We start from the raw sequence: 93740 nt of genomic DNA, 5'->3' as shown, positions 1-93740 counted from the left end.
TAAAAGATGAAACATTCTTAATTCAAAAATTTAAATCTTACTACAATGAAATAATCGGAAATAAAACATTTTACGAAGGATGGATAAAAAAAATTATAAGAACAAATTGTTAAATTTTTAATGTCGTGGACTATAACTTATCTTTATTCTCAACGTAATGATTTAATTCCATATCGATTTTTATTGTTTCTCCCATTAGTTTCGATAAAAAGGTAACTGAATCAACGGTTTTGTTATTTACTAGAGGATAAGTAGGGTTTATAAAAAATAGTATGGGGGTTACGGTTCCGGCACCAAATCCTTTACTATACTCACTTGAAACAAATTTTTCAAGTATTTCTTCTTGAATTTCAGGATCATCAGTTTCTATGAAATCATGAATAGTTTCAAAATAGTTATTTGCAATTTCAGGAAATTTTTCTGGTTTGATTTCATATGTTTTCTCAAAAAAAGCTTTAATATTTGAAATAAAGCCCACAATACTCTTTCCTTTATGGGGCACTAGACCATAAAGTATGTCGTCAGTTGCATCAAGATCATCGTTTATTTTCGCTGCAACATCTTCATATGTTTCTTTGACCTTTTCAGATTCATTTTCATAAGCTTTTAAATGATCCTGACCCACAGCAGTGTCTAAATATCCATCTTTGAACTCTTCATATATCCTATCAAGTAACTCGATTTTAAATTCAGGATTCATTCGAGAATAAGTACTGATAATGTCATTCCATCTTCTGCCATCAAGTTCTGTAACAGTTTTACGGTCAAAACTCATAGTAACTTCAATGTTATCTATGATTTTCCAATCTACTTTTCTCAAATGAGGGTACTCATCTAAATTAAGGTTTTCTGGATCATCAGGACCTATGTAATCACTATTTATAACACCAATTCCAATTACTTCATTTTTGCCACGATTAGCTATAACATAATCCCCAACTTTAATCTCATTAGTAAAATCCCAAATCATCTTAGCACTTTGGGACTTAGATTCTCCGTATACCTCATCTAATACATTTTTTAACTCATCTTGAGAATTAAATTCACGGAAATCTCTTTCTAATTCCATCCAACCAATACCAATGAATCCTTTTTCAGTATAAATAGGCCAATAACTATCTAATTTTTCAGGTTCCCCTGGTGTTATCTTCCAGATTCTTGGAGCAATTTTTTTCTTTTCTTCCGGCATTTCAATCAAATCCAATTCCCTCTCAGCTTCTTCATCCCAGTAAATATAATTTCCTGAATATCTAGGTTCGCTTCCAGTTAAATGCATTGGAGTAACTCGACTACACATCCAGAACACAAAACTATTCTGATTTCCATCAGTTGCGATCATTGTTTCAAATGGAAGAGATGATTCGTTTATATGAGCAGCGAAATCTCTATCACAATCATTACAGGCGGAATATGCAGTTTCTTTACAATAATATTTACCATTTCTCAATTCTTTGCGCCATGCAACTTTATTTGCACGTTCACAAGTCGGTGAATAAAATTTTAGTCTACTATTTTCCTTTAAAATTTCCATGGCCTTTTTAATAGAGGTATCTTTTAACGCAAGTTCGTAAAAGAATTGTTTAGTTCCCAAACCATACTTATAATCATATAATTCATTTTCAGTAACAACACCAACTAATCTTTCACCCGATTCTGTCAATTTAAGTCTGTTTCGATGGACTAAACCAAGAGTTCTCGCAGAGTTAAGGTTATAACCTGGACTATTGTTTCTATGGGAGCGTTGATAGTAAGCTCTCCAATATAAATCATTATCACCTACATTTTTCCTTAGAAGATCGAACAACTCATTTTCAGTGATATTATGATTGTGAGATATCAAATAACAGATATCTCTAACAATATGAGCTCTTCCGGCATTCAAATCATAAAAACCAATGGGCCCATGTCCTTCATATTCTTCAATTTCATCTTCCTGTTCTAAAATTTCAATATCTTCTTTTAAATTCGGATTTTTTCTCAAAATAATATTTTTTAATTCATCCCATTGTTCATCAGAAATTTTAAAATGAGATCCCCTAAATCTCATTTTTACGGCAGACCATTCTTTTAAGATATGATTGGAACTCATTTCTGCAAAAGAAATAGTATCTGATTCAGGCAATTCAATTCTCTTAGAAATCTTAACTGCAGGCGTATTCCATCTTCTTCTAATATCATTATCTTCAAATGGGTTAGAAATGGCTTTAAAGATAAATCCAATGCTGTTGTAAGGTTTACCTGTGTACATGAGAATAATATCTCCATTTCTAACCTCTTTAGCACTATTCCATGTATCTTCATTTTTCTCTTTAAGATTGTAATAATAATCTCTGTTCAAAGCAAATGTCCAAATCATTCTATTCCCCCATAAATCAATAAAAAATTGAATTCAAAGACTGATTAATCAAATTCAAATCGGTAAAAGCACGCCTTTCAGCAATTTTTGATGTGATATCATTGTGTTCAGTGGGGTTACAATGTACAAGTTTATTCCGGTATTCTTTTAATTCCATCAATTCATCATATTCGTCATCTGTATTTTCCAAAACACCTTTTTTTGTTGCCCAATCTATTAGGGCATGTAAGGATATTTTTCCAGGGTTGCAATTTTCTAAATTTTTATAAGTACATTTTAAGCCTGCTTCAAGAGCAAAAACTGAGAAAAGAATTGAAGCTCTAAACGTTTTATTATTTAAACATATCAATGATTCTTTATAATAATCTATGACAGGAAATGGAGTATTCATATCTACAAAAAAGAGGTTATCATCTAAAGACTCTTTAGAAAATGAGTAAACTTTTTTTTGAATTTTAAAGTGTTTTACACGTAGTTCAAATATTTTTAATACATCATTTAATTTTTCTATGAACTCTAATTGATAAAATTCTAAATTTTTTTTGAGATATTTTTCAGATACAAATTTTTCAACAAATGAAATAAAAATCACATCATTTCTATTTAGATATTCACTTAATTCACTAATTGCATCGGAAGTTAATGATGAATGAAAAGTAATTGATTCTTGAATTTCTGGAAAGTCATTAAGATCATCATCACCAGTTATTTCAGTTAACTTGTTTATAATAAGTTCTAAAGGAAAATAATGGTTTAAAATTTTACAAATACTTATAGTATTTGTATAGTTGAATTTCATTATTCAACCTCTTCGAGAAATATCTTGTCGCCATTTTTGTCTTTAAGATCTAAGATTTTTTGTTGAACCTCAATTGAATAAAATGGAATAATAACGTTTTTTAGGTGTGATGTGATAATGTGAGGAATTACTCCAGTAATCTTTATTGCATTTAATTGTATCTTTCCATACTCTGAATTTAAAAAAGAAGCTACGTATTCTGGTAAAATAGTATCCTTAAGTTTTATGCCTATTAAATTACTATCAATAGCATATTCTGGAAACTTTGATGGTAAAGTCAAAATTTTATTTTTCTTTCCTATTCTTGAAATTAATAACGTTCCAGGAGGCCATAAATGGATTCTAGGATTATTTTTTTTAATAAAAAGTAGGTTGTCTTCACTAATTTTACCATCAATAATATTTTTAGTCTTAATTAAAGGAATGCTACTTTCGGAGGAATTATCTTTATTCTTGATCTTAGTTCCAACAGCAATTTTTTCAGCAACATCATCTAATTTAACTTTTCTTTTAAGCTTGTTTAATTGATTCTTTATTTCTAAATACTCTGGAGCATAATATAATGGACTTATTACATCATTATCTAAAATTAAATTACCATCAACAGCGAATGAATATTCACTGATTTTATTCCCTTCGAAAGTCCCCTCATTAAAAATTAAATAGTCATTCAAAATTGAATTATAATTATATTCCCCATTTAAAAAAGATTTAGAGTTTAAATTTGCAATGAAAACAGGACCTTGTTGATGAGAATCATGTTTTTTTTCAAGTAATAAAACTATTGTTTTAATTGAAGTATTCAAAAAACTGTTTTGGGGTAACGAAACTATCGATAAAAAGTTCATTTTTCCTTTTAAGTAATTACGTAAGTTTTTGGAAGAACGACTAGTCAAAAAGTTATCTGGTAAGATTATAATCATTTTACCCGATTTTTTTAGTAATTTAGTTGACAGAAATAAAAAAAATTCTTCAAAAGATCTTAATCTAAAATCGCATTCGTCAAAGAAATGTGGTGGATTTAAACGACCAAAATGAGGGAAACAGTAAATTTTATCGTACTTATCTTTTGGTTTAAAGTTTTCAATATCTAAAATGGAAATTCCATTAATATCATAACCATGAATAAGTAAGTTCATACACGTTAACCAGTATAAATTTGGATTGATTTCCATTCCGTTAATGTTTTTGGATATTTTTTCTTCAATCATATCCTGCGTTCTTGGACTGACAAAATACTCACATTTTTTGTTAATGATTTCCATTAGTAGGGCACCATTATTACAGGCAGGATCCAAAATTGAATCATTGATATTAGGTTTAAGAAAATTTACAATGAATTGAGATAATTCAGTAGGTATATAATAATTTCCTCTTGATCTTCTTTTGGTTTCAAAATCAAAAGGGAAATAAAAAGAAGAAACAATATTATTATTTGAATCAATGAATTTATAGCGACCTAAAATACTAATTAACTCAAAAATTGTTTTATCATTTAAATTTATTCTAAAAAAGCTTTCTGGTAATTTAGGGTTTCGTAAATTAGGATATTTTTGAATTCTTTTTTGATAAAAATCTCTAATTTTATATGATTGTTTAACATTATCGTTAATTTGAAAATATTCATCATTTTGGTCTTTTTCACATTCAATTTTAACAAATATGATCTTTATTAACTCATTAAAAATTTTATCAGGTTTTAATTTTTCATTATTATGTAAAACATCTTTCATCTGGTTCAAAATATCTAAAAAATGTTTAGAATTTTTGATAGTGCGTATAGTTTCTATATCGGTTCCTTTAAAGTCTATTTCGTTAACCTCAATTTCTAATGATTCTCCAATTTTTCCAGTTTTAAACCAAGACCATTTATTACCATTTGTAACTGCAAAATAAGGAGTATTCAGTCTTTTAGCATAACTTTCAGCCTGGACCCAAGCATATTTTCCTATTTTTTCACTAGCTTTAACTTCAACTAGAATATAGGGAATTTCTTGATTGTTTTCAGTTTTGTAAACTACAATATCTGCTCTGCATGTCATTTGCCCCATATTGAATGGGACTTCATAATCTATTATTTTGAAGCCTAACTCTTCTCTTAAAAAAGTTATAGTTGACTGAATTAAGTTAAATTCTGATTGTTTTTCCATATTTTAACCATTCACATCTATTTAATAGCTTCTACTATTTTGGTGAATTCTTTATCACTTAGAACGGGTTCAATCCCTTCTAAAGAGATTGGTTTTTTAAGGTTCACATACATCTGGCCGCCACCATGTTCGGCCATTACCGGTTCTTTCAGTCTATAAACACGAAGGATCCATATTTCTGCTTTATTCGAACCAAGATAAGATTTAACGTGCTCATTAGTCCAGATGTGATATTTTAAAAATCTCCCTATGCGATTAGTCGGTTTTTCAATAACTTTAACTACTTTAGCGAAGTATTTAATCTCTGTTTTTTCCCCATCCTTTTTTGGAAGAGCATTATCTTCAACAAACTTCCTATATTGTTTTTGGAAACTTTGAAGATAATCATCTTTCAGGGCGTAACTTACTGTTGGATGAAAAAGAAAATCTTTCTGCATAGTTCTATACTTACGGATTAGAATAGTTTGTTTACCTTGCCCTAACGCCTCAATTGTAGCATTCCACTCATTAATACATTTAGTAGTTTCCATATTCTATCCTCCTAACTTCGATTTCCTTTACTCCGATTGCATGTTGGACAGACTAACTGACCATTGTTAACTGTTGTAGTTCCCCCTTCACTCCAGGGGATGACATGGTCGATTTCTGCTTCATCAAAGGAAACTTCTTTCCCACAAATTTTACACAACCCATTATCTTTATAATAAATAGCCATTTTTTGACCATAATCAAAAGATCGATTAGTGTCTTTTAATCGGATATCTGAATAGTTTTCTAAAAATTTCCCAAGAATAATTTTGAATCTCTCTCTGAAAGATCTGGAAGATAAAGCACCTGCACTTCTCCATGATTTAAAATCACGATACGGAATATTTTCAGGAGCAATCAATTTATCTTGAACTTTAATTGATTCAACCTTCGCTAAAAACTCAATAGTAAAATTAACAAAATCTTCATTGATTCCACTTGTTACATATTTTTTCCCAAGATATGAGCTTAGAAGGTATATGGGTATAAAATCTCCTCTTCGACTAATTACTTTGGCTTTATCTCCAAAAGATTTATTTAAAAAATTAAAATTCCTTTTAATATTGTTTAAAACATATCGAGGGGGTTCTTTAAATGTATATTTTTCATAAATGTCTTGCAAATTAGCAAATTTAATATCTGGAAAATTCATCAAATCAAAATCAGAATTTAACTCTAAAGAGAAAATTTGAGCGGCTAATAAACGATGAGCAAACCTATGATCTTTAATACTTGTATTTTTAATGAATTGATGCTTCGATAAATCTAAAATCGTTTTATGCATCTCCCCTCGCATTGCATTCAGTTTTTCAGCAGTATTAAGGGGCATACCTTCCTGAAGCCGTAGAAAAATATCAGAGGTAGTTTCATCATCTGCATTTTCAACAAAAGCTACATTAATCTTAAAGGCAATAAACTTAGCATAAACTCCTGAAACATCTTTGAGTTCTTCAAAAGTCTTTTTTCCAACTTCTGGTGTCCATTCTCCAGAGGTTGGATATTCGTTTTCCAGAAACTTGAATATTGATTTGAGTCTTTGTTGACCATCTAAAACTTCAAAATAATTTTCTTCGTTTCTTCTTAAAAAGATCATACCGAGATTATATTCTTTAATGATAGAGTCTATTAATTTTTGTTTCTTTTTTAAATTCCAAACTTCAGATCGTTGATATTCCGTGTTGAAAACTAAGTCTTTCTCTTTGTAATAATCCTCATAAAGTTCATTGATTGTTAATGTCTCTGTATAGACATGAGGTTTGCTTATGAAAACACCCCCTCAAAAATGCCTCACTTAACCTTTATTTTTCTTAATCATTTCAAATTCATCTTCATAGATGTATTTCCCAGCAACAGTGACAAACCTTTTAGGTTTGACAGGTTTTTTGAACTTCTCAAAGTTTTCAAACTCAATTACATTCATTTCAGATTTACCTTTTGCATATTCCAGAAATTCTTCTTTAGTTACCATTAATTTATTACCATATTTTTGGGTAATTAAACTAGTTTTTTCTTTTCCGATAGACTTAATATCAGCCCAGGCAGTATAAGCTTTAGCTCCATGAGATTCATAGATTATAAATTTATCTCCAGGAAAAACTTTGCCCAAGTATGATTTACTAACAAAAACAGTTTTTTCATCATTATATATTCTTTTGGCGAATTTTGTTGGTATTGGATGCGAAACTCCAATTATTTTCATAATCTTTCCTCCCAATTTACATGAAATTAATGCCTTTTCAAGTTATTTTCAATAATTTCGATTTCTTCGTTTGTCATGCCATAAAGATCATAAACCCTTTGATTAATTTTGTCCTCTATCTTATCAATAACTAAACGATTATTAGGATCATCTAAATTTTGTACATCAAATTTAAGAATTTCATCAACAAGCTCTTCCAAAATTTTTTGTTCTTTTTTGGGAGCTTCTTTTATTGGTAATTGTTCAACAAAAATTTTTGTCCATTGATTCGTTCCCATTCCAGTGGAAGATGTTATTTTATCTAAATACCATTCACTCACTTTAGAATTTAGAATTGCCAATAAATATCTGTTGAAATTGCTTACCATTATGTAAGCAGGAGCTATAACAAATGAACCATTATCAAGTGCAAATTTAGGTTGATCAGTGATAGCTAACCATACAAGTTTTTCTTTATAAAATTCTTTATAATAAGCAATTGTATCTTGAATTTCGTACCATTCATAATCCCCAGGTTTTCTACCAATTTTCTGACCGTGGTTTTTGGGGTTTAATCTTTCTTTAAATTGTTCTAAATATTTTTTGATAGCAGGATATTCATTAATATCAATACCTCTTCGAGTGAAAATTAAATATATTTCTTTGAAATCTTTAAACCACCTACCAATATTTCTACCCCTTAATAGTGGTTTTATTATTTCAGAACTTTTACTGTCCTCATTCACTAGTTCATCTTTAGTTTTTTTATCAATTATGAACGCATCATTATACCCCGTTAAAATGCCACGATAAAAATTTAAATTGGGGATATCCTTTAATTTTGGACTATTATTTTCTAATTTGATTTTTATTTTTAAATGTTCTTTTGGAAGTATGATCCAAGGATCAGAATCTAATTGTTCCAAAATAACTTTTTTAACATCTAAATATCTTGAAATAGAGTTATATTCTTTAAAGTCGTCTCCAAAAACTGCTGCCTTTAAGGAATTTTGATTCATTGTCTTTTGAACTATTATTATACTAGTTTCAACTATTGCTGAAGAAAAAATTTGAGCATCCTCAAAATTTATTAATATTAAAGGATTTAGATCTTTCGAAAAAAAACTTCTTACCTTTTTTCCATATTTAGTTCTCATCCAGGTATTTGATGAAATAAAAGTCAATATTCCACCACTTCTTAGAACATTGACACCATTTTCAAAAAAGTATACATATAAATCACTTACCCCGGTATAGGTTTTATACTTATTTTTAAGTAATGGTTTCAATTCTCTAATTTTTTCTTGCCTTATATAAGGAGGGTTAGCAATAACAACATCAAAACCAGGTTTTTCCCGTTGAAATACTTCAGCAAAATACAATTTCCATAGGAAAAAAGGCTTTGATCTATTCTTTTTATACTCATCTAACTTAACAATGGCTTCGTCATTACCTGCTTCTTTTAAAGTTTCATTAATTAGTTCCCATTCTATTACGTCAATATCTTCTCGATAATTTTTCTTTAAATCAGGGTCCTGTTCTTTGAAGTATAATCTTTGGAGTTTTTTTAACTCCTTTAATTTAATTTGAGATTTTTTAATCCGTTTGTTAAATTTTTGATCAAGTGTGAACTGGTTTGTTTGATCATCACCAGTTTTTTGTAATTTTTTAATAATCTTCTTCAATTTCTTTGTTTCACGTTTTATTTCATCTTTTCGATTATCAACATTATTTTTGCCAGTTAAAATTTCACCAAGCTCCCTGTGAAGCTCATCAATCTGTTTCTGAATTTCTTCAATCTCTCTAGAGCTATCTTCTGGAATTTTAACTAATAAATTATCATCAAAGAGTTTTTTCCCCTTAAATTCTTCAATAAGGCTGTTACCACACATTATTTTATGGTCTAAGTTAGGCAGAGGGTCAATTGTTGTAACATCTTCTTCATCGACAATTAATGAAAGCCAAAATCTTAGTTTGGCTATATCAACAGCAGAGGATTCTATATCAATACCGTAAAGACAGTTTTCGATAGTTTCTAATTTCAATTCATAATTAGTAACATTTTTACCGGAATATAAAGATAGAATAGTCCTTGCTCTAATGATTTCATTCATCATACCTACAGGAAATGCTCCTGAACCTACTGCAGGATCAACTATCTTTATCTCGCAAAGAAGTTTATCAAGTTCTGCATGATTATCCCTAATTGAAGAAGGTAGGACTGGTTTGATGTAAGATTTTTTGTATTTTTTGATCTGTTCTTGTTCCTTAATGATTGAACCTAGAGCAACATCACCTAAACGAATCAGATTTTCAATATCTTCCCTACTTATATCTGAATTTGTATTTAAGTAACTAACAAGACTTTCCTGACACATATAATGTACAATTTCCCTAGGAGTATAGAAAGCACCCTTTGATTTACGGTCTTCAATTTCTAATAGATTTTCAAAAACCTTACCTAACATTTCAGGGTCAACAGCAACTTCCTTTTCTAAAGGTTCATCTTCTTTAACTGTAAAATTATATAGATCAAATGTGTCCAAGATTTCTTCAAAAATATCGTTTTTTAGTTGAATATCCGTTGTTCTCCAATCATAATCATTAATCGGTTCAAAAAGACCACCGTTAAGGAAAGGAATTTTACATTCAAACTTATTATAGTAATCTTCATCATGTTTAGAAGATAATGCGTCATAAAAAAGGTGTTCTAAAACATCATTGAAAAAATTATCGTACTCAATAATCTCTCCATTAAATAGTTTTCTTAGGAATTTTTTAGGACCTGTGCCCCATTCTTTTCCTTTTTCAACCCCAAGCCACCCCTTCTTTTGTAAGAAATAAATAAAAACAATTTGACCCATAAGTTTCTTTGCGAAATCAGAAGTTTTAATAACTTTATTTTCAAAATCTTGCAAAATAACTTCATCATTTTCAATTGATTTTTCTAAAGATTCCTTAAGTTTCAAATAAAGCTCTTTATATTCATTAAAGAACTCTTTAGTAACATTTTCAATGCTGAAAGTTTCTTCTATTTGAGATATGAGAGGATCAGCATCTTCTTCTTTAATTAACCCTAAAAATTGTATTTTGCAGGTGTGGTTCGGTTCGTTCTTACCAACGAGGAAAGAGTAACGTCTTGCTGGTGTTAATTCTTCAGTAACTTTAAGGTTACCTTTTTCATCTTTAGTAAGTTCATATTCCATTTTAACAAAAGAAAATCTCCAATCTTCAGGATCATCTCCATAAAAAGCCACTAGAGCAGCATCTAAATTAAATTTAGTCAAATATCGGGCAATCAAGTTTCTCTGCATGGTCCGCGCCCTATCTCGCGAACTAGCTCTTTTTAGTTTTATAGCAAAAACTTCAATAGAATTCTTATCACTATCACGATATACACCAAGAGAATTTACACTATCAACATAATCATAATATTCTTTCCAGAAAGGAACATCATGAATAGAAACCTTAAAATGATTAAAAAGTTCTTTTATAAAGATTGCAAAACGATCTATATCAAATTCTTGTTCAAAAGTTTCTTCTAGTAGTGCTACCGCATTTTTATGATCCATTTACCCACCTTTAATCAAATATTCAGATAAAATCACTTCTCTTGGATGAGAATAATCAACACTATCAACATCTTCATTTAAATCTTGGAAATATTCTTCAGGAATATCAGCTTTAATTTTCGCTAAAATAGCAAGAGGTTCAGGGTTGATATTATTCAAATCTTTAATAACTTTTTTAGTTACAACCGGCGGTAAAATACCGTCATCAAGCATTTGAAGAACGTCCTCCAAATATTCTTCATCTAATTCCGTAAACTCTCTTTGAACATGTAAAGTAGCTTTAATAATCTTTATTAGTTTACGAGCCGAAGGTGTACCACCAGTTCGCACAGGTTCCTCTTCCACTTCAAAAACAGAATCAAACGCTTCTTTGTTTAAATCTAAATGATCATAAAACTCTGGATCGATTCGTTTTGATCTTGTTTCAGCTTCTGTTTCTAGAATAAGGGCTGCTTCCAGGAAGTCTAACTCCTCTGATTTTTTATTGATTGTTTGATAGATCTTCCTCAGATTACCACTTTTAAAGAATGTAACCAAAGAATTCTCACTTATTGAAGGATAATGTCTACTGGTTCTTGCTTTTCTGGGTAATCTTTTTATCTTTTCAAATAAATCAGGATCTTCATCCCTAATTTTCCTGAGGAAAGTTAAATATTTAAGTTCATGATCCTCTTCCTCTTCTTCTCCAGTGATAGTTTCTTTAGATGTTAATCTGTTGAAAAGGTCATGAGATTTTATTTCTTCATCAGTTAAAAGTCTGGAATCGTTACCTAACATTTCAATAAAAGCAGCAATCTTTGATTCAGCAGCTTCTTCCAGGCTGATACTTTTATTTATCTGTCCTGCAGGGAAGAAGTTGTAGATAAATATCTCATCGAACTTGGTGTCTACCCTCTGGACCCTTCCTACTCTTTGCATCATTCTAGTAGGGTTCCAGGGTATATCATAGTTGATAACTACGTTAGATCGATGTAAGTTAACACCTTGTGAGAGTACATCTGTAGATATTAAAATACGGTAATCATCATTGGGGTTACGGTGATTAGCATCAAAGTTTTGAATAATAGTTTGCCGGTCAGATTCTGGAGAGTCACCAGAAAAGGCCATAACTTTATTTGTAAATAATGGATTGAGTTCATTCTCTAAATAAAATGCTGTTTCTTTGGATTCTGTGAAAATTAGTATTTTGCTGGTTTTTAGGTTTTTATCATTTCTTAAGACTTCTACAAATTCATCCAATTTGGGGTCCTGATCCACGCCAGACCACATTTTATCTATTTCTTTTAAGACTTTCAGGTCGTGTTCCATGTCTTCTAAAAATTGTGGTTCGAATTCTGAAGCTTGGTATTTGGTAGCTCGATCATCATTGAGCATTTTCAAAACTGAATCTGTATCATCGTTTTCTAAGAATTCAAATACTTTATTAATATATTTTTTGCTAACGTAAACATTCCCTTTTCGGTAATGGCGAATAAAATTCTCATAAGAATAAATAAAACGTTTAACAGACTGTTTGAAAGCAAAAAAACTACTTTCTAATCGTTTTAGAAGTAGTATTTTCATGAATTTGCCCATGTTGCGCTGTGAAACTGCTTCTAGTTGAGTGAGTTTTCGTTTTAGATATAATAGTGGGGTGTATCTTGAGTAAAGGAATTCTTGAGTTATTAAATGTAGTGTTCGATCAAAAATTAAGTCTAAATCTTTATCAAAATGATAGTAAATTGGTATAGGATCCTCAACTTCAGGGAATTTTAGACCTTGCCTTTCAAGATCCTCACCATAATATTTAACAATACTTGAACGAGTCCTTCTTACCATCAAGTATTGTAAGATATTTTCGCGTATATCATTTGCATTTTCTTGGACTATTTGTAGGTATGCATCCCTATCTTTTCGCCTGTCTAAAGATTTAAGGCGGCTCTGTAGTTTACGGAAGTATTTATCCAGATCACGTACTTCTGGATGAGGTAAAGTTGACTTATGACCTTTCTGGAATAATTTAATCTGACTTAAAATATCCATAGGAGTATTGTTCATTGGAGTAGCTGAGACTAAAATTACCTTTTTACCCTTACAGATACGAGATAATTTTTCATATCCCAGTGTTGCTTCGTTTCTAAAATCATGTGATTCATCTATAATCACATTAAGATACTTGTCAACTCCTCTTTCAAGAATTTTATCTAGTTTTCCCCTAGATTCAAATTCAGGACCTCTAACTCCAAAATCTCCGAATACATTGGTCCATGAACCAGGATTATCTTTATCTATCAAAATTGGAGGGGCAATTACTAAGGTTCTCCCTTCTAATTGCTGTGCTAACATTGCACCAATATATGTTTTACCCAAACCCACAACATCTGAAAGGAATACTCCACCATACTCTTCAAGTTTAAGTTTTGCATCTTTAACAGCATCACGCTGATATTGTAAATCTTTAAATCCCTCAGGTAGTAAACCTCGTTGAATTTCCTCCTTATCAATGTTGATTTTCTCTTTCAAGTATTCATAGAGGAATTTGAGGTATAAATGGTAAGGTGTGATTGAATCATTAAGCCAAGTTTTTTGATTTACAGTCTGTACATATTCTTCAGAAACATCAACTGACTGTTCCCATAATTCTTTGAATTTATTTTTGGAAAATTCATAATCAGCTCTGTTTTTAAGTTCTACATTGAATTCAATGTTATCCTTCAATCCCGCCGCAGTGAAGTTACTTGATCCTGTAATTACTCTTCCTCTATCACGGTCACCCTCTTTAAAACTCATAATGTAAAGTTTGGCATGTATCCTTTCTGTAGGAAAGACTCTTATCTCTAATTTACCACTTTGCAGCCATTCTATGAACTTTCGTATGCCTTCTTCTACTTCATAGGAATCTTTAGAATTCTGCATTTCAGTTACTATTTTGTCAGAAAATTCTTCTTTTGTTTCTTTATGAGATAAATTAAGCTTTTCTTGAGATTCCCTGGATTTTTGGATTAAATCAAAGGTTCCTTTATCAGTACTAATTCCTATTAAAATCCTAATTCTTTCAGTGTTTTCAAGAGATTTATAAAGATAATTAAAGCCACTAGAATAAAAATAGCCAACTAAGCAATCAAAGAACTGCGTATCATCAATTAAGGTTTTAAATCTTTCTAACAGCTTATTACTGTCTTCATTTGTAATGAATGTAAGATCTTCTACCATGTTAACCGTCTCAACAATTTGCAGTTACATAATAATTGTAGTATTAGATAATATATTTTTAAATGTACCACCTATAAATTTATTGATTGATTTTTAATTATAATAATGTTATCGTCTAAGATTATATGTTATACCAACTATGAGGTATTTATAGAAGTTAACTTTTATCAAAACCTATTTAAATTCAGTTTTATTCAACGATTTGTGACATTTTCAGATGATTTATTCTTACCCCATGATTTATATTTGATTAGTGTTAACGATTACTGGATTATTGCATCGTTTTGAGCATATCATCCTATCAGCATTTTTTTCATATTTTAAAAAGAGTTTACAGTTAGGGCATGATACTAACATGTGGAGCTTATTTACAGACTCAAAAAATCTTTTAACATCATTTATTGATGCATTGGCCGACAATTCATTGTGATGAGATAGTAAATTTCCCATAATTGATTTATCAATCTCTTTAAATGTGTCACGTATTTCAAGTCTGAGTGTTTCATCAGCTATTAACCGCTTTAATCGACCCCTTGCAGGACCAAGTAGTTCTCCAACTGTATAACCCCTCTCATTTATAGGTAAAGGGGCATCAGTTGATATGCATATATTATAGAGTACCCATTCTAGATATTGTCTTGTTTCGTTCCCTGCACAAGCTCTATCTCCTGCTTCTATTCTTCCTGGTATTCTCTCCCATTTTGGTTTATAACCTTTTATTGAAGGACCATCATTTTCGTCCCATCGATATATAGAACATTCCATGAATCTATCAGCCAGCCCATAAGCGTCAATAAGAGAACTAACTTGTTTAAACCATAATCCATCATGTGTTGTTATTATAAATTGTTTATTTTTAAATTTCTCAAATAATAGTCTACAAATTGATTCTCGATGAGCAGAATCTACTGTGGTAACGATATCATCCAAAATAATTAAACTACACTTTCGATTAAATTTTTTAACAAAAGCCAAAAATATGCATAATCCTAAAGTATCTAAATGACCTTCACTAGTAAATGCACGCGGATCCTCACCTGGAAGTCCAAATGATTCAATTTCCAATACTGCACTTGTTCCTTTACCTGCGATTTTAAGGTCAATATTCTTATGTGGGTCATCTGGATGAAGAAAAGTATAATAATTTTGCATATCAGTTTTGATGGAATCAAAAATTTCCTGAATCTTGGCACTTTTTAATGAAGAAAATTTCTCATATATTTTTACAGCAATTTTGAACTTAGCTAAAGAAATATTTAAAACATCGTTAGCTTTTTTTAAGTCTTCAACTTTACTTGTAGCTTTTGTAATTGTTTCGACAAACTCTAAAAATTTATTTTCATCTTCATTTAGTTCAATTTCCGATTCTAAATTACTGCTCTTTTCAACAATTTCCTTTAGTATTTTGTTTATTTCATTAAATTGTTTAATAATCTCAACTGAGGGAATACCTAAATTTTCATTAATTGACTTGGAAAAATTGTTATTAATTTGTTCTAATAAATCAATTTCCTTCAATAAGTTATTTCTTTGAATTTCTAATTCAGATATTAACTCCATCTTCTTAATAGGATTCTTAACATCAGCAATTAAACTTTTTATTTCATCAACGATTTTTAAAGATTCTTTTTTAATTTTTCCTAATTTTTTGCGTATTTCTTCTAAAGTTTCATACCTCAATTCAACTTGATCTAACAAATAATTCCTATCTATAGATTGTCCACATAATGGGCAGGATTTAATCTCTTTTTCATCTTTTAAAATTGTTTTTCCTATTTTAAGTAATTCTAAAATGGAAAGTGAACTTTTCAGATTAGTCTGCATAAATTGTGAAAATTCATGGTTAAGATTCTTTACTCTCTCACACATATCATTACTAATCATATTGTCTTTGGATTTTTCAATTATTTCCTTTAACGAATTGAACATATCAACTTTATCTGAACTTTTAGTAAATCTAAAGAGTTTTTCTTTATGTTTGGAAATGTCTTCATATGATTCAATAATTGGTAAGTCATTTTTTCCAAGTAAATCATTTAATACAGGCAAAACATCATCGGCAGTTTTAATCTCTTGCCCAATAATCTTAGATATATCCTGGATAATATTTTCAATATATCCCTTTTTTTGTTCAACTTCTTTGTTAAATAAGTTTCTTGCTGCTTTCATCTCTTTTTCAGTTTTTTTTAAAGAATTGATTCCAATTAAATCTGTTATGGCATCAAAACGTTCTGCAGGACGCGCATCAATTACTTTAAGAAGTTGTTTCCTTCTTAGAATAAATTCACCATTTTGAACAACTTTAAAATAGTCTTTTAGATTTTGAGATGGTGATGGAACGTTATTAAAAGTTCGAACAAGTTTTTCATCTCCCAATGTTAATTCAATCTTTACATCATCAACATCAAAATTTTTATGTGGAACATGACGCTGCAAAGAGATACCTTTCATACCCTTTAATGAGGATACCTCACCTTTAAAGAAAAACTCCATTGCATCAACAATAGAACTTTTCCCGGTACCGTTTTCACCAACTAGCAAGAGTGAATTACCTTTAAGAGGTAATTCCTTACAAGGGATCCCTCTAAAAGCTTTAATATTTATATTATTAATCTTTATAGCCACCTAAACCCCTCTTTTGATTATGTCAACTATATCACTAGACTTAATCTGTCCATTTCTTAGTTGTTCCTCCAAATCTGCTAAAATTCCATTTGGAATCTCACTATCACCTGATAATTCCTTAAAAAAATCAGTTAAAAGATCTTCATATATTGACATCATGCCCCTCCCTTATTTTTTTAGTTTATTTAATATTTTTATACATACGTCTGCAAATCCATTAAAGACGTATTGCATTTTCTTTATTTTCCCCATAAAAAATCCCCTACTGGTAGCTGAAATGTAATTTTTATTAATAAGTTGCTCCTTATTATAAATATTCATTTAAGATATGATTATTGATCCAACATTAACTATCAATGAGTTGGACAAAAAGTGAGTTATAAACCAATGAGGGGATCACATGGGGATGAAATTATTGAATTTAGAGGATGAAGGAATAAGAACTTTAATGTTAGATGAAATTAACTCTGATATTGCCCAAAATAAATTATATATGGGTAAAGACTTAAAACCAGAATATGAAAATGTTTATACTGATTTATTAAAGGAAGCTGTTTCCAATGGAGATTCTGATTCTTTAGCTGATGAAATAGTCGATAATAGTTGTCTTTTGGAATATAAAATGACAAAATCGGGACCGCGAAAAGTCCCTAAAGATGCACATACGAAGTTAGCTGAAGGTGAATTTAACCGATTTTATATAAGAGCTCTCTGCATGAAAGCTATTGAAGATAATTTCGGATTAGAGGTGTATAGAGCAAAAGATGTTCAGAACGTTAGATCAACCTCTCAAGAATTGATAGGTCAAACTGTAGATCCTGAACAAACTCTTGAGGATCTGCGGGAAAATATTGGGAAATATACTTCATCAGGAATTCCTGGAGGGCCAAATTCAGGGTTAAGCCTACGAAAAAGGGATTAATTTCGTATTTTTTAATTTAATTTCTTTTATAAAATCAAGTCCTTATTAGAGTTTAATGATTTTTTTTGGTTATTACTTCTCATACGCTAGGAAAAACATCTTATAAATAATAAGATCAATGGTTAAATAGAACTTGGTTTAAATCTAAGTAACTTGATTTATCTTGCAGATATTTTATCGAGATTTTAATAATATCAATGTAATACAATAAAAACGGGATTATTGTCATAAATGGCAATTCCAATTAATTATTTTTCCTTGGAATTGCCTTAATGATAAATAATTTTTGGAGGCATGATAATTGTTTAAATAAAGCATTAGAAAAAGGCAAACCTTTCGTGGTTTATTCAGTATTACCAAATATCTTAGTTTTTTAATGATTTATCTCCGTATTAGCGAAGGCTATCTCTTTTAAAGAGAATTAATATCAAAAACATTCATTTTAAAAAAAATGAAGGCGTAGGTGGCTAAAGAGAGAATACCAAATTCTAACTGGTCATTACTACAAAATCCAACAAAAAAATACTAACGCACGTCGAAAAGGCCAAATACAGAGTAGATGGCATAAAGGTCGATGATTTTCTAAATAGATACCAGAGAACGATTTTAATAAATCTTTGAATTTGAATAATCGAAAAAGGAGGGGATATGATAACATATAAGTGCGGGCAAAAACCAGGAATTGGTCGTTACGTTTGTATTAGTTGTGGTGAAGATCTTCGCTTAAACGATACAACTGATGCGTTACCACCCTGTGCCAACTGTCATAAGTGTGAATTTAGAAGAGGTTAATTTTTAACCTCTTTTTTTTGGCATTTTGATTTTTTAAATGGATGCACATAATAAAATATCAAAATTGAGGTGGATACTATGCATGATACGGAAGATTTTATATTAGAATTTGTTGAAGATGATGATCCTCTTTTTAAAATGAATAGAGGAAGTAAATCATTTATTAGAAGATTTTTTAAGAACAAAACAATCTGTCTGAGTTGTCATAAACCTCATTTATTTAAAGATTCCCATTGCCCAGATTGTGATGTAATTACAACTCGAAATCATCCTGATTTGGTTGAAAAATTAACATCAGGAACAATAAAAAGTTTAAGGGTTGGAATACCAGGTCCTAAGTTTAAAACACGTGATGATAGTTTAAAAGGTGATTTAAAGGAATTTATGGATAATGAAAAAGTGGGAATGTATGCAGGTTATGAAAATCCAAAAATTAAATCATCTGTTTATCCTATTGGTGTCTGGGATTTAGAAAAATTACATCTTATTAGTGTAAAATTGTGGAACATATTATACACTGTGGAAGGACATTTAGGGAATTTTATAGAGATGGAAAATGGAACTGATAAACCTTTTATTCCAATTGAAATATTGAAAGAATATATGGACGGTGTTTTTTTCCTTTTCAGGGGTCATCACATACCGAGCAATAAAAATATTCTGATAGTGTCTCCTAAAAAAGATTTCAGACATCCTTGTTTCAATAATATAAAAAACACTAAAAAAACCATTAAAGAGACTGATAAAGTTATACATCTTGATAAAAACTCTTTGTTAGATGAATTTAAAGTTTGTGAATGGTTTTTATATTTTAGTGATAACGAAAATTTTTTCATTGTCCCTCAAATGAAGTCTATGTTAGATATAAGGGATAAAAATGACTTGAAACGGCTTCTGAATTTGGATAATGCTTTGAACGATTTTACAGTAAAGTATGCTTTGAGGGAATGGGATATAGACGAAATTTGATTTCTAATACATTTTTAAAATTTTTATTAACTTCTATTTTTTTATTCATCCATAGCTACCCTCTTATCTCCAAGTTCTATCAACTCTGGCATCAACTGTAATGGCCCAAGTTTCCTCTCATTTATAGGGAACCCCTCTTTTTCATCAGACCATAATGTATCTTGAATGGCTCCAGTAATCTGAGTTTTATCATTCTCTCCAACACCCACTTTGACAGGTACTATATCATCATCTGCTGTTTTCGTTGGAAATCAACACCATTTTCTTTGTTTCGTCAGTTATTTTTGGAATTTATCAAATATTATTCCGAATATTACTTCTCACATACTCTTACATCAGATGTAATGCTTTTATCGTGAAGACATCTAATAAAAGAAAAAGTGTAGACTTAGTATAAATGATCTTGCTGAGGGACATGCATCTTAATTAGTAACCCTAAAGCAACATCAAATGAACAACTGAAACCAAAAACATAAATAATGGTTTAATTAACAATATTATTAATCTTAAAGAACGGAGAGGTTAAAATGGAATTTTCTGATGGGGACAGTAAGCAAAAAATGCTTGAATACATAATTTTAATCATATTAAAAGTATCTCCTACCCAGAAAGTATCCTCATTACACATCCAAAAGGAGATTTTTCTTCTAATCAAATTCCATCCCGACATTAAAAATTTTTATAACTTTATCAAACATTACAAGGGACCTTTTTCAAGGGATGTTGAAGAAAGCATTCGAAACCCTTTCTATTTAGAAAACTGTTGGACTTATTTACCTCCCAAAAAAACAGATAAACTAAGCGGGGGCTTCGTTAGCATTACCCCCACAGGCCTTGAAATATATGAATCATTTATTGATAATGTTAATGCAATAGATGATAAGGAACTTAAAGACAGTTTAGTCCATTTATTATCTGGAATTGACATTGTGGCAACAATATATGGTGATTTAAGTAACGAAGAACTACTATTACTTATTTACAAGGCTTTTCCAAAATATGTTGAGAAATCTAATCTGTATTATCAATTAGATAACAAAAAAAGCATTTTAGCACATCAATTATTCGAAAAAGGACGTATAAGTGAAGAAAAGTGTGAATCACTTTCAAGAGGGCAGTAAATGAATGCTATTGCTGCTGACACTAGTTTTTATAGTTGTATTATTTGTTATCTCCAAAATGAAGATTGTCTCTATCATTTTTTAGATTGCTACAATTTTTATGTAGGAAATCGCCTTCTAGAAGAAATCCCTTATCACAAAATAAATGAATCAATATTTAAATCAAAAATTCAACATACCACAAAATATGAATACATTCAATTGATGTTACCAGTATTAGATAGAAACGAAAAACACGTATTTGATGGAGAATATGAAGCTATAGGGATTGCACATTTTTTACAAAAAGAAGAAAAATTGAAATATTTGATCATTGATGAAAAAATCGCTAGAAACTTTGTAAAACGAGTATTTAGTCACTTAACTCCATATTTACATGGAACAATTGGATTTATAGAACATTGTTGTTGTACCGATGAATATATTTCTACGCAAAGTGCAATTAGATTATTGGAACATATTAAAGAACTAACAAAAACTGCAGATAAAAATTCACGACCCTGCAGTATGGATAAAAAAAATTATTTGAAAATAATAGAACCAACAATAAAGAGAATTAGGGAGTTTGAAGATGGTCGACTATGATCCACACATTCATATAGATCCTTTAACACCTGCTCGTGATGGATACTTTTTTGTTAAGGATATTGAAATTGAACATTCCCCAATAGGAAAAGTTGAGACTCCTTTTAAAATCATTGATGCTAGGGGAATAAATGAGGATATGGCTAATCAAGTGAAAAAACTGACAGATAAGCCTCCAATCTTTGAAAATTGGAAGTTCGTCAATAGATTATCTTCTTTTGAGGGTTTGTATAAAATTTTAAAACATCCTAGTAGAGACCAAATATCTGAACTAGACAGATTTTTTGATTTGAAGAAAAAAGTTTGGAATTCATCCCATACGGTTTTATCAATGGTTTTTCAACGTAACCCATTTGAGAGAAACCAATTTAAAAGTGGATATTCAACCCCTCTCACTTGGAATGATTTTACATTTCTATTAGATTACATTCATACTGCTTCTAATGCTTTTGTATTGGTTCCTGACATCAAAATAGATGAATCTATGAATTTAGATAGTTACATTGATTATGTGGATAATGCAGTCGGTATTCTCTCTACTTTTAATAATAAACCCATATTTGTTCCAGTTCCTATTAAATTAAATCTAGATGAATTCGAGAAATTGATTAAAACCTATAAATATAGAGGTTATACAAATTTATGGATTGATTTCCATGCAAGTCAGATTTCTAGCACTCAATTTACAAGAGTAAGGTATTTATTGAGAAATATCGAAAAATATCTTAATCTAAATCGTACTGTTTTGTATTTTTCCCATGTAAGAAAAGAGATCAATAGACATATTCTTGATACAAAAACTACAGCATCCAATGCTTTAGCTCCATTTATTGGTTGTGATTTCTTAGGTATTTACAGAGAACCTCAAAGAGGAGGTTCTGGAACAAATAAAGAAGATGAGATGAATTATATACTTAAGAACAAATTTAAAGACAAACAGGAGCTAGAAATAGCAAGGGTTTTAAATAGAACCCGCCTTTTTGACCCTGAAACATATTATTACTACAATATAAATGAATATCCTCAAAGTATCCAAAATGTTGAACTTTTAAAAAAAGATGCATTCAATAGGATGTTTAATAGTATTTCTCTTTATAATGAAATTAACAAAGCCAGGAAGTTCGTTGACGAACACCAAAATGTTGGAGATTATATTGATACAAAATTAGCACTTAAAAAAGAACCTGAATTGGCAAAAGAACTTTCTAAAGGTTCTAAAGACCAATCTAAACTTTTTGATTTCTTTAATAATATCTAATATATTAAATATATACAATTGTTCATAATAAGTAAGATTGATTGTTAAAAAAATAGTAAAACTACCTATTTCCGTTGGTGGTAATGTGATAGATAACGTTATGCACTTAATGAAAACGGACCCGATGTTTCCTAATAAAGTTGAACTTCTTGGAATTTTGAAAGAGAAAGAGGCTAACGGCGAAATAAGAGAGTTACCTGAAGATTTGGCCAATTATTTGGAAGATGATTCCAATCATCCAATTGAGACTTTTAATCCTACCAAGTTTGGATATAATCTCATTTATTCGCTACAAATCCCACCAATACCTGAAAAAATAGATTACAATGAAGATAATTTAACACATTGTTATCAACATTTTAAGCACTTCTCAGACAATATCAAGGAAAACTTATCCTTTTATGAAGGCAAATATGAAAGTTTCATTGATCACGGACCAGATCTATTACAACTATTAACAACACTTTTGATTAACGATGATTTGTCAGTTGATATGAAATTGAAACTTTCAACAGCTCTTGCTTATTTTGTTGCTCCCAACGATGTTATTCCAGAGGATAAATACGGGCCATATGGTTACATTGATGATATATTTCTTTGTTCATATGTTCTAAAAGATATATCCACACAAATTGGTCATGGAATATTAGAAGAATGCTGGTGTGGTCAGGAGAATTTAGAAAAGGTAATCAACACTTGTTACGCAGAATCAATGTTTATTTTAGGCAAAAAATGTAATACAATACTAGAATTTGTTTCTTTTGCTGAAAAACTTAGTTTTAGAGATTTAAATCTTGATGACTGCCTCATTAAAGGTGAAAATGAAGAAATCGAGTTTAAATCAACCCTACTTTGGGATGTCAACCAAAAAAATGTAAATAAAATATTGCAGGATGTAGTCATAAAAAGCATAGCTGGTTTCCTTAACTTTAATGGAGGAATCCTCCTGATCGGTGTTGAAGATGATGGAACGATTTATGGTATTGAACATGACATACCCTATCTAAAAAAGAAAAATAAAGATGGATTTGAACAGAGGTTAATTCAAGTTATAGAAAATAATTTAGGGTTAAATGTTATGGAACATATTAAGATAACTTTTGAAGAAAAATATGATAAAAATGTCTGTTTAGTTAAAATAAAACCCAGTCCCGAACCAATCTTTGTTGAAACCAACAATGGACCTGTATTCTATTTGAGAGCGGGTTGTACCACAAAACCGCTAGATAGTAAACAACAGTACAAATACATTAATCTACACTGGAATAGAACGGCTAACAATGTCAAATAGTCAAAGAGATTGTATTTTGTTACTGAACAAACGAGTTTAATAACTCAAGCATCACTCCTTTTAGGATTTAAAACAACATGTGAAAATACCTTTGAAGTAATGGGACGATTAATTTACCAAACTCTAATTAATACAATTTGTAATTGAAGTGAGGTTACAAAATGGAAGTAAAATATATGAACCAGGTGGAGAAGAAACAGATGAAATTTCAAATCGAATACAAGAAATTTTATCCAATGAACTTCCTTGGCAATTTAATGGTGAAAAAGGTGTTATAATCAGTTAAATTGCCTAATTTTTATATTAAATCTAACAATCTATATAAATAATATTGAGGTGGAAATATGGGTTCTGTAAACAAAATTCAATGTGATAATTGCTCTTTTTGTGTTACTACTTCAGATAACTTTGTAAAGAGTGTTTGTTACAACAATTCAGATTATTCCAATGAGTTGTATTGTTTAAATTGTCAAAAGATTGTTAAAGTATGGCAACGTAAAAATGGTAAAGATATGGAAAATAAGTGTCCTGAATGTGGATCGCGTGATGTATTTTTATTATTTCCTGATAATATTACTGTCAAATGCCCAAATTGTAAAAAAGGAAATCTAAAAAGTGAATTATGTATACTGCAAGATTAATTTATTACAATAACATTGGTGGAAAAAGGGATTGTAAACCAAAACTAAGATTTCCTGAGTTTAGTGAGAAATTGTATACTATAATAATTAAGATGTGTGCTGTTTATGTTTAGGAAATAATGTATTCTTCTATTAGTTCTACATTATCCAACTGCCGGCAATTGCCGGCAATTACCGGTAAGTCTGGTTAAGAATATAGTGTATAACGATGTGAACTTACCTGGAAAAAGAGGTAACATTGATCATGTTGTAATTGGACCCACTGGCATATACGTCATAGAAACCAAAAACTACAGTGGAAGTTACCGCATAAAAGGCAACGAATGGCTGTACCACAAACACGGAAAATATAAGAAACTCAAAAACAATCCTGGAACCCAGGTCCGGAGAAACACAGTACATCTTATTAATTTCCTGAATGAGAAAGGTATTTCCACAAAAAACACTTGGATAACATCACTGGTCGCCTTCATCTGCCCTGATTTTAAAGTCCTGCAGACACCCCAAACCTATAAAGTTTTACTACCTCAAACAGTCACTGACTATATACTTAAGGGAAAAAAAGAAGCAAATATGAATTTACTGGGAAGAGCTGCCCTGGAATTAGAACCCAATTGTGTTGAACTTACCTTTGTAAAATAACATATTCATCCTTCTTTTCGAATATTTAAATAATGTTTTCTAGAGAGGTAGAATTCACTGATTTATTCATTTCTCATTATTCTAAAGCCTTCAATCCTTATTATTAGGCAAATATAAAACTTGTTTATTGGATTACATGCAATTATGATCTAATCCCCTTCATGCCGGAAATTGTCGGAAGCATTTCTACTAAAACTTATTACTAGAGCAGATTACTCTTTCAATCTTCTCGCCTAAAAAATATATGTTTAAATTTACAAAAATAATCTATAAGACAGAACATAGTATTTTAGAGGAAGGAACATGGACACCCTTAAAGAAGTGGGTAAAATTGTTAACATCTCACAGGAAGAACTAATAGCCAGGGGTATGCTGGCTTTCCTTGAAAAGGAGATCAGACTATCTGAAATGGAAATCGCAGACATGCGTGAGAAGTACGATGTAGCCAGCAAGGAAGACCTTTACAAGCTAATAGAATCTAAAGCAATTGCCAGTCATCCTGCCTGGGAGGATTATATCACCTGGAAAAATAAGGAAAAATACCGGGAAGAACTTGAAGATAAATTAAATGAAATCCGGTGATTAATTGCTCCAGATCTACCTTTCTCTTGTAGAAATTGCTGAAAATGAATTTGGAGATATTGTTGTTTTTAATCGACTTTTAGGAGGTAAAACTTCTAATCCAAACAAATTAAGATTATACATCAAAGATGGGACATTTCTAGATATTTGGCTTTCTAAGGAAGGGGACTATTCTTACCATTGGGAGCAACGTAGCAAAAGAGGTTTAATTAACCGTTGGGATAATGCACCTGACCATAAACATCTTGAAACGTTTCCTCATCACTTCCATGCAGGAAATGATGAAACTGTTACCGAAAGTAGAATAGAAAAAGAACCAAAAAACGCTATTAAAACAGTTCTAACTTTTATTAGAGAAAGATTAATTGCAATTAATGATTAAAAAATCTAGGCGGTTCTATCAGCACAATTATGAGTTATTCATATTTAATTAAGGTAATGAATTCTTAATATTCATCCATTTTTTTTAAAAATCTTAAAAAACCATTAATTGATCTTGACTTGGATCAAAATTAAATTTGATCCTTACTTAGATCATGCCTATATCCCTAAATATATTCTAAACCAAAAAAAGATGAAAAATGTTGATTTAATAAAAGAAATAGCCCTGGAATTAGAACCATGCTGTGTTGAACTTAGATTTACACGTTGATAAACCAGTGAAATGGCTGCAAACTCCATATGTGAATTTTTTAAGTATCTTACTTAACTGAATATATATAGTTATTAGACAATTCCCTGGGCTAGCATTGCCTTTGCAACTCTAATAAATCCAGCAATATTAGCTCCAACTACATAGTTGCCTTCAAATCCATATTCTTTAGCCATTTTATCAATATTTCTATATATGTTAACCATGTTTCTTTTTAATCGGGAATCAACTTCATCAAATGACCAGTGCATATTTGAGCTTCTTTGTGCCATTTCCAGTACACTGGTTGTAACTCCTCCAGCATTAGCTGCTTTTCCTGGTAAGAACATTAATCCAGATTTTAAGAATAGTTTAGTAGCTTCGGGGGTTGATGGTTTATTTGCTCCTTCTGCAACATATTTAACTCCATTATCTATAATTTTTCTTGCTGAATCTTCATCTAACTCATTTTGAGTAGCACAGGGAAGAGCTATATCACATTTTATATTCCAAAGACCATAACTACCTTCTTTATAAATGGTATCAGGAAAATGATTTAAGTATTCATAGATACATTTTCTTTCTTCTTCTTTGATATGTTTTACAAATGGAATGGAAATTCCATTTTCGTCATAAATGTAACCTTTTGAGTCAGACATACCAATTACTGTTGCTCCTTCTTGTATGGCCTTTTCAGCTGCATATATGGCCACATTTCCCGAACCAGAAACTATTATCTTTTTACCTTCCAAAACTTCTCCCTTTGCTCTTAAAGCTTCTTCCAATATATAAATAAGACCATAACCTGTGGCTTCTTTTCTTACAAGAGATCCACCATATTCTATTCCACTTCCGGTTAATACACAATTATGCCTGTTTGCAATTCTATTATACTGCCCAAACATATACCCTACTTCTCTTAAACCAACACCAATATCCCCAGCAGGGACATCAACGTCAGGTCCTATATAATTTCTAAGTTCATTCATGAAACTCTGGCAGAATCTCATAACCTCAGCATCGGATCTGCCTTTTGGATTGAAATCACTTCCACCCTTGGCACCGCCAATTGACATGCCTGTAAGACTATTTTTTAAAATCTGTTCCAATCCTAAGAATTTAAGAATAGATAAATTAACTGTCTCATGAAAACGAAGCCCTCCCTTATAGGGGCCAAGTGCACTGTTGAACTGAACACGAAAACCTCGATTCACCTGTACTTCCCCATTATCATCAACCCATGGTACTCTAAACATCACCACTCTTTCAGGTTCTAAAAATCTTTCTAATATCTTTGCTTCCTGAAATTCAGGATGCCTTTCAAACACGACATTAAGACATCTTAAAATCTCAGTTGCAGTCTGTATGAACTCTGGTTCGTAAGGATTTTTTCTTTCAAGCTCTTTTAATACATCGTCTACGTATGTCATATTCTCATCTCCTAATTTTCAGATGTAATCATCAACAGATGGTAATCATCAATATTTCACTAGTAATTAAATTAATCAACATCAAATTTAATGATTATCAAGAACAGATAGTTAAACCAGGATATTACCTAAAATCACGTATTGTTATCAATCCCGAATTCGCCCCTATCTTTGATAAACTTAAATTAAAGATTAAACTCTGATCTAATTTTATCCAGAAAATCTTTTATATCTTAAATTCCTTCTCCACCCATTTAATCACCTTCTCTGCTATTAAAACCTTTTCCTGGACGATTTTCTTATCATGAAATTCATAGGCAACTCCATAGGCAAACATCAGGATACCGGGTTAATATGAAATCTGGATTAAGCTTTCTAGGATTAAGCTTTCTAAAATCCATGATGATAATCTGAGGGAATATCCACATCTTTACCCAGGCGAAGTAATGAATGGGGGTTTCCGATGAAATCCTTTAATTTACATATAAAAAGAGCTTTCAATGCTTTTTCAGCAGCTTGTTGAGATAAAAAAGCAGCAATACTTTCAAAATCTTTCCGTGCCTGTTTTCACCAGTTAGAAACTTTTTTTCTCATTTTATTCTCCTATTCTATTATAGTGCTAAGAAAAATATTACAATGGAGCTTATTAAATAGTGGTCAAGAACTTGTTTCTCATTTAACAATAAATATATTAAACTTTAGAAGATATTCCATAAATAACACATTACTCTACTTAAGGAGGCGTAACAACTCCCAATCTAGAGTAAAATATTGTTCTATATTTATCTATGATATCAATCATTTCTTTAATTAGAGGAGACGTAAAATGAGAAAATATTATCTTGATAATCTACGCTGGCTTATAATTTTAATATTATTCCCCTATCATGTGTTACTCATCTACAGTAGCGTTGGATCATATTACTTCCATGCTGCCAACTCAGTAATAGCCAATACATTCATTCTAACTTTTGCACCCTGGTTCATGCAACTGCTCTTTGCAATTGCTGGAATAGCCACCTTTTATTCCCTGAAACGGAGGGATGCAAAGCAATACCTGGAAGAAAGAATATCCAAACTACTCCTCCCCACAGTGGCTGGAGTTATCCTGGTTATACCAGTAAGTGTCTATTTTGGCTACCTATTCAATGGGTACACTGGAAGCTTCCTGACTTTCTGGCTGAGTTTTTTTGGTAACTGGCCATATTACCTGGAAGTAGGACTACTTTTAGGACCATTATGGTTCCTGTTATACTTATTTATCATCTCGCTGCTGGCACTGCCCATCATAATGAAATACAAAAACGGAACATGGAAGATCCCCATAGAAAAGGTGACCTTGCCTAAATTGTTGTTACTCATCATCCCCCTGGCACTGGGAAGTTTCTTCCTCAACCTGTATCCTGAAAAAAGCATCATACAATTCTTATTACTCTTCCTCTTCGGATACTTCCTGTTATCTGATGACAGGATCCAGAAAAAACTGGAGGATAGAAGATGGCCACTATTCACCAGCTTCCTGGTTATAACCATCATCTATCTGTTGATGGTTGTGCCGGGCATAGGCTCTACAACAACCACTGCCACAACCTCCACCCTGACAATCAGCTCACTCATAGTCATGTTTTTATTAAAACTATTTGAAAACGCCATCATGTGGCTGGGAGTTTTAGGGGTGATGGGAATGGGTAAACATTACATGGAATTCAAAAACCCCAAAACACTGTATCTATCTGCAGTATCCTTCCCTATATACATCTTCCACATAGTCTGGATCAACCTGTTTGCCTACTACATCATAAACTGGATACCCAACCTCATGGCTATACAGGTAGTCCTAATCATGGGCCTGAGTTTCGTGTTCACCATCGCCACCATTGAAGTGGTTAGAAGGATCAAAGGAGTTAGATTCCTCTTCGGAATTAAAGGATGAAGCCTTTCACCCTGCCAAAAGCTCCAAAAAAAGCCAATTTTCCATTAATTCTTTTTTATTCAGAAAAAAAAGAATGATTTAATTTTACAGATAACTATTAATACTATTATCTGACTTAATATTATTAACAATTATATTCTTTGACCCACATAAAAACTAATGGAGATAGAAAATGGCACATTCATATCCTGCTTTAAAATCACCAAAAGAAAATAACAAAATCCAGGAAAAAGAAATTTCACCTGAATTTAAAGAAGAACTTGAAAAAGTTCGCAATGAAGTTAAATCAGGAAAATATGTTGTTTATAAATCTTTAAAAGACATGCATAAAGATATTTCAGAATAAACATGTCTTATGATATTTATCTTTCTCTAGATATTAAGCGTCTTCTTAAAAAACTGGAGAAAAAGGATAGACAACACTATTTGAATGTTGAAAAAAAGATAGGTCAAATCATAGAAAATCCTTACCATTATAAACCATTAAGGGGAGATCTGTCTGGAAGTCGTCGGGCCCATATTGGTTCATATGTTTTGATTTATGAAATCAACGAATCAGGACATTACATTCTCTTTTTGAAATATCAACATCATGATAATGTATATTTAAAGTGAATTATTCATAAATCTTTCAAATTTTTCGTAGAAATTTTATTTTACACTTGATAAAGGATGTTTCAGGAGTGAAAATGAACTCATGTCTACACCACAATAATATATATTATAATAAATATCAGTAAAAACAGATTAAACATTATAAATGACACTGACAGGCTTGTTCTATGACTCCCAAGAAAACAAATTCAAGAGAATTTCTGGACAAACGCGTATTCACCCGGCTTAGAATATTAACCATCATATCCATTGTACTATTTGCTGCTACCGTTTACGAAGTGGTTATTAACGGTTTTAACATAATATACGCAGTTACCAGTATCATCCTAGGTGTAGGTGTGGGGATCATAGTAAGCCGTATGTACCACTTAAGTTGGGATGAGGAAACCAACCAGGTGGTAAGTAACATGGACTGGATTGGTGCCATCATATTCATTTTGTACATTATCTTCATTATCACCAGAACCATTGTAGTAGGTTACTGGACAGATGGAACCACTTACATGGGTATTATCGTCAGCATCACCGCAGGAGTTATGTTCGGCCGCATGTCCGGAACTAAACATACTTTAACCCGGATTAAAAATGATCTGGAAAGTGTTAAAAAATCACTGGTTAATTAGTTAATAAACACGGTAATTGATAAAAAAGGCGGCACTGATCCATAGTTTTTTTTAAAAGAAGAAATAGGGAAAGTTTTATCCCTTAAATATTACTCAACAATCCACCCAGGTCAGTGCGGTCCTCTGCAGATCTCTGACCAGAGTACTTGAAGAGGGTCTTAGAAAGGGAGTACACATTCATGGACTGGATCCATACTTTTCCATTTCCAGTCAGTTTGGCGAAGAATATTCCTTCTCCACCAAAGACAATGTTTTTCAATCCTTTCTTATCCAGACCACCAATGAATTCTATGTCATAATCAACGCTATCTTCAAAGGCCACCAGACAGCCAGTGTCCACGTGTAGGGTTCCCCCATAGTCTGCTGGGTTAAGTTCCATGAAATTCCCACAGGATCCAATAAACAGTGTCCCCTTATCTGAAAATCTTTCCAGGATAAAACCCTGACCACCAAAAGCACCAGCCCCCAAACGCTTAGTTAATGCTATGTTAAAGTCTATGGTGCTCTCGGCAGCCAGTAACCCATCAGACTGAACAAACAATTCCCTGGATCCGTCCAGTTCCAGGGCGGTTATCTCCCCTGGGATCATCTGAGCAAAGGCCACCTTCCCATCTCCACCCATGGGTGAAAAATGTACAAATGCCACACCTTCTCCGGCCAGGCTTCTTTTACCCACATCAATAGCTGTACCAATAGCTTTATCCAGGAAACTCTTCCCCTCGTGTTTCTGGGTTCCAAATCGTGTGTCCATATCCACGTTGGAAGTTTTCCATAAGAATTTACCAGATTCCCCGTACACTTCATCATTAGGGGATAGTTCAGTTATAAGCATCTGCATAGCGTTACCAACAATACTGTGTTTTATCATTTTTAAATCACCTTTAACTGAAATAAAATAGCGGGACATATTAATATTTTCCCCAATACTTACAGAACGAAAATTTTAAAACACAGATCCTGAATAAACACAGATCCTGAATTATTCACAAAGTAAACATCTCCCCATGCCGCTTGAAGTGCTGGCAGAATATGTTATTAAAAGCCAAAAATCTGTTGAACAGACTCAACAGTTGCTGCTTGAGATATCATAAAGCTTTGCTGCTGGTTATTTACCATATTAGCAAAAAGTATTCCCTGTTGCTGTGCAAAAGACAGGTACAAGTTCGCATTAGATACAGCTGGCTGAACATAAGGTGTGATAGTGTTGTAAGTTTGTTGAACAATTGGTTGATTGGATACTTGGTTAATAACTTTTTTATTAACATCAGAAACATTACCAACCACCGGGTTTTCAGATAGTTCCTGAATCATGATCCCGGTAGTAGCTGCATCGTCACCTATTTCGTCTGTATTGTTGTTAACAGTATTATCTGCTCCAAAAACTCCACTAAAAAACGGCAATATCAAAATTAAAAATAATGTAGAAACAACCAAATTTTTCCCAGTCAAAATGTTCACCTTCCTTAGATCTAGGAATGTCTTCACCATCATTTAAAATCGATTGTGAATTTTATCACCAAAAAAAAAGGTATATTATTTAAAAAGGTGTATTATTTGTTAGAATCCAATAGAATTGTTAAAATCTAATTAGTTATCCTGATGGGAATTATACAGTTCTTACCCATTTAGATTAACAGTTCTTACCCATGTAGATTAACAGTTCTTACCCATGTAGATAAACTGTTCTTACCTATTTAGAGTGATAACTTCCCATCACCATAACTGCACTGCTTATGGTACCAATCACCCTTTTTTCCACCTTGATGGTTTTTTCCACCGCCACCTTTTCATACTTAACCATGGTTTTTCTCTTGTTTTTAAGTCCAACCAGGGATAGGAATGCCATGCTCACACTTAAAATTGCACCTAATAACACCACCAGATGCAGGCCACTGGTAAGATCCACAGCTGCCTGACCAGCCAGGTGTGCAGAGTGCATCATATCCGGGGCTATGGCCAGGTGTATCAGAAGACCAGCATAGCACACTGCAAACACCATACCCAGATTCCTGGTGGTGGCAATAATTCCTGAAGCTTCACCAGCCTTTTCTAAGGGTAGTTGACTCATCAGAGTACGGTTGGTGGGTGACTGGAACAGGGCTGCTCCCAATCCCAGCATAGCCAGGGAGAAAAAAACATCCCAGGCACTGGAGTTGACTGTTAACTGGGTCATGGAAAGCAGTGCCAGTGCTGATACCATTGAACCCAGGAAAGCAGGGGTTCTGGAACCGAAACGATCAGCCACCATCCCACTCAGGGGTGATACTGCCATCATTATAATGGGTGAAGCTGTTAAAACTAATCCAGTGGTTCCAGAATCTAGATAGAGAACCTTCTGGAGATAGAAGGGCACTGCAAAGAACATCATGTACATACATATGTAGTTAAAGTGCAGGCTAAGGGTAAAGGCTGTGAATGTATGGTTTTGGAATAAATCCAGTTTAAGCACTGGATTCTGGCAGCGTAACTCCTGATACACAAAACCTAAAAGTGTGGTGATGGCCAGAACCCCAGTAATAACTGCCTGGGTGAAATCACCATTTTCCACAAGATTCAGAGTATAAACTACCAGAAAAAGGCAAACAAACTGCAGTACAGTTCCAGGAAGGTCCCATTTAACTATCTGGCGTTGGCTTCGTTTTAAAACCTGGAAACAGAATACAAAGTCCAGAATTCCCACTGGGAGGTTAACCAGGAATATGCCTCTCCAACCCATGAAGCTGGAAACAAGCCCCCCTATGGCTGGCCCCAGTGCCAGACCGGCAGCAATGGCCACTGCATATATACCCAGTGCACTTCCCAGTTCTGGGGCTGGGAAGGATCTGCGTACCAGGGCCATGGATACACTGATCATCATGGCAGCGGCCAGTCCCTGCAAACCCCTGAAAACAATCAAAGCCTCAATGGATGGTGACAGACTACACAGTAGGGAAGTTACCACAAAACCAACCAATCCAGCCAGATAAACTCTTTCTTGCCCACAGAAATCTCCCAGTCTGGAGAAGAAAAGTACAAATCCTAAAAGTGTAATGAGATAACTTATCAGCACCCATTGGGCTGTGGCCAGGCTCACTCCAAAAAACATGGAGATGGTGGGCAGGGATACATTGGTAATACTGGCATTGATGGGAACCATCATGGTTCCCAGAGATAGTGCTAGCAGGGTTAACCATTTATTTTTAAAACCAGTAATAATATCATGACCTGGCAAAATGATATGTGCAAAGGTCGAATGCCTTATTTCCATTAACCACTGATATAACAGTTAAAAAAAACCTGTATATAATATTTAAAGTATTGTTTTGCGTTTTTATAATATTAAAATTAAATTTTTCCAATATTTTCAACTACGAATACACCCTCATAAAAAAATTTATAATAAAAAATTGGTATTACTTCCCTTATAAAAGTTTTCATCACTAAAAAAAAAAATCACACTGATATTTTCCTGGCAAAATACCGGCATTAAATTAATTGTGTAACACGAATTTCAGTGAAAAATAAACGAGGTTTTTAGTGGAACATAAAAACTCAGTGGAAACTATTAAGTGTTCTAAACAACATAACTAGAAGGTGAGTACAGTCAGGATCGCTGATTTAAGACAGCGTTATATCCTGGATTATAAAAATTCTGGGAGGATTAACATGAGTGAGAAAAAAGGAACTGCAGAACAGCTATTTAGTGACATGCTTCAAACTCTTAAGGAAAGACAGGGAGATCTTGATAAAGCCATTGCCAAATATCAGGGGGGACCAGCTAAACCTGCCATGGATGTTATAGAAAACGATGATAACATCGTGGTTAAAACCGATCTACCCGGTGTTAACCGTGAGGATATAAAGATCGATCTTACCGAGGATTCCCTGGAGATCAGGGCAGAACATTCCGAAGAAACTGACCAAGAAGGAGTAACTTACCATAAGAAGGAAAGACGTTATGCTTCTGCTGCCCGTACTTTAATATTACCAGCCAAGGTGAAACTGAATGATGTCACTGCCAAATTCGATAACGGCGTTTTAACCATCATCATGCCCAAGCTGGAGAAGAAAGAAACTTTTGAGGTTAAAGTGGAATAAAAAGTACCTTTTTTTAAAAAAATTACTTATTCTTTATTTTTTTTCCATAACAGCTAATAACATAGCCACTAGTCATTATGAATCCAAATGCAACACCTGAAAAGTTGACCCTGCTGGGTAAGGATCAAATAATCCCACAACTCCAGAACAGTATCCTGCAGGCAACCAACAGCATTATGATAGTTGGCCCCTGGCTTGATGCTTATTTTACACGGATAGTTATAGATTCACTACCACAACCAGATTTAGCTGTCTTATTCCTGGTGCGTATAGATGATGATGGCCTGGTTGATGGTAAGACCATGTCTGCACTGAACCTGGCCCAGGAAAATCTGGAAAACTTTCAGGCCAGAACACTCCCCCAACTCCACTCCAAGGTCATAATTATAGATGATATAACCTTCTATCTGGGCAGTGCCAACTGGTACTGGTACAGTCTTCATAAATCACTGGAAACCACAGTAACCGGGAAAACATCCATCCTACCCGAACTGGTCCCTGAAATCTATGGTTACTGGGAGAAGGCCACACCTCTTACTAAAGAGGATTTAAAGGATCACCGGGATCTGGAACCCATCATGAGTGATGATCACTTCTAAGAGGATGTTACCACGAATGTACATTTCTAAAATGGAATTTTCAAGGCTATTCATCTTTTAAAATGATGGTCCCAAAGAGATGAATCTTCTAAAATGGAATTTTCAAGAGTATTAATCTTCTAAAATGATGGCCCCAATGTTATTAGTCTTTTAGAATGAAATTCCCACAGTTTGGTTTTCAAAATACCAGGTGTTGAAACCATGACTTTTTGAGGCAAATGCCTGATATTCATGTATGGGTGCATTGTAAAATTGTCTGGATTGGTTATGTGAAGGGTTGTACACCCGGTTATTCCAGACCACAAATTCGTGTGAATAATCCCCGGTCCTGGTTTTGACCATGGTACCATTTTCAATTCTGCACATCCAACATAATTGAACTCCAGTTGCACCTTTACTTTCAAGGTAAGCCTTAAATACCCTGGCACGGTCATCGCAATCGCCTCCCTTCTGCCAGAATGTTTCAGGGTGAGGGCCATGTGTACTGACAAATGGCATTCCACATATCATATCAAAATAACCATGAGTCGCCGGGTTTTCAGGAAAAACCATGACTGTGGATATGTAGAAACCACAACAAATGCAGATAGCTACGGCAATTATTATAATTATCCAGACTGGTTTTCCCATTTGGTCACACCATGACTCTATTTTTATCCAGTTGTTCTTATTATAAAACAAATAATTAATGATTTTAGAAAAGTTAAACCGGGTAATAGTAGAATGGGATACATTGGTTTTTTGAGGTAGACACGAAGTACAACCAATGCATCCTGCATAAGTATTGGGTTATATCCATTAAAATAAATGTTGGTTTAGATGGTACTGGAATTTTAATGTGATGAAATTGGAGTTATCCCTGTAAAAATGAGTACATGGTTTATTTTCTAATGAGATGATAATTTATTCTAAATTCACAGCAATCAAAATGGGAAGTTTGAAAAATAAATAGATTTCCTTCATTAAATAAAGGATGAGATGGGGATCATATCATAATTGAACCCATCTAACCTTTTTTTAGTCTATTTTAATTGAGTCTGCGATTTTTTGTATCGTTTCCTGGGTCTCTGCAGTATCACCTAGGGGAGTTCCGAAGATAATGTAGTAGGCAGTTTGGTTATCTTTGGAGAAAACATAAGTAGTCGCAAATACTGTCAGGTTGGATGAAGCTCCTGTGGCATTATATGAGTAGATAATGGCATCGTACCCATTTTTAAGTGTTGTCCGGTTCACCAGTGGGGCCTGATCTGCTTCATTTACTATGTAATTGTTGTTTAAGTTATCAGCTGCTGCAGTGAGATTGATATCGGTGATGTTTCCGGCACCGATTTCCATGATATAGGTGTAGTTGCCAATTGATTGTCCATCTACAAAGACTCCTATTATGTTAAAGCCGGATTGGGTTGCCAGATCCTGGTCTGTGGCTGGAACATCAATCCCTGTCCAGTTTCCGGGATACTGCAGGTATAAACCTGAATTGTTAAATGTTTGGTAGGTACTGGCACATCCAGACACCATGACTATACTTGCTGCTATTATTAGCATTATTATGTACGTTTTATAATCAACTTTCATTTCCCCTCACCTTAAACATTTTATTAATGTTATTATGGCTTTTTTTATATATAATAATTTCTTATTGCCATTAAACACTATCCACTGTATCGGTGTTTACTTCGTGTCCTCATGATAAGTATAAAACCATTTATGGTTAAAAATAATAAATGAACATTCAACATGAGGATAGTGGCTATTAAATAAGATTATCTGTAGAAGGAGAGACCCTGCTATGAGCAAATGGAAAGAAGTTAAAAGAGATGAAGATGTAGTTGAAAAACCGAGTTTCTGGGAGCCTGAAGCCATTGGAGAAACATTACAGGGCACCTACATTGAATTGGAGGAAGATGTGGGTCAGTACAAGAGCAAACTTTACACCATGAAAACCAGTGCCGGTGAGGTGAAGATCTGGGGTTCCAAGGTCCTGGATGATCTGATGAAAAAGGTGGATCTGGGACTGGAGGTACGCATAACCTACAATGGTAAACAGCCATCCAAAACTGGTAAAAATCCCTGGAAAGATTTTAAAGTGGAATATCGGGAAAAATAAGAGATATCTATAAATTTATTTCTTAAACAATAATTACCATTCTTTCACGATTTTGTAAAGCTCTCTGAACTTATCCTGAAGGGCTTTATCTGGAATGTCATCAACTATTTTACTAAAATCATCTTTATGGATAATAATCACCGGATCCCTATTTTTAAGGCCATGTTGATGGTTTTTATGTGTATTGATCAAATTAATCTGGGTATGTTCCATAATACCCATTGTGTACCGGATAGTTTTCGGTTCAACCTTGTCTTTTGTATCAACCATGATTGGATCCTCCCTTATTTTATTGATACCCTTACACGTGTTTAAATATAACTAATACCAAAGAACCATTTGAATTCTTAAATTTCTAATAAAAAAATAGTACGTTAAATTGAAGCATGAACCAAAAAAAACTTGAATGATCACATGAACACTGAAATTTTCACCATTGGCCACAGCAACCATCTTTTATCCTCATTTCTGGGACTCATCCAGAAACAGGATATCAGTATGGTGGTGGATGTCAGGTCCAGTCCCTACAGCAAATACTCCCCTCATTTCAACAAGAAACCATTGGAAAAAGCACTTGATGACCACCACATAAAATACATTTATCTGGGAAACAAGATTGGTGGCAAACCTCGTGATAAGAGGTTTTACCATGAGGATAGACTGGTATATCACCGCCTGGAAGCTGATGGTAAATATCAGGAGGGACTTAATGAACTCATGGATCAAGCAGAGGATAATAGGATTGTTTTAATGTGCAGTGAGGAGGATCCTAATCGTTGCCATCGCCACCATCTTATCAGCCAATCACTGCTGAAAAATGGTTTTAAAATCACCCATATACTGGGAGATGGAACTCTAGAGAAGATTGGTAATGATTATCAGACCAGGCTGTTCTGAATTTTAGTTAAAGGTTCGTGGAACCGATTACAGTCTATGATCACATTTATTTATAACCTTCACCTTAGTTTTTCAAAGGAGATTTTTACTTATGAACAATATCAAAATCCTTGTAGTAGAAGATGAAACCATCACTGCAATGGATGTCAAAGGTATATTAGAATCTTTTGGTTATCAAGTCCCCTACATTGCTTCAAGTGGTGAAGAAGCTGTAACTAAAGCTTTAGAAATAAAACCAGATCTTATTTTGATGGATATTATTTTAAGAGGAGAAATAGATGGAATTGATGCTGTTAATGAAATTAATCAATTAAAAATTCCTGTGGTTTATTTAACAGCTCATTCTAATGAAGTAACTCTTGAAAAAGCTAAAAAAACAGAACCATATGGTTATATATTAAAACCATTTCAGCCTGCAGAACTTTACTATGTTATTGAATTAGCTCTTTACAAAAGCAAAATGGAAAATAAATTAAAAGAAAAAGAGGCTAATTATCGTCTCATCGTCCAATCTCAGAGAGATTTAGTTATAAAATTAGACTTAGAAGGGCGATTTCTTTTTGTAAGTCCAAGTTATTGTGAAACATTTGGTTTAATCAAAGAAAAAATATTAGGTCAACATTATAAAGATTTTCTAAATGGTGGTAATATTGAATCCGTAGAAAAAGCTTTTAGGAAAGTTTTGAAATCAGGTAAGGATGGATACTTTGTGAATAGTTTAACTACGAAACAGGGATTGCGTTGGTTTTCATGGGCAGGTGAACCAGTCCTGGATGAAAACAAAAATATCGTAGCCATAGTTGCAGTTGCCAGAGACATTACAGAGCATAAAATTTATGAGGAAAAGTTAAAAATTGCTAATCATGTTTTGAAAAAACGTGATGAAGGATTCGAACAATTCATAAATCACGCACCAATAAGTATTGCCATGTTTGACACTCAAATGAGATTCCTTGCCGTCAGCAAACTCTGGATTGAAGATCATGGTTTAAAAAATGGAAAGATTCGTGGCAAAAGTTTATATGAACTCCTCCCTAATTTTCCTGATGAATGGAAAGAAGTTCATAAAAAAGCATTAAATGGTTCAACAGTCTGCCTGGATGAAGTTGAATTTGTAGATCCAGATGGGAATGTTAAATATTTAAATTGTGAAATAAAACCCTGGAATCTGTCATCTGGCGATATTGGTGGCGTTTTTGTCTTTTGTGAAGATGTCACAGAGTATTTGAATGTAAAAAACGAACTTGAAACTTTAAAAAACCTTAATTAAAAAAAATTAAATATTTTAATAGGTTAAATGATACTTTATTGCTTTTCTATATATTTATTCATCTCCAAAATCATTAATCTTAGATTTCATGTGTTCAAAGGTAAAGGAATTAGTTGTTAATTGACCTGATTCATCTGTGAACAGATCACCAGTTTATTTATACCTCTCCCTGCATATATTGTGATAAGAAGATTATCATGCTTGAAAATGTCCTGAACACCCTGGAAGGTAACCGCACATTCAAAAGGAAGGTGGAACACATTGAAACCCTCAATGAGAGGAAGGCACAGTATGGTGAAGTGAAAGATCTTCCTCCATCCATAGGAAACTACCTCCAGGAAAGTCATATTAAGCTTTATCAGCATCAGGTGGAAGCCACCCAGCTCATTCGTGATGGGGAAAATGTCATTATAACCACCCCCACTGCTTCTGGTAAAACCCTAGCCTTTAACCTCCCTATTATTGAAACGTTAAGTCAGGATCCTCAGGCCACAGCCCTTTACATTTACCCGGCCAAGGCCCTGGCCAATGACCAGCTTAACGTGTTAAAACACATGGAATCATCCTGCAATCTGAATTTTGAACCTAACATCTACGATGGTGACACTCCCAAGAACATTCGCCCCTGGATTAAAGAGAACTCCCGTCTAATTTTAACCAATCCTTACATGTTACACCTTATCCTGGGATGGCATCATCAGTGGAGTCGTTTTTATAAAAACCTTAGATACGTGGTTATTGATGAAGCTCACCATTACCGGGGTGTTTTCGGCTCTAATGTAGCCTTCCTCATACGAAGGTTGAGACGCATATGCAGTCATTATGGTAGTTACCCCCAGTTTATTCTCTCCTCTGCCACCTTGGCCAATCCGGAAGAGTTCAGCCGTAACCTGGTGGGTAAAACCTTCCAGGAGGTTAACCATGATACCAGTCCCAGTGGACGGAAACATTTCTTGTTGTACAACCCTTTTGCCAAGTGGGGTGATCTTTCCACTCACCAGGAGACCAAGAACCTGTTCCAGCTCATGGTTTTAAATGATCTACAGACTCTGTGTTTCACAATCAGCCGTAAAATGGCTGAAATCATAGCCATGTGGACCAAAAGAGAATTAAACCAAACAAAACCCGACCTTGTCCACAGAATAACTGCCTACCGATCTGGTTACCTGGCAGAAGAGCGCAGAAAAATCGAAAAGGGCCTGAAAACTGGTAACCTGGTTGGTGTCACCTGCACCAATGCCCTGGAGCTGGGTGTGGATATTGGTAGTCTGGACTGTGTGATAATCAGTGGCTACCCCGGTACCATGATCAGCACCTGGCAACAGGCAGGACGTGCCGGTAGAGCAGAAAACGAATCTCTGGTGGTTATGGTGGCCTTTGAAAATGCACTGGATCAGTATCTCATGAAACATCCAGAATTCCTCTTTCACAAGTCACATGAAAATGCAGTTATAGACCTGCAGAATAAAAAAATAACCAGAGGACACCTTTTATGTGCTATTAAAGAATTACCATTAACTGTTGATGATTTTGAGAAATATTTCCAAGGTGATTTTGACACCCTGGAGGCCATACGCAGGGAAAAAATGGTTAAAGAAGCACTTACCGGATTGACCTTTATCGGACTTAAGGATCCTGCCCTTCAAATCAATCTGGACCAGATCTCCAGTGACAACTTCAAGGTTTTCCATAATAAACGGGTGATGGAGACTATGGACAGGCAACATGCCTACAGTGAAGCACATGAAGGTGCGGTGCTCATAAATCAGGGTGAAACCTACATTGTTGACAAATTCGACCTGGATAAACGCAGGATAAATGTTAAAAAGATGGATGTGGATTATCATACTCAGGCACTCCGGAATGTAGATGTTTCCATTGAAAAAGAAATCAACACCCGAAGGATAGGTAATTTCAGTGTGTCCTTTGGTGAGGTGAAGGTTACCCAGGATTTCTATAAGTACAAGGAGATGCTCTATGGAAAAACTTTATCCACACATGAACTGGACTTACCTTCTCTAAAGTATCATACCCGTGGTTTATGGTTTACCCTTCCAGGAGTGGTGGCTGATAGTCTGGAGAACATTTTCCCTAAAAAGGATGCCTACGCTGGCAGTCTCCACGGTGCAGAACACGCACTTATCTCCATGTTCCCATTACTGGTCTTATGTGACCGGTTCGACATAGGCGGATTATCCACCAATTATCATCCACAAACTGGTAAGGCCACTATATTCATATATGATGCCTATGAGGGTGGTATTGGCCTGGCAGAGAAGGCAGTGGAGGTTATGGAGAAACTGGTGGAGGTAACCCAGGACATGGTGAAAAGCTGTCAGTGCCAGAAAGGATGCCCCACCTGTATTTATTCTCCTAAATGTGGTAATGATAACAAACCGTTGCATAAGAAGGGCACTGTTTTCATACTGGAGGCGATGATGAAGATGATGAAGGGTGAAAGTATGGATCTGCCTGGAGATATCATCATAAACCATGTTAAATCTGCCACAGGACCCTTAAAACCAGGCACATTGGGGGCAGAAGGGTATCAGGAGTTTGAAAATCCAGAGAGTCTCACCAGGAAGGGTGAATCATTCTACATAAACGGCAACCTAGAAGAAGCTTTAGATTGTTTCCAAAAAGCACTCCAGATGGATGAAAACAACCTTTCTGCACTGAAGTATCAGGGTATCATCCTCGAAACTAAGGATGAACACCAGGAAGCATTGAAATCCTTCAAGAAAGCCCTCCAAATCAGGGATGATGATCCGGAAACTCTTTATTATCTGGCAGTTTCCCTCTATAAGATTGATAGTTACCCGGAAAGTAGGGATACTGCAGATACACTCCTCAAGATACGGGATGACTGGGATGATGCCTGGACTATACTGGCCATGTCCCTGCATGCACTGGGCAACGATGAGGGAGCTATTGAAGCTTATGGTAATGCATTGAATATTAATCCCTTGAATGAAGATGCAGCGGCTAATTTGAAAGAACTTTTAGAGTAGTTATTTTTAACTTTTAGAGTAGTTAATTTTAACAAGTTTTACAAAATATTTTCCAGATACACAAAAAAAGTGTTCTCTTTTTACTTTACTGTTATCCCAAACAAATGACTAAATTCAACTTGTTACACTTCAAACTAGGATTAATAGAAAAATTCTAGTATAAACAGTTTATAATCAGTTAACATGAATAAACTTACCTTAAATGATTTAGACCTATATTACCAGGACAGGGGAACAGGTTATCCTATGGTTCTCGTGCATGGCCTGGGAAGTGATCATACGGTATGGGGCGGGTTAACCCCCCTACTGGAAGAAAATTTCCGGGTTCTAGCAGTGGATCTGAGGGGTCATGGCAGATCCAGTAAAACTCCTGAACAATACAGCATAGAATTATTCTCAAATGACATTAATCAGCTTTTAGAATCACTGAATATAAAACAGGCACACTTTATAGGCCATTCTATGGGCGGTGCCATATTACAACAACTGGCACTTAAACGTCCAGATAAAATCAGATCTTTAATCCTTATTTCCTCGTTTAGCTGTGTTGATTTTCATCTGGACTCCATTTTCCGGGAACTTTTAAAAACATTAAATGATGAGGGTTATAATGCCTTTTTTGACCATTGCCTCAAACTGGCTAACACTCCAGAATTCATTGCAAAAAACAGGGAATTCTTCCGAGAAGTTAGAGATCTTATGGGAAAAACCAGTTCTATTCCTGCTTTAAAGGAGTCAATAAAGGCCTGTCAGCAAGTTAACTTTATTGGTTCCTTGAAAAATGTCAATTCCCCTACCCTGATTATTGCAGGACGAGAAGATGTTTTCACTCCCTTATATCATGCTAATAAAATTAAAAATGCCATCCCCAATTCAAAAATGGAAGTAATGGAGGGTGTGGGTCATAATCTCCTGGTGGAAAACCCCCAGGACACTTATGATTTGATTTATAAGTTTTTAAAAAATTTTTAGCATTTTCAACCAGCTTTTTACCGGAACTTCCTAGGATATCTCGAGAGAAAACCTTTTTAACCGGAAATTAAAATTGTTTTTATGGTATATCAAGGTCAAACTAGGATACTGATTTTACTCCTGGTGGGTGTGTTCATGGGCTCCCTGGATATCGGGATCGTGGGCCCTGCACTACCTGCTATTGGAACCTACTTCGGGGTTAATGAACGGTTGTTATCATGGGTTTTCACCATATATATTCTTTTTTTCATGATAGGAACACCATTAATGGCTAAACTATCAGATATCCATGGGCGAAAAACAGTTTACCTGGTAAACATCCTGTTATTTGCTGCAGGTTCAATGATAACCATCACAGCCATATCATTTGAAATGGTACTCCTGGGAAGGGCTATTCAGGGTGTGGGTGCCGGGGGAATATTTCCAGTTGCCAATGCATTTATTGGAGACATCTTCCCACCTGAAAAGCGCGGAGGAGCCTTGGGGGTTTTGAGTTCGGTTTGGGGTATATCAGGAGTTTTAGGACCTATACTCGGGGGTTTACTCCTAGGTTATGGTTGGCAGTGGCTGTTCATCATTAACATCCCAATTTCAGTTATTGTTCTAGCAGGAAGCCTTTACATTCTCCCCAGGGGTGAAAAAAACAGGCAGCTCAGTTTGGATTGGCCAGGCATACTTACTCTGGGGTTCCTGGTTTCTTTTTTAGCCTACGCAATTAACCAGATAGATACTAACAACTTTTTAACCAGTTTTTTCTCTTTGTCTGTGTGGCCTTTCCTGGTTTTAAGTATATTGCTGTTACCAGTTCTTTTGAAGTTGGAGTTGAAATCCACAGATCCCCTGATCCAGGTTGATCTATTAGGTAGCAAGGAGGTTAGACTGGTTTCAGGTATAATGATTGGTACTGGTCTTATTCAGGCTTCAACTGTTTTCATACCTTCCTTTGTAATTGTGGCTTTAGCTTTCAGTTCATCAAATGCAAGTTTAATGTTACTACCTATAGTCATGACCATGGCTATTGGTGCACCAATCATCGGACAACTCCTTGATAGGTTTGGTTCCCGGAATATCATGTTTACCGGGGCATCTATAATGATAATTGGTCTTTTTTTACTCAGCACTTTCTCTGAATCTTTCTACCTATTCATTTTTGCCGGTGTGCTGGTTGGTGTGGGTATGAGTACAACTATTGGCTCTCCTCCACGTTATATTATGCTGGTGGAAAGCCCTCCCAAGGAAAGAGCATCGGGACAGGCATTGATCAACATAATCACCAGTGCCGGGCAACTCATTGGAGGAGCTCTTATTGGAGCGGTTATTGGATCGTACGCAGGGAATCTGGAAGGATATACATATGCATTCCTGTTCATGGCTGTAGTTGCCCTAATTATGACTATTCTAACTGTAGGACTTAAAAGTAAAAAAGAACAGGTTAAAAGCAGTTATTAAATTTTTTGTTATAAGAAACGTTCTTAGAAATTATCAATCATGCATATTGTCTATTAGTGATAACTATAATTACAATAAAAAATATAATTATAGTTAGGGTTTATTGGTAAGTTGTATTGCTTGCTAATAATTCCTAAGAAGAGTAAATGTCAATTTAATGCATTGAGTCGTGCCAAAACTAATACAAACAAGTAAAAAGCTCAGGGGAGGGGCTTTCAATAATTTCTTATATAAATAGTACAGGTATCACCTCTTCCAGGAAAAATCAAACATCATTTTGAAATCTGGCATTTTACAGACAAATTGAAAACTGTAAAAGGAGGTGATAACTGTGGGAAAACACATAATACTGATTTTTGGTGTATTTTTAATTGCTATTATCCTTGCTGGCACTGGTTTTGCACAACCAATAAGTGATAATGTGTATGTATCTCCTACTGGAAGTGATGATACAGGTACCGGTACTGAAGAAAATCCATTTCAAACAGTAATGTTTGGTATTATACATGTGACTGATGCTGGTACTGTTCACCTGGATGAAGGAACCTACGATAAGAATATAGATGAAAATTCTAAGGATAACAATATCACAATAGAAAAAAATGTCACTATTCAGGGTGCAAAAAAAGATACCACCATTATTGATGGAAAAAATCTGTACTCGCTATTCTACATCCCTGGTGATTATACAGTAAACATCAAAGATTTAACTATCCAGAACTGTAAGCCTGATAATGAGTGTGGTGCCATTGTAGTAAAACACGGTACTTTGAACGTCATTAACTGTAACTTCGTCAACAATGAAGCTGACGATGTTGGTGGGGCTATTGCAAACTCTGGAACTGTTACAGTAACCAACAGCCTATTCAACAACAACAAGGCCACGAATAGGGGTGGTGCGATTTTCAACTATGGTGGTACGTTAACTGTCACTGGCAGTACATTTACTGGAAACAGTGCTAACATGGGTGGTGCGATTTTCATCTATCCAGGGATGGTTAAACTCAGTGGTAACAACTTCCTTAACAATGACGGTAATGGGATCTATATAGGTTACTTCCTCAGAAATAGTGGTACAAACGGCATATCAACAATTGAAATCAATGTCAACAGGATCGTTGGAAATACTCCCTATGGACTATACGTCAACTTAGTACCAGTCGGTGCATTGGCTGCTGGAAGTGATATGATTGGTTTCCAGGTTGATGCTACCAATAACTGGTGGGGATCCAACAACGACCCACGTACTCTCTCAAATGCCATCTATGACCCTTTGAACTATGCAGACACATCTAAATGGTTGGTTCTTAAAGTATCAGCAGTTCCGGTCAGTGTGGTGTATGGAAGCACGTCCCTGGTGACAGCCAGTGTCGTCTTCAACAACCTGGGCGAAGACACATCCCTTATCGGCCACATACCAGACGGAACACCAATAACCATCACTACGGACATTGGAAATGTGGGCAGTAAATCAGTGACTCGTTACACAGCTGCTGGTATTGTATCCACCATTTTCAGAGCAGATGATGGATTGGGAACCGCCCATATATATGCATTACTCGACGGATTTATGACCCCACTACCTGCAGAAGTAGTAGTTACTGCTGCAAGCTCGGTGAGTGCCAAAACTGTCCCAATGCAAGCCACGGGTACACCATTGTTACCATTATTAGTGGCTGCAATTCTGATGGTTGGTGGAGTAATCCTACCTGGAAGGAAAAAATAATCACTTTTCCCCCCTTTTTTTATTTTTCTGGTTATTTCTTATGAAAATCTCAGTTTATAAAAAAACTGTCATACTCATATAACAGTGATTTCTGGTTTGTCCTGTTAAGTATCTTTTTTAACACTAGAGATAATATTATTACAGACAACCAACTATGCTTTAGGAAGTTTTTATACATGGAATCAGAACCCACATACCCAGAAGAAACAGCAGGCTACAATATGATAGCCCAAATTCCTGTTTACAATGTAGAAGATACACTGGATGAAGTGGAAGACCTTTTAACCCAGAACTCCTGCGAATACTGCAGTATAGACTACTTTTACATCACCACCCCTAAGAATATCTTGAAAGGAGTTATCTCCATCAAAGACCTGCTAAAGAGTTTAGATAAATCTCTAAAAACCGAAGATGTTATGGTTAAGGATCTGGTAACTGTTGATCCTTACACTGACCAGGAACGGGTCGTATATCTGGCTCTATCCAATGGATTGAAAGCCATTCCAGTGGTGGATAGTGAGGGTAAGCTTCTGGGGGCAGTGCCCTATGATACCATACTTCACATCTTCAACCAGGAAGTGCAGAGTGATATATTTAACTTTGGAGGTATCTTTCACCGGGTTGGAGATGAATACACCACCATCAATTCTTCTGCTGCCCATATGATCCGTTCACGGTTGCCCTGGCTTATTGTAGGAGTTGTTGGCGGAACAATGGCAGCTTCTCTTATTGGCCACTTTGAAGATCTTTTAAGCAGTTTCATTGCTCTGGCCAGTTTCATTCCAGTGATGGTATACATGAGTGATGCTGCAGGAGCCCAGACCGAAGCATTGATCATACGTAGCATGGCCCTGGACACAAAACTCAATGTTGGAAAGTACCTCACCCGAGAACTGGTGGTGGCCACGGCACTGGCAGCTGTTTCAGGATTATTTGCCAGTTTCATGGCTTACTTAACCCGACAAAATCTTACTCTGGGAATAATCATATTTTTAGCACTTTTCATGAGCATCCTTGCCTCGGTAAGCATAAACACCTTGGCACCCCTGATTTTAAAACGATTCAACTATGATCCTGCATTAGCCACTGGTCCTCTGGCCACAATTTTCAGTGATATTGCCACGTTAGCCATTTATCTGGGTGTTGCCCTGGCTTTACTTCCCACTCCCTAAAATCAGTCAGATGAAACTTTGAACATGGAACATCCCCAAAAATGGATAAATATATTGTACATGTAAAACAATATTTTAGTTTGACCTAAACATTTGATGCCCTATAAATTTTTTGATAATGACAATAAAAATAGTGGGACATTTAATGAGTTTAATGCTAAAAATGATACAGATCAACTGTTAAAATTGAGGACAATTAATGGACAATAAAGAAACCATAATATTAGTGGTAGTGTTTGCAATAGCTTTGATAACCGGAATAGTACTGTGCAGTTTTTAGATCCATTGTTATACTCTGGATTCTGGTAGACCCGTAATTATTTAGCTGGAAAAATAATTGAAGATTTTTTTAAAATTAATGAACAGAATCAAAAAACCTTAATCTATGCACTAAACAGTGTAACACATATACCCCACTTGATCAAAAAACACTAATATCTGAGATTTTTTTTGGAAACCTGATTTTGAAATATAAAATTTATATGACTGACCTAATATTTATCCACTGAAAAATTCATAATTATACTATGAAATCCACTATTTACCTTAAATGTCCCCAGTGTAGGAACAAAGGCCTGCTTATAGAAAGACAGGGTAAATATTTCTGTGCCAATTGCATGTACGATTACACTCAGCTGAAGGATGATCCTGGTAGATTGGATGAAATTTTAATAGAAAACCTTCAGGAGGAGGGTTTTGGCCCATTATTCGCCACAGCTCTCTATGAAAGGGTGACTTTAACCTCCCCTAAGGAAGCCAACGAATATATCACCAGATTAGCGGAGGAGAACAATATCCAGATAATGCCCAGTAAAATGGATGTTGTCAAAGATTTTACCCCTTTTTTCATCATCATTGCAATTGTTGTGGTGATAATTATTATTACATTTATTTTTATCTCAACTAACGGTTAAAAACCCGGAAAAATAGTTGAACAGTTTTGACATTTACATACATATTTATTGGATTTTTCCATTTCATATAAAGAAGTGATGATGAAAATCCAGGAAATGGTGATTGGAATATGAAAATAAAATACACAACCATAATAGTTGAAGATATGGATGAGTCCATAAAATTTTACACAGAAGTTATGGGATTTGAAATAGATAGCAGGTACGATCTTGGCCGTGCCGGGAAAATCACATTACTTAAGGGTGAAGGAGAGACTATGGTGGAAATTATTCAAAATCCACAGGATGAACCTGGACTGTTTTCAATAGGAATGGAAGTTGAAGACTTAAAAACCACGATTAAGGAGCTTAAAGCCAAAGGGGCTAAAATCACCATGGACCCCACCCCTATAACCGTAGGATTACTTGCATTTATAGAAGATCCTAACGGAGCCAGAATAGCGTTAATTCAACATAATTAATCTCCCTTATTTTTTCACCTATAGGGGAATAACTGCCTGAAATTAGAAATGTAGCATATATCCAAATTTTCCAACTTAAGTTATTTATGGTACATCAAACATAGTAGATACTGGTGATGGAGTTCACCTTTAACCGCTTATTTTTTTAAGCTGATGACTCCTGTTAATTCAAGGAGGAAGCTACATTGGCTGATAAAATTATTAAAGAAAATTTGTTATTCATACCTTGTTCTGAATATGCCAACAAAGTTTTAAAATTTGTGCATGACCGGGAACATGAAGATGGTGGATTTACTCTATACAGAGGTCTTCCTGACACTAAAAACACCTATTATGGATTGAAAATTCTTCAAATGTTCAATGAGGAACCTTATAATAAGGAAAATACAATTAACTGGATTCAAAAACTGCAAAAAGACCGTATGTATGGTATTTCCGGAGTGTTTTATCGACTGAACATTTTGGATATTTTCAATGAAGAAATAACAGTTCCGGAATCTTACATCACACAACTAAACTCTAAAACTGAGTTTGCAAATTTTGAAGTTGTATATTTTCACACCATCATATCATATCTTTTACAGCTAGATAATTTTTGTAAGGTTGTAGACTGGATATTACCCCATCAAAATGATGATGGGGGATTTGGAATGGGTCGATCTGATATCGTGTCTACCTATCTTGCTCTGGAATCATTGAATTTAATCGATCCATCATTGATTAGGATGAAAAATTCAATTAGAGAATTTGTAGGTAAATGTCTAACTAAAGAAGGTGGTTTTACATTTATACCGGATGTATATCCACCTTATATAGAACCAACGTATGCCGGCATGAAGATCTGTGAAATATTAAATAATCAACCTATCAAACCAGGTGTAACTGGAAATTTTATTTGGAGTCTTCAAAATATCAATGGAGGTTTCAGGAGATCTAAATATATGGGAATATCCGAGTTGGAATACACATTCAAAGCTTTACATATTCTAAAAATTATCAAACAGCTATCAAATTTTTCTATAAATGTTGCAGTGTAAAAAATCAATATAGAGGGGTGTTTTATGTGAGTAGTGCTATTGAAAACATTGAAATAAGAAAAATTTTAGACAGTAGGGGAAACGCAACTGTGGAAATAGATATAACAACTGAATCTGGATTTGGAAGAGTTGCAGCGCCCAGTGGAGCCAGTACCGGTGCATTGGAAGTAGTGGCATTTCCAGAAGCAGGAATTGATAAATTAATTAACGCATTTCCAGAACGGGTTAAACCAGAATTAGTGGGAATAAATGCTGAGGAAATCGTTCTGGTTGATGATATTTTAAAAAAGATCGATGGTACTGACAACTTATCTTCTTTAGGTGGTAATGTCACTGTGGCGATTTCTCTTGCTGTGGCAAAAGCAGCAGCTTCATCCCATGATATTCCATTATACCTGTTTTTGGGAGGTAAGTTGAAAAATGAAATTCCCTATCCCCTGGGGAATATGATTAATGGAGGGGCACACGCAGGTAAAAACGCACCTGACATACAGGAGTTTCTGGTTGTGCCAGTGGGTGCTCAAAACATCAGCGAAGCAGTTTTTGCCAATTCCAGTGTTCATAAAAGAATAGGGGAGTTAATTAAGGTGAAAGATACCAGATTTACTGGTGGGAAAGGTGATGAGGGAGGATGGGCACCTAACCTTTCCAATTACGATGCACTGAATATTCAATCCAGAGCCTGTGAAGAAATATCAGATGAAACTGGGATCAATGTTAGACCCTCACTGGATTTAGCACCCAGTGCATTATGGGATGGGTCAAAATATGTTTATTCGCGTGAAGGTGTCAGTCGAGATACCGGTGAACAAATAGAATTCATAGAAGAGATCATTGACACTTATAAAATGTTTTTTGTTGAAGATCCACTTCGAGAGGATGATTTTGAAGGTTTTAGTGAATTAACCAGGAAAGTTGGCGATAAGTGTATTATCTGTGGTGATGATATTTTCGTTACCAATTCAAACATACTTTCTGAGGGAATAGCAAGAGGAGCTGCCAATGCCATTATAATCAAACCCAACCAGATAGGTACATTAAGTGACACCTACCAAACAGTGCAACTTGCTAAAAATAACAATTACATTCCAGTAGTATCACACCGTTCTGGTGAAACCACCGATGAAACCATAGCCCATCTGGCTGTTGCTTTTGGAGCCCCACTCATCAAAACCGGAGCCATTGGTGGGGAAAGAATTGCAAAATTGAATGAACTCATCAGAATTGAAGAACAAATGACTGATCCTAAAATGGCAACATTTTAACCCTGTAAACTTATCTGAAAAAAAAAGATTAAGAGAGGATTTGTATGAATTTATGGAAAGATATACCAGTTGGACCAGATGTTCCCCAAATAGTTAATGCAGTAGTAGAGATTCCTAAAGGAACTCGAAATAAATATGAATATGATAAAGAAAATGAAGCATTTGCAGTGGATAGGGTTTTGTACTCTCCCATGCACTATCCTGCAGAGTACGGAATTATTCCTAAAACTTTATGGGATGATGGAGATCCTATGGATATCATGGTGGTTATGAGAGAAGCTACATTCCCCGGATGTATCATAGAAACCCGTGTAATTGGTTTAATGAAGATGATTGACGGAGATGAAAGTGATGATAAGGTTTTGGGCGTGCCTGTAAATGATCCTACATTTAAAGATGTTCACAATATTTATGATGTGCCGGAAGCATTTTTAGATGAAGTTGCCCACTTTTTCACAGAATACAAACGATTGCAGGAAAAACCAACCAAAGTACTGGGATGGGAGAATGCTGAAAAAGCATTTGAAGCTATCAAACATTCAATTGACTTGTACAATAGTATAAAATGAATTATTTACATATGCACCCAATCTTTTGGGGGCATTTTTCTTTAATTTTTGATGTGCTGACAATGAAATTCTCTACTTCGTTATATCAGGGTTTAGCGAAGTAAATTTATTAAAGTTCATATAGTTTTTTATTAATATTTTCTTTGTATATCACTAAAACAAAACCATTAAAAATGGCCATAAGTCAACGAATTAGGGTATATGGATTGATTCTTTTGTAGTAATTTCGAAACTATTTACATAATCTCTTTAGATCAAAACCAAATTTACCTAATTTTCTTAGCAGTAAAATCAAAATTCTGTTTAAATTAAAATTTTAATACACTAATTTCATTGCCATAAACAAGGAGTAGTAATGCTCTATACACCCCACATAAATACATATTAATAACAACTAAAAATGAGTAAACAATATACTAATATGATTAACATGAGACTGTTGGAAAAATTCAATATTAAACCCAATAACATTCACCTATACCAAGTGGCCTTTCTTCATGAATCTTATGCTCATGAACATGGACTCACTGAATGTTACGAAAGACTGGAATTTTTAGGAGATGCAGTTCTGGATCTGGTAGTATCTGAATATCTGTATAAAAAGGATTCCAATTTCAATGAAGGTGAATTAACTCGCCTGCGGTCTAATTATGTGTGCAAACAGGCACTTTACACTTATTCCATAGAATTAGGTTTGCATCATCATATAAAGTTGGGTAATGGTTTAGAATTTACCAGAAGAGAAATTAATTCAGTTACCAGTGATGTGTTTGAATCTTTCATTGGAGCTTTATACCTTGACCAGGGTCTGGAAACTGTTAAAGAATTTCTCTCAAAAACCGTCATCCCCCACATTGATAACGGAGATATCTTTTTTTATGATTACAAATCCAGATTAAAACAATTATGTGACAAAGACAGCCTCAATATAACTTATAGGCTGATTAATGAAGAAGGAGACCCACACGATAAAACCTTCGAAATGGCGTGCGTAATTGATGGTAAAATGAGGGGAACCGGCACTGGTGGCAGTAAGAAAGAGGCAGAACAAAATGCCTCTAAAATTGCCCTGGATACAGTTTCAAATCATTGATAACATTGATTTTTATAGGAATAAAAATTTTATCAAAATACTAGTAACACGATACAGATTAATTATATGAAATAATAATATGATATAGGTTCACTAGAGTTATATAAACCATTTAAAAAGAATACATGTCAGGTGAAAAAATGGAAGAGAAAATCCAATTATCAACAGATATCAATGGGAATAAGGTTTGTAAATTCGAAGATGAAAAAATCACAGTTACCATTATTCTTAAAAAGGATTACTCCGATATTGAAGAAAAACTCCGAGATATTGACATCCTCAAAGATATAGAAGGGGCTTTAGAAACTGTAACAACCACTGATAAATTTAAAGAACTGGTTGACAGTTACGGATATCTTGACCTGGACCGTATTGAAGGTTAAAACTAAAACAAATTTTATATTTTATTTATAAATATTTTAAGAAATGCTGTTATTTTTTTTATCACCCCCATCGTTACCTGGTTTAAAATAGAGTTAATATCTTATCTTCATAAGAATCAACTTTAAACTAACATAGATAATGGTGTTTTTGAGCTTTAATCTGATTATTATTATTGGAAACTAAAAATTTTCCAGTTAACCAAGGTTATATTTATAGGATGAATAGTATTCAATATTGAGGCAATATTCATTAACAAATTTTAAGGAGGTGAAAAGAATCATGAAAAAATGTTTAATGTTGTTGGTTTTTATGGGGATGATGATTCTTTCATTGAACTGTGTTTCAGCTCAAGATACTGGTGATAATCTCAGTGTTGAAATCAGTAATTCAACTATTCCTTTTGTGGAAAATGAAGGACAGACCAACAGTGAAGTGGAATATTATGTAGATACTTTCTATGGAACCGTCTACGTTACTCATGATAGTATCATACACAGTGTAAAGGGAGAAAACAACACCACCATGGTAATTAAAGAGCAATTCATTCATGAAAATGGGAGTGTGATCACATTCCATGCCACAGGCCATGAAACAGGAACTGCTAAGGTTGATTATTACATGGGTAATGATTCCAGTCAGTGGAAAACCGCACTTACAACCTGGAATAGTATCAGTTTAGGTGAAATATACCCAGGGATAACTGTTATTCTAAGAGCCAATGGCGATAATGTTGAAAAAATATTTCTGATACAAGCTCGAGCCAATCCTGAAGACATAAAAATACTGATACTGGGGACAAGTGATTTACAGGTAACCAGTGAAGGTGATTTGAAGATGCAAACACCTATTGGTGATGTACTACTCAGTAAACCCCTCGCCTACCAGGAAGATGATGTTATATCCGTAAACTATAACTTGGATGGGAATATTTACAGTTTCCAGGTTGGAGAATATGACAAAAGCAAAGAACTAACCATCGACCCTATATTACAGTACGGTAGTTACTTGGGAGGAACAAGAGATGATGCTGGGCAGAGCATAACTCTCGATGATGATGGAAATATCTACATCACAGGATACACAGATTCAGCTAATTTCCCCACCACAACTGGTGCCTATCAAACCAGTAATGCTGGAACTTATGATACTTTCATAACCAAATTAGCCCCCAACAGTCATGGTACATATAACTTACAATACAGTACCTACCTAGGAGGAACCAACTACGACTATGGCACAAGTATTGCAGTAGATAACGAAGGAAACATTTATATCACAGGATACACATGGTCAGAGGATTTTCCGACAACTACTGGAGCCTTCCAAACCAGTAATGCAGGAGCAGCTGACTCTTTCATTGTTAAATTGACCCCTAACAACCAAGGAACTAACGACCTGAAATATAGTACTTATATTGGAGGATCCGATCCCTACATGTATGCTGATGATTATGGTTATAGTATAGCTGTGGATACTGCTGGGAACATTTATGTAACTGGATGTACATTCTCGGATGATTTTCCAACAACTACTGGAGCTTACCAAACATCCAATGGAGGAGATTCAGATGTATTTGTGGTTAAATTAACACCGAACAATCAAGGAACTAACGACCTAAAGTACAGCACCTACCTCGGAGGGAGTAGATATGACTATGGATACGGTATAACCGTAGATAACGAGCAAAACATCTATGTTACAGGATGCACATGGTCAGGATCATATGGGACTCTTTTTCCAACAACAGCAGGAGCTTACCAAACCAGTTATTCAGGAATCTATGGAGATGCTTTCATAAGTAAACTATCACCTGACAACCAGGGAACAGATGACTTGAAATACAGCACATTCCTTGGGGGAAGTGATGATGATGGTGGGCAAGGTATTGCCATAGATAACAATGGAACTATCTACATCACCGGATACACAGCCTCAAATGATTTCCCAACCACATCTGATGCCTACCAAACCAGTAATGCTGGAAGTTACGATGTTTTCATAAGTAAACTGACACCTGACAGCCAGGGAACAGACGACTTGAAATACAGCACCTACCTCGGAGGTAACAGTAACGACTACGGATGGAGCATAGATCTAGATAAAGAAAAAACCATCTACATCACGGGTTACACAGGATCTGATGACTTCCCAACCACCTCTGGAGCCTACCAGACCAGTTTACATGGATGGGGTGATGCATTTATAAGTAAAATGTCATCATACAGTCAGGGATCCAGTGACCTACAGTACAGCACCTACCTGGGAGGAGATAGTGATGAATTCGGCTACAGTGTGACCCTGGATGATGCAGGTAACATTTATGCCACAGGATACACTTATTCTGAAAATTTCCCAACTACCAGTGGTGCTTACCAGGCTAATTACCAGGGTGCTGGTGATGCCTTTATTGTGAAGCTGGCTAGTGTGGCTGATGTGAACATTACCAAGACTGTGGATAATACCACACCCTACGTTGGAGATACCGTAATTTACACCATCATTGTACGTAACAACGGACCCGACACTTCATATGGTGTGACAGTAACTGACATCATACCTAAAGGCCTGAAATACCTGTCATCTAATACCAGTTATGGATCATATGACCCAGTTACTGGTACTTGGACTATGGATTATCTGTCCAATGGTGAAACCGCCACCTTAACCATAACTTCAATGGTACTGCAATCTGGAAAAATAACCAACACCGCTCGAGTCACAGCATTAACCTACGACCCGGTACGCAATAACACTACCGCATCTACTACTATAACCGCCACCCCCCAATCTAAACCTGAACCCACACCAGTGTATGGAAAAACCATTAATATGCAAAACACAGGAATGCCTGTTGCTGGATTATTAATGGCGGTGTTGATGGTTTTAGGTGGAATAATCAGTTCAAAAAAATAACCCTTTTTTTCTTTTTCTTACTTTTTTTAAAATATTAAGATTGATAAAAATGAAATAAAAGAATTTTCCATAAATCAGTTATCCCCATCATTTTTCATGTGCACCGTACGGACCGGGAATGGTATAACAATGCCCTCAGTATTGTATCTTTCATGTAAACGTTTTATGAATACATGTTTCAACCTGTACTGTTCTACGAATTCTTTAACACTTAGAAATACCGTGAAGTTAATGCTAAAATCATCAAATTCACTGTATCTTATGTAGGGATCGATAGAATCATCCCCCCCGGAAAGTTCTTCGATAACTTCCCTGGCCACTTCCACGGTAACTTTTTCCACCTTCTCCAGGTCACTCCCATAGGATACTCCTATGTTGACTTTGACGAGCATTTCTTTCTGGTCCTGATGGTAGTTGGTGATGATGGTAGATGCGATTTTGGAGTTGGGTATGATGATGGTGTTTTTGGTTAAAGATTGTATGGTGGTGTTTCTCCAGGTTATATCCTGAACATATCCCTCTTCACCACTGTCAAGCATTATATAATCCCCCATTAACATTTCCTTAGAAGTTATAACATTTAAACCAGCAAACATGTTGGATAGAGTGTCTTCCAGGGCCAAGGCCAGTGCAATACCTCCAATACCAAAGGCAGTTAACAGAGGAGTGATTGAGAGTCCCAGGAAACTGATAATTACCATGATTCCCACGGCAAATATGAGTATTTTAGTTATATTACCAAAGAAGGATGTGGATGGTAAAACTCCCTCTGCCTGTTGAGTGTATAGATTCACAAAACCAGACGTTAAACGGGCCACAAACCAGGTAATAAGTAAAACAAGAAGGATGGTCAAAATTTTGTTGATGCTACTCAGGATAGCAGCATCAATCACCATGTAGTTTAAGGCAATGTAAACAGCAGCAATGGTAAAACAAAAGGCAGATAATCCTTTTAAGGATCTGATAACCACCTTAAAACCATCCCAATCCGTTTCGAAACATTTTTCCCGGATTTTTCGGATTATTAAGAATTCAAATAAGAATCCAGTGATGATTCCAATTAATATTATTAACATTGGTAAAATAAGTTCATTTAAATTCATGAAGTAGATAACCCCTTTTAGTTTTATATTCTCGTTAATTGAAATTATAATATAATTTTTTTCCAAATAGCATAAATAAGTTTTATCAATTAAATTTTATATTTAATAAAAACTGCCAAACAGTTTAACCCCAATACTTAAACTATTTATTTATAGAATAATGAAGGGAGATATGGAACTATTCAAAAACCTGAATACAATGAATATTTTAGCCAGGAGAGTAAACAACCATGATGGAAACAATATACCAGGCTTCCCTTGATGGTGAAATAACCAAGGAAGATGCATTAAAACTCGTTAACTCTAATCATTTCCAGTTATTTGATGTTGCGGATAGATTGAGGCAGGAAATAGTGGGAGATGAAGTCACGTTCGTGGCCAACTGTAACACTTTCATCACTGACCATTGCATGATTGGATGTGCATTCTGTTCTTTTCGGGATCATATAGGCTATGAAATGACCACCGAAGAAATTCTCCAAAACATAAACGAAGCAGTTAACGTAGGGGCAAGTGAAATCTGCTTGTTTGGTGGAGTAATGCCTTATATGGATGTAGAATTTTATTGTGACCTTTTCAGCACCATAAAAGAACATTACACAATTGATCTTCACACTTTATCCCCAGTTGAAATTTACCATGCTGCTGAAGCTTCAAACATGACTGTAAAAGAAACATTATCCGCACTTAACCGTGCTGGACTGGATACATTAACCGGTGCTTCTGCTGAAATCCTAGTAGATAGTGTAAGGGAAAAGATATGCCCCAACAAGGTATCAACCCAGGAGTGGGTGGACATTATTAAACAAGCCCACCAGCTTGGGATTCCCACTACTTCCACAATTATGTACGGAAGTATAGAAACCTGGGAAGACCGTATTGATCATCTGTTGATACTGCGAGATATTCAGCGTGAAACCGGTGGATTCACAGAACTGGTACCCATGACCTTCCTGGGAGAAAACAATCCCATGGGGGAACAATCCATTGGTGCCAGTGGACTGGATGATCTTAAACTACACGCCATAGCCCGCGTAATTCTTGGAAGGGACATACCCAATATCCAGGCATCATGGATAAAGATTGGTACCAGACTGGCCCAGGTGGCCCTCTGTTGCGGTGCTAATGATCTGGGAGGTACCATGATGGAGGATAAAATCTCCATTGCAGCTGGTTCATCACATGGTGAATATCTCACCCGTAACCAGATGCATGGCCTTATCAAAGGAATTGGCAGGGTTCCTGTGGAACGTAACACGATTTATGAACCTGTTTCGTCCGAATAAATAATTTTCTGTTGATAACTATCTTATAATGTTTGAAAATATGTTAAGAGATAATAAAAATGAGAAGGAAAGGCATTTACCAACGATACATCCCTTCAGTTTCACCAGATGAGAATAACAGTGCCCCGTCATATTGGTTTGTTTTCACTGAAAACAAAATGATGGTATGTGAGGACCATGAGAAAACCTACTTGCCCCAGGCAGATAAATTGGAAGACTTGCATATTTCTCCAGTTAGAACTCAGTATCTAGGTACACTTGATGGTTATCCCTGCTATTCTGCAGAGATTAATCCTGGAACAGTTGCTCCTGAAGGGATGGTTTTCAGGGATTTGCGTTCATTGTACATGAAGCTTGATGAGGATATATTTCTTTTAGCAGGTAAAGCCATTCAGGTTGTTAACTGGGATTCTAATCACCAATTCTGTGGTAGATGTGGCACGCCCACCCGTACCTTAGATGATGAGATGGCCAAGATCTGTCCTGAGTGTGGATTCATCAGTCACACTCGCCTTTCTCCTGCAGTCATCACTGCTATTGTTAAGGATGGTAAACTCTTAATGGCCAAACATTCCCGTGCCTCTGGAGATATGTATGGCCTTATCGCTGGATTTGTGGAGGCGGGTGAAACCTTAGAAGAAGCTGTGAAAAGAGAAACCTGGGAAGAGGTGGGTTTGAAAGTTAAAAATATCCGGTATTTCGGAAGTCAACCCTGGCCTTTCCCTAATTCACTGATGCTGGGATTTACCGCCGACTATGAATCTGGCAATATACAGGCTGATGGTAATGAAATAATTGATGCTCACTGGTTCCGTGCTGATGAACTTCCCAGGCAACCCTCCAAAATGAGCATAGCCAGGGAGCTTATTGACTGGTATCTTAGAAATTACCAATCTATTTAAGATAATGATTTATTTTATAAAGTAGATGGGCAGTTTCTTAGAAAATTAATGGTTAGTTCCAAAAAAATAAAAAAATGGTTAAATTGAATCTTTATATTCTTATTAAGCTGCGTATCATGCTTTGAAGATTGGATATTCCATCTGGAAACTCAATGATCTCTTCTTTCTGGGCAGTTTGGTTTTGATAGCGTTGCAAATATAACTGCTCAAGGATCTCCAATACATGAAGTCGTAAATCCTGGATATCTCCATATCCCTCTGCTTCAGCTGTTTTAAGAATCACAACATGGTCTTGACTCTCACTCGAAGTATTTATACCATTTCTAGTGTGTTCAGTCTGATTGGTTGCATTAGTGGTGGCATTGGATGTTTGATTGGTACAATCCATGGCATATATGGGCATGGTCCATATGAATAATGCAATTATACACACTAATAGAATTCTCTTTGAGCCTGTTTCACCTCCTGAATATTGGTATAATAGGATTATCCTTAATTTTAAAAATAGTTTTTCCAAATTCAGACCCAATTCTCACCAATTGAGATGGAAAAGCTCCCCAGATTAGATGAATTTATAATAAAAAATCATTCATTATATTGAAACCATTACCGATCAAGGTTAGGATTAAATTCATTGCAAAAAAACCTAACTAGTTTAAGTTGCAAAATTTACCTATCCTGGTGCACCTAATTCTTAGTAAAATCTACAAAGTACTTATAGAGTGATAACCTAAACATAAACATCTAAATGATGTACATTGTTCACAGAATGATAACAGCGGGTTTATAGTGATAGAATGGCGGGAGAGACAATTTTAGTGGTTGAAGATGAAGGAATCAGTGCCATTGAAATTCAGGAGAGTCTGCAATCCCTGGGATATTATGTGCCCAGCACTGCTCAAACCGGGAATGAAGCAATCCAGGAAGCCTTCACCATTAAACCTGATTTGATTCTTATGGACATCACTTTAAAAGGGGATATGGATGGTATTGACGCTGCCACTATTATTAAGAGTTTCATGGATGTTCCTCTAATCTATTTGACTGCACTGGATGATGTAGAGACATTCCAACGGATGATTGATACTCAAGCAACTGCATATCTCATCAAACCGATAGAAGAGGCAGAATTGCGTAATAACATAGAATTGGCATTGAAGAATTTCCAGTTGAAAAAGAAGGAACTTGAAGAAGAGAAAAAAGCAGGACTTAAAGATGTTCAGGTCTTCATGAGAAGTGCTCTTCCAGAACTTGTCTCCAAAATGCCCATTAATGAGAGAAGTGTTTTCTTATCTCGTTTCATGCGACTTTTTGAGCAGAATATGAAGCCACTTTTTATTAACTATGCCAAACACCAGAGCCAGGACACATATGATGATCTTGATGATAATGAAAAAATGGCAATATATCTGGAATGGATTTCCAATTTGTATGATAATTTAGGTTTCAGAGTCCAGACACGTTTAAGGAGCAACAGAGGTGCGATGACTGTGAAAAAATGTTCATGGTCCCCTAACCGACCGCAGGATGTGTTTTTATGCCTGATCTGCCAGAGCATAATGCGACTCACCTATTCCTGGACAAAAATACCTGGATCTGTTAAAGAAGAACCCACAACAGGGATCCTACAATCGGTGTGTAAATTTGATTATGATATGGATAGTTAAACCCTGTTTAATTATAATATGAAAAGTTAAATCCTGTTTGATTGTAATATGAAGAGTTAAATCCTGTTTGATTATGTTATAGATATTTAAATCATTTAAAACCTTTTTTTAAAAAAATATTTATTTATTTACATCTTCCACCTCCACTTTACTTTAATTATTCTATTTACAGCAGTTAACTCCAACCATATTTACAGATATTAAGTCCATAACCACTACTGTGATATGCATCACTAAAACATGCAGTAATATTTATTCAGTTGTGAAGATTATTACAATATTAACTAATACTATTTGCAAAATTTGGTGGCGGTATCCCAATAGTACGTCATACGTCTAAAGGGGATATAAATGGCAAAAAATAAAACTGTTTTGGATGATAATCTAAATAGGATCGAAGAATTAGAGGAAAAAAATCGAAAAATTACAGGCGAAATTGCCTTAAAAAATCAGATTTTCTCAATTTCCCCTGATTATCTCTTTTTGTTAGGATTAGATGGTAAAATAATAGATGTTTCCAGACAGGTTAAAAAACTTTTAAAACCTGACATTGAAGCTGTTAACTGTAAACTATCCCAACTAAATATTATACACATTAAAGATCTTCATAAATTCATAAAATCCACTAATTCTATTCTTAATGGCGGAGAAATTAAACCATTCCCATCTATTTTTTTAGCTCCTGACTCAGAATCCATACCGGTTAATGTCCAAATATCTCCAGTTAAATCTGATGATGAAATAGTAGCCATCTTAGTCTATGCAACTGATATCACCAGTGATGTTTTGCTGGAAAAATTAGTCCAGGAATCTAATTTGCTTCATAAAGCGGTGGTTGATAAAGAAATGCTGGTTCGCGAGATTCATCATCGAACCAAGAACAATTTAATGATCATGGCCAGTCTTTTCTCTCTCACATCTGCTGATGTTGAGGATGAGGATGCCAGGTCCATATTTACCCAGGCTCATAGCCGTGTGAAATCCATGGCACTCATTCATGAAAAACTGTACAGATCCAGTGATCTTAAATACATAAATTTCGGAGATTACATTCGTAACCTGGCAGGTGATCTGTTTAACTCATTTTTAACAGAATCCGAGAATTTAGAACTAATAATGGAAGTAGAAGATCTTAAAATGGATATCAACACTGCCATTCCAGTAGGTCTCATACTCAATGAACTTTTAACCAACTGCATCAAATATGCATTCCCCCACAAAGAACCAGGAAAGATTCACCTCACTTTTTACAAAAACACCAACCATTACGTCATGACCGTGGCAGATGACGGTATTGGATTACCCTGTGATCTAGATATAGACCATTGTGACAGTCTTGGGTTGCAACTTGTTAAAAACCTTATCGACCAGATTCAGGGTGAAATGATTGTTAATCTAGATTCAGGTACGGAAATAACAATTTTTTTCCATGAATATGATAATTCAACTTCCTAATCATGAATTTGATTTATTTTGCAGATTCCTGATATCTTATCATGCTTTGAATTTTATAGGATTAATAATATAATGATTATTAGAAATTGTTGTATGCTTAGTTAGTTTTATATCACAGTAAAATTAGTTTATATAATAATATATCACAGTAAAACAATTAAATTGATATTCCCACAAATTAGGAGAGGGATGATTTTGTCAAATGATGATAAAAATAACTTAGATGTTTTAATTGAGAGTCTTAAAGATGATGATGCTGAAAAAAGAAAGGAAGCGGCTGAAAAACTGGGTGAAACAGGTAGTGTAGATGCAGTAGAACCATTACTTGATGCATTAACTGATGATAATCCACAGGTTAGATTTGCATCAGCTAAAGCTTTAGGGAAAATTGGTGAACCTGCCATCGACCCCCTGGTGTTGATACTGAAAAACGAGGAAGGGAACATTCGCAGATACGCCACTCTGGCTCTTAAGGATATTAGGAGTGATAAGGTGGTTGGTTTGCTAGTTGAGGCATTAAATGATGATGATTGGAGTGTGCGTAAATTCGCATCTAAAGCCCTGGGTGAAATAGGAGACAATGCTGCAGTAGATCCCCTTATCGACACATTAACTGATGAAGATTGGGGTGTCAGGGTGGCAGCTGTTAAAGCTCTGGGTGATATTAAAGATGAAAAGGGTATTGACCCTATTAAAAAAGCCCGACGTGCCGCAACTGGAGATAAAGAATTTAAAAAGGCGTGCAACAAAGCCTTAAAGAAGATTCAGAAGTAAATTCTGAATCGAATATTTATTTTTACCACGAAAACCTTCACATTGTTATTTTAGCTATCGTTTTTCCACTGCATTGTATATTCCATAACTCCTGAATTTTCATTGGGTTGCTTGGATATAATTGAAAACCCACAATGCCTATAAAAGTTTACTGCATTAACGTTTTCTACATAGGCACATACTTCTAAAGGTGAATCTAAAGATTTACAATGATTTACGAGTTTTTTTCCTATGCCTTTCTGCTGATATTCTTCTAAAATGAATAAGGCACCTATAAATGAATATTTTTTATTTTTTTTAATGCTAATAAATCCTTTAATCACATTATCTTCTTTATAAACAAAGGTTGTAGAACTTGGGAGATATTCCTCCAGAACAACTTCACATTGGCCAATCCAATAGTCTTCTGGTATGAAATTGTGGGCTGTAATATTGGTCTTCAACCATACATCCATAACTTCTTCTATCTCATTATCTTCTAAATGCTTGATCATTGTTCCCCATTTTTATGTGCTATAAACTGTTTAAGATGTATATTGAAATAAGTAAAAAACTCTAGGGTCATTTTATTTTTTTATAAGTTGGTACAGGTCACTTCGCCGGTTTTCGAGGAGTGGGAGCTCGCTAGTGATCTTTTTAATCATTGAAAGATCAACATCACTATATACAATTGTTTCACCTTTGCCTGCCTCTTTTAAAACGGTTCCCCAGGGATCTGCAACTATGGAATGACCATAAGCAACATAAGAGGCATTTTCATCCCTGGCAGGTGAAACAGCAGCCATGAATACTTGATTATCAAGTGCACGGACCTGGATAAGTGGTTTCCAGTGGTCAGGTCCGGTGGTCATGTTAAATGCTCCTGGGACCACGATTAACTGTGCACCTTCCAGTGCCATGAGGCGCAGGAGTTCTGGGAACCGCATATCATAACAGATGCATATGCCAATTTTACCCAGATCTGTATCTACCACTGTGATTTTGTTACCTGCAGTAATTGTTTGGGACTCTTTGAAACTGATTTTGCCAGCAACGTCAATATCAAAAAGGTGAACCTTTCGATGAACTCCTATTATCTCACCCTGGGGGTTGAAAAGGAAACTGGAATTGTAGATGTTCCCCTGCTGTTTTTCTGGGATGGAACCAGCCACAATATACACTTCTTCTTCGATTGCTGCCCTGGAAATGGCTTCAAGGCTGGGGCTGTTATCCCTTTCTTCGGCATATTCTGGGAATAAACTGACATCATATGGACAATTCCACATCTCAGGAAGTATCACCATATCTGAATTAGATGCAGCTTCACTGATCATGGCCGTGGCATGTTTTATATTCTCATTTTTATCTCTAACAACCTGCATCTGACACAGTGCTACTGTAAATTTATTCTCCATGGGAACCATACCCTCTAAAATCATACCATAAAAGATACCATATAATATTAATTAGATTCTATAATCATTTATCTATTTAATACGTGGTTATGAATGTGGTTGTAAATATTCCATGGGTGATTGGGAGGTAGACAATATGAGTTGTTATTTAAGATACTTGAAAGATTTTCTAGAGGAAGTTGATCTCCATCCTGAAGATCGTAAGGAAAGAAAAGGTGTGGATCTGGCCATTAGAATGGTGGTGGGAATGAAGCTTGAAGATAAATGCAATGTGGTGTGGAAAGAAGTTAAAGTTTGGCTTCACGATGAAAATAAGAAAAAGGAATTGATCAACAGATTGAAATAATGATTGAATTATCAATCGGCCAAAAAAAAATATTTCTGCAGGTGGTGTTTTAATGTTTGAAGATGATCTTAGGGAATATCAATTATTTATCAGTCACAATGGGGAAGGTGATGAGGAGTACCTGACCTTTATACGTAAACTTATTGAAGCTCATGATTTCCAATGGCAGGACCATGGTGTACCTGGAAAAACCAGTAAGGATGAACTTAAACAACAGATTGAACCAGTAGATTTGGTTATCATCCTCAGTGGCCTTTACTCAAAGCATCATGACTTGATTGGTGCTCAGGTGGATATTGCCCGTGAGTTGAATAAACCCATCGTTCTTATACGTCCTTATGGATTGGAAGAAGTCCCATCAGAGTTAGAGGATATAGCTGTGGATGTGGTGGGTTGGAACCGGGTTTGTATTGTAGAAACTATCCAGGAGTCTTTAAATATGGATTGAACGTTTTATGTTTTTTATAAACTTTATTTTTTTGAAATTTTTCCCAAATCCTCCTATAATATAATTATTTTGCCTGGAATTCACCAAACCCCCTGGAATGATATTCTAGGAATTTTAGTGGGACACTGAATTTTTGTTATTGCTTATAAATTTTTTCTTTTAAACAGGAATGTGTGGCTTTATTATGTCGTTACTCTAAAAATATTACATGTTTTTAATTATTTAACAAAGGAGGTAAAAATTTGGGAAAAATTGATAAACGAGTCATTAAGGCTTTATTATTGATTACAATTCTTTTTTTAGGTATTAGTAATGTATCTGCAGCCCAATGGGATGTGGGAACCGGGAAGATTTATACTACTATTCAATCAGCAATTGATAACCCCAACACTCTTAATGATGATATTATCAATGTGTACAGTGGAACCTACACTGAAGACGTTATTGTAAATAAAAAACTAACCATAAAGGCCAATTCTGGTGATGAAGTTGAAATACAAGCCTCAAACACTGGAATCACTGTAGTGAATGATGCTACCGGTGATGGTAGTGGAAGTACCATAGATGGTTTTAAAATAACTAATTCTGTGACAGGAACTGGGGTTAATATCAGTGCGGATAACTGTACTGTGAAAAATAATGAAATCAGTGGAGGTACAACAGGGATTGCAGTTTCCGGTGCTAACACTACCCTAGTTGGCAATGTTATAACTGGCCAGTCCGAAACCGGTATCCTGGGAAATCTCACTGGAGGTTTCTTCACAGTTTCAGATAATATCATAGCAAATATTTTGGGTCAAGGATCAGTAAAAGCCATCACAGTTAATACCAATGGCACTGTAACCGATTTCAATCTCATGGGAAACACTATATCTAACATCCAAGCACTGGGGGTTAATGGTAGTGTCTTTGCAATTCAATTGGGAAAGAGTAAAGGTGCCGATGGAAATCCAGAAGTGGCTAATGTTACCAATTTAATTGTTAGTGAAAATATAATTAATGGAATCCGTGCCACCAGTGCTATCATGGGGATGGAATTAGTCACCAGCAGTGTTAATGCTTTGATTTTGGCTAATGAGTTATCCCTACTTGAAGGAGGGACCGGAAGCACTGTTTATGCTATTGAAGCTGCCATAATAGGTAACGGGACTGTTATGGTTTCAGAAAATCAGATATCCCAAATATCTGCCGATGAACAGGCTGTAGGGATTGTAGCAGTTGCTTTAGGTGCTTTGAAATTAGAAAATAATCTAGTGTCAGATATCAGTAATGCCAAGGCAGCTGTGGGAATGTTAGGTCTGGGACTATTTGAAAATGCAACATTAGAAAACAATAGTATTTCTAATATTACCTCACCCAACATAGCAGCTGGAATTGTGGGCACAGCATTACACCACCTTAACATGTTATTTAACAATGTGAGGGGAGTAAATGGAGCTAATGATGTTTCCATGGTTGCTGCAGGTTTTAACCATACAACGATTATGGGAAACAACATGGAGGGCGATGGTTCAGGAATTGGTATTGTGACATGTTCATTCAATGGTACCATAAACTACAACCGGATTGCAAACTTCGATTCTTACATTCAGAACTTCTTATTCTCTTCATTTGGACCCAGTATCGATGAAATGCTCAAGCCCATTGATGATGCCATTAAAAATCATCCTGAACTGGAACCTATTTTAAAACCCATCCGGGATGATCTGGATAAACTTTTCCACAAACTGGAAAACAGCAACACCGCTGCCACCTATAACTGGTATGGAACCAACAGCCCTGATTCTGCTAAGTTTTTTGAAGGAAACGGAACTTTAAACTATTACCCCTGGCTGGTTTTAAATATTAACGCCAACCCCTCTACTATAAAAGCAGGGCAGAGTTCTGTCATCACTGCTGATGTTTATCATGATGTAGCAGGTGGTAATCATAGGGCAGATGCAGCTATGTTTTTCAGCGGACCCAGGGTGACCTTCACCACCAACCTGGGTAATGTGGGAAGTAAAACAGTTGTAGAACAATGGGTCAATGGCCTGGCTACGGCTATTTTAAGAGCTGATGAAGGTCCAGGTATTGCTACAGTTACTGCTGCTGATTATCAAACTGTTAACACTTTGGTAACCATTTTGGGATCTTCCGGCACCTCAACATCCGTGGTTAACGCCCAGACAATAGCAATGCAGAAAACCGGAGTACCACTACCCGGAGTAATCCTGGCTATCCTGATGGTCCTTGGCGGATTGGTCTGTATATATAAAAAGGGATCATAATCCCTTTTCCCCATTTTTTTTATTATACAATCTAAATAAAGGATTCATTTTAAGTATTTGTTGTAAAAAAGATCCAGGAGTGTTAATTAAAAAAGATCAAAGGGTGTCAAGTATTATTTTTAACATTATTACACCACCGGATTCATGGAGCATGTCAATTATCCAAGTTGTATACAGTTGAATTGACAACTTCAACCCTGAGTGTCCTTCCGTAAAGTTTTCCCTGGAGTGATTGTTGAAGTTCTTCAATAGGAGGTAAATTACCATCACCTACAAGTGCAACCACCACAGTATTGTTTAAAATACGTGTGTCAACTGAGGCAACAATGTATCCAGTGCCATTCAACCAAGTAGTTGATTCATCATAAACATTTGCTTTTACAGTATTGTCAATTAAAGATTCATAGCTGGTGTAAGCCAGCGGTACGGTGATTAACAGAATCAAAATCAAAGCAATGCTAATACCTTTACGCCTAGCCTTGAATGATTGATTGCTAAAAGCTACCTTTGGAAAACCCATAACTCCATAAAGAGCAGCTCCTGTCAGTAATATGGCAAAATAGTTGGTTAAAAAAAGTAGGAAACTCCCCATTGCCAGGGAAAAATTGGAGGTTGCCAGTAAAATACCGGTATTCGATAGTGGTGGAACCAGTGATATGGCAATAGCCACTCCAGGCAGGGTATCGGAAACATCTTTACGTGACATGGCAAAAGCTCCGGCAAGCCCGGTAACCAGAGCAGCTAGAAGATCCAGAAGTTTTGGTGAAGTACGAATCATGATCTGATCTATGCTTTGTGGGTGGACGAAGATGGCCACTGGAAAAGTCAACAGGAACCCAACAATAATGGCTGCCAGGATCCCTCCTAAACTAACAAGTAACGAATCTTTCATGGCACGGGAATCACCAATACTGATTCCAAAGGCAAGACCCATAATAGGCATCATGAGTGGTGCGATAATCATCGCTCCAATAACTGCAGCCACAGAATTTCCTATCAAACCATAAGTAGCAATGCCTGAAGAGAGAATCAAAAGACAGAAAAATCTTACCAGACTTTTTTTAAGATCTGTATTTTCAAACAATATAAGATCCCGCAAGCGTTTTACTTCTGCTTTGTCTACGGGATCACCGTGCAGAAGAGTGCCAAAAGAGTCTAACATGTTAAATTCCTCATTATTATATGATATTAGGAACAAATTTTTTGTTCTCATTATCAACTGCTATCTGTAGCCATACAAATGTCGTTATTTCTCTCTGATAATATCTTAACTATTTTATATAAATCAATACTATTATGTATCTGTGATGGAGGGATCACCTCCTCAATCTACATCAAAAGAAGTTTTTTTTGGAAGGTAAAATAAAAATTAATGAATAGATTAATAAAATTTCCATTCAAATTCCCTGGAAACAGGTGGAGATAAGTTTTTTACTCTCATGATAAGCACGGGTATAAGTAGCCCATTCTGGCATCTCATATACTAAGGTACCAGTCCCGTTACTGGCCAGGGGATAGGAAACTGTTAATGTGGATGATCCGTGCTCAGCATTGGCTGTGGATCTGTAATATGTGAATTCAGATAAATCTTTCTCTATTTTCTCACCTAAAACCACTGATACAGAGTCCATTTTAGGAGTAGCAATATAATATCCTCTTCCATAACCAGGGGCATGGTCATGACATATAATTACCACATCAACATTGGATTTTTTTACATCAGGTACAATATATCTTGCAACCAGTCCTTCCCCACTGGAACGTCCTGTGTAATAATTATTGGGATTGTTGGTGACGTTAACACTGTAATGAATAATTTCTTCGTTGGCTGATAAACTGTACTGGTTAACAACATCACTAACTGTTTCTATGGAAAGTTTTTCACGGGGATGCATCCCGGTGATAACAGCAATGGTCTTTTTATCAGATGATGTGGAATCAGAAGCTGCTAAAACCTCTTTGGTCACTGTTCCACGATAGTCAGAACCCAGAAGTGATGATGATCCTGAATTGTTACCTACTGGTGGCATAGATAATGCTATGAAAGACCCTACAATAATCACCAATGCAAGAAAAATCAATAATAACGTAAAAAGTTTCTTACCATTGCCTTTGGGCTTATCTGGCTTATTATATAAGTGTTCAGTATAGATCAGTTCCCCTCCACAACGGCAACGGTCAAAATCTTGGGGTGATTCATCTTCTTCTAGCTCGTAATAGCCACCGCAACTTTGACAAATCAGGTAAGGCATGATTATCTATTTATTATAGAATGAACGATTCATTTAAGCTTTTTGCCCATCTATAATTTTTATAACATCACTAGTGTAATAATATTCTATTATATAAATTCTATTAATCTAAGATCAACTGAAATTAAATTTTAATTAGATACAAATTGTAATTACTAGGATTTTTATTTTACTTGTAATCAGTTTCTAATTATGCGAACTGTTCGTGACTCAATTTTTAAAGCATTAACTTGAAAATATAATATGATAAGTTAAGTATGGTAAATTGAGATCTGCTAAGAAAAAGTGGAGGGTCTCCCATTAACCAAGACAAATCAGAACCTACAAAAATGCCTGTTTTAGATAAAAACCAGATTAAAAAACTTTTAATTCAATCAAATTATATTCCCGACGATAATATAATTATGACCCTATTTTTAGCCCTGGAACTTGGAAAACCCATCCTGGTAGAGGGGCCACCCGGTACTGGTAAGACAGAACTTTCCAAGGCAGTTGCACGTGCTCTGGACCGGGATTTTTTCCGGGTGCAGTGTTATGAGGGTATAACGTTTGAACAAATGGTGGGAGAGTGGAATTATCAAAAACAGCTATTGCACCTGGAGATGTCTCGCCTTAAAGAAACTAACATGAACAAATTGGATAAAGACGTTTTTAGCGAGGAATTCTTCATTAAAAGACCTTTACTTCAGGCTTTCATTAATCATACCCCATCAGTAATGCTTATTGATGAAATTGACAAGGCAGATGAGGAGGTGGAAAGTTTCCTACTTCAGGCCCTGGGAGAAAAAGAGATAACCGTCAATGATCTGGGCACTTTCCAACTCCAGAATGATATTTTAGTAGTTTTAACTTCTAATTCCCAGAGGATGCTACTTGATGAAACCAGAGATAGGTGTTTATTCCTGTATATCAACTATCCAACACCGGAAAGGGAGATTGAGATTGTTAAAGCACTGGTCCCAGAAGCACCATCCATCCTGGTAGAAAGGGTGGTGGGGTTCATTGCAAGGATCAGGAAACTTGACCTGGTGAAAAAACCTTCAATCAGGGCAACTGTGGACTGGATCCAAACATTAATTGCTACTGGTAAATGTGAAGATGGTGGTAGATCCTTGAGCAGTGACCAATCCCTGAAAAATACCGTGCGAGTGGTGGTGAAGTCAGAAGACGACCTTAAGAAGGTTAATTCTATGATATTCAACTCGTCAGATTGAATAGGAGATATTTATTCAAATACATTGAACCATTAAATGTACAATTCTGAATAATTAGGATTATGAAAAGCGAGTGTGAAGAGTTCATGGACAATATCATCTATTTTTCTAAAATTTTAAGGGAAAACGGAATTCCAGTAAGCATAAGAAGTACTTATACTGGTGAGCAGGTTCGAAATTTAGTGAGTGAAGATGATCCTTACTTTAAAGAAGCACTGGCCTCGGTTTATGTCAAGGAACAGAAACATAGACCTATTTTTAACCATCTTTTTGATGAATTTTTCCAGGAAACTGCTGCTGATGTTACTGATAAAGAGGATGATGAGGGTTCGGCTCAAACATCAAAAAAGAATGTATGGTCTACTAAAACCACCCATCAATGGACCATTTCACACCAGGAGGATGTTTCTGATTGTAAAGCCCGTGAAATTAAGTCCAATGAGATAGATTATCATCCTCCCCTTGATGATTACAGTGATATGCCCTCTGAAACTGACCTTCTCTCCCAGGATATTAATACCTTGAATTCATTTGATCCTGAGCTTTTCCTTGTATGTCAAAAGATGGGCAAAAAGATTGCTATGGTGAGAAGCAGGCGTCAGCGCCAGGCCAGAATTATGCGTCCTGATGTTCGTCGAACCATCCGCAAAAACCTTCAGTATGGAGGTGCATTGATTGACCTGGTTAAAAGTAAACCTCAACTTAAAAAGAATTATCATTTCTTCCTGAACGATGTCAGTGGTTCCTGTGACTGGATCAGTAACTGGTTTTTCTGCTTGGTTTACGCTGCACAAAACTCATTTAGAAGAGTTAGAGTTTTTGATTTTGATAATAAATCAGTTGAAACTACAGTTGCCCTGGATGAACCTAATATGATGGATGCTTTTATCAAAGTAAGGGATATCCAGCAGAAAAATTTGATGATCCATGGAACCAGTAACATGTACCATGCATTTGAATCATTCCTGGATAAAGTGCAACTGAACCGAAAAACCACCCTCATGATACTCAGTGACTGCAGGGACTGGGCCGGCCCTAAAAAGGATAAGATACCTCAAAGTGCTGAGTTAGTGGAGAAGATGGCAAGGAAATGTCGGAAGGTTATGATCCTCAACCCTGAGGAACAGAAGAAATGGGATGTGGTGGATAGCTGTGTTTCTCATTACCGGGCTGCTGGGGCAGAGATTCATGAAGTGAGGAATCTCAACCAACTGGCGGGACTGGTAAGGGATATTTAAGTTATTTTTATTTATCTTTTTCAACAAGTAATGATAAACTTTTGAAAAGTTAAATTGAACATGTTTTACCTGTTTTACTGATAAAATCTTTCCGAATGACTCTGTAACTTTTTTCCCCACACTTAGGGCATTTTAGTGGTTCTTTAAGTTCTGGAAAAATAGTATCATCCCCATGACCACATACTCCCCTGAATTTCCGAATCTTCCACTCCACAGAAGTGCTTTCAGGAATTGAATAACGGTTCTTGCATTTGGGGTTACGACATACAACAACCCATTCATCTATATTCTGCGTTTTATTCAATAGATTCACCTGAAAATTCTTTTTAATTTAAATTGAATCATTAAATTCCAGACAATAATCGTGAATTCCATGTTAACAGAGTTTTTAGTGACTCCACTTAAACTATACTTATAGAATCTATCTATTTAAAATATTTAACCATCCTTTTCAAGTCACGACCTCCCTTGATTTCTTTTTCAAGGTCAAGTTCAACATAAGCTTTTTTACCTTTACTGAAACTGGATGATACAATCAACTGGTTCTGGATAAGTTTGTAGCCATCTACTGGTGTGTGTCCCACGATCATGGCCTTGCATCCAACTTTCTCCAGAAAGTTGTCCACATCATTTTTAGTGTAATCACCGTAACGGTTCCATAATAATTCAAAAAGTAAGGGATTATCAGAATAACCCCTTTCTGTTAGGTTCATAATCTCTCGTATGGAATTCACACCTTTTGGAGGACCAGAATGGCTGATGAATACTCCATTATCGGTTTTAACAGCAACTGGAAGTGTTTTTAAGAAATTGACGTATTCTTCAAATTTGTTTTTCCAAGACCCTCCAAATTCATTTTTTAAAAGTACCTTAAAATTTACACTCTGATTTTCTCCGCCCTTGTAAACTGTTCTGTGGGTGATGGTTGCCCACTCATGATTACCAAGTAGTAGATGGAAATTGTCGAATTGACAGTAAACTCTAACTGCTTTCAGGATTTCAAGGGAATGATCATTCTTAGAACTCATGGCATGGATAAAATCACCAGTTAAAATGAGATGGTTGTTGTTAATTGATAGATTCTCCCATATTTCGATAATCTTACGAAAATCTTGAACGTTTCCATGAAGATCTGTTACAATTAAAGCAACACCTTCACGTGGTAATTTTATCAAATCTTTACCATAAACTTCCATATATAAGTATTATTACATTCTAATAATTGTATTCTGCTATTCTGGAAACCATAAATACCATTATTTTGTATGATGGTAAAGATTCTAGGATGGTAAAGAAAATTTTATAGGATTATATAAGAATTAACCAAAAAATACCTGGGATGTTAACTGTGTATACCCCAAAACTTTTTTAAAAAATAAAACAATGTTAAAAAAAAGGTTATCAATTACGAATTTACGAACTGCTAGAGCTAAAGAAGGATTCCAGTGTAACTACTTTGTTATTTTTTAATTCTCTGGGAGCTTCAAGGGCCTTAAACTCCATCCCCTGTTCTTCTAACATTTCAAGAGCATCATCAGTGGCAGATGGAGCCACCAATACCCCCCTTACTTTTTCTTTATGATCACAGAAACAATCAACATACCTTCTTAACTGTTTAACGGCATTGGTACCGGCTTTCCTGCTTTTAAGTTCCAGTATGGTGATGTTACCATCCTGATCCTTGCCCATGATATCGATGAATCCTTGGGGAGTGTGATATTCCCGGGAAGTTGGTCTGAAACCTTTTTCAATTACCTCAGGATCCTTGAATATAAGGTCTCCCATGTCTGCCTCATAGCCTGCCAGTTCCAGATTTTCTGAGTCCTCTCCAATGAAGTATGATGCCAGGTGGGTTTGTAATATCTCAACCTCCAATAATTCAGAGGGATTTCTCCTTACTCCCTTTAACTTAACCATTCCCTGGTGAATATTAGCAGTGACCTTGGTTTTTGGGGGTTGCCAGTTGACTGGTTCCAGGTTTCTGTCCTGGTGGATTATAAATGACCCATCTGATTTGATAAGGATAATTCTGTCTCCAAGTTCCAGGCGGCTGGTGGCCCGTCCCTCATAATAAACTCGACAGGAGGCCATAATGGTAATAAATGCCCTTTTTGATATTCCTTCAATTATTATTTCCAATACACGTTCTGCATCTGGGTTTTTTTCTTCAACCAGTTTCATGATATGAATTTCACTGTTAATAATAGAAATATTTCACTATTATCATAAGTTAAGATAGATAATTAATAATAAGCATCTTTTTTATTACTGTTTTCCATAAACAAAGAATATACACTCCAATAATATGAATAAAAAATTAAATAAATGATTAAAATTGAGTTAAATCAATAATAAGCTTATTATTGAAAATTTATATAATTTATTAGCTTTGTTATCCTTACCAATCAATTTATTTAATCTAAAGAATATAAAAAATATAAAAACTGATGGTTTTTTTATAATTCTTATACTGGGAGATGAAGTTGGATGAAAAATTTCACCATCACCACTGAACTTTCACAGGTACACTTAAAAGAAGCCCTGAATTTTATAGAAGAACATTATCTATTAACCCAACCTGATCTGTTTAAAAACATCACCAAAGGATTCGAAAATGGGTTATATTATCTTGTTTTCACGGTTCAAAATTCGAAGGAAAATTGGGAAGTTATGGTGCGGTTAGAAGCTGAAAATCTTTTCATGGTGGAAATGGAACCGGTTAGTTTTCCTGTAGATTTGGATATTGCCGAAAAAATGGATCTTATTGAAGAGGAACTTCTTATTGCTGTACAGTTATATGAGGATAGTATTCGTCAGGCCACGCTTTACTTTGCCTGGGTTGAGGGTGAACAGATCATACCTGAAGCACCTCCTAACCGGAGGAAAAGGGTTTCTTTTCGTATGTTTGGAAGTAACATGATCATGATCTACGTCATCTTCTTCGCAGTTAACATTATCTTTTTCCTCACATTAGGGATTGTAATGGCAATTGCTGCGATTTTAGCCTTTCAACTGGCTATTGTGCTTTTATCTGATAAGTTACTCCTTCAAACCAGTGATTGGAAAATCACATCAGAAAATCCCAGGGTGCATATTTTAGAGTATCAGCTCCCCCTAGAAGATTTTCTCAAATTCCAGGAAGACTTTGGTAAGGATATGATAATAAAAATGAAGGATAAAATCTACCAGAAGAGTCTTGCTGTGGGACAGGAACCTACCTGTGAGTTAGGTGAGGAGGTATTTGCAGAATATGGTTTCACATGCAATGCCGATCTCAGGGTTTCCAAGGTGGTTGATGTTTACAGTATTGTTAAAGAGGCTGCCGGTAAATTCGGTGTCAACATGCCACGGATTGCATTAAGTAACACTATGATAGCTAATGCTGCTGCTACTGGCCCCAGTCCGAACAGAGGCCTGGTCCTCATCACCACCGGACTTTTAGTACAATTGGAGGAAGATGAGATATTATCTGTGATTGGGCATGAGATGGGCCACCTATCAGGCCGAGACCCCCTGATACTTTTCAGTATCATTTCACTGGAATTCATACTCAGATTCACTATTTTATTCCCGGTTGTGGTTTTATCCCCATTAGTTTATCTTATTGTGGCTTTAGGGGTTATATTTTTCATTGCCAAATTCTTTGAAAGTAGAGCTGACCTTTTATCTGCCATGAAGATCGGGCAACCAAAGGTTCTGGCTGAGGCCCTGCGAAAAATTGGTTATCATCGTCTCCATGCAGAAAGGATATCTCCCACCAGATTCCCCACCTGGCTGAATTTCGACCCGCATCCTCCTATTTATTTCCGTATTGATCGACTTGAAAAAATGAAAACCCCGGTGAATGTTAAAGATCCCCTGCTAAAATCCGCTATAGATGTTGTGCAGGGCTTTAAACATTCTCTTGGACTTAAATGAATCACCATTTTCCAAATTTCCTAGAGTTAGAACCTATTTGGAACCAAATTCTATAGATTTAGAACCTAAAATATAAAAAAGCTATAACCCTATGAAAATACAGATAACCTTATACTAAAAACTGGAACTTCCTGGAGCAAGTGACCATGAAAGTAGATGTTGATACTGTAGATGAGTCAAGAAATGGATGGCAAGTTTGTATAAGCGTAGATCTATCATCAGAAGAACTTTCAAGGTTAAATACAGATTCAATTGCTATGATTGAAGATTTTACAATTGACCAAAAAGATTCCAATTTGTTTTTCAACTGTTTTTTAAACACTGCTGAACCCTGGGAAGACGAAACCCTGGAAGAACTCTTAAAAGCCATTAAATTCGAAGTTGAATATTATGTTAACGCTCTTTTAGAATAGTAGCTGTCTGAAAGCTATATGGAATGTTTCCTCCCTACTTTTATTTTTCAGACAGTTATGCGGACTTTGTCTTATTGTCCCATACAGTTAGGTTGTTTTTGTCACCTGCAAAATGAGTCTTACAACTTCTACAACACTGGCTATGATGACTCCCACCATTCCCAGTATGAGGAGGATTTTCAAAACTATAGTGTAGGCTGCGTTGCTGAATATGAATGGGAATATGGTGTATAGATAGTAACAGACCATGAAACCGAGTATGTTAAGAATTATCTGCATAATACTGCGGAACCATCCGGGATGGTAAATTAGGAATAGGATGTTGGCTATGATTGTCATACCGATGGAAAGGTTCAATATCCATAAAACATCCTGAAATGAGGGTAAGATGAAGCCCAGATGCCAGGAAAGCAGATTGTTAACAACATATAAGACCACTGCATTAACAATTATGGCTCCAATAAATTCAGATGTTTTTGCTTTCTTTTCTTTGGATAACTTTTTCAGGAACCCTGTAACTTTACTGTGTTCTCCATTATCCTGTGTTTCATTCACATTATCAACTCCCTCACCTGATACTGCATATAAACCGGATACGGTATATAATATATTATTCCTGTTCTAAGTAAAATATCCCTATTCTTAATTAAATCTTCACATACATCCTCATTAATGTATATTTATCCCATTTTTCATCATAATCTGATTATTGGTTGTTTATGTAATATGTCCCACTTAATCCGATGGCATATTTTCTGTTGTTACGTATTTCCTAACCGTGAAAGCAACTAAAGCCCCTATTGCACTAATTACTGCAAATACAATAAATGTGACATGTAACCCCTCCACGAACAGAGAGTAAGTGCTGGGGATGATTTGAACATCCCCCACAAATCCAGTTAATATGAAAAGCAGAATTCCAAGACTCACTGTCTGGCCAACATATACCATAGTGGAAAGGGTGGCTGAACCCACCCCATAAAATTTATCGGTTAAGGATTCCAGGAAGTTACGATTGGTAGGTGTTGCAAACAAGCCCATACCCAACCCAACCATTGATAGGCCAGTTAAAACAATAACTAATGTGGTTTTTTCACCTAGAGTTGCCAGGGTAAGAAGCCCGATTGTGCAGAGGATTGCTCCGGTGATGTTAATGATGTTGGTAAGTTGGATGTCGCCCCTATCAATGATTCGCCCTACCAGAGGTGATAAAAGCGCCACAAAGAGTGGTTGCACTGACAGGATCATGGCAGTGGTAAGCGGATCCAAACTTCGCAGATCTTGTAAGTAGAGGCTGAGAAGCGTCCACATCGCCGAGGTGGCAACAGTAACCAGAGCAAGTGCTACGCCTGAAAGGCTGGTCCTCCTGTTTTTGAATATGTCCAATGGAATAACTGGATTTGGACATTTTTTTTCAACCATATAAAAAGTAACTAATCCAATTATACCCATAACCAGCATTAACTTCCCTAATGATCCGTGCAGGGTTGAAATTCCGTACATTAGGAGGGATAATGATGATGCATAAATAATCGACCCTAATAAATCGAATTTTTCACCATCAGAACTTTTCCATTCACCTTTAAACCAGGTAAAGATTATTATTAATGCGAACAAACCTAGAGGTACATTGGCAAAGTATATGCTTCTCCATCCCAAATTCTGGGCCAGGAAACCTCCAAGGAGGGGTCCGAAAACCAGCCCTAAATATACGGCGGTAACATATATTCCCAATACTCTTCCCCTCATTTTATGGGGATATATAGAAATGAGAAGAGCAATTGCAGTGGCAAATATCATTGCACTACCCAAACCTTGCAGAAAGCTGAACAGCAAGATCATCATACCTGAATTAGAAAAACCTGCCAGTAAAGATGCAATAGTGTAAATTATTATTCCACAAGTGAACACTTTCCTGCGGCCATGAATATCTGCCAATCTGCCGAAGGGTAGGACCAGGGCTGCGTTGGCCAGTACAAATGCATTGGGTATCCACCCCAGCATCAAAATATTAATTGCAAGATCCTTCTGGATCAAGGGAAGTGCTATACTGAGGGATGAACCCATAAACGGTATCAAAAACGAGCTAATAACCACCAGGAGCAAACTCACCTTTTGTAGTGATGTTGTTGTTTCAACAGTTTTGGTGGCCATCAGTTAATCACCTTAAAATAATTTTAGGTAACCACCTAAATCCTTTCCATAGGTAATCACACCATATAATACTGTAAAATGATAGGTATAACTATGTTAGCTGATCTGGTAATCGATTATAGATAGATGGTTAATTGATTATGGATAACTAATAATATGTTATAGTGATATTAATCTAAATTATGTAGATCCAAAAGAAGGGAGAATTGTATAAATGAATATTGAATGTCCTTACTGTGAAAAATTGACTGACTACAATTTTGGTGACCCAATCATCCAGACCCATCACTGGATCGTGTTTCTTGCTCCCAATCAGAGTAATCTGGCAACCTGCGTAGTGGCACTTAAACGGGACAAAAAGACTCTAAGTGGCCTTAAAAATGAGGAATGGGAAGATTTCGTCCAATTGCTCGAGAGAATGGAAAAATCAGTGAAAATTGCCTTTGACGCCACTCTTTTTAACTGGGGTTGTTTGATGAACACTTTTTACATGGAAGACACCCTGGAACCCCACCTGCACTGGCATTTCATCCCACGTTATAATCATCCGGTTGAATTTGCTGGTCACACCTTCGAAGACCCTCATTTTGGTTATATGCGTCCCAGACCACCGAAAGAGATCTCTGAAGATGTTCGAAACCAGATTGCTGATAAAATCAGGAAATTTCTTTAATATTTTCAAAAAGTAACAATAAAAAAAATGCAAATTAAAAATAACACGATTTACAATTATCAAATTTTCATTGGGTGAATATATTTACAAAATAATTACTGTTTTACAATAATTACTGTGATAAGATCCATGATGGCACCAAACTGGGAAAACGTTCATTCAGAGTTATTTTTTTCCTTTAAACGATTATTTAGTTCCTGTATGGCCTCTTCCACTTGGAGACGAACGTACCATTTTTTATCATCCATGGCTGCCAGTAATGGTTTGATTGCTCGCTCATCACCGATCATGCCCAGTGCTCCTGCAGCGTGTCTGCGTACACTGACATCATCATCTTTTAAGGATTCAATAAGTGGAGGAACAGCTTTTTCATCACCGATCATACCAAGGGCTTCTTCAGCAGCACTGCGAAAACTGTAATCATCATCTTTAAGAGCATCTATTAAATGATCAACTGCTCCAGGATCCCCTAAATGGCCAAGGGCAATTGCAACATTGTTTCTGATCTTTTCATCTTTTAATGATTCTAAAAGGGGTACCAGCGCCCGTTCATCTCCAATTTCGCCCAGAGCTTCGGCAGCATGCTGGCGCACGTACCATTTTTCATCGAGAAGTGTGTTTAGAAGGAATAATGTGGAATTGGCTGTGCCGATTTTGCCAAGTGAACTGGCTGCATTCCATCTTACATCAGGATCATCATCTTCCAATGCTTTTATTAATGACTTTTCCACACTTTCTTCTTTGAATCTTCCCAGTGCCCTGGCTGCCGTGGCACGGTTTTTTTGGTTGCCCTTTTGCAAGGTTTTGATAAGACCCTTTACATCCCCTTCATTTTCAAGTTTTTCCACATCTGGATTGAAACTTCCATCAAAAATACTCATAAATATGTTTCCCCCCTCAAGAGGCATTCATTTCTTTTGTAATGATTCGAAATTAATCTTAATTTATTAAGTACCGAGATCAGTGGTTTTTGATTCTTAAAAAATTAATTATATTCCAGCATCACTTTTTAGAGTACTTGTGAAAATCTTCAATGAAATCCTGGGCATTAGGATTTACAGTGACAAATTCCATGAATTTTCTCAGTTTATTTATGGTTGAAACATCCACTACATGTTCCATGGAACAGGCATCTTTTTCAGCTACCTCTTCATCTACTCCTAAAAGGAGTAAAAAATCTTTGAGAAGTTTATGTTTGCTGTTAACAATTTTTGCAATCCTGAGCCCCTCATCTTTTAACTTAATTGTCCCATAACGTTCATAAGAGACCATGTCCATCTGTGAAAGTTTTTTTACTGCTTCGACCACACTGGGGGGTTTTACACCCAGTCTTTTGGCCACGTCTTTCACCCGGATGGATCCCTGTTTCTGCTCCAATGAATACATCACCTCCAGATAATCTTCCACACTACGGGTGATTTTTGGGGAATCTACACTCATGGTATTATTTCTGTTTTTCTTATTCTATTAAATTTTATCTAATGCAAGGGAAAAAATGAAAAGACATGAAGAAATTATATGATTAAAATAATCTTATCAGGTGATGTATGGAAAATCCTTATAAAGTCTAATATAGATAGATGATGTGTGATTAGTGTGAATGAAAAAGGAATAATGAAAATTCTAGTATGGAGTTTATCAAATGCCTAACTTTGATATTGAACTGGCCTTTTTAACTAGCATAATACTGGGTCTTGTTCTGGCATTCTTAAAGATTGGCGGCATATTTGCACTGGTTTTTGTTGGTTTTGTGGCTGTTTTCCTTACTAATGAAGATGATGCCAGCTATAAAATAGGGGCGATGACAGCTGGTGCATTATATTTCATCTATTTTGTTACTAGCCTATTTATTTCACCAGATATACCCTATCAACTACCTAACCCCCTAGGAATAGGAGTAGGTTATGCCTTTGAAGGTTTGTTCACTCTCCTGTTAAGTCTGATTGTGGGTGTACTGTTCTACGGATTGTTGGGTGCTATTGGAGGATATTTTGCTGACAAACTTTTCAAACCTCAGGACAAACCAAAACGTCCTAAACAAGGTAGGGTAAAAAGGAAAGTTGTCAAACGAAGAACCAAACCACAAAGAAGAACCCTCCAGAGAAAAGTCGGATGATTGTTACAATTTAGTTAAACAAGACAATAATTTTTTTTCCAAATTCCCCAATATAATTGAAAGTTTACTTTAAAAAAAATCATTGCTTTAATTAAACATAAAAAATTAGAATAGAACCTATAAAAAATTAAAGAAATATTTTATATTAAAAAAAAAATGGGAAAATATAGATATTTTTTTCTCTAGACCTTTGATAAAATGAAAAATGTGATTGTTGTAGGATCAGGTGCGGGTGGAGCAACTGTTGCCCGGGAACTGGCAAAAAACAAAATCAAGGTAACACTTCTTGAAAAAGGATGCAGCACTACAGCGGATAAGGCTCACCAATACTATGACAACCTTGATGTTGGAGTTGAATTGCTTAAAACTACATGTTTAGGTGGTACCACCTTGGTTACTGTAGGAAATGCTGTGAGAACCTACCAGACAGAATTTCAAAAAATGGGAATCAACCTGGAAAATGAATTCCAGGAGGTTGAAAGTGAACTGAATGTTGGAACACTTCCAGACACCCATTTTGGAGAAGGTACTTTAAGGATAATGGAAGCTTCTTCCGTGCTGGGTTTACCCATGGAAAAAATGCCTAAATCCATAAATCCTCAAAAATGTGTTCCCTGTGGTATGTGTGCATTGGGATGTCCTCGCAATGCCAAGTGGAACTCCCTGAAATATCTTGAGGAAGCTGAAAAATTGGGGGTTAAGATCATTGATAACACCCCCGTAACTGAGATCACAACCAACAATGGACAGGTAACAGGTGTTTGCAGCCATGACCATGAATACAGTGCAGATCTGGTGATATTATGTGCTGGTGCTATTGAAACTCCACGATTGCTTAGATCCGCTGGGATAACGGCTGGAGAAAAGCTATTTGTTGATACTTTTATTACTGTGGGTGGTGTTCTACAGGATATTAATTTTTATAAAGAAGTTTCTATGAATGCATTGTATAAAGGTGATGGATTCATTTTAGCACCACATTATTCTGGTTTACTTACTTCTCGCCTTGAAAAAAAAGGTTTCAGTAAATCAGATATTTTAGGTATGATGGTGAAGATCAAGGATGAAATATCCGGATGTGTGGATGAGGATGTGGTGGTTAAAAATAACACCTCCCATGATCTTGGTCTTCTTGCTGAAGGATCAACCCTTGCCGGTGCCATTCTCACCAGGGCAGGTGTAGATCCCAGCACCCTAATTTCCACTCAGGCCAGGGGTGCCCATCCTGGAGGAACAGCAGCCATTGGTGAAGTTGTGGACATGAATCTGGAAACAGAAATTCAGGGCCTGTACGTGTGTGATGCCAGTGTATTCCCCAGTGCACCAGGTGCACCACCTGTTTTAACTATTTTGGCACTGGCTAAGAGGTTAGGGAAACACATCTCATTATGCTAAAATAGGCAAACACCTCATTATATTAAAATATGCAAACATCCCATTATACTAAAAACTCATTATACTAAAAACTCATTATACTAAAAACTCATTATACTAAAAACTCATTATACTAAAAACTCATTATACTAAAAACTCATTATACTAAAAATATACTCAATATCACTAAAACCATTTATAAGAAAAGCTGTTTCATCTTCTGTTGTATCAATACAAAAATATATTCGTAAATAAGTTCAATTTGGATGAGAAGTAAATTCGACGTATTAATCTAATCAAAAAAAATCAATTAAAAATCATACAAACAATAAGAAAAATAGGCTTCCCCCAGATGAACCAGGGAAAGCATGTATTTAAATAGCCCTTTGGAGGCGGTGTGCTATTTAAATAAATCTGATGTCATGTCTGTTTTTTTTAGGTGGGTACCAGGTCCCTTCCATAAGTTTCATTCAAAACCTGTGCCAGACCAACATAGACTGCGGCAAATCCTGTGAATATTCCTTCGTATCCAGCTATCAGAGATATTGTTGTATTACCAGTTACCTCTCCTATTGCCAGTAGGAAGAACAGCACTGCCAGTGCTCCAAAGATCACTTGCAGTCCTCGGCTGAGTTTTAAGGTTCCAATGAACATTACCAGTGTGAATAATCCCCACATGACAAGGTATGATGCCAGTGCCATTGCATCTGGGGCTGCTGCCAGGTTCATCTGGGGGAGTACCAGGAGAAGTACGAAGCTCCACCAGAAGAGTCCGTATGATCCAAACGCCACAGTTCCAAAGGTGTTACCTTTTTTGTATTCCATGGCACACGCCATTATCTGGGCAATCCCCCCATAAGCTATTCCCATGGCCAGTATCATACTGTTCATTGGGAACAGCCCGGCATTATGCACATTCAACAGCACTGTGGTCAAACCAAACCCTAATAATCCTAAAGGTGCCGGGTTGGCTGTTAAATCTTCTATCATAACATGTTTTTTGTTTTCTTCCATATTATCACCCCTAAGGGTTTTAATTTGATCTAAATCATCTCCTTTTTTATTTATTTCCTGTTATTTGGGATTTTTTTTAGTTATTAAAGTTTTTATTCAGCTTTTTATATTTTTGCAATTTTTTTCCTTTTTTTTTATTCTTCTACAGTTTTTTATTCTTCTAAGGTGGACGTATCTCCCAGATCCTCACCCATTTCATGGGCCCGGAGGATTCTACGCATGATCTTACCACTCCTGGTTTTGGGTAGTTTGTCCACCTGTACGATTTCACCAAGAACTGCCACAGGTCCCAGTTCATGACGCACATGCTTTTTAAGATCCTCAATAAGCTGTGTTTTAAGTTCGTATCCTTCTTTGAGTATTACGAAGGCTTTGATAACTTCTCCCTTAATGGGGTCGGATCTTCCAATGACTGCTGCTTCAACAACTGCAGGATGGGCAACAAATGCAGATTCAACTTCTGCGGAACCTATACGGTGCCCAGCTATCTTAAGGACGTCGTCACTTCGCCCCTGTATCCAGAAGTATCCATCTTCATCTTTGCGTACCATGTCCCCGGCTCTGTAGACGCATCCTGGGAATGTTTTCCAGTAAACATCAAGGAAACGTTCCTCATCTTTATACAGGTTGCGGAACATGGCTGGCCATGGTTTTTTAATAACCAGGTATCCTCCTTTTCCTTCAGGTACCGGGTTGCCTTCTTCATCAACCACATCAGCTTCGATTCCAGGAAATGCTCGGGTAGCAGATCCTGGTTTAAGGGGGGATATGGGTATTGGTGATATAAGGTGCATTCCAGTCTCAGTCTGCCACCAGGTGTCCATTATCGGGCATTTTTCCTTGCCAACATTTTTGTAGTACCACATCCATGCTTCTGGGTTCATGGGTTCTCCAACAGTGCCCAGTATTCGCAGGGAATCCAGGTTATAAAGATTGGTGTATCTGGTTCCGAATCTCATAAGGTGTCTGATGGCTGTTGGTGCGGTGTAGAATTTGGTTACACCATATTTTTCCACGATCTTCCACCATACCCCAGGATCAGGGTAGTCTGGGGCGCCTTCATATACTACAGTGGTGGTTCCCAATAGTAGTGGTCCGTAGAGCACATAGCTGTGACCGGTTATCCATCCAATATCTCCAGTACACCACCACAGGTCGTCATCGTGTATGTCAAATATGAGTCGGGTGGTGGTTGCTGTTCCCACCATGTATCCTCCTGTGGTGTGGAGCACACCTTTGGGTTTTCCTGTGCTTCCAGATGTGTATAGGATGAACAGAGGATCTTCTGAATCCATGGGTTCTGGTTCGCAGTATGCTGGTTCACCTTCTATCAATCGGTCATAGAAGATTTCTCGTCCGGATAATTCTGATATTTCAATGGGAGTTCCGGTGTGATTAACCACCACAATTGTTTCCACAGTGGGGCACTGTAGGATGGCTTCATCAGCAATGGACTTCAGGTTAATGACTTTTCCTCTTCTATAAGTTCCATCAGCTGTGAAGAGAACTTTAACCTTGGCATCGTTGATACGATCCACAAAAGCTCCAACACTCAATCCTGAATAGATAACACTGTGAACTGCTCCAATTTTGGTACAGGCCAGTAATGCAATCAGAAGTTCTGGACACATAGGCATATAGGTAGATACAGTGTCGCCTTTTTTAACTCCCAGATTTATAAGTGCATTGGCCAACTTGTTTACCTGGATGTAAAGCTCGTAGAAGGTTATTTTTTTCTCTTCTCCGCGTTCATTTATGTAAATGATTGCTACTTGGTTTCTTTTTTCAGTTTCAATCCACCGGTCAACGGCGTTGTAAGCCAGGTTTATTTTTCCATTTACGAACCATTTATAAAATGGTTTGTTAGAATCATCAAGGACTTTATCCCATTTTTGGAACCATTCAAACTGCTCAGCATTATCTGACCAGTACTTTTCTATGTCTTTGCCCTTTTCAATTTCTTCATCCCAGTTTTTAATCAGGGCTCGTTTTTTGATCTCTTCACTTGGTTCAAAAACTCTTCTTTCATCAAGAAGTACCGTGGTATCATGTACCATTATTCTCACGCCTTTTTATCTTATTTAAAGCTGTTTCAACTGTGTTTGTTACTAAGTTCTTCTTAGTATATATATTTTACTATTATTAATCATTATAAATGATGATTAATCATTATAAATTTAATTAATCATTACAAATGTTGAGTGCGATAAATATAATACATTTTGATATATTGATATTAAACTTTACATCTATTTATGTATAATCCTATGTATAATCCAATTCGCCTGCCGTGTACATCCTCTGGAGTTCTGTGGCATTTATCAATTCATAAGATTTGTATGGATTATTCACATATGGGAATAACATTCCACCCAACATATAGACGTAAGCAGGTACTGTTCCATATGTTTTTCGTAAAATTTGGAAATACAGTGGAAATCCACATCCCTGAATAAACACAGGGTTGCCCTTCCTTGCATCACCATGCCATGCCATGGGGATGGGACCTTCTTGACCATGTTCACGTGCCAGTGTGTATACATGGTCCATGGCTTCATCATAAGTATCAAACACAATCCCGTCTGATTTATATTTATATCTCCCATCAGGAATACCAAATAAAGCAATTTTAAGCGAGTCCCAGTAATTGGTGTCTCCTTCAGCACCAGTACCCTGAGTATCGATGAAAGCAAGTTCAATGATAAATACATCTCCCTCCTGGTAACTCCGATAATTGGAACTACCTCCAAAGTGACAGATCAGTGCAGTTTTTGATCTGCTTTCCTCAGCATATTTAGCCAATAGCTCGGAATGAATATGTCCTGGATAAAAATCCGGGTTTGCTAATTTTACAAAGGCAACTCTCCCTAAAGGAGCAATTGGGCCACTGGAAACTGTGATAACAGAATAACCAACTATCACTACCACAATGGCAATTACAACTAACGACCATTTCATTTTCATTTTCACCTTATTTTCCACCTTATTTTCTAACTATTCATCAAATTAACATCCATATTAAAGAAAGATCATGACCGTGCATTTCATAAGAAAACTGATAAAACGTGTGCCACAATGCCCCCGACAATGAATGCCGTTATTAAATTAGCAGCTGAAATTACACTGGCTGCTTTTACTCCAAATTCACGGATCAATATACTTAATGTTGATAAGCAGGGCAAATATAACATCCCAATTAATGCCAAAACAATGAACTGGGAGGAAGTAAGTGCAAGGGAAAGATCAGTTCCCACAAAGGATACCAGTGTCAATAAAACGAACTCCTTACGCACTATACCAACAATGAGGAGTATGCCTGCAAAGGCAGGGAGTTTTAACCAGCCCACAGTCAAAGGTATCATAAAATTGCTTATTGGTTCAAGAACTCCCAATACATAAAATAACTGGATTACTGCACTTCCTATTATGAAAACAGGAATTACCATATAAGCTAAAGATTTAGTTCGGTTCCATGTGTCTTTAAGAATAACAGATGAAGATGGAATTCTTAAAGAGTGCATTTCCATTATAAGAGAGGTGGATTCACCAGGCATGGCTTTCAAAGCTATTTTTCCCATTATAAAAATTATAATTAAATCCAGAATATATAGTGCCAGAGCCCACCATATGCTAACAAAGACTGCCACTAAACTTAATATGATGATGGTCCTTGCAGAACAGGGTGCAAATGTTATGGCAAATGCTGCTAAAAGACGTTCTCTTTTAGTTTCCAATATTCGAGTACTGTCAATGGCAGGTACACTGCATCCATAACCTAGCACCAATGGGATCAGTGCTTTACCATGTAGACCTATTTTTTGCATAAAACTATCCATCATAAATGCTACTCTAGTTAAAAGACCAGAGTTCTGAATGTAGGACAGCAGTATATAGAATGGAATTATAAAAGGAACAATTAAAGTTAAACCAGCAACCAGACCACCAAATGCACCATTCCATAAAACAGCAAGTAATGGACCAGATAAAACAGGGTCAACAGGTTGGAAAAATCCCATGACATTCGTGATTATGCCTGAGAGAAAATTTCCAATGATGAATGTCCATACCAACAAACCAATGATAACCAGTGCAGAGGTGAAATAACCATAAACCGGGTGGATTAATATTTTATCCAGTTTTTCAGATAATGTTATTTTGAATTCAGTCCGTTTTTGAGCTCCTGCAGCTATTTTACTGGCCAGTGCATATCTTTCCGAAGCCATAATTGCAAAAGAGGGCTCATCATGGATTTTTTCCAGTTCAAGTGCCAGATGATTGGCAAACTGAATTGATCGAACCGATGTGGATTGAACGATCTTGCTGATTTCAGGATCATTTTCCAGTAGTTTTATAGCCACCCAACGGTTAGGGTATCCCACATGAACTTTCTCAGATTTCAGGAAAGTTTCAAGGCTTTTAATGGTTTTTTCAACTTCTCCGCCATATTCAATTAAATTTTCTTGATTTTTAGTTTTAGCAACTTTCATTGCTTCTTTTACAAGTTTTTGTAATCCTTCACCAGTAACTGCCACTGTTGGGACTACTGGAACACCAAGCGCTTTTTCTAACTTCTCAGCGTCAATATTGTATCCCTTTTGCCGGGCAATATCCATCTGATTAACACATACCACCATGGGAACTTTCATTTCCATTAACTGTAGGGTGAAAAAAAGGTTTCTCTCCAGTACAGATGCATCCAACACATTGATTACAATTTCTGGTTTTTCATGTGCTATGTATTCCCTGGATACAATCTCCTCCATGGAAAAAGTTGAAAATGAATATATGCCTGGTAAATCTATTATGTGGATTTTATGACCCTGGTAGAAAAGATTTCCTTCGGCACGTTTCACTGTCTTACCCGGCCAGTTGCCCACCACCTGGTCAGATCCAGTCAAATAGTTAAAAATAACACTTTTACCCACATTAGCGTTTCCAGCCAGGGCAATGGTAATATCACAATTTGATGAAGAAACCTTATCTTCACATGGTTTTTTTAGTTCTTTTTTTTGTGAAAGACTCTTTTCATACTCTTTTTTTTCGATACAATCCGGGATCTTAACCATATGATAGTGCTCCTTCATCAGGTGGATCTTCCCGAATGATCTCCACAAAAACGTTTTTTGCTATATCTCTTCCCAGGGCAAGATCCGATCCTCTAACCAGGATTTTAACTGGCCCTTTGAAAGGTGCCACTTCAAGAACAGATATTTCTGCACCTATGGTAATCCCCATGTCCATTAAACGTCGAATAACCTTATAATCTCCTCTAATAAATGATACTTTACCTTTTTCTGTTCTTTTCATGTTGGTAATAGAGACCAAGTTTTTATCACGTTTTCCAACCTGGTTAATTTCTTCCCGTCTTCGTATTCGGCATTCATCACAGGTTTGGAATTTAAAATCGCAGACTGGTATCAATTCTTCATCGTCAGGACATTCATCAGGTTGTTCCAGTAGTTGGCATAATGCGCGTTCAGCATCATCAGAAAGAGAGTGTTCCATTTCACAGGCTTGATCATGAACCTTTTCTTTTTTGATATGAAGCACATCGTGTAAGAATCTTTCTAAAAGACGGTGCTTTCTGGTAATTTTCGAGGCTATGGCATAGCCATCTTCAGTAAGAGTGACTCCCTGGTAGGGAGAGTAATCAACATAACCCCGTGTTTTTAGTCGTTTTATCATCTGGGAAACACTGGCAGGAGCTATATTTAACATTTTAGATATTTTGGTAGTCTTCACAGGTCGCTCTTCCAGTGAGAGTTTGTAGATAACTTCGAGATACTCCTCTGCATTATCGCTTAGAGTCTTTTCAGATGACATTTCTGGTTCACCTAAACCTAAGTTTGGTTTTTAAGTATATAAAAGTTAGGGTAACCTAAGACTATTTCAATGGATTTCCCCATGTGCTTGACCTTACTTTGTATATATTTATTCAATAAGAATTATTTTACAAAATAGAGTATGAATCCTTAAAAATTGCAGGCAAGATTTGAAAGTTCAGAAAAAAAATAAAAAAAAGGTAAGTCACTTGGACTTACATCATTGGTGGCATTCCACCAGGCATTCCACCAGGCATTCCACCAGGCATTCCACCCATACCTTCCATGTCAGGTTCGGATGGTCCGCTAGATGCAATCATGTCGTCAATACGCAGAATCATCTCGGCTGCTTCAGCTGCTGATTGGATGGCCTGTTTTTTAACTTGGCGTGGTTCAATAACATTTTCATCTTTCATATCAACAACTTCGCCCTTGAAAACATTCAATCCAATTAGATGGTTCTGTTCATGGGCTGCACGTAGATCTACCATTGCATCAATCTGGTCAAGTCCAGCGTTTTCAGCCAGAGTTTTGGGAACAATTTCTAGGGCTTCGGCAAAGGCTGCGATTGCTAATTGTTCTCTGCCACTGATGGTGTCAGCGTATTCTCTTAATCCTTTGGCTATGGCTACTTCTGGTGCTCCTCCACCAGCAACAACTTTACCATCTTCTAATGTGGCAGCAACAACACCAATTGCATCTTCAACTGCTCTTTCCACTTCTTCAGCTACGTGGCGAGTACTTCCACGTAGTATGATGGATACTGCTTTTGGTTGGCTGCATTCTTCCACGAAGATAAGTATTTCATCGAAGATTTTCTTTTCATAGACTTTACCAGCATGTCCCAAGTCTTCTGAAGTCAGGTCTTCAATGTTAGTGACCAGTTGTCCGCCGGTTGCTTTTCCTAAGCGTTCCATGTCCGATTTTCTTACCCGTTTAACTGCGATGATTCCTTCTCTGGCAAACAGGTGCTGGGCAAGGTCATCGATTCCTTTTTGACAGAAGACCACGTTGGCACCGGTAGCCACGATTTGGTCCACCATGTCCTTGACCATCTGTTCTTCCTGTTCAATGAACGCCTGCATCTGGGCAGGGTCAGTGAGTTTGATTTTGGCATCGGTTTCCAGATCTTTAACTTCTATTGGATATTTTAGAAGGGCAATTTTAGCGTTTTCTATGCTTTTTGGCATGGAATTGTCGGCTCTGCTTTTGTCAATTACCACTCCATTAACGATCTGGGAGTCGTTGACTGTTGCACCCTGAATTCTGTGGATGTTTATGTGGTCTTTGTCCACTTCTCCATCTTCTTCCACCTGCATCACTGCACTGACCACCAATTCCGCCAATGGTTCTCTGGCAGTTTCGGTTCCTTTACCAGTCATTGCAGTCATTGCAACCATACGGAGGGTGTCAGAGTCATGAGCGTCCATGGAAATCTCATTCAAGAGTTCCTGTGCCTTGGCTGCTGCTTTCCGGTATCCCATTACCAGGGTGGTTGGGTGTATTTCCTGTTCTAAGAGTTCTTCTGCTTTTTTGAGCAGTTCTCCGGCAATTATTACTGCAGTGGTGGTTCCGTCTCCCACTTCATCTTCCTGGGTTTTGGCTACTTCCACCAGCATTTTGGCTGCAGGGTGTTCGATGTCCATTTCTTTGAGTATGGTTACACCGTCGTTGGTTACTACGATATCTCCCATGCCATCCACCAGCATCTTGTCCATACCTTTTGGACCGAGAGTTGTTCTGATGGTTTCTGCGAGAATCTTTCCAGCCATAATATTCATTCTCTGAGCATCTCTTCCTAAAACTCGAGAAGAACCTTCTGGCATTATAATAATAGGTTGGCCTTGACCTTGGCCACCTTGTCCTCCTAGTTGTGCCACGATATCATCTCCTATTTTTCTCAATTGGTAATTTATCAGTGGGTTAGAGGTTATATAAATATGTTGTGATCAACCTTTTTTACATATGGATAGAAAGAAAGAATCCATAATTATCTATGATGATTGATTTATGGACTTTACTACGATTGATTTATGGACTTTACTACGATTGATTTATGGACTCTGCTATGATTGATTTAGGGACTTTACTATGATTGATTTATGGACTTACGTTACCTAAAAAAATAAACACCATTTAATAGAAAAAAATAAACTAAACACAACCATAAATTTCATAATACATATTAAATTTAAAGTACTATATCTTTATTAAAAAGAGGTGAAAAAATGGCAGCTAATTTACACGTAATTACCAGTAAAAAAGGGGGATGGGATGTTAAAAGGGACGGGGCTGTGAAGGCTTCTGGACATTTTGATACCAAAGAAGAAGCAATTGAATTTGCAGAAAAAGAGGGTGAACGCTACAATGTGGAAGTATTTATCCACAGTGAAGATGGAAAAATCGAGAAGAGAGAAGAGTTCGGGAAGAAACTTTACCCAGGATAATTTAACAATATTCCTGTATTATTGGACTAAACTCGAAATTAGTTTAATATTCAATTTATTTTTAATCTCCCAGTTTGTATTCAAATTCCCAGATGAACTTCCCAGTGTGTTCACATCCAGCCAGGTGTTCCATCTCATGGGAAACCCCATAAGCTGCGGATCCCTCAAAACTTAGGGGGCCTTCAATTTTCTTAAGTGTTATCTCCATGGAGTCAGGATTTAGTTCTGCGAGAATAATTTTCTGAGCATCAAGTTGGACCTGGAAAGGTCTTTCCACAAGTTCACGTTCATTTTTATTGCCACATTTTTCCAGACGCAAAATTCTACCCTGAGTAGAGATGAGCTGTGGGTTTACAAAAAGCGTAACCCTCTCCAGAGTGTAACCTAACCTATCAATTTCATTGTAGCGGGTGATCTTCTCTTTTACTGCCATTGCCTCTAAATCTTTGGTCTTGAAACTCCAGTCACCACCGAATTTCAGGGAAAAAAGAACTGGAATGAAAGCATCCGGTTGAATATTCAGATCTTTTATGACCCTTTTCTCAGCTAAATTGAAAGAAAGCTGTTTTTTCAGTTTATCGAATTCTGCACCACTGCAAAGTGGATCAT

At 35.8% G+C, this 93740-nt stretch carries 87 protein-coding genes, 1 pseudogene and 1 riboswitch (1 of these 89 only partly in view); of the genes and pseudogenes, 49 read left to right on the top strand and 39 right to left on the bottom strand.

Annotated features, from left to right (window positions below):
* Positions 1-130 precede the first annotated feature (130 nt).
* From J2743_RS08265 to J2743_RS08220, 10 genes are all read right to left on the bottom strand, one after another.
* Positions 131-2356 (bottom strand): hypothetical protein, encoded by a 2226-nt coding sequence (locus J2743_RS08265; protein ID WP_209626111.1) that lies wholly within the window; start codon positions 2354-2356, stop codon positions 131-133.
* Positions 2357-2372: 16 nt separating this feature from the next.
* The gene (locus J2743_RS08260) at positions 2373-3155 is read right to left on the bottom strand and encodes a hypothetical protein (protein WP_209626110.1); all 783 of its coding nucleotides are present in this window, start codon (positions 3153-3155) and stop codon (positions 2373-2375) included.
* Entirely contained in the window at positions 3155-5305 is a 2151-nt protein-coding gene (locus J2743_RS08255; protein WP_209626109.1) for an N-6 DNA methylase, read from the bottom strand. Before J2743_RS08255 ends, J2743_RS08260 begins: the two co-directional genes overlap by 1 nt.
* A 17-nt stretch (positions 5306-5322) precedes the next feature.
* On the bottom strand, positions 5323-5835 hold the full coding sequence (locus J2743_RS08250; protein ID WP_209626108.1) for a DUF1802 family protein: 513 nt from the start codon (positions 5833-5835) through the stop codon (positions 5323-5325).
* Between the two features lie 11 nt (positions 5836-5846).
* Positions 5847-7061 (bottom strand): GmrSD restriction endonuclease domain-containing protein, encoded by a 1215-nt coding sequence (locus J2743_RS12240; RefSeq protein ID WP_342451641.1) that lies wholly within the window; start codon positions 7059-7061, stop codon positions 5847-5849.
* Between the two features lie 63 nt (positions 7062-7124).
* Positions 7125-7532 carry a DUF365 domain-containing protein gene (locus J2743_RS08240; protein WP_209626106.1) on the bottom strand — a complete coding sequence of 136 codons (408 nt, stop codon included), beginning with the start codon at positions 7530-7532 and terminating at the stop codon, positions 7125-7127.
* A 26-nt stretch (positions 7533-7558) separates the two neighbouring features.
* On the bottom strand, positions 7559-11083 hold the full coding sequence (locus J2743_RS08235; RefSeq protein ID WP_209626105.1) for an Eco57I restriction-modification methylase domain-containing protein: 3525 nt from the start codon (positions 11081-11083) through the stop codon (positions 7559-7561).
* Positions 11084-14275, bottom strand: coding sequence for a helicase-related protein (locus J2743_RS08230; RefSeq protein WP_209626104.1), 3192 nt, complete (start codon positions 14273-14275; stop codon positions 11084-11086). It abuts the gene before it with no gap.
* A gap of 240 nt (positions 14276-14515) precedes the next feature.
* On the bottom strand, positions 14516-16900 hold the full coding sequence (locus tag J2743_RS08225; protein WP_209626103.1) for an AAA family ATPase: 2385 nt from the start codon (positions 16898-16900) through the stop codon (positions 14516-14518).
* On the bottom strand, positions 16901-17056 hold the full coding sequence (locus J2743_RS08220) for a hypothetical protein (RefSeq protein ID WP_209626102.1): 156 nt from the start codon (positions 17054-17056) through the stop codon (positions 16901-16903).
* Between the two features lie 244 nt (positions 17057-17300).
* On the opposite strand from J2743_RS08220, the gene J2743_RS08215 reads away from it, so the two are divergent.
* The 3 genes from J2743_RS08215 (at position 17301) to J2743_RS08205 (ending at position 19583) form a co-directional block, all read left to right on the top strand.
* On the top strand, positions 17301-17822 hold the full coding sequence (locus tag J2743_RS08215; protein ID WP_209626101.1) for a hypothetical protein: 522 nt from the start codon (positions 17301-17303) through the stop codon (positions 17820-17822).
* A gap of 648 nt (positions 17823-18470) precedes the next feature.
* Positions 18471-18614, top strand: a complete 144-nt coding sequence (locus J2743_RS08210; RefSeq protein WP_209626100.1) for a zinc ribbon-containing protein — start codon at positions 18471-18473, stop codon at positions 18612-18614.
* Positions 18615-18692: 78 nt separating this feature from the next.
* Positions 18693-19583, top strand: coding sequence for a hypothetical protein (locus tag J2743_RS08205; protein WP_209626099.1), 891 nt, complete (start codon positions 18693-18695; stop codon positions 19581-19583).
* A gap of 41 nt (positions 19584-19624) precedes the next feature.
* Here J2743_RS08205 and J2743_RS08200 read toward each other — a convergent pair whose 3' ends face one another.
* Positions 19625-19792, bottom strand: a complete 168-nt coding sequence (locus J2743_RS08200; RefSeq protein ID WP_209626098.1) for a hypothetical protein — start codon at positions 19790-19792, stop codon at positions 19625-19627.
* A gap of 318 nt (positions 19793-20110) precedes the next feature.
* On the opposite strand from J2743_RS08200, the gene J2743_RS08195 reads away from it, so the two are divergent.
* The 8 genes from J2743_RS08195 (at position 20111) to J2743_RS08160 (ending at position 26085) form a co-directional block, all read left to right on the top strand.
* Positions 20111-20704, top strand: coding sequence for a hypothetical protein (locus J2743_RS08195; protein ID WP_209626097.1), 594 nt, complete (start codon positions 20111-20113; stop codon positions 20702-20704).
* The gene (locus tag J2743_RS08190) at positions 20705-21289 is read left to right on the top strand and encodes a hypothetical protein (RefSeq protein ID WP_209626096.1); all 585 of its coding nucleotides are present in this window, start codon (positions 20705-20707) and stop codon (positions 21287-21289) included.
* Complete coding sequence (locus tag J2743_RS08185) at positions 21276-22547, top strand: hypothetical protein (RefSeq protein WP_209626095.1); 1272 nt, start codon at positions 21276-21278, stop codon at positions 22545-22547. Before J2743_RS08190 ends, J2743_RS08185 begins: the two co-directional genes overlap by 14 nt.
* Positions 22548-22632: 85 nt before the next feature.
* Complete coding sequence (locus tag J2743_RS08180) at positions 22633-23838, top strand: RNA-binding domain-containing protein (RefSeq protein WP_209626094.1); 1206 nt, start codon at positions 22633-22635, stop codon at positions 23836-23838.
* A 344-nt stretch (positions 23839-24182) separates the two neighbouring features.
* Positions 24183-24479, top strand: coding sequence for a hypothetical protein (locus J2743_RS08175; protein WP_209626093.1), 297 nt, complete (start codon positions 24183-24185; stop codon positions 24477-24479).
* Between the two features lie 198 nt (positions 24480-24677).
* A complete protein-coding gene (locus J2743_RS08170; protein WP_337972062.1) occupies positions 24678-25121 on the top strand; it encodes a nuclease-related domain-containing protein in 444 nt (147 codons plus the stop codon).
* Between the two features lie 303 nt (positions 25122-25424).
* Positions 25425-25703 carry a hypothetical protein gene (locus tag J2743_RS08165; protein WP_209626092.1) on the top strand — a complete coding sequence of 93 codons (279 nt, stop codon included), beginning with the start codon at positions 25425-25427 and terminating at the stop codon, positions 25701-25703.
* A gap of 4 nt (positions 25704-25707) precedes the next feature.
* The gene (locus tag J2743_RS08160) at positions 25708-26085 is read left to right on the top strand and encodes a toxin-antitoxin system TumE family protein (protein WP_209626091.1); all 378 of its coding nucleotides are present in this window, start codon (positions 25708-25710) and stop codon (positions 26083-26085) included.
* A gap of 344 nt (positions 26086-26429) precedes the next feature.
* Here J2743_RS08160 and gdhA read toward each other — a convergent pair whose 3' ends face one another.
* Both gdhA and J2743_RS12280 read right to left on the bottom strand, forming a co-directional pair.
* Positions 26430-27764, bottom strand: coding sequence for an NADP-specific glutamate dehydrogenase (gdhA, locus tag J2743_RS08155; protein ID WP_209626090.1), 1335 nt, complete (start codon positions 27762-27764; stop codon positions 26430-26432).
* A 390-nt stretch (positions 27765-28154) separates the two neighbouring features.
* Positions 28155-28307 (bottom strand): annotated as a pseudogene (locus J2743_RS12280) (HEPN domain-containing protein); the annotation flags it as partial.
* Positions 28308-28590: 283 nt separating this feature from the next.
* Between J2743_RS12280 and J2743_RS08145 the strand changes: the two are divergent.
* The 4 genes from J2743_RS08145 to J2743_RS08130 all read left to right on the top strand — a co-directional run bounded on the left by J2743_RS08145 (position 28591) and on the right by J2743_RS08130 (position 30935).
* Entirely contained in the window at positions 28591-29697 is a 1107-nt protein-coding gene (locus tag J2743_RS08145) for an acyltransferase family protein (protein WP_209626089.1), read from the top strand.
* Between the two features lie 172 nt (positions 29698-29869).
* A complete protein-coding gene (locus tag J2743_RS08140; RefSeq protein WP_209626088.1) occupies positions 29870-30043 on the top strand; it encodes a hypothetical protein in 174 nt (57 codons plus the stop codon).
* Positions 30044-30045: 2 nt separating this feature from the next.
* Complete coding sequence (locus J2743_RS08135) at positions 30046-30312, top strand: type II toxin-antitoxin system RelE family toxin (RefSeq protein ID WP_209626087.1); 267 nt, start codon at positions 30046-30048, stop codon at positions 30310-30312.
* A 167-nt stretch (positions 30313-30479) separates the two neighbouring features.
* Positions 30480-30935 (top strand): hypothetical protein, encoded by a 456-nt coding sequence (locus J2743_RS08130; protein WP_209626086.1) that lies wholly within the window; start codon positions 30480-30482, stop codon positions 30933-30935.
* An 82-nt stretch (positions 30936-31017) separates the two neighbouring features.
* Here the strand turns inward: J2743_RS08130 and J2743_RS08125 are convergent, their stop codons facing one another.
* From J2743_RS08125 to J2743_RS08115, 3 genes are all read right to left on the bottom strand, one after another.
* Complete coding sequence (locus J2743_RS08125) at positions 31018-31803, bottom strand: AIM24 family protein (protein WP_209626085.1); 786 nt, start codon at positions 31801-31803, stop codon at positions 31018-31020.
* 167 nt (positions 31804-31970) lie between these two features.
* Positions 31971-32384, bottom strand: coding sequence for a RebB family R body protein (locus tag J2743_RS08120; RefSeq protein ID WP_209626084.1), 414 nt, complete (start codon positions 32382-32384; stop codon positions 31971-31973).
* 241 nt (positions 32385-32625) lie between these two features.
* On the bottom strand, positions 32626-34182 hold the full coding sequence (locus tag J2743_RS08115) for an MFS transporter (protein ID WP_209626083.1): 1557 nt from the start codon (positions 34180-34182) through the stop codon (positions 32626-32628).
* Between the two features lie 398 nt (positions 34183-34580).
* Here J2743_RS08115 and J2743_RS08110 point away from each other — a divergent pair, with 398 nt between their 5' ends.
* Both J2743_RS08110 and J2743_RS08105 read left to right on the top strand, forming a co-directional pair.
* A complete protein-coding gene (locus J2743_RS08110; protein ID WP_209626082.1) occupies positions 34581-35012 on the top strand; it encodes an Hsp20/alpha crystallin family protein in 432 nt (143 codons plus the stop codon).
* A gap of 77 nt (positions 35013-35089) precedes the next feature.
* Positions 35090-35611 carry a phospholipase D-like domain-containing protein gene (locus tag J2743_RS08105; RefSeq protein WP_209626081.1) on the top strand — a complete coding sequence of 174 codons (522 nt, stop codon included), beginning with the start codon at positions 35090-35092 and terminating at the stop codon, positions 35609-35611.
* 150 nt (positions 35612-35761) lie between these two features.
* Here J2743_RS08105 and J2743_RS08100 read toward each other — a convergent pair whose 3' ends face one another.
* Both J2743_RS08100 and J2743_RS08095 read right to left on the bottom strand, forming a co-directional pair.
* The gene (locus J2743_RS08100; protein ID WP_209626080.1) at positions 35762-36241 is read right to left on the bottom strand and encodes a hypothetical protein; all 480 of its coding nucleotides are present in this window, start codon (positions 36239-36241) and stop codon (positions 35762-35764) included.
* Between the two features lie 387 nt (positions 36242-36628).
* Positions 36629-37186, bottom strand: a complete 558-nt coding sequence (locus tag J2743_RS08095) for a hypothetical protein (protein WP_209626079.1) — start codon at positions 37184-37186, stop codon at positions 36629-36631.
* 214 nt (positions 37187-37400) lie between these two features.
* On the opposite strand from J2743_RS08095, the gene J2743_RS08090 reads away from it, so the two are divergent.
* Positions 37401-37718, top strand: a complete 318-nt coding sequence (locus J2743_RS08090) for a hypothetical protein (protein ID WP_209626078.1) — start codon at positions 37401-37403, stop codon at positions 37716-37718.
* Between the two features lie 33 nt (positions 37719-37751).
* Here J2743_RS08090 and J2743_RS08085 read toward each other — a convergent pair whose 3' ends face one another.
* On the bottom strand, positions 37752-37988 hold the full coding sequence (locus J2743_RS08085; protein ID WP_209626077.1) for a hypothetical protein: 237 nt from the start codon (positions 37986-37988) through the stop codon (positions 37752-37754).
* A 144-nt stretch (positions 37989-38132) separates the two neighbouring features.
* Between J2743_RS08085 and J2743_RS08080 the strand changes: the two genes are divergently transcribed.
* The 15 genes from J2743_RS08080 to J2743_RS08010 all read left to right on the top strand — a co-directional run bounded on the left by J2743_RS08080 (position 38133) and on the right by J2743_RS08010 (position 56851).
* Positions 38133-38615 carry a DUF488 domain-containing protein gene (locus J2743_RS08080; protein ID WP_209626076.1) on the top strand — a complete coding sequence of 161 codons (483 nt, stop codon included), beginning with the start codon at positions 38133-38135 and terminating at the stop codon, positions 38613-38615.
* A 91-nt stretch (positions 38616-38706) separates the two neighbouring features.
* Complete coding sequence (locus J2743_RS08075) at positions 38707-39885, top strand: PAS domain S-box protein (RefSeq protein ID WP_209626075.1); 1179 nt, start codon at positions 38707-38709, stop codon at positions 39883-39885.
* A gap of 197 nt (positions 39886-40082) precedes the next feature.
* Positions 40083-42896, top strand: coding sequence for a DEAD/DEAH box helicase (locus tag J2743_RS08070; RefSeq protein WP_209626074.1), 2814 nt, complete (start codon positions 40083-40085; stop codon positions 42894-42896).
* A 246-nt stretch (positions 42897-43142) separates the two neighbouring features.
* On the top strand, positions 43143-43868 hold the full coding sequence (locus tag J2743_RS08065; RefSeq protein ID WP_209626073.1) for an alpha/beta fold hydrolase: 726 nt from the start codon (positions 43143-43145) through the stop codon (positions 43866-43868).
* Between the two features lie 81 nt (positions 43869-43949).
* Positions 43950-45317 carry an MFS transporter gene (locus tag J2743_RS08060; RefSeq protein WP_209626072.1) on the top strand — a complete coding sequence of 456 codons (1368 nt, stop codon included), beginning with the start codon at positions 43950-43952 and terminating at the stop codon, positions 45315-45317.
* A gap of 331 nt (positions 45318-45648) precedes the next feature.
* Positions 45649-47043, top strand: a complete 1395-nt coding sequence (locus J2743_RS08055; protein ID WP_209626071.1) for a right-handed parallel beta-helix repeat-containing protein — start codon at positions 45649-45651, stop codon at positions 47041-47043.
* Positions 47044-47219: 176 nt separating this feature from the next.
* On the top strand, positions 47220-48215 hold the full coding sequence (locus tag J2743_RS08050) for a magnesium transporter (RefSeq protein ID WP_209626070.1): 996 nt from the start codon (positions 47220-47222) through the stop codon (positions 48213-48215).
* Positions 48216-48742: 527 nt separating this feature from the next.
* Positions 48743-49129, top strand: coding sequence for a hypothetical protein (locus J2743_RS08045; RefSeq protein WP_209626069.1), 387 nt, complete (start codon positions 48743-48745; stop codon positions 49127-49129).
* Between the two features lie 110 nt (positions 49130-49239).
* Positions 49240-49590: a VOC family protein gene (locus tag J2743_RS08040; RefSeq protein ID WP_209626068.1), complete on the top strand. Its 351-nt coding sequence runs from the start codon at positions 49240-49242 to the stop codon at positions 49588-49590.
* 103 nt (positions 49591-49693) lie between these two features.
* A riboswitch (Fluoride riboswitch) is annotated at positions 49694-49760 on the top strand.
* 15 nt (positions 49761-49775) lie between these two features.
* Positions 49776-50627 (top strand): prenyltransferase/squalene oxidase repeat-containing protein, encoded by an 852-nt coding sequence (locus tag J2743_RS08035; protein WP_209626067.1) that lies wholly within the window; start codon positions 49776-49778, stop codon positions 50625-50627.
* Between the two features lie 26 nt (positions 50628-50653).
* Positions 50654-51892 carry a phosphopyruvate hydratase gene (gene eno / locus J2743_RS08030; protein WP_209626066.1) on the top strand — a complete coding sequence of 413 codons (1239 nt, stop codon included), beginning with the start codon at positions 50654-50656 and terminating at the stop codon, positions 51890-51892.
* Between the two features lie 44 nt (positions 51893-51936).
* The gene (locus J2743_RS08025) at positions 51937-52461 is read left to right on the top strand and encodes an inorganic diphosphatase (RefSeq protein WP_209626065.1); all 525 of its coding nucleotides are present in this window, start codon (positions 51937-51939) and stop codon (positions 52459-52461) included.
* Positions 52462-52891: 430 nt separating this feature from the next.
* Positions 52892-53554, top strand: coding sequence for a ribonuclease III (gene rnc, locus J2743_RS08020; RefSeq protein ID WP_209626064.1), 663 nt, complete (start codon positions 52892-52894; stop codon positions 53552-53554).
* 140 nt (positions 53555-53694) lie between these two features.
* Positions 53695-53937 (top strand): hypothetical protein, encoded by a 243-nt coding sequence (locus J2743_RS08015; protein WP_209626063.1) that lies wholly within the window; start codon positions 53695-53697, stop codon positions 53935-53937.
* Positions 53938-54217: 280 nt separating this feature from the next.
* Positions 54218-56851, top strand: coding sequence for an SBBP repeat-containing protein (locus J2743_RS08010; RefSeq protein WP_209626062.1), 2634 nt, complete (start codon positions 54218-54220; stop codon positions 56849-56851).
* A gap of 74 nt (positions 56852-56925) precedes the next feature.
* On the opposite strand, the gene J2743_RS08005 is transcribed toward J2743_RS08010, so the two are convergent.
* Positions 56926-57954: a mechanosensitive ion channel family protein gene (locus tag J2743_RS08005; RefSeq protein WP_209626061.1), complete on the bottom strand. Its 1029-nt coding sequence runs from the start codon at positions 57952-57954 to the stop codon at positions 56926-56928.
* 230 nt (positions 57955-58184) lie between these two features.
* Here J2743_RS08005 and cofH point away from each other — a divergent pair, with 230 nt between their 5' ends.
* Entirely contained in the window at positions 58185-59240 is a 1056-nt protein-coding gene (cofH, locus tag J2743_RS08000) for a 5-amino-6-(D-ribitylamino)uracil--L-tyrosine 4-hydroxyphenyl transferase CofH (protein WP_209626060.1), read from the top strand.
* Positions 59241-59299: 59 nt separating this feature from the next.
* The gene (gene nudC, locus J2743_RS07995; RefSeq protein WP_209626059.1) at positions 59300-60142 is read left to right on the top strand and encodes an NAD(+) diphosphatase; all 843 of its coding nucleotides are present in this window, start codon (positions 59300-59302) and stop codon (positions 60140-60142) included.
* Positions 60143-60233: 91 nt separating this feature from the next.
* Here nudC and J2743_RS07990 read toward each other — a convergent pair whose 3' ends face one another.
* Positions 60234-60575: a hypothetical protein gene (locus J2743_RS07990; RefSeq protein WP_209626058.1), complete on the bottom strand. Its 342-nt coding sequence runs from the start codon at positions 60573-60575 to the stop codon at positions 60234-60236.
* 364 nt (positions 60576-60939) lie between these two features.
* On the opposite strand from J2743_RS07990, the gene J2743_RS07985 reads away from it, so the two are divergent.
* The 3 genes from J2743_RS07985 (at position 60940) to J2743_RS07975 (ending at position 64038) form a co-directional block, all read left to right on the top strand.
* Positions 60940-61809 (top strand): response regulator, encoded by an 870-nt coding sequence (locus J2743_RS07985; RefSeq protein WP_209626057.1) that lies wholly within the window; start codon positions 60940-60942, stop codon positions 61807-61809.
* Positions 61810-62160: 351 nt separating this feature from the next.
* Positions 62161-63264, top strand: a complete 1104-nt coding sequence (locus J2743_RS07980) for a histidine kinase dimerization/phosphoacceptor domain -containing protein (RefSeq protein ID WP_209626056.1) — start codon at positions 62161-62163, stop codon at positions 63262-63264.
* 195 nt (positions 63265-63459) lie between these two features.
* A complete protein-coding gene (locus J2743_RS07975; protein ID WP_425342810.1) occupies positions 63460-64038 on the top strand; it encodes a HEAT repeat domain-containing protein in 579 nt (192 codons plus the stop codon).
* Positions 64039-64088: 50 nt separating this feature from the next.
* Here the strand turns inward: J2743_RS07975 and J2743_RS07970 are convergent, their stop codons facing one another.
* Positions 64089-64532, bottom strand: coding sequence for an N-acetyltransferase (locus tag J2743_RS07970; RefSeq protein WP_209626054.1), 444 nt, complete (start codon positions 64530-64532; stop codon positions 64089-64091).
* A gap of 72 nt (positions 64533-64604) precedes the next feature.
* The gene (locus tag J2743_RS07965) at positions 64605-65432 is read right to left on the bottom strand and encodes a carbon-nitrogen hydrolase family protein (RefSeq protein ID WP_209626053.1); all 828 of its coding nucleotides are present in this window, start codon (positions 65430-65432) and stop codon (positions 64605-64607) included.
* Positions 65433-65568: 136 nt separating this feature from the next.
* Between J2743_RS07965 and J2743_RS07960 the strand changes: the two genes are divergently transcribed.
* From J2743_RS07960 to J2743_RS07950, 3 genes are all read left to right on the top strand, one after another.
* On the top strand, positions 65569-65778 hold the full coding sequence (locus tag J2743_RS07960) for a hypothetical protein (RefSeq protein WP_209626052.1): 210 nt from the start codon (positions 65569-65571) through the stop codon (positions 65776-65778).
* Positions 65779-65830: 52 nt separating this feature from the next.
* Complete coding sequence (locus tag J2743_RS07955; protein WP_209626051.1) at positions 65831-66226, top strand: TIR domain-containing protein; 396 nt, start codon at positions 65831-65833, stop codon at positions 66224-66226.
* Positions 66227-66468: 242 nt separating this feature from the next.
* Positions 66469-68496: a cell surface protein gene (locus J2743_RS07950; protein WP_245248167.1), complete on the top strand. Its 2028-nt coding sequence runs from the start codon at positions 66469-66471 to the stop codon at positions 68494-68496.
* A 154-nt stretch (positions 68497-68650) separates the two neighbouring features.
* Here the strand turns inward: J2743_RS07950 and J2743_RS07945 are convergent, their stop codons facing one another.
* Positions 68651-69658, bottom strand: coding sequence for a TIGR00341 family protein (locus J2743_RS07945; RefSeq protein ID WP_209626050.1), 1008 nt, complete (start codon positions 69656-69658; stop codon positions 68651-68653).
* A gap of 235 nt (positions 69659-69893) precedes the next feature.
* Entirely contained in the window at positions 69894-70748 is an 855-nt protein-coding gene (locus tag J2743_RS07940) for a hypothetical protein (RefSeq protein WP_209626049.1), read from the bottom strand.
* 329 nt (positions 70749-71077) lie between these two features.
* Here J2743_RS07940 and J2743_RS07935 point away from each other — a divergent pair, with 329 nt between their 5' ends.
* Positions 71078-71962 (top strand): AAA family ATPase, encoded by an 885-nt coding sequence (locus J2743_RS07935; protein WP_209626048.1) that lies wholly within the window; start codon positions 71078-71080, stop codon positions 71960-71962.
* 86 nt (positions 71963-72048) lie between these two features.
* Positions 72049-73200, top strand: coding sequence for a vWA domain-containing protein (locus tag J2743_RS07930; protein WP_209626047.1), 1152 nt, complete (start codon positions 72049-72051; stop codon positions 73198-73200).
* Between the two features lie 49 nt (positions 73201-73249).
* Here J2743_RS07930 and J2743_RS07925 read toward each other — a convergent pair whose 3' ends face one another.
* The 3 genes from J2743_RS07925 to nucS form a co-directional block, all read right to left on the bottom strand.
* On the bottom strand, positions 73250-73504 hold the full coding sequence (locus J2743_RS07925) for a hypothetical protein (protein WP_209626046.1): 255 nt from the start codon (positions 73502-73504) through the stop codon (positions 73250-73252).
* A 121-nt stretch (positions 73505-73625) separates the two neighbouring features.
* The gene (locus J2743_RS07920) at positions 73626-74375 is read right to left on the bottom strand and encodes a metallophosphoesterase (protein ID WP_245248165.1); all 750 of its coding nucleotides are present in this window, start codon (positions 74373-74375) and stop codon (positions 73626-73628) included.
* A gap of 238 nt (positions 74376-74613) precedes the next feature.
* Positions 74614-75381 (bottom strand): endonuclease NucS, encoded by a 768-nt coding sequence (gene nucS / locus J2743_RS07915; RefSeq protein WP_209626044.1) that lies wholly within the window; start codon positions 75379-75381, stop codon positions 74614-74616.
* A gap of 306 nt (positions 75382-75687) precedes the next feature.
* Between nucS and J2743_RS07910 the strand changes: the two genes are divergently transcribed.
* Both J2743_RS07910 and J2743_RS07905 read left to right on the top strand, forming a co-directional pair.
* The gene (locus J2743_RS07910; protein WP_209626043.1) at positions 75688-77118 is read left to right on the top strand and encodes a M48 family metallopeptidase; all 1431 of its coding nucleotides are present in this window, start codon (positions 75688-75690) and stop codon (positions 77116-77118) included.
* 146 nt (positions 77119-77264) lie between these two features.
* Positions 77265-77531 (top strand): hypothetical protein, encoded by a 267-nt coding sequence (locus tag J2743_RS07905; RefSeq protein WP_209626042.1) that lies wholly within the window; start codon positions 77265-77267, stop codon positions 77529-77531.
* Positions 77532-77618: 87 nt separating this feature from the next.
* Here the strand turns inward: J2743_RS07905 and J2743_RS07900 are convergent, their stop codons facing one another.
* Together J2743_RS07900 and J2743_RS07895 are read right to left on the bottom strand one after the other, a co-directional pair.
* A complete protein-coding gene (locus J2743_RS07900; RefSeq protein ID WP_209626041.1) occupies positions 77619-78086 on the bottom strand; it encodes a hypothetical protein in 468 nt (155 codons plus the stop codon).
* A 180-nt stretch (positions 78087-78266) separates the two neighbouring features.
* The gene (locus J2743_RS07895; protein WP_209626040.1) at positions 78267-79685 is read right to left on the bottom strand and encodes an MFS transporter; all 1419 of its coding nucleotides are present in this window, start codon (positions 79683-79685) and stop codon (positions 78267-78269) included.
* Between the two features lie 214 nt (positions 79686-79899).
* Between J2743_RS07895 and J2743_RS07890 the strand changes: the two genes are divergently transcribed.
* Positions 79900-80358: an HIT family protein gene (locus J2743_RS07890; RefSeq protein WP_209626039.1), complete on the top strand. Its 459-nt coding sequence runs from the start codon at positions 79900-79902 to the stop codon at positions 80356-80358.
* 155 nt (positions 80359-80513) lie between these two features.
* On the opposite strand, the gene J2743_RS07885 is transcribed toward J2743_RS07890, so the two are convergent.
* Positions 80514-81239, bottom strand: a complete 726-nt coding sequence (locus tag J2743_RS07885) for a HEAT repeat domain-containing protein (RefSeq protein ID WP_209626038.1) — start codon at positions 81237-81239, stop codon at positions 80514-80516.
* 121 nt (positions 81240-81360) lie between these two features.
* Positions 81361-81798 carry a metal-dependent transcriptional regulator gene (locus tag J2743_RS07880; protein ID WP_209626037.1) on the bottom strand — a complete coding sequence of 146 codons (438 nt, stop codon included), beginning with the start codon at positions 81796-81798 and terminating at the stop codon, positions 81361-81363.
* A 202-nt stretch (positions 81799-82000) separates the two neighbouring features.
* Between J2743_RS07880 and J2743_RS07875 the strand changes: the two genes are divergently transcribed.
* On the top strand, positions 82001-82474 hold the full coding sequence (locus J2743_RS07875; protein WP_209626036.1) for a hypothetical protein: 474 nt from the start codon (positions 82001-82003) through the stop codon (positions 82472-82474).
* A gap of 198 nt (positions 82475-82672) precedes the next feature.
* Entirely contained in the window at positions 82673-83869 is a 1197-nt protein-coding gene (locus J2743_RS07870; protein WP_209626035.1) for an FAD-dependent oxidoreductase, read from the top strand.
* A 414-nt stretch (positions 83870-84283) separates the two neighbouring features.
* On the opposite strand, the gene J2743_RS07865 is transcribed toward J2743_RS07870, so the two are convergent.
* The 6 genes from J2743_RS07865 to thsA all read right to left on the bottom strand — a co-directional run bounded on the left by J2743_RS07865 (position 84284) and on the right by thsA (position 92564).
* Entirely contained in the window at positions 84284-84862 is a 579-nt protein-coding gene (locus tag J2743_RS07865) for an acetate uptake transporter (RefSeq protein ID WP_209626034.1), read from the bottom strand.
* Between the two features lie 152 nt (positions 84863-85014).
* A complete protein-coding gene (gene acs / locus J2743_RS07860; RefSeq protein WP_209626033.1) occupies positions 85015-86919 on the bottom strand; it encodes an acetate--CoA ligase in 1905 nt (634 codons plus the stop codon).
* A 208-nt stretch (positions 86920-87127) separates the two neighbouring features.
* On the bottom strand, positions 87128-87820 hold the full coding sequence (locus J2743_RS07855; protein WP_209626032.1) for a hypothetical protein: 693 nt from the start codon (positions 87818-87820) through the stop codon (positions 87128-87130).
* 86 nt (positions 87821-87906) lie between these two features.
* Positions 87907-89946, bottom strand: a complete 2040-nt coding sequence (gene feoB / locus J2743_RS07850) for a ferrous iron transport protein B (RefSeq protein ID WP_245248162.1) — start codon at positions 89944-89946, stop codon at positions 87907-87909.
* Positions 89921-90685 (bottom strand): metal-dependent transcriptional regulator, encoded by a 765-nt coding sequence (locus tag J2743_RS07845; RefSeq protein WP_209626031.1) that lies wholly within the window; start codon positions 90683-90685, stop codon positions 89921-89923. Before J2743_RS07845 ends, feoB begins: the two co-directional genes overlap by 26 nt.
* Positions 90686-90899: 214 nt before the next feature.
* Positions 90900-92564, bottom strand: coding sequence for a thermosome subunit alpha (thsA, locus tag J2743_RS07840; RefSeq protein WP_337972044.1), 1665 nt, complete (start codon positions 92562-92564; stop codon positions 90900-90902).
* A gap of 348 nt (positions 92565-92912) precedes the next feature.
* On the opposite strand from thsA, the gene J2743_RS07835 reads away from it, so the two are divergent.
* Positions 92913-93131 carry a DUF2188 domain-containing protein gene (locus J2743_RS07835; protein WP_209626030.1) on the top strand — a complete coding sequence of 73 codons (219 nt, stop codon included), beginning with the start codon at positions 92913-92915 and terminating at the stop codon, positions 93129-93131.
* A 61-nt stretch (positions 93132-93192) separates the two neighbouring features.
* On the opposite strand, the gene J2743_RS07830 is transcribed toward J2743_RS07835, so the two are convergent.
* Positions 93193-93740: the 3' portion of a putative ATP-dependent zinc protease gene (locus J2743_RS07830; RefSeq protein WP_209626029.1), read on the bottom strand. 4 nt of this gene lie beyond the right edge of the window; only the last 548 of its 552 coding nucleotides appear in the window; its start codon lies off the right edge, out of view; the stop codon is at positions 93193-93195.

The organism is Methanobacterium petrolearium, assembly GCF_017873625.1.
GTDB lineage: Archaea > Methanobacteriota > Methanobacteria > Methanobacteriales > Methanobacteriaceae > Methanobacterium > Methanobacterium petrolearium.
Note: the sequence above shows the minus strand (reverse complement) of the source record. Positions and strands in the feature narration are given on the sequence as shown.

Bases quoted from the DNA above. Each gene is read 5' to 3' on its own strand.
- J2743_RS08045 (WP_209626069.1), top strand. From the start codon at position 48,743: ATGAAATCCACTATTTACCTTAAATGTCCCCAGTGTAGGAACAAAGGC.
- J2743_RS07890 (WP_209626039.1), top strand. From the start codon at position 79,900: ATGAATATTGAATGTCCTTACTGTGAAAAATTGACTGACTACAATTTT.
- J2743_RS07865 (WP_209626034.1), bottom strand. From the start codon at position 84,862: ATGGAAGAAAACAAAAAACATGTTATGATAGAAGATTTAACAGCCAAC.
- J2743_RS08080 (WP_209626076.1), top strand. From the start codon at position 38,133: ATGAACACTGAAATTTTCACCATTGGCCACAGCAACCATCTTTTATCC.
- J2743_RS07960 (WP_209626052.1), top strand. From the start codon at position 65,569: ATGAGTTGTTATTTAAGATACTTGAAAGATTTTCTAGAGGAAGTTGAT.
- J2743_RS08205 (WP_209626099.1), top strand. From the start codon at position 18,693: ATGCATGATACGGAAGATTTTATATTAGAATTTGTTGAAGATGATGAT.
- J2743_RS08140 (WP_209626088.1), top strand. From the start codon at position 29,870: ATGGCACATTCATATCCTGCTTTAAAATCACCAAAAGAAAATAACAAA.
- J2743_RS07945 (WP_209626050.1), bottom strand. From the start codon at position 69,658: ATGTTAGACTCTTTTGGCACTCTTCTGCACGGTGATCCCGTAGACAAA.
- J2743_RS08010 (WP_209626062.1), top strand. From the start codon at position 54,218: ATGAAAAAATGTTTAATGTTGTTGGTTTTTATGGGGATGATGATTCTT.
- J2743_RS07845 (WP_209626031.1), bottom strand. From the start codon at position 90,685: ATGTCATCTGAAAAGACTCTAAGCGATAATGCAGAGGAGTATCTCGAA.
- J2743_RS08005 (WP_209626061.1), bottom strand. From the start codon at position 57,954: ATGAATTTAAATGAACTTATTTTACCAATGTTAATAATATTAATTGGA.
- J2743_RS07880 (WP_209626037.1), bottom strand. From the start codon at position 81,798: ATGAGTGTAGATTCCCCAAAAATCACCCGTAGTGTGGAAGATTATCTG.
- J2743_RS08165 (WP_209626092.1), top strand. From the start codon at position 25,425: ATGGACACCCTTAAAGAAGTGGGTAAAATTGTTAACATCTCACAGGAA.
- J2743_RS08115 (WP_209626083.1), bottom strand. From the start codon at position 34,182: ATGGAAATAAGGCATTCGACCTTTGCACATATCATTTTGCCAGGTCAT.
- J2743_RS08175 (WP_209626093.1), top strand. From the start codon at position 24,183: ATGGGTTCTGTAAACAAAATTCAATGTGATAATTGCTCTTTTTGTGTT.
- J2743_RS07965 (WP_209626053.1), bottom strand. From the start codon at position 65,432: ATGGAGAATAAATTTACAGTAGCACTGTGTCAGATGCAGGTTGTTAGA.
- J2743_RS08130 (WP_209626086.1), top strand. From the start codon at position 30,480: ATGACTCCCAAGAAAACAAATTCAAGAGAATTTCTGGACAAACGCGTA.
- J2743_RS07910 (WP_209626043.1), top strand. From the start codon at position 75,688: ATGAAAAATTTCACCATCACCACTGAACTTTCACAGGTACACTTAAAA.
- J2743_RS07870 (WP_209626035.1), top strand. From the start codon at position 82,673: ATGAAAAATGTGATTGTTGTAGGATCAGGTGCGGGTGGAGCAACTGTT.
- J2743_RS08050 (WP_209626070.1), top strand. From the start codon at position 47,220: ATGGAATCAGAACCCACATACCCAGAAGAAACAGCAGGCTACAATATG.
- J2743_RS07905 (WP_209626042.1), top strand. From the start codon at position 77,265: ATGAAAGTAGATGTTGATACTGTAGATGAGTCAAGAAATGGATGGCAA.
- J2743_RS08145 (WP_209626089.1), top strand. From the start codon at position 28,591: ATGAGAAAATATTATCTTGATAATCTACGCTGGCTTATAATTTTAATA.
- J2743_RS07930 (WP_209626047.1), top strand. From the start codon at position 72,049: ATGGACAATATCATCTATTTTTCTAAAATTTTAAGGGAAAACGGAATT.
- J2743_RS08235 (WP_209626105.1), bottom strand. From the start codon at position 11,083: ATGGATCATAAAAATGCGGTAGCACTACTAGAAGAAACTTTTGAACAA.
- J2743_RS08090 (WP_209626078.1), top strand. From the start codon at position 37,401: ATGAGCAAATGGAAAGAAGTTAAAAGAGATGAAGATGTAGTTGAAAAA.
- feoB (WP_245248162.1), bottom strand. From the start codon at position 89,946: ATGAAGGAGCACTATCATATGGTTAAGATCCCGGATTGTATCGAAAAA.
- J2743_RS08240 (WP_209626106.1), bottom strand. From the start codon at position 7,532: ATGAAAATAATTGGAGTTTCGCATCCAATACCAACAAAATTCGCCAAA.
- J2743_RS08100 (WP_209626080.1), bottom strand. From the start codon at position 36,241: ATGGGAAAACCAGTCTGGATAATTATAATAATTGCCGTAGCTATCTGC.
- J2743_RS07835 (WP_209626030.1), top strand. From the start codon at position 92,913: ATGGCAGCTAATTTACACGTAATTACCAGTAAAAAAGGGGGATGGGAT.
- J2743_RS07885 (WP_209626038.1), bottom strand. From the start codon at position 81,239: ATGAGTATTTTTGATGGAAGTTTCAATCCAGATGTGGAAAAACTTGAA.
- J2743_RS07955 (WP_209626051.1), top strand. From the start codon at position 65,831: ATGTTTGAAGATGATCTTAGGGAATATCAATTATTTATCAGTCACAAT.
- J2743_RS08255 (WP_209626109.1), bottom strand. From the start codon at position 5,305: ATGGAAAAACAATCAGAATTTAACTTAATTCAGTCAACTATAACTTTT.
- J2743_RS08210 (WP_209626100.1), top strand. From the start codon at position 18,471: ATGATAACATATAAGTGCGGGCAAAAACCAGGAATTGGTCGTTACGTT.
- gdhA (WP_209626090.1), bottom strand. From the start codon at position 27,764: ATGACATACGTAGACGATGTATTAAAAGAGCTTGAAAGAAAAAATCCT.
- J2743_RS08070 (WP_209626074.1), top strand. From the start codon at position 40,083: ATGCTTGAAAATGTCCTGAACACCCTGGAAGGTAACCGCACATTCAAA.
- J2743_RS08220 (WP_209626102.1), bottom strand. From the start codon at position 17,056: ATGTCAATATATGAAGATCTTTTAACTGATTTTTTTAAGGAATTATCA.
- J2743_RS08075 (WP_209626075.1), top strand. From the start codon at position 38,707: ATGAACAATATCAAAATCCTTGTAGTAGAAGATGAAACCATCACTGCA.
- J2743_RS08065 (WP_209626073.1), top strand. From the start codon at position 43,143: ATGGTTCTCGTGCATGGCCTGGGAAGTGATCATACGGTATGGGGCGGG.
- J2743_RS07940 (WP_209626049.1), bottom strand. From the start codon at position 70,748: ATGCCTTACCTGATTTGTCAAAGTTGCGGTGGCTATTACGAGCTAGAA.
- J2743_RS08215 (WP_209626101.1), top strand. From the start codon at position 17,301: ATGGGGATGAAATTATTGAATTTAGAGGATGAAGGAATAAGAACTTTA.
- J2743_RS08040 (WP_209626068.1), top strand. From the start codon at position 49,240: ATGAAAATAAAATACACAACCATAATAGTTGAAGATATGGATGAGTCC.
- J2743_RS08110 (WP_209626082.1), top strand. From the start codon at position 34,581: ATGAGTGAGAAAAAAGGAACTGCAGAACAGCTATTTAGTGACATGCTT.
- J2743_RS08250 (WP_209626108.1), bottom strand. From the start codon at position 5,835: ATGGAAACTACTAAATGTATTAATGAGTGGAATGCTACAATTGAGGCG.
- J2743_RS08015 (WP_209626063.1), top strand. From the start codon at position 53,695: ATGGAAGAGAAAATCCAATTATCAACAGATATCAATGGGAATAAGGTT.
- J2743_RS08135 (WP_209626087.1), top strand. From the start codon at position 30,046: ATGTCTTATGATATTTATCTTTCTCTAGATATTAAGCGTCTTCTTAAA.
- J2743_RS08085 (WP_209626077.1), bottom strand. From the start codon at position 37,988: ATGGTTGATACAAAAGACAAGGTTGAACCGAAAACTATCCGGTACACA.
- J2743_RS07855 (WP_209626032.1), bottom strand. From the start codon at position 87,820: ATGAAATGGTCGTTAGTTGTAATTGCCATTGTGGTAGTGATAGTTGGT.
- J2743_RS08060 (WP_209626072.1), top strand. From the start codon at position 43,950: ATGGTATATCAAGGTCAAACTAGGATACTGATTTTACTCCTGGTGGGT.
- J2743_RS08095 (WP_209626079.1), bottom strand. From the start codon at position 37,186: ATGAAAGTTGATTATAAAACGTACATAATAATGCTAATAATAGCAGCA.
- rnc (WP_209626064.1), top strand. From the start codon at position 52,892: ATGAGACTGTTGGAAAAATTCAATATTAAACCCAATAACATTCACCTA.
- J2743_RS07935 (WP_209626048.1), top strand. From the start codon at position 71,078: ATGCCTGTTTTAGATAAAAACCAGATTAAAAAACTTTTAATTCAATCA.
- J2743_RS08025 (WP_209626065.1), top strand. From the start codon at position 51,937: ATGAATTTATGGAAAGATATACCAGTTGGACCAGATGTTCCCCAAATA.
- J2743_RS08185 (WP_209626095.1), top strand. From the start codon at position 21,276: ATGGTCGACTATGATCCACACATTCATATAGATCCTTTAACACCTGCT.
- J2743_RS08265 (WP_209626111.1), bottom strand. From the start codon at position 2,356: ATGATTTGGACATTTGCTTTGAACAGAGATTATTATTACAATCTTAAA.
- nucS (WP_209626044.1), bottom strand. From the start codon at position 75,381: ATGAAACTGGTTGAAGAAAAAAACCCAGATGCAGAACGTGTATTGGAA.
- J2743_RS07985 (WP_209626057.1), top strand. From the start codon at position 60,940: ATGGCGGGAGAGACAATTTTAGTGGTTGAAGATGAAGGAATCAGTGCC.
- J2743_RS08195 (WP_209626097.1), top strand. From the start codon at position 20,111: ATGGAATTTTCTGATGGGGACAGTAAGCAAAAAATGCTTGAATACATA.
- J2743_RS08105 (WP_209626081.1), top strand. From the start codon at position 35,090: ATGAATCCAAATGCAACACCTGAAAAGTTGACCCTGCTGGGTAAGGAT.
- acs (WP_209626033.1), bottom strand. From the start codon at position 86,919: ATGGTACATGATACCACGGTACTTCTTGATGAAAGAAGAGTTTTTGAA.
- J2743_RS08260 (WP_209626110.1), bottom strand. From the start codon at position 3,155: ATGAAATTCAACTATACAAATACTATAAGTATTTGTAAAATTTTAAAC.
- nudC (WP_209626059.1), top strand. From the start codon at position 59,300: ATGAGAAGGAAAGGCATTTACCAACGATACATCCCTTCAGTTTCACCA.
- cofH (WP_209626060.1), top strand. From the start codon at position 58,185: ATGATGGAAACAATATACCAGGCTTCCCTTGATGGTGAAATAACCAAG.
- J2743_RS07875 (WP_209626036.1), top strand. From the start codon at position 82,001: ATGCCTAACTTTGATATTGAACTGGCCTTTTTAACTAGCATAATACTG.
- J2743_RS08190 (WP_209626096.1), top strand. From the start codon at position 20,705: ATGAATGCTATTGCTGCTGACACTAGTTTTTATAGTTGTATTATTTGT.
- J2743_RS07980 (WP_209626056.1), top strand. From the start codon at position 62,161: ATGGCAAAAAATAAAACTGTTTTGGATGATAATCTAAATAGGATCGAA.
- J2743_RS08230 (WP_209626104.1), bottom strand. From the start codon at position 14,275: ATGGTAGAAGATCTTACATTCATTACAAATGAAGACAGTAATAAGCTG.
- J2743_RS07895 (WP_209626040.1), bottom strand. From the start codon at position 79,685: ATGGCCACCAAAACTGTTGAAACAACAACATCACTACAAAAGGTGAGT.
- J2743_RS08125 (WP_209626085.1), bottom strand. From the start codon at position 31,803: ATGATAAAACACAGTATTGTTGGTAACGCTATGCAGATGCTTATAACT.
- J2743_RS07970 (WP_209626054.1), bottom strand. From the start codon at position 64,532: ATGATCAAGCATTTAGAAGATAATGAGATAGAAGAAGTTATGGATGTA.